This window comes from Thiococcus pfennigii, assembly GCF_016583835.1.
GTDB lineage: Bacteria > Pseudomonadota > Gammaproteobacteria > Chromatiales > Chromatiaceae > Thiococcus > Thiococcus pfennigii.
The window spans coordinates 1-81189 of the sequence record NZ_NRRW01000015.1 but is presented as its reverse complement, the minus strand read 5'-3'; the positions used below and the strand labels follow the sequence as shown (position 1 = coordinate 81189).

General features: G+C 69.4%; 81 protein-coding genes and 4 pseudogenes. 44 read left to right on the top strand and 41 right to left on the bottom strand.

From position 1 onward, the window contains the following. Nucleotides 1–156 precede the first annotated feature (156 nt). The 7 genes and pseudogenes from CKO41_RS07500 to CKO41_RS07470 form a co-directional block, all read right to left on the bottom strand. Nucleotides 157–459, bottom strand: a pseudogene (locus CKO41_RS07500) (Rpn family recombination-promoting nuclease/putative transposase); the annotation flags it as partial. Between the two features lie 293 nt (nucleotides 460–752). Next, the gene (gene scpB / locus CKO41_RS07495) at nucleotides 753–1358 is read right to left on the bottom strand and encodes an SMC-Scp complex subunit ScpB (protein WP_200249676.1); all 606 of its coding nucleotides are present in this window, start codon (nucleotides 1356–1358) and stop codon (nucleotides 753–755) included. After that, the gene (locus CKO41_RS07490; RefSeq protein WP_338113710.1) at nucleotides 1355–2161 is read right to left on the bottom strand and encodes a segregation and condensation protein A; all 807 of its coding nucleotides are present in this window, start codon (nucleotides 2159–2161) and stop codon (nucleotides 1355–1357) included. The genes scpB and CKO41_RS07490 overlap by 4 nt, the downstream gene beginning before the upstream one ends. 20 nt (nucleotides 2162–2181) lie before the next feature. Continuing rightward, a complete protein-coding gene (locus CKO41_RS07485; RefSeq protein ID WP_200381702.1) occupies nucleotides 2182–3399 on the bottom strand; it encodes a tryptophan--tRNA ligase in 1218 nt (405 codons plus the stop codon). Nucleotides 3400–3420: 21 nt separating this feature from the next. After that, nucleotides 3421–4110, bottom strand: a complete 690-nt coding sequence (locus CKO41_RS07480; RefSeq protein ID WP_200249678.1) for a site-2 protease family protein — start codon at nucleotides 4108–4110, stop codon at nucleotides 3421–3423. 24 nt (nucleotides 4111–4134) lie between these two features. Further along, entirely contained in the window at nucleotides 4135–4758 is a 624-nt protein-coding gene (locus tag CKO41_RS07475) for an L-threonylcarbamoyladenylate synthase (protein WP_200249699.1), read from the bottom strand. Nucleotides 4759–4775: 17 nt separating this feature from the next. Continuing rightward, nucleotides 4776–5642, bottom strand: a complete 867-nt coding sequence (locus CKO41_RS07470) for a PHP domain-containing protein (RefSeq protein ID WP_200249679.1) — start codon at nucleotides 5640–5642, stop codon at nucleotides 4776–4778. 603 nt (nucleotides 5643–6245) lie between these two features. Here CKO41_RS07470 and CKO41_RS07465 point away from each other — a divergent pair. From CKO41_RS07465 to CKO41_RS18905, 4 genes are all read left to right on the top strand, one after another. Then, on the top strand, nucleotides 6246–6914 hold the full coding sequence (locus CKO41_RS07465) for an inner membrane-spanning protein YciB (protein WP_200249680.1): 669 nt from the start codon (nucleotides 6246–6248) through the stop codon (nucleotides 6912–6914). 1 nt (nucleotide 6915) lies between these two features. Then, on the top strand, nucleotides 6916–7218 hold the full coding sequence (locus CKO41_RS07460) for a YciI family protein (protein WP_200249682.1): 303 nt from the start codon (nucleotides 6916–6918) through the stop codon (nucleotides 7216–7218). Between the two features lie 91 nt (nucleotides 7219–7309). Further along, a complete protein-coding gene (locus CKO41_RS07455) occupies nucleotides 7310–8161 on the top strand; it encodes a peptidylprolyl isomerase (protein WP_200249684.1) in 852 nt (283 codons plus the stop codon). Between the two features lie 214 nt (nucleotides 8162–8375). After that, nucleotides 8376–8933 carry an FmdB family zinc ribbon protein gene (locus CKO41_RS18905; protein WP_200249686.1) on the top strand — a complete coding sequence of 186 codons (558 nt, stop codon included), beginning with the start codon at nucleotides 8376–8378 and terminating at the stop codon, nucleotides 8931–8933. A gap of 227 nt (nucleotides 8934–9160) precedes the next feature. Here CKO41_RS18905 and CKO41_RS07445 read toward each other — a convergent pair whose 3' ends face one another. The 7 genes from CKO41_RS07445 to metG all read right to left on the bottom strand — a co-directional run bounded on the left by CKO41_RS07445 (nucleotide 9161) and on the right by metG (nucleotide 17206). Next, nucleotides 9161–9868 carry an electron transport complex subunit E gene (locus CKO41_RS07445; RefSeq protein ID WP_200249688.1) on the bottom strand — a complete coding sequence of 236 codons (708 nt, stop codon included), beginning with the start codon at nucleotides 9866–9868 and terminating at the stop codon, nucleotides 9161–9163. Continuing rightward, nucleotides 9868–10581 carry an electron transport complex subunit RsxG gene (rsxG, locus tag CKO41_RS07440; protein WP_200381701.1) on the bottom strand — a complete coding sequence of 238 codons (714 nt, stop codon included), beginning with the start codon at nucleotides 10579–10581 and terminating at the stop codon, nucleotides 9868–9870. Before rsxG ends, CKO41_RS07445 begins: the two co-directional genes overlap by 1 nt. Next, nucleotides 10578–11618, bottom strand: coding sequence for an electron transport complex subunit RsxD (gene rsxD / locus CKO41_RS07435; protein WP_200381700.1), 1041 nt, complete (start codon nucleotides 11616–11618; stop codon nucleotides 10578–10580). The genes rsxG and rsxD overlap by 4 nt, the downstream gene beginning before the upstream one ends. A gap of 9 nt (nucleotides 11619–11627) precedes the next feature. Then, on the bottom strand, nucleotides 11628–13382 hold the full coding sequence (gene rsxC / locus CKO41_RS07430; protein ID WP_200381699.1) for an electron transport complex subunit RsxC: 1755 nt from the start codon (nucleotides 13380–13382) through the stop codon (nucleotides 11628–11630). 30 nt (nucleotides 13383–13412) lie between these two features. After that, nucleotides 13413–13970: an electron transport complex subunit RsxB gene (gene rsxB / locus CKO41_RS07425; protein WP_200250576.1), complete on the bottom strand. Its 558-nt coding sequence runs from the start codon at nucleotides 13968–13970 to the stop codon at nucleotides 13413–13415. Between the two features lie 16 nt (nucleotides 13971–13986). Next, nucleotides 13987–14568 (bottom strand): electron transport complex subunit RsxA, encoded by a 582-nt coding sequence (gene rsxA / locus CKO41_RS07420; RefSeq protein WP_200381698.1) that lies wholly within the window; start codon nucleotides 14566–14568, stop codon nucleotides 13987–13989. Nucleotides 14569–15148: 580 nt separating this feature from the next. Continuing rightward, nucleotides 15149–17206: a methionine--tRNA ligase gene (metG, locus tag CKO41_RS07415; protein ID WP_200381697.1), complete on the bottom strand. Its 2058-nt coding sequence runs from the start codon at nucleotides 17204–17206 to the stop codon at nucleotides 15149–15151. Nucleotides 17207–17741: 535 nt separating this feature from the next. On the opposite strand from metG, the gene apbC reads away from it, so the two are divergent. Continuing rightward, on the top strand, nucleotides 17742–18833 hold the full coding sequence (gene apbC / locus CKO41_RS07410) for an iron-sulfur cluster carrier protein ApbC (protein WP_200381696.1): 1092 nt from the start codon (nucleotides 17742–17744) through the stop codon (nucleotides 18831–18833). A 106-nt stretch (nucleotides 18834–18939) separates the two neighbouring features. Here apbC and CKO41_RS07405 read toward each other — a convergent pair whose 3' ends face one another. Beyond that, a complete protein-coding gene (locus CKO41_RS07405) occupies nucleotides 18940–19641 on the bottom strand; it encodes a transposase (RefSeq protein WP_200381695.1) in 702 nt (233 codons plus the stop codon). 143 nt (nucleotides 19642–19784) lie between these two features. On the opposite strand from CKO41_RS07405, the gene CKO41_RS07400 reads away from it, so the two are divergent. From CKO41_RS07400 to CKO41_RS18900, 7 genes and pseudogenes are all read left to right on the top strand, one after another. Continuing rightward, nucleotides 19785–20645 (top strand): crotonase/enoyl-CoA hydratase family protein, encoded by an 861-nt coding sequence (locus CKO41_RS07400; protein ID WP_200250559.1) that lies wholly within the window; start codon nucleotides 19785–19787, stop codon nucleotides 20643–20645. 358 nt (nucleotides 20646–21003) lie between these two features. Next, nucleotides 21004–22761: a DUF7125 family protein gene (locus tag CKO41_RS07395; protein WP_200250557.1), complete on the top strand. Its 1758-nt coding sequence runs from the start codon at nucleotides 21004–21006 to the stop codon at nucleotides 22759–22761. Next, on the top strand, nucleotides 22758–23039 hold the full coding sequence (locus CKO41_RS07390; RefSeq protein ID WP_200381694.1) for a circadian clock KaiB family protein: 282 nt from the start codon (nucleotides 22758–22760) through the stop codon (nucleotides 23037–23039). The genes CKO41_RS07395 and CKO41_RS07390 overlap by 4 nt, the downstream gene beginning before the upstream one ends. Next, on the top strand, nucleotides 23039–25057 hold the full coding sequence (locus CKO41_RS07385) for a putative bifunctional diguanylate cyclase/phosphodiesterase (protein ID WP_200381693.1): 2019 nt from the start codon (nucleotides 23039–23041) through the stop codon (nucleotides 25055–25057). Before CKO41_RS07390 ends, CKO41_RS07385 begins: the two co-directional genes overlap by 1 nt. Before the next feature lie 117 nt (nucleotides 25058–25174). After that, the gene (gene hslO, locus CKO41_RS07380; protein ID WP_200250550.1) at nucleotides 25175–26047 is read left to right on the top strand and encodes an Hsp33 family molecular chaperone HslO; all 873 of its coding nucleotides are present in this window, start codon (nucleotides 25175–25177) and stop codon (nucleotides 26045–26047) included. Nucleotides 26048–26057: 10 nt separating this feature from the next. Further along, on the top strand, nucleotides 26058–27317 hold the full coding sequence (locus tag CKO41_RS07375) for a NupC/NupG family nucleoside CNT transporter (RefSeq protein ID WP_200381692.1): 1260 nt from the start codon (nucleotides 26058–26060) through the stop codon (nucleotides 27315–27317). Nucleotides 27318–27409: 92 nt separating this feature from the next. Beyond that, nucleotides 27410–27571, top strand: a pseudogene (locus tag CKO41_RS18900) (type II toxin-antitoxin system YoeB family toxin); the annotation flags it as partial. A gap of 305 nt (nucleotides 27572–27876) precedes the next feature. Here the strand turns inward: CKO41_RS18900 and CKO41_RS07365 are convergent. Further along, nucleotides 27877–28404 carry an REP-associated tyrosine transposase gene (locus CKO41_RS07365; RefSeq protein ID WP_200250545.1) on the bottom strand — a complete coding sequence of 176 codons (528 nt, stop codon included), beginning with the start codon at nucleotides 28402–28404 and terminating at the stop codon, nucleotides 27877–27879. A gap of 556 nt (nucleotides 28405–28960) precedes the next feature. Between CKO41_RS07365 and CKO41_RS07360 the strand changes: the two genes are divergently transcribed. From CKO41_RS07360 to CKO41_RS07345, 4 genes are read left to right on the top strand one after another with little or no spacing between them, the layout of a single operon-like run. Further along, on the top strand, nucleotides 28961–30070 hold the full coding sequence (locus CKO41_RS07360; RefSeq protein ID WP_200381691.1) for a polyamine ABC transporter substrate-binding protein: 1110 nt from the start codon (nucleotides 28961–28963) through the stop codon (nucleotides 30068–30070). Between the two features lie 16 nt (nucleotides 30071–30086). Further along, nucleotides 30087–31223 (top strand): ABC transporter ATP-binding protein, encoded by a 1137-nt coding sequence (locus CKO41_RS07355; protein WP_200250541.1) that lies wholly within the window; start codon nucleotides 30087–30089, stop codon nucleotides 31221–31223. Nucleotides 31224–31230: 7 nt separating this feature from the next. Continuing rightward, nucleotides 31231–32151 carry an ABC transporter permease subunit gene (locus CKO41_RS07350; RefSeq protein WP_200381690.1) on the top strand — a complete coding sequence of 307 codons (921 nt, stop codon included), beginning with the start codon at nucleotides 31231–31233 and terminating at the stop codon, nucleotides 32149–32151. Beyond that, a complete protein-coding gene (locus CKO41_RS07345) occupies nucleotides 32148–32975 on the top strand; it encodes an ABC transporter permease subunit (protein ID WP_200381689.1) in 828 nt (275 codons plus the stop codon). Before CKO41_RS07350 ends, CKO41_RS07345 begins: the two co-directional genes overlap by 4 nt. A gap of 40 nt (nucleotides 32976–33015) precedes the next feature. Here CKO41_RS07345 and CKO41_RS07340 read toward each other — a convergent pair whose 3' ends face one another. After that, a complete protein-coding gene (locus tag CKO41_RS07340) occupies nucleotides 33016–33828 on the bottom strand; it encodes an SDR family NAD(P)-dependent oxidoreductase (protein ID WP_200381688.1) in 813 nt (270 codons plus the stop codon). 314 nt (nucleotides 33829–34142) lie between these two features. Here CKO41_RS07340 and CKO41_RS07335 point away from each other — a divergent pair, with 314 nt between their 5' ends. The 5 genes from CKO41_RS07335 (at nucleotide 34143) to CKO41_RS07315 (ending at nucleotide 38481) form a co-directional block, all read left to right on the top strand. Beyond that, nucleotides 34143–35465, top strand: coding sequence for an FAD-dependent oxidoreductase (locus CKO41_RS07335; protein WP_200381687.1), 1323 nt, complete (start codon nucleotides 34143–34145; stop codon nucleotides 35463–35465). Further along, a complete protein-coding gene (locus CKO41_RS07330) occupies nucleotides 35458–36240 on the top strand; it encodes a DUF1365 domain-containing protein (RefSeq protein ID WP_200381686.1) in 783 nt (260 codons plus the stop codon). The genes CKO41_RS07335 and CKO41_RS07330 overlap by 8 nt, the downstream gene beginning before the upstream one ends. Continuing rightward, nucleotides 36234–37469, top strand: a complete 1236-nt coding sequence (locus CKO41_RS07325) for an SAM-dependent methyltransferase (protein WP_200381685.1) — start codon at nucleotides 36234–36236, stop codon at nucleotides 37467–37469. The genes CKO41_RS07330 and CKO41_RS07325 overlap by 7 nt, the downstream gene beginning before the upstream one ends. 76 nt (nucleotides 37470–37545) lie before the next feature. After that, a complete protein-coding gene (locus tag CKO41_RS07320; protein WP_242464050.1) occupies nucleotides 37546–37962 on the top strand; it encodes a DUF2177 family protein in 417 nt (138 codons plus the stop codon). Between the two features lie 357 nt (nucleotides 37963–38319). Beyond that, nucleotides 38320–38481, top strand: a complete 162-nt coding sequence (locus tag CKO41_RS07315; RefSeq protein WP_200250529.1) for a hypothetical protein — start codon at nucleotides 38320–38322, stop codon at nucleotides 38479–38481. Between the two features lie 23 nt (nucleotides 38482–38504). Here CKO41_RS07315 and CKO41_RS07310 read toward each other — a convergent pair whose 3' ends face one another. The 6 genes from CKO41_RS07310 to CKO41_RS07285 are packed head-to-tail and all read right to left on the bottom strand — an operon-like array spanning nucleotide 38505 to nucleotide 46059. Beyond that, a complete protein-coding gene (locus CKO41_RS07310; RefSeq protein WP_200381684.1) occupies nucleotides 38505–40295 on the bottom strand; it encodes a BatD family protein in 1791 nt (596 codons plus the stop codon). Nucleotides 40296–40309: 14 nt separating this feature from the next. Continuing rightward, a complete protein-coding gene (locus CKO41_RS07305; protein WP_200381683.1) occupies nucleotides 40310–42367 on the bottom strand; it encodes a VWA domain-containing protein in 2058 nt (685 codons plus the stop codon). Beyond that, the gene (locus CKO41_RS07300; protein ID WP_200381682.1) at nucleotides 42367–43371 is read right to left on the bottom strand and encodes a VWA domain-containing protein; all 1005 of its coding nucleotides are present in this window, start codon (nucleotides 43369–43371) and stop codon (nucleotides 42367–42369) included. Before CKO41_RS07300 ends, CKO41_RS07305 begins: the two co-directional genes overlap by 1 nt. Next, a complete protein-coding gene (locus tag CKO41_RS07295) occupies nucleotides 43365–43961 on the bottom strand; it encodes a DUF4381 domain-containing protein (RefSeq protein WP_200381681.1) in 597 nt (198 codons plus the stop codon). Before CKO41_RS07295 ends, CKO41_RS07300 begins: the two co-directional genes overlap by 7 nt. Beyond that, complete coding sequence (locus tag CKO41_RS07290; protein ID WP_200381708.1) at nucleotides 43958–44899, bottom strand: DUF58 domain-containing protein; 942 nt, start codon at nucleotides 44897–44899, stop codon at nucleotides 43958–43960. Before CKO41_RS07290 ends, CKO41_RS07295 begins: the two co-directional genes overlap by 4 nt. Nucleotides 44900–44922: 23 nt before the next feature. Further along, on the bottom strand, nucleotides 44923–46059 hold the full coding sequence (locus CKO41_RS07285) for an AAA family ATPase (protein WP_242464048.1): 1137 nt from the start codon (nucleotides 46057–46059) through the stop codon (nucleotides 44923–44925). Nucleotides 46060–46397: 338 nt separating this feature from the next. On the opposite strand from CKO41_RS07285, the gene CKO41_RS07280 reads away from it, so the two are divergent. The 7 genes and pseudogenes from CKO41_RS07280 (at nucleotide 46398) to CKO41_RS18610 (ending at nucleotide 50757) form a co-directional block, all read left to right on the top strand. Beyond that, nucleotides 46398–47177, top strand: a complete 780-nt coding sequence (locus CKO41_RS07280) for a protein-L-isoaspartate(D-aspartate) O-methyltransferase (RefSeq protein WP_242464045.1) — start codon at nucleotides 46398–46400, stop codon at nucleotides 47175–47177. A gap of 198 nt (nucleotides 47178–47375) precedes the next feature. Beyond that, a complete protein-coding gene (locus CKO41_RS07275; protein WP_200381680.1) occupies nucleotides 47376–47903 on the top strand; it encodes an REP-associated tyrosine transposase in 528 nt (175 codons plus the stop codon). A 112-nt stretch (nucleotides 47904–48015) separates the two neighbouring features. Then, entirely contained in the window at nucleotides 48016–48423 is a 408-nt protein-coding gene (locus CKO41_RS18465; RefSeq protein ID WP_242464043.1) for a type II toxin-antitoxin system TacA family antitoxin, read from the top strand. Beyond that, nucleotides 48420–48797: pseudogene (locus tag CKO41_RS19000) on the top strand (GNAT family N-acetyltransferase); the annotation flags it as partial. The gene CKO41_RS18465 and the pseudogene CKO41_RS19000, both read left to right, overlap by 4 nt. A 166-nt stretch (nucleotides 48798–48963) precedes the next feature. Further along, on the top strand, nucleotides 48964–49101 hold the full coding sequence (locus tag CKO41_RS18620) for a phospholipase D-like domain-containing protein (RefSeq protein WP_242464071.1): 138 nt from the start codon (nucleotides 48964–48966) through the stop codon (nucleotides 49099–49101). Nucleotides 49102–49450: 349 nt separating this feature from the next. Then, nucleotides 49451–49942 carry a hypothetical protein gene (locus CKO41_RS18615; RefSeq protein ID WP_242464041.1) on the top strand — a complete coding sequence of 164 codons (492 nt, stop codon included), beginning with the start codon at nucleotides 49451–49453 and terminating at the stop codon, nucleotides 49940–49942. 8 nt (nucleotides 49943–49950) lie between these two features. Next, entirely contained in the window at nucleotides 49951–50757 is an 807-nt protein-coding gene (locus tag CKO41_RS18610) for a C-terminal helicase domain-containing protein (RefSeq protein ID WP_338115548.1), read from the top strand. Here the strand turns inward: CKO41_RS18610 and ruvB are convergent. The 4 genes from ruvB to CKO41_RS07240 form a co-directional block, all read right to left on the bottom strand. Further along, nucleotides 50667–51728, bottom strand: a complete 1062-nt coding sequence (gene ruvB / locus CKO41_RS07255; RefSeq protein WP_200381679.1) for a Holliday junction branch migration DNA helicase RuvB — start codon at nucleotides 51726–51728, stop codon at nucleotides 50667–50669. The genes CKO41_RS18610 and ruvB overlap by 91 nt on opposite strands. Nucleotides 51729–51878: 150 nt before the next feature. Then, complete coding sequence (locus CKO41_RS07250) at nucleotides 51879–52547, bottom strand: SOUL family heme-binding protein (protein ID WP_200381678.1); 669 nt, start codon at nucleotides 52545–52547, stop codon at nucleotides 51879–51881. A 218-nt stretch (nucleotides 52548–52765) separates the two neighbouring features. Then, entirely contained in the window at nucleotides 52766–53722 is a 957-nt protein-coding gene (locus tag CKO41_RS07245) for a bile acid:sodium symporter family protein (protein WP_338115547.1), read from the bottom strand. A 56-nt stretch (nucleotides 53723–53778) separates the two neighbouring features. Then, nucleotides 53779–55056, bottom strand: coding sequence for an O-acetylhomoserine aminocarboxypropyltransferase/cysteine synthase family protein (locus CKO41_RS07240; RefSeq protein WP_200381677.1), 1278 nt, complete (start codon nucleotides 55054–55056; stop codon nucleotides 53779–53781). Nucleotides 55057–55239: 183 nt separating this feature from the next. Between CKO41_RS07240 and CKO41_RS07235 the strand changes: the two genes are divergently transcribed. Both CKO41_RS07235 and CKO41_RS07230 read left to right on the top strand, forming a co-directional pair. Beyond that, complete coding sequence (locus CKO41_RS07235; protein ID WP_200381676.1) at nucleotides 55240–56166, top strand: NAD(P)H-binding protein; 927 nt, start codon at nucleotides 55240–55242, stop codon at nucleotides 56164–56166. A gap of 25 nt (nucleotides 56167–56191) precedes the next feature. Then, nucleotides 56192–56491: a hypothetical protein gene (locus tag CKO41_RS07230; RefSeq protein WP_200381675.1), complete on the top strand. Its 300-nt coding sequence runs from the start codon at nucleotides 56192–56194 to the stop codon at nucleotides 56489–56491. 31 nt (nucleotides 56492–56522) lie between these two features. Here the strand turns inward: CKO41_RS07230 and CKO41_RS07225 are convergent, their stop codons facing one another. Then, a complete protein-coding gene (locus tag CKO41_RS07225; RefSeq protein ID WP_200252176.1) occupies nucleotides 56523–56804 on the bottom strand; it encodes a DUF6489 family protein in 282 nt (93 codons plus the stop codon). Nucleotides 56805–57187: 383 nt separating this feature from the next. Then, nucleotides 57188–57649: a hypothetical protein gene (locus CKO41_RS07220; RefSeq protein ID WP_200252173.1), complete on the bottom strand. Its 462-nt coding sequence runs from the start codon at nucleotides 57647–57649 to the stop codon at nucleotides 57188–57190. Between the two features lie 144 nt (nucleotides 57650–57793). Between CKO41_RS07220 and CKO41_RS07215 the strand changes: the two genes are divergently transcribed. After that, entirely contained in the window at nucleotides 57794–58630 is an 837-nt protein-coding gene (locus CKO41_RS07215) for a metallophosphoesterase family protein (RefSeq protein WP_200381674.1), read from the top strand. A gap of 982 nt (nucleotides 58631–59612) precedes the next feature. Here the strand turns inward: CKO41_RS07215 and CKO41_RS07210 are convergent. The 11 genes from CKO41_RS07210 to CKO41_RS07160 form a co-directional block, all read right to left on the bottom strand. After that, complete coding sequence (locus tag CKO41_RS07210; RefSeq protein ID WP_200381673.1) at nucleotides 59613–60050, bottom strand: hypothetical protein; 438 nt, start codon at nucleotides 60048–60050, stop codon at nucleotides 59613–59615. 37 nt (nucleotides 60051–60087) lie between these two features. Then, nucleotides 60088–60183 (bottom strand): 30S ribosomal protein THX, encoded by a 96-nt coding sequence (locus tag CKO41_RS07205; protein ID WP_200252167.1) that lies wholly within the window; start codon nucleotides 60181–60183, stop codon nucleotides 60088–60090. Nucleotides 60184–60279: 96 nt separating this feature from the next. Continuing rightward, the gene (gene hisC, locus CKO41_RS07200; protein ID WP_200381672.1) at nucleotides 60280–61365 is read right to left on the bottom strand and encodes a histidinol-phosphate transaminase; all 1086 of its coding nucleotides are present in this window, start codon (nucleotides 61363–61365) and stop codon (nucleotides 60280–60282) included. A 9-nt stretch (nucleotides 61366–61374) separates the two neighbouring features. Beyond that, entirely contained in the window at nucleotides 61375–62694 is a 1320-nt protein-coding gene (hisD, locus tag CKO41_RS07195) for a histidinol dehydrogenase (protein WP_200381671.1), read from the bottom strand. Nucleotides 62695–62810: 116 nt separating this feature from the next. Further along, a complete protein-coding gene (gene hisG, locus CKO41_RS07190; RefSeq protein WP_200252161.1) occupies nucleotides 62811–63452 on the bottom strand; it encodes an ATP phosphoribosyltransferase in 642 nt (213 codons plus the stop codon). A gap of 13 nt (nucleotides 63453–63465) precedes the next feature. Beyond that, nucleotides 63466–64725 (bottom strand): UDP-N-acetylglucosamine 1-carboxyvinyltransferase, encoded by a 1260-nt coding sequence (gene murA, locus CKO41_RS07185; protein WP_200381670.1) that lies wholly within the window; start codon nucleotides 64723–64725, stop codon nucleotides 63466–63468. A 58-nt stretch (nucleotides 64726–64783) separates the two neighbouring features. After that, nucleotides 64784–65101: an STAS domain-containing protein gene (locus CKO41_RS07180; RefSeq protein WP_200252156.1), complete on the bottom strand. Its 318-nt coding sequence runs from the start codon at nucleotides 65099–65101 to the stop codon at nucleotides 64784–64786. Beyond that, nucleotides 65098–65703, bottom strand: coding sequence for an MlaC/ttg2D family ABC transporter substrate-binding protein (locus CKO41_RS07175; RefSeq protein ID WP_200252154.1), 606 nt, complete (start codon nucleotides 65701–65703; stop codon nucleotides 65098–65100). Before CKO41_RS07175 ends, CKO41_RS07180 begins: the two co-directional genes overlap by 4 nt. Continuing rightward, nucleotides 65700–66176, bottom strand: a complete 477-nt coding sequence (gene mlaD, locus CKO41_RS07170; protein ID WP_200252152.1) for an outer membrane lipid asymmetry maintenance protein MlaD — start codon at nucleotides 66174–66176, stop codon at nucleotides 65700–65702. Before mlaD ends, CKO41_RS07175 begins: the two co-directional genes overlap by 4 nt. 3 nt (nucleotides 66177–66179) lie before the next feature. Further along, on the bottom strand, nucleotides 66180–66959 hold the full coding sequence (gene mlaE, locus CKO41_RS07165; RefSeq protein WP_200381669.1) for a lipid asymmetry maintenance ABC transporter permease subunit MlaE: 780 nt from the start codon (nucleotides 66957–66959) through the stop codon (nucleotides 66180–66182). Nucleotides 66960–66961: 2 nt separating this feature from the next. Beyond that, nucleotides 66962–67816: an ABC transporter ATP-binding protein gene (locus tag CKO41_RS07160; protein ID WP_200252146.1), complete on the bottom strand. Its 855-nt coding sequence runs from the start codon at nucleotides 67814–67816 to the stop codon at nucleotides 66962–66964. Between the two features lie 823 nt (nucleotides 67817–68639). On the opposite strand from CKO41_RS07160, the gene CKO41_RS07155 reads away from it, so the two are divergent. From CKO41_RS07155 to ptsP, 12 genes are all read left to right on the top strand, one after another. Further along, nucleotides 68640–69668, top strand: a complete 1029-nt coding sequence (locus CKO41_RS07155) for a KpsF/GutQ family sugar-phosphate isomerase (protein ID WP_200253062.1) — start codon at nucleotides 68640–68642, stop codon at nucleotides 69666–69668. Between the two features lie 32 nt (nucleotides 69669–69700). Next, entirely contained in the window at nucleotides 69701–70225 is a 525-nt protein-coding gene (locus CKO41_RS07150) for a KdsC family phosphatase (protein WP_200253060.1), read from the top strand. A gap of 39 nt (nucleotides 70226–70264) precedes the next feature. After that, nucleotides 70265–70846: an LPS export ABC transporter periplasmic protein LptC gene (lptC, locus tag CKO41_RS07145; RefSeq protein WP_200381668.1), complete on the top strand. Its 582-nt coding sequence runs from the start codon at nucleotides 70265–70267 to the stop codon at nucleotides 70844–70846. A gap of 2 nt (nucleotides 70847–70848) precedes the next feature. Further along, nucleotides 70849–71376, top strand: a complete 528-nt coding sequence (gene lptA, locus CKO41_RS07140; protein ID WP_200253056.1) for a lipopolysaccharide transport periplasmic protein LptA — start codon at nucleotides 70849–70851, stop codon at nucleotides 71374–71376. Next, nucleotides 71373–72098: an LPS export ABC transporter ATP-binding protein gene (gene lptB / locus CKO41_RS07135; RefSeq protein ID WP_200253054.1), complete on the top strand. Its 726-nt coding sequence runs from the start codon at nucleotides 71373–71375 to the stop codon at nucleotides 72096–72098. Before lptA ends, lptB begins: the two co-directional genes overlap by 4 nt. 109 nt (nucleotides 72099–72207) lie before the next feature. Beyond that, entirely contained in the window at nucleotides 72208–73680 is a 1473-nt protein-coding gene (locus CKO41_RS07130) for an RNA polymerase factor sigma-54 (protein WP_200381667.1), read from the top strand. A 29-nt stretch (nucleotides 73681–73709) separates the two neighbouring features. Further along, on the top strand, nucleotides 73710–74045 hold the full coding sequence (hpf, locus tag CKO41_RS07125; RefSeq protein ID WP_200253050.1) for a ribosome hibernation-promoting factor, HPF/YfiA family: 336 nt from the start codon (nucleotides 73710–73712) through the stop codon (nucleotides 74043–74045). Between the two features lie 217 nt (nucleotides 74046–74262). Then, the gene (locus CKO41_RS07120) at nucleotides 74263–74730 is read left to right on the top strand and encodes a PTS sugar transporter subunit IIA (RefSeq protein ID WP_200381666.1); all 468 of its coding nucleotides are present in this window, start codon (nucleotides 74263–74265) and stop codon (nucleotides 74728–74730) included. 193 nt (nucleotides 74731–74923) lie between these two features. After that, nucleotides 74924–75781 carry an RNase adapter RapZ gene (rapZ, locus tag CKO41_RS07115; RefSeq protein WP_200253046.1) on the top strand — a complete coding sequence of 286 codons (858 nt, stop codon included), beginning with the start codon at nucleotides 74924–74926 and terminating at the stop codon, nucleotides 75779–75781. Further along, the gene (locus CKO41_RS07110) at nucleotides 75778–76194 is read left to right on the top strand and encodes a PTS sugar transporter subunit IIA (RefSeq protein ID WP_200381665.1); all 417 of its coding nucleotides are present in this window, start codon (nucleotides 75778–75780) and stop codon (nucleotides 76192–76194) included. The genes rapZ and CKO41_RS07110 overlap by 4 nt, the downstream gene beginning before the upstream one ends. Next, nucleotides 76191–76460, top strand: a complete 270-nt coding sequence (locus CKO41_RS07105) for an HPr family phosphocarrier protein (protein ID WP_200253042.1) — start codon at nucleotides 76191–76193, stop codon at nucleotides 76458–76460. Before CKO41_RS07110 ends, CKO41_RS07105 begins: the two co-directional genes overlap by 4 nt. After that, nucleotides 76457–78196, top strand: coding sequence for a phosphoenolpyruvate--protein phosphotransferase (ptsP, locus tag CKO41_RS07100; RefSeq protein WP_200253040.1), 1740 nt, complete (start codon nucleotides 76457–76459; stop codon nucleotides 78194–78196). The genes CKO41_RS07105 and ptsP overlap by 4 nt, the downstream gene beginning before the upstream one ends. A gap of 950 nt (nucleotides 78197–79146) precedes the next feature. Here the strand turns inward: ptsP and ppsR are convergent. After that, nucleotides 79147–80568, bottom strand: coding sequence for a transcriptional regulator PpsR (ppsR, locus tag CKO41_RS07095; protein WP_200253038.1), 1422 nt, complete (start codon nucleotides 80566–80568; stop codon nucleotides 79147–79149). Nucleotides 80569–81063: 495 nt separating this feature from the next. Between ppsR and CKO41_RS07090 the strand changes: the two are divergent. Beyond that, nucleotides 81064–81189, top strand: a pseudogene (locus tag CKO41_RS07090) (hypothetical protein); the annotation flags it as partial.

Below are 81189 nucleotides of genomic sequence, written 5' to 3'. Positions count from 1 at the left end.
CGCCGAAGCGAGCCCGTATTCACCTTTAACTGCTTGTTTATTCGCCGATTTGCCCGCGCTTGTCACACCCTTTTTGTCATTGCCGCCGCATGGCATTCGTCAATAAGCTTTCACTAATATGCGCGTTCATTAGTGTTTGCTTATATTATGATCTCGCTATGCGGAAATGAGAAACTTCAGTCGGGATAAGACTTCGCCCTTGATCTCAGTGCTGCTCCTGGCCGAGATGTCATGCAGGGCGTAGCTGAACTGCGGCACATAGGGCGCGAGGGCCTCGGGCAGCGGGTCGATCAGGTCGTGGAAACACGCGGGCGCCCGCCAGTGCGCCTCGCCGTGATAGAGCACAAGCGGGTAGATGGGCGGCAGGGTCTTGGCCTTGGGATGCTGGTCGCGGTAGAGCTCCCCGCTGGCGACGATGTAACGCAAGAGCTGGAGCAACACCCAATGGTCGGGCTGGCTCTTGTGCTCGAGCCCGAGGTCGGGTTAGGCGCGCTGGCACGGCGGTTGGGGCAAAAGAAAGGATTGCGCGCGCCGTAACCCGACAGGGGCCTCGGAGCCGCGTTGCCGGCCGTCGGGTTACGCCCCGCGGGGCTAACCCGACCTACGGCCCCGGCGATATCGGCACGACCCGTCGTTAGGTGCGCCGGCACGGCGGTCCCGTTAAAACAATCGATTGCGCGCGCCGTAACCCGACAGGGGCCTCGGAGCCGCGTTGCCGGCTGTCGGGTTACGCCCTGCGGGGCTAACCCGACCTACGGGCCGACGGGCCGCGGCGCCGTGCGAGGGGGCGGGGTCGCGGGCGCTTCGTCGACGGCGACGGTGTCGAAGAAGGCGTCGGCGCGCAGCTCGGCCAACGGCGGCAGGTCGTTGAGGGAGCGCAGGCCGAAGTAGTCGAGGAATCGGCGGGTGGTCGCGAAGAGGGCCGGCCGGCCGGGGACGTCGCGGTGGCCGACGACGCGGATCCATTCCCGCTCCAGCAGCGTGCGCACGATGTTGGTGCTGACGACGACGCCGCGGATCTCCTCGATCTCGCCACGGGTGATGGGTTGACGGTAGGCGATCAGGGCGAGGGTCTCGAGCAGGGCGCGGGAGTAGCGCGCCGGCTTCTCTTCCCATAGCCGCGCCACCCAGGGGGCGACCTCGCGGCGCACCTGGAGGCGATAGCCGCCGGCGACCTCGACGAGTTCGATGCCCCGCCCCCGGCAGTCCATCTCCAGCGCCGTGAGGGCCTCGCGCAACGCCTCGCGCGTCGGGCGCTCATCGTCGCCGAAGAGCGCCAGCAGCCGATCGAGGGCCAGCGGCTCGCCGGCGGCCAGCAGGGCGGCCTCGACGATCTGGACAAGCGGCGGCCGGCTCATGCGGCCTCGTACGCACGGCGGCGCACGTGGATCGGCGCGAAGGGCTCGGCCTGCACCAGCTCCAGGCTCGCCGCCTTGATGAGCTCCAGGAGCGCGAGGAAGGTGACGACGACCCCGGCGCGCCCCTCGCCGAGCTCGACGAGCGACACGAAGGGGACGAACGCGCCATCGGCCAGCCGATCGAGCAGGCGCGACATCCGCTCGCGCACCGACAGCGCCTCGCGCGCGACCTGGTGGCTCGTGAAGTGCTCCGCCCGCGCAAGCACGCCGTGCATCGCCGCGAGCAGCTCGCGCAGATCGACATCGGGCGGGAGCCGCTGGATGTAGCCCGGCGGGATCGACACGGCCACGGCGAAGAGGTCGCGCTCCAGCCTGGGCAGGGCATCGAGGTCTTCGGCCGCCTGCTTGAAGCGCTCGTACTCCTGCAGACGCCGAATCAGGTCGGCACGCGGATCCGCGTCCTCGTCGCACTCCCCCCCCGGGCGCGGCAGCAGCATCCGTGACTTGATCTCGGCGAGCATCGCGGCCATCACCAGGTATTCGGCGGCGAGCTCCAGGCGCGCCTGCTTCATCAGCTCCACGTACTCCATGTATTGGTCGGTGATGGCCGCGATCGGGATGTCGAGGATGTCGAGGTTCTGCCGCTTGATCAGGTAGAGCAACAGGTCGAGCGGCCCCTCGAAGGCCTCGAGGAAGACCTCCAAGGCATCCGGCGGGATGTAGAGGTCCTCGGGGAGCTTGAAGAGCGGCGCGCCCCGGACCAGCGCGCACGGGGCCTCGGAGAGGTCCGGCTCGGCGGTCACGGTGCCGGCGGGGAGCGCGGTCAGGAGCCCACCAGCGACATCGCGCGGCGCACCTCGTCCATCGTCTCGCGCGCCACGGCCCGGGCGCGTTCGCAGCCTTCGTTGATGAGGGTGCGCACCAGCTCTGGCTGCTGGGCGTACTCCTGGGCACGCTGCTGGATCGGCACAAGCTCGGCGAGGACCGCATCGATGACCGGCTGCTTGCACTCCAGACAGCCGATCCCGGCGCTACGGCAGCCTTCTTGCACCCAGGTGCGCACCGATTCGTCCGAGTAGACCTGGTGCAGCGACCAGACCGGACACTTCTCCGGCTCGCCCGGGTCGCTGCGGCGCACCCGCTGCGGGTCGGTCGGCATCGTGCGCAGGGCCTTCTCCACCGCCGCCGGCTCGTCGCGCAGCGAGATCGTGTTGTTGTAGGACTTCGACATCTTCTGCCCGTCGAGCCCGGGCATCTTCGAGGCCGCGGTCAAGAGCGGCGCCGGCTCCGGCAAGATGACCCGCCCGCCGCCCTCGAGATAGCCGAACAGGCGCTCGCGGTCGCCGAGGGTGATGTTGGCCTGGGTCTCGAGCAGCGCGCGGGCGACCCCGAGGGCCTCCTGGTCGCCCTGCTCCCGGTAGCTGCGACGCAGCCGATCGAAGAGCTGGGCGTTCTTCTTGCCCATCTTGCGCTTGGCCTGCTCGGCCTTCTCCTCGAAGTCCGGCTCGCGCCCGTAGATGTGGTTGAAGCGCCGTGCGACCTCGCGGGTCAGCTCGACGTGGGCCACCTGGTCCTCGCCGACCGGCACCAGGCCGGCCTTGTAGATCAGGATATCGGCGCTCTGCAGCAACGGGTAGCCGAGGAAGCCGTAGGTCGCCAGATCCTTCTCCTTGAGCCGCTCCTGCTGGTCCTTGTAGGTCGGCACCCGCTCCAACCACCCGAGGGGGGTGATCATCGACAGCAGCAGGTGCAGCTCGGCGTGCTCGGGCACCCGCGACTGGATGAACAGGGTCGCGGCCCCGGGATTGATGCCGGCGGCGAGCCAGTCGATGATCATCTCCTCGATGCTCGCCGGGATCCGCGACGGGTCTTCGTACTCGGTCGTGAGGGCATGCCAGTCGGCGACGAAGAAGAAGCACTCGTACTCGTGCTGGAGTTCGAGCCAGTTCTTCAACACCCCGTGATAGTGGCCGAGGTGCAGGCGACCGGTCGGTCGCATGCCGGAGAGGACACGGGCATTCTGAGCGGTGACGGGGGCCAAGGATCGCTTTCCTCTTGAAGATTAGGGCGTCTGCTGCAACAGGCCGGCGACGATCGCGAGCGCCGCGGGGCCGCCCGGGAGCAGCTCGATCAGGCCGTGCATCACCGGCCAGAGCAGGCCGCCGAGCACGCCGAACACGAGCAGGGCGAGCAGCAGGATGAGGCCGTAGGGCTCGAGCCGCGCGAACGCCATTGCCCAGCGCGGCGGCAGCAGGGCCGTGAGCACCCGGCCGCCGTCGAGCGGCGGCAGCGGGAACAGGTTGAGCACCATCAGCAGGACGTTGATCAGCACGCCGGCGGCGCCCATCAGCAGCAGCGGCGCGGCGAGCCACGGGACGGCCGCGCCGAGGGCCAGGCCGAGCTGGACCATCAGGCCCCAGAAGAGGGCCATGACGAGATTCGCCCCGGGGCCGGCGAGCGCGACCAGGGCCATGTCGCGGCGCGGGTCGCGCAGGTTGCGCCAGTCGACCGGCACGGGTTTGGCCCAGCCGAACAGGAAGCCGCCCAGGAAGAAGGTCGCCACCGGCACCGCCAGGGTGCCGATCGGATCGACGTGCTTGAAGGGGTTGAAGGTGACGCGCCCGAGTTGGCGGGCCGTCGGGTCGCCCAGCCGGCTCGCGACCCAGCCGTGCGCGGCCTCGTGGGCCGTGATCGCGAAGAGGACCGGGATGACCAGGACGGCGGCGAGTTGGATGGCGTTGATGGACTCCATGCCCGGATTATACGGGTCCTGGCCCTATTCCTCGAACAGGCGCGGATCGCCCTTGCCGACCCGCAGCAGCACCGGCGTCTCCTGCGTCATGTCGACGACCGTCGTCGGCTCCAGGCCGCAGAAGCCGCCGTCGATGATGAGATCGACGCAGTGCCCGAGTTCCTCGCGCATCTCCTCGGGGTCGGTCAGTGGACGGTCGGCGCCGGGCAGGATCAGGGTCGTGCTCAGGATCGGCTGATCGAGGGCCTCGAGCAGCGCCCGGCAGATCGCGTTCTCCGGCACCCGAATGCCGATGGTCTTGCGCTTCGGATGCAAGAGGCGGCGCGGCACCTGCTTCGTCGCCTGGTAGATCACGGTGTAGGGGCCCGGTGTGAGGTTCTTCAGCAGCCGGAAGGCCTGGTTGTCGATCTTCGCGTAGGTCGTGATCTCGGAGAGGTCGCGGCAGACGAGCGTGAAGTTGTGCTTGTCGTCGAGCCGGCGGATGCGACGGATGCGCTCCATCGCCGACTTCTCGCCGATCTGGCAACCGAGCGCATAGGAGGAGTCGGTCGGGTAGACGATGACGCCCCCCTCGAGCAGGATCTCGACGGCGCGGCGCACGAGGCGCGGCTGCGGGTTGTCCGGGTGGACCTCGAAGTACTGGGCCATGTCGTCCTCGTTGCCGCTCATGCACCGCAGGCGGCGCGCGGCGCCGGTGCCTGGTGCCAATCCCGCCAGATCGGCGTACAGCCGGACGGCAATGCCGGCAGCCGGCCGAGCTCGACCCAGGGGTCCTCGGGGCCATGATAGTCGGAACCCGCCGAGGCCAGGAGCCGCTCCTCGCGGGCGTAGCGGGCGAAGACGAAGGCCTCGTCGCGGCTGTGGCTGCCGGAGATGACCTCGATGCCGGCCCCGCCCAGCTCGCGAAAGGTGCCGATCAGGTTCAGCATCTTGGTGCGCGTGAGCCCATAGCGCCCCGGATGGGCGATCACCGCCTGGCCACCGGCGGCGCGGATCCAGCCGACGGCCTCCTCGAGCGAGGCCCACTCGCTGGCCACATGGCCGGGCCTGCCGCGCACCAGGAAGCGCTTGAAGACCTCGGCGACGCTGCGCGCGCGGCCCAGGCCGACGATGAGGCGGGCGAAGTGGGTGCGCCCGACGAGTTGGCCGTGGGCGAGCGCCCGGGCACCATCGTAGGCGTCGGGGATGCCGTGCGCGGCGAGGCGCCGGCCGATCTCGCGGGCACGCCAGTCGCGGTAGGCGAGCTGGCGCGCGAGCCCGGCGTCGAGCACCGGGCAATGACGATCGATGTGCAGGCCGACGACGTGGATCGTGCGCCCACCCCACGTGACCGAAACCTCGACGCCGGGGACCAGCGTCAGGCCGAGGGGCGCCGCGGCGCGCTCGGCCGCGGCCAGGCCGGCGGTCGTGTCGTGATCGGTGAGGGCCAGCACCTCGACGCCGGCCGCGGCCGCGCGGGCGACGAGTTGTTCGGGGGGAAGCGTCCCGTCGGACGCTGTCGAGTGACTGTGGAGGTCTGGGGTCTGAGGCATGGACGTATTCTACCCTCTTCATCGCGCCGGGCGTCGCGCGAAACGGCCCCCTCGGCGTGCTCGTCATGCGGGCTTCGGCGCAACGCCGCCTGCCGGGCCGCAACGGCCGGCAACGCGGCACCCGGCAGAGGCCCATGTCGGGTTACGGCGCGCGCGGGCCTGTTCCTTCTCGGCGACCGCCGTGCCAGCGCGCCTAACCCGACCTACGGGCCGTGCCGGTCTTCGCCGGGACCGTAGGTCGGGTTAGCCCCTCAGGGCGTAACCCGACGGCCGGCGATGCGGCGCCCGGCAGAGGCCCATGTCGGGTTACGGCGCGCGCTGGGCTGGTCCTTCTCGGCGACCGCCGTGCTGGCGCGCCTAACCCGACCTACGGGCCGTGCCGATATCGCCGGGGCCGTAGGTCGGGTTAGCCCCTCGGGGCGTAACCCGACGGCCGGCGATGCGGTGCCCGCCGAGGCCGCTGTCGGGTTACCACGCGCGCCAGGAGTTGACAGCCGGGCGCGCGATCGACGTCAATGGGCACCCACCGGTCGCGACGCGACGGTCTCGCTCGATGCCGGTCCGCCCTTGTCTCCTCGCGCGCACAGCTAGCGGGTCTCCAGGATGAAGCTCCTCAGCGATTTCTTTCCGATCCTCCTGTTCTTCGTCGCCTATCAGCTCTTCGACATCTATGTCGCGACGGCGGTCGCGATCCTCGCCTCGGCGATCCAGGTCGGCGGCGTCTGGCTGCGACGTCGTCGCGTCGAGACGATGCCGCTGGTGACCCTGGCCCTGCTGGTCGTATTTGGGGGCCTGACTCTCCTTTTACATGACCGCACCTTCATCATGTGGAAGCCGTCGATCGTCAACTGGCTGTTCGCGGCGGCCTTCCTCGGCAGCCACTTCATCGGCGAGCGCACGCTGATCGAACGCCTGATGGGCCAAACGGTCAGGGTCCCGGCCCCCGTCTGGCGACGGCTGAACCTCCTCTGGGTCGGCTTCTTCATGCTCGCCGGGGTCGTGAATCTGGCCTTCGCCAACGGCTTCTTCACCGCCGAGGCGGCCCTGATCGCCGCCGCCGGCCAGACCGACATCGACCTCGCCCAGTGCGCGGCGCAGTTCGGCGGCGCCGTCCTCACGCTCTGCGAGAACGCCTACGGCCGGGAGCAACTCTGGGTCAACTTCAAGCTGTTCGGCATGCTGGGGCTGACGATCCTCTTCGTGATCGCCCAGTCCTTCTATCTCGCCCGCCACATCGAGGAACCGGCACCACAGCCCATGGAGGCCAATTGACGTGTACTACGCGATCATCGCCCGCGACCACCCGGAGAGCCTCGCCGCGCGGCTGGAGGCGCGCCCGGCGCACCTGGAGCGGCTGCGCCGCCTGCAGGAGGAGGGACGCCTGCTCATCGCCGGCCCGCACCCGGCCATCGACAGCCCGGACCCTGGCCCGGCGGGGTTCAGCGGCTCGCTCGTCGTCGCCGAGTTCAGCGACCTCGCGGCCGCCCAGGCCTGGGCGGCCGCCGATCCGTATCGGGCCGCGGGGGTCTACGCGGAGGTCGTCGTCAAACCCTTCCTGAAGGTCCTGCCGGCTTGACCCGCCCAAGCCCGGCCCCAGAGCGCCGCTGCCGGGCGGGCCGGCCGGCGGCAACAACCGAATCCAACATCCACCCCCAAGGAGCCCATCGATGAAGAGTTTCCGTCTCGCCGCCCTCGCCGGCGGCCTGTGCCTCGCAATTGCCATGCAGGCGGCCCCCGTCCTGGCCGCCGATGACGGCTCGGGCGACGACGCGGTCATCGCGACGATCAACGGCGAAGCGATCCCGCTAGAGACCTTCCAGATCTTCTATTTCGAGCGGATGCAGGAGGAACGGGCCGAGAACACCCAGGAGTTCCAGGAGCAGGTCTTCAACGAATTCATCAATCTGGTCATCGTCGCCCAGGCGGGGAAGCGGCAGGGCCTCGACGCGCGCGACGACGTGCGCGGCACGATCCAGCTCCAGACGATGAAGATCCTCTCGGCCGCCGCCCAGCGGGCGATGCTGGAGGACGAACCACCGAGTGACGCCGAGCTCAAGAAGGCCTACGACAGGTTCGTCACCGGCGCCGAGCGCACCGAGTACAAGGCGCGCCACATCCTGGTCGCCGACGAGGCCGAGGCGAAGCGGCTGATCGGCCAGCTCGACAAGGGGGCCAAGTTCGCTGAACTGGCGCAGCAGCATTCCCTCGGCCCGACCGGCAAGAACGGCGGCGACCTCGATTGGTTCAGCGCCGACCAGATGGTCAAACCGTTCGCCGACGCCGTCAAAGGGCTCAAACCCGGCCGCTACAACACCAAGCCCGTGCATACCCAGTTCGGCTGGCACGTGATCCTGCTCGAGGAGACCCGCAAGGCCGAACCGCCGACGTTCGAGCAGGCCAAGCCGCAACTGATCGCCACGCTGCAGCGCGAGCGACTGCGCGAGGGGATCACCGACCTGCGCAAGGACTCGGTCGTCACCCTCAACACCGATATCGTCAAGCTCAAGGACGAAGACTAGGCCGACGGGCGAAGGGACCGCAGGACGGATGCCCGACCGCAGGCTCCGCCCTGCGGCGCCCGAGTGGCGCCCCGACGGTCGTTTCGTTGGCGACAACCGACGCGCCGTGTCGCCCCAATCGCCAGACGCCGGCACTCGCGGCCCAGCCCGACACCAACGACCGAATTCCGACGTTCGTTTCTGACTCTGACCCCTATTAGCAGGATACGGACCGATGCCCGTCTACGAGTTCTATTGCCCCGACTGCCACACCATCTTCAGCTTCTTCTCACGCCGCGTCGACACCGAGACCCGCCCGGACTGCCCGCGCTGCGCCCGGCCCGCCCTCGGTCGGCGCGCCTCGCTCTTCGCGATCTCGAAGGGTCGTGCCGAGGCCGAGGACGGCGGCCCGGACCTGCCCCCGGGGATGGACGAGGAGCGGATGATGCAGGCCCTCGCCGCGATGTCCGGCGAACTGGAGGGGATCGACGAGGACGACCCGAAGGCGGCCGCCCGGCTGATGAAGCGGCTGTTCGACACGACCGGCCTGCGCATCGGCGACGGGATGGCGGAGGCGTTGCGACGGATGGAGGCCGGCGAAGACCCCGAGCAGATCGAGGCCGAACTCGGCGACGTGCTCGAGCAGGAGGACCCCTTCGCCGCGGCGGGCGGGGCACCCGGCCGCGCGGGCGGCGCCCTGCCCTCGCTCGCGGCACTGCGCCGCGAACTGCTGCCGCCGGCGCGCGACGACCACTGGTACCCGCTGGCGCCGGGGCGCAGCGAGGGGGGTTGATGGGCATCGCGGGGCTCCGCACGTCGCCTGGGCTCGGATCGTGCCGGGGCGGACCTCAGTGATGATTCAAAAACAACGGGCGCATCTTCCTTAAACTACGAAACACGGTCGAAACACGCGAAAAGGCTGAATATACGCGGGAGAATCTGCCGTTTTTTCGCGACTTTCGCGCATTTCGTAGTTTCTTGTCTTCCGCGTACTTGTATCGGTTTTTTCTGCACAGCTCCTCAGCCAGCGGCGACCGCGGGGTCCACGGGGGCGGACGTTTTCGCGGCGCGCTCCAGTTGGCGCCGCTTGGCGCGCTTGTCGAGGAGGTTCTTCAGCGCGATCAGCAGGCCGAGGAAGATGAAGGCCCCAGGCGGCAGGATCGCGATCAGGGCGCCCTGGAAGTCGGGGCCGACGCTCAGGCTCAGGGCCCTGGCGGCCTCGCCGAACATCAGGTCGGCCTGGTAGAAGAGGGTCCCCTGCCCGGCCAGCTCGCGCAGCCCACCAAGGAAGGTCAGGACCAGCATGAAACCCACCCCCATCGCCAGGCCGTCGACGACGGCCTGGTCCAGGCGGTGCTTCGACGCGAAGGCCTCGGCCCGCCCGATGATCAGGCAGTTGGTCACGATCAGCGGGATGAAGAGCCCGAGGACGTTGTAGAGCTCGAAGAAGTAGGCCTTCATCGTCAGCTCGACGATGGTGACGAACGAGGCGATGACGAGGACGAAGACCGGCAGGCGAACCTCGGGGCGCACCAGGTTGCGGATCAGCGAGATGGTGGCGTTGGAGAGGACCAGCACGGCCATGGTCGCAAGCCCCATCCCGAGGCCATTGGTCGCCGTCGTCGTCACCGCGAGCAGCGGGCAGAGGCCGAGCAGGGCCACGAGGGCCTGGTTGTTGGCCCAGAGCCCGTCGCGGAACAGTTGGCGGTAAGGCTTGGGGGCGGACATCAGGACGCATCCTCGGCGCTGACGGTGGCCGGGTCGCGGCCTGCCTGGGTCGCGGGCACCGCCGCCGAGGCGGGCTCGGCGGCAGGCTCGGTCGCCGGATCGGCATAGAGGTCGGCGCCCTTCTCCTCGACGAAGACGAGCGTGCGCTTGACCGCCCGCACGATCGAGCGCGGCGTGATCGTCGCCCCGGTGAACTGATCGAAGACCCCGCCGTCGCGTTCGACCTCCCACTGCTCGGGTGGCGGGTCCTCCAGGGACTTGCCGTCGAAGCTCAGCACCCAGTCGGACTTGCGCTCCTCGATCTTGTCGCCGAGGCCCGGCGTCTCATGGTGGGAGAGGACGCGCACGCCGCCCAGGGTGCCGTCGGAGCGGACCGCGACCAGCAGCTTGATCGGCCCGGCATAGCCGTCGGGGACCATCGGATCCAGGATCAGGGCAACCACCTCGCCGCCGCTGCGCACGCGGTAGACCTCGGTCGTCTCCCCGCCGAGCAGGGCCGGATCGCTGACGACGACGACGTCGGCGAGCGGATCGTTCTCGATGCTGACCCCGGGCACCACCGCCTCGAGCTTGCCCATCAAGGCCGCACGCTCGTTGGCGGCAATGCGCTCGGCCGTCATCGCCTGCGTGAAGGCGACCAGGCCGACCCCGACGACGGCGAAGGCACCGAGGACGAAGGCGGCGATCAGGACCAGATTCAGCGTCTTTTTCATCCGTTGCTCCTGCCGTGACCGAAGACCCGCGGCTGGGTCAGCTGCTCGATCGTGGGGGCCGCGATATTCATCAGCAAGACGGCGAAGGCGATGGCATCCGGGTACCCGCCCCAGGTGCGGATCACGAAGACCAGCGCGCCGATCGCCGCGCCGAAGATGAGCTGGCCGCGGCGCGTCGTGCAGGCCGTCACCGGGTCGGTCGCGATGAAGAAGGCCCCGAGCACGGCCCCACCGCTCAGCAGGTGGAACGCCGGCGAGGGGTGCGTCTGCGGGTCGACCCACCAGAAGAGCCCGGCCATCACGAGCAGCCCGGCGAGCATCGCGACCGGGATGTGCCAGGTGATGATGCGCCGCCACAAGAGTGCGAGCCCGCCGACGAAGAACCAGAAGGCGACCCACTCCCAGCCGCGGCCGCCGACCTCGCCCCAGAGCGGGCTCTGGCGGATCTCGGCGATCGTCTGGCCCTCGTCGAGGGCCTGGCGCATCGCATCGAGCGGCGTGGCCATGGTCACCGCGTCCCAGGGCAGCCCGACCGGCGGGGCACCGACGAAGATCAGCCGCGCCGAGTCGACGAGGCCCAGGGCATGTTCGGCCAGCATCTGCGGCGGCAACCACGAGGTCATCGCCACCGGGTAGGAGATCAGCAAGAAGACATAGCCGGCCATCGCCGGATTGAACGGGTTGTAGCCGAGGCCGCCGTAGAGCTGCTTGACGATGACGATCGCGAACAGGACGCCGAGCACCGTCAACCACCAGGGCAGGGTCGGCGGCACCGCGATCGCGAACAGCACGGCCGTGACGAAGGCGCTCAGGTCGCGGATCGCCGGCCCGGCGGCGCGCCCGCGCAACTTCAGGACCGCGGCCTCGGCGGCGACCGCCACGAGGCTCGCCAGCGCGACGTTGATCAGCACGCCCCAACCGAACAGCCAGGTCATGGCCGCGACCCCCGGCACCAGGGCCAGCAGGACCTGGAGCATGATGAGGTCGACGCGGTTCGCGCGCGCGCCGTGCGGGGAAGAGATGATGGTGGCGGACATCTTGGGTCCTCAGTCCTCGGTGACGGTGTGCGCGGCCGCCCCGGCCCCCGCCTTGGTGGCCGCCTCGCGCGGCGGCGTCGGCGCGCAGTCGGGGGGCGAGTCCGGCGGTCGGCCTTGGGCCGCATCCTGGGCCGAATGCTGGGCCGAATGCTGGGCAGCGTCCTGGGCCGAACGGGGGGCGTCCGGCGCCCGCGAGGCCGCCTGCTTCGCCGCGGCGCGCGCCCTGGCCGCGGCGATCGCCGCCTGCTTGGCTGCCGCGTCGCCACCGCCCGCGCCGTCGCCCTTCACGGCGGCCGCCTTCTCGCGCAGCTTCGCCTGCTTCTCGCGCTGCTCGCGTTCCAGCCGCTCCTGCTTGGCCGCGTGGCGCAGCCGCGCATGCTCGGCCTGGCGTTTCTCCTTCTCGCGCGCCCAGCTCGCCGCCTTGGCGAAGCGGTAGTACTGCACGAGCGGGATGTGGGACGGACAGACGTGGGCGCAGCAGCCGCACTCGATGCAGTCGAACAGGTTGTAGTCCTGGACCTTATCGAGGTCCTTGGCGCGGGCGTGCCAATACATCTGCTGCGGCAGCAGGTTGGTCGGGCAGACCTCGGCGCAGCGCCCACAGCGGATGCAGGCGAGCGCCGGCCCCGGGTCCGGCGCCTCGGCCGGGGTCAGGGCCAGCAGGCAGTTGGTCCCCTTGGTGATCGGGACCTGATCGCTCTCGAGCTTGAAGCCCATCATCGGGCCGCCGCAGACGAGCTTGCGCACCTCGCCGGCGTAGCCGCCGCAGTGGGCGATCAGGTCGGCTGCCGGGGTGCCGATGCGCACCTCGCAGTTGCGCGGCTCGGCGATCGCCCGGCCGGTGACGGTCACGAGCCGCGAGGTCAGCGGCCGGCCATCGAGGACCGCGTCGGCGACCGCCGCGGTCGTACTGACGTTCTGGCAGACCACGCCGATCAGCGCCGGGATGCCGCTGGTCGGCACCTCCTTGCCGGTCAGGATGCGGATCAGCTGGCGCTCGCCGCCGCTCGGGTAGAGGGTCGGGATGGCCACCACCTCGGTCGCCGTGAGGTCGCTGTCGGCCAGCGCCGCTCGCAGCGCCGCGATCGCCTCGGGCTTGTTGTCCTCGACGCCGATGAGGCACTCCTTGGCACCGAGCAGGTGTTGGATGATGCGCACGCCCTCGATGACGGTCTCGGCGCGGGTGCGCATCAGGAGATCGTCGCAGGTGATATAGGGCTCGCACTCGGCGGCGTTGATGATCAGGGTCTCGATCGGGTGGTCCGGCCCCGGGTTGAGCTTGACGCCCGTCGGGAACGAGGCCCCGCCCAGGCCGACGATGCCGCAGGCGCGGATGCGCTCGAGGACCTTGGCCCGATCGATGTGACGGTAGTCGATCAGCGACGGCAGCGGCGCGACCTCGGCGTCCTCGCCGTCCGTCTCGATGACGATGCAGGGCCCGGCGAGCCCCGAGGGGTGCGGCACCGGGCGCTCTTCGATCGCGACCACGGTTCCGGAGCTGCTCGCGTGGATCGGGGCGCTGACATAACCGCTCGGCTCGGCGATCACCTGCCCGCGCAGGACCCGCTCGCCGACGGCGACGCAGGGGCGGGCGATCGCGCCGATGTGCTGCTGCAACGGCAGGATCAGGTGGCGCGGCAGCGGCGCCTCGGCGATCGTCCGCCCATTCGAGAGGGCCTTCTCGTCGGGCACGTGGATGCCGCCATTGAAGCGCCACAGGCGGCGCCGGGGCCGTCGGTAATGAAGAAGAGAGACCGGGCTCATCGGGATTGAGATCTCCGCCTTGACGGGTGGCTAGGCGACGGGCGGCTGGGCCGCCTGGGCGGTCGCGGCCGGATAGGGCCACTTCCAACCGGAGAGGTCGCTCGCGACCGGGACCATGCGGATGCAGTCGACCGGGCAGGGGGCGACGCACAGCTCGCAGCCGGTGCACTCGCTGGCAATGACGGCGTGCAGCTGGCGGGTCGTGCCGACGATGGCATCGACCGGGCAGGTCTTGAGACACACGGTGCAGCCGATGCAGGCCTGCTCGTCGATGACGGCGACCCGCTTGACACGCTCGGCCTGGCCCTCGCCCGAGCCGGGCTCGCGGCCGAGCAGATCGGCGAGGGCGAGCATGGTCGCCTCGCCGCCGGGCGTGCACAGGTCGATCTCGGCCTCGCCCTTGGCGACGGCCTCGGCATAGGGTCGGCAGCCGGGGAACCCGCACTGACCGCACTGGGTCTGCGGCAGCAGACCATCGATCTGATCGACGATCGGGTCGCCCTCGACCCGGAAGCGGATCGCCGAGTAGCCGAGCAGAAGCCCGAAGAGCGCGGCGAGGATGCCGATGACAAGGATGGGGGCAAGCATGGCAGGGACCCGAGCGTCAGTTGGCGACCAGGCCGAGGAAGCCCATGAAGGCCAGCGACATCAGGCCGGCCGTCACCATCGCGATGGCACTGCCCTGGAAGGGCTCCGGGACATCGGCGACGGCGACCCGCTCGCGGATCGCGGCGAACAGCGCCAGCACCAGCGAAAAGCCGAGCGCGGCACCGAAGCCGTAGAGCGCCGACTCGATGAAGGTGTGCTCTTCCTGGAGATTCAGCAGGGCCACCCCGAGCACGGCGCAGTTGGTCGTGATCAGCGGCAGGAAGATGCCGAGCACCTGGTAGAGGACCGGACTCGTCTTGTGCATCACGGTCTCGGTGAACTGCACGACGACGGCAATGACCAGGATGAAGGCGATCGTGCGCAGGTAGTCGATGCCGAGCGGGACCAGCAGGTACTCGTTGACGGCCCAGGCGCAGATCGACGAGAGGGTCAGCACGAAGGTGGTCGCGAGCCCCATGCCCGTCGCCGTCTCGAGCTTCTTCGACACGCCCATGAAGGGGCACAGGCCGAGAAACTTGACCAGCACGAAGTTGTTGACGAGCACCGTGCCGACCAGGATGAGGACATAGTCTGTCATCTCGAAATCCGCCTCGTGAAGCCTGCCGCGCCGGGGCGCAGGCCGGCCCCGGCGGAAAAATGCTGCAACTGCACAATTCGCCAAGCTTACGCCAGGCTACCCTTTCGTTACAACTGGCCTCGGCAGGGAAAAGGCGCCGACGCAGAGAGGGGGAAGCGCGGCCGCGCGCCTGGCCGCAGGGCGCGGCCTCAGGAACGGTTCAATAAGTGCTGAAACAACGGGGGGCGAGCCCACGACTGGTTTTTCACTCTTTGCGTAGGAACGGTGCAGAAACAACCAATACAAGCACGCGGAAGACAAGAAACTACGAAATGCGCGAAAGTCGCGAAAAAACCCCAGATTCTCGCGCGTATATTCTGCCTTTTCGTGTGTTTCGCGTGTTTCGCGTGTTTCGCGTGTTTCGCAGTCTAAAAGAAGATGCGCCGGTTGTTCTTGAATCGTTGCTTAGGCAGCACACGGACAAGGGGAGGCCACGGCGACGTTGGGTTACGGGGCGTATCCAACGCTCGACCAAGACCTCGAGGCCCGAGATGGCGGGCCTAACCCAACCAACGTCGCCCGTTATCTCGCGCGAGTTGCCTTACTTGACCCGCATCCCGGGCTCGGCCCCGGCGTCGGGGGCGAGCAGGAAGAGGGCGCCGCCGCCGGGGCCGGCGGCCAGCACCATGCCCTCGGAGACGCCGAAGCGCATCTTGCGCGGGGCGAGGTTGGCGACCATGACGGTGAGTCGCCCGACCAGGTCCTCGGGCGCATAGGCGGCGCGGATGCCGGCGAAGACGTTGCGCGTCTCGCCGCCCAGGTCGAGGGTCAGACGCAGCAGCTTGTCGGCACCCGGCACCCGCTCGGCGGCGGCGATGCGCGCGATGCGCAGGTCGAGCCGGGCGAAGGCGTCATAGTCGATGACCTCGGCGATGGGCTCGCGCGCGAGGTGCGGGTTGGACCCCGCCGATGCGCTCGCGACGTCGCCCGTCGCCGCCAGGTCCTCCTTCGAGGCCTCGACCATGGCCGCGACCCGCTCCGGGTCGACCCGCGTCATCAGCGGCCTGAACGGGTCGATCTCGCGGCCGAGCAGCGGCTCGGCGAGGACCGCCCAGGTCAGCGGCGGGACCCGCAGGAAGGCCTCGGCCGCCGCCGCCGTGCCCGGCAGGATCGGCCGCAGATAGCCGATCAGGACGCGGAACAGGTTCAGCCCCTGCGTGCAGATGCCGTGCAGATCGGCCTCGCGCCCCGCCTGCTTGGCGACGACCCAGGGCGCCTGCTCGTCGATGTACTGGTTGGCCCGATCGGCCAGGGCCATGATCTCGCGCACCGCGCGGCCGAGTTCGCGCCGCTCGTAGGCCTCGGCGATGGAGTCGCCAGCGGCGATGAAGGCGACGAAGAGCTCCGGGGCCGGCAGCGCCTCGGCCAGGCGCCCGTCGAAACGCTTGGCGATGAAGCCGGCGCAGCGGCTCGCGATGTTGACGACCTTGCCGACCAGGTCGGCGTTGACCCTGGCCGTGAAGTCTTCGAGGCTCAGGTCGATGTCGTCGACGCCCGGGCCGAGCTTGGCGGCGAAGTAGTAGCGCAGGTACTCGGGGTCGAGGTGATCGAGATAGGTGCGTGCCTTGATGAAGGTGCCGCGCGATTTGGACATCTTCTGCCCGTCGACGGTCAGGAAGCCGTGCGCGAAGACGGCGCTCGGGGTGCGGAAGCCCGCCCCGTGCAGCATCGCCGGCCAGAACAGGGCGTGGAAGTAGATGATGTCCTTGCCGATGAAGTGATAGACCTCGGCGGTGGAGTCCGCCGCCCAGAAGTGGTCGAAGTCGAGGCCGGCCGCCCTGCCCTGCTCGCTATCGCAGAGGTTCTGGAAGCTCGCCATGTAGCCGATCGGCGCATCGAGCCAGACATAGAAGAACTTGCCGGGATGGTCGGGGATCTCGAAGCCGAAATAGGGCGCATCGCGCGAGATGTCCCACTCCTGGAGGCCGGCCGCGAACCATTCGTCGAGCTTGTTGGCGACCTCCTTCTGGAGGCTGCCGCCGCGCGTCCAATCCTTGAGCATGGCCTCGAAGTCGGCGAGGCGGAAGAAGTAGTGCTCCGAGTCGCGCGGCTCGGGCACGGCCCCCGAGATCGCCGAGCGCGGGTTCTTCAACTCGCTCGGCGAGTAGCTCGCACCGCAGGCCTCGCAGTTGTCGCCATACTGGTCCGGCGCGCCGCACTTGGGACACTCGCCCTTGATGAAGCGGTCGGGCAGAAAGATGTTCTCGACCGGGTCGTAGGCCTGGGTGATGGTCCGCCGGGCGATGTGCCCGGCATCGCGATTGCGCGCGTAGATCAGCGTCGCGTAGTGGCGATTCTCGGGCGAGTGGGTCGAGTGGTAGTTGTCGAAGCCGATGCGGAAGGCCGCGAAGTCCGCCTGATGCTCCTCCGCGACCCGCGCGATCAGGGCCTCGGGGGCGATCCCCTCCTGGCGCGCGCGCAGCATGATCGGCGTGCCGTGCGCGTCGTCGGCGCAGACGTACCAGCAGTTGTGCCCGCGCATCTTCTGGAAGCGGGCCCAGATGTCGGTCTGGATGTACTCGACCAGGTGACCGATGTGGATCGGCCCGTTGGCGTAGGGCAAGGCGCTGGTGACCAGGATGTCGCGTGTCTCGTTCATGGAGTCTGTCGGCTGCGAATGGGGGCGACCCGACGGGCCCGGGCCGAATCGACCTCGCAGTATCGCACGAGCGATCACCGCCGGGCCAACCGCGACTCCGCTTGCTGGAACCTGAAAACGGCAGTTGGCCCCTTCCTCGTGGATTCAAATCGTTGAAATCGCGAAGCGGCCTGACGCGAGTCCTGCCCGCCCGCTCGGTGGAGGCCGCTCCGGCGCCCGATGCACGGCGCACCTCGGGCACCGCCCAACGGCCGGTTTTGGGTTGAATTGACCGACCGCCAGACCAACGTTCGGCGCAGACCGCCGCGACCCGGCCCGCGGCCACGACGGAGGCCGTCGGCCGACTGAGGTTGCGCATTGCGCCCCGGCCCCGCCTTCGCGTCCAATAGTTCGTTTCCGCAACCGGCTTCGACGACGAACCCACCGGCGCCTGGCCACGACCGACAGGACCGCGGGGGAAGGCGAAGACCGCCGCTGGATCCATCCCCCACTCGGCCGGGACCGCCGGCCGGACCGAGAATATCTGGAGCAAAGCATGCCTGAAGTCACGCAAGAGCAGATCCAAGCCGCCATCAAGGGATACGTCGAGCCCGACCTGGAGCGCGACCTCGTCAGCGCCAACTGCGTCAAGGACATCGCGATCGACGGCGGAGCAGTCAGGGTCGCCGTCGTCCTCGGTTACCCGGCCGCCGGCAGTGCCGAGCGGATCGTAGCCGCCGTCCGGGAGCAGGTCCTGGCCGTCCCAGGCGTGACCGACGCGACCGTCGACGTCAGCTGGCAGGTCCAGGCCCACTCGGTCCAGAAGGCCCTCAAGCCGATCGACAACGTCAAGAACATCATCGCCGTCGCCTCCGGCAAGGGCGGCGTCGGCAAGTCGACGACGGCCGTCAACCTGGCCCTGGCGCTCGTCGCCGAGGGGGCGCGCGTCGGCCTCCTCGACGCCGACATCTACGGGCCGTCGCAGCCGCGCATGCTCGGCATCACGGGGCAGCCCGAGTCGAAGGACGGCGCCCACCTGGAGCCGATGACGAGCCACGGCCTCCAGGTCATGTCGATCGGCCTGCTGATCGACGAGGAGACGCCGATGATCTGGCGCGGCCCGATGGTCACCCAGGCCCTCGAGCAGCTGCTCAACGACACCAACTGGTCCGACCTCGACTACCTCGTCATCGACCTGCCCCCGGGCACCGGCGACACCCAGCTGACCTTGGCCCAGAAGGTGCCGGTCTCGGGGGCCGTGATCGTCACGACGCCGCAGGACATCGCCCTGCTCGACGCCCGCAAGGGGCTCAAGATGTTCCAGAAGGTCGAGGTGCCGGTGCTCGGCGTCGTCGAGAACATGAGCATCCACATCTGTTCGAAGTGCGGCCACGAAGAGCACATCTTCGGCGAGGGCGGTGGCGAGCGCATGGCCAAGCAGTACGGCATCCGCCTGCTCGGTTCCCTGCCGCTCACCGCGCACATCCGCGAAGAGACCGACAACGGCCGGCCGACCGTCGTCGCCCAGCCGGAGGCGCGCGTCACCGAGATCTACCGCGAGATCGCCCGGCGCACCGCCGCGAAGCTCTCGCTCCAGGCCAAGGACTACGCCGCCCGCTTCCCGCGCATCGTCATCCAAAACACCTGACATAAAAAAGGGGTCAGAGCCCTTTTCGGAAAACGAAAAGAACGAAAAGGGCTCCGAAAAGGGCTCTGACCCCTTTTTCGCTGACCCCTTTTTCGCCCTTTTCGGGCTACCCCTGCTTGGGCCTTTTGGGGCGACCCCGCGCCACTTGGCCGATGCGCCGTCCGAGCGTCTGCTCGACGCCAACGCAGAAGTCGTCTTCGCCCAACGGCGTCCCGCTCCGCAGGCAGGCCCGCAACTGCCCGTTCAGATCACCCTCCCCATCGTCGGCACCGCCGAAGAGCCCGCGGTAGGCGGCACGTCGCTCGTCGTCCGTGCGCCCGAGAGCCAGGTATTCGGCATGGGCGACGAGGAGGCCGTCGCGCAACCCTAGGGCATTGCAGCGGTAGCTCGACCAGCGGTAGTCCCCCGGCATCGCGACGATGCCGGCACGCACGGGGTTGAGCTCGATGTAGCGATGGCAGGCGAGCAGGTAGGTCTGCGTCTCGATGATGCTCGACCGGAAGCGCCCCTCCCACAGCGTGCCGCTGCGCCCGTAGCGGCGATTGACATGAGGCACGTAGCGACGCCCGACATACTGCATCAGGCGACTGATCGATTCGGAATCGTCCGGCGTGATCAGCAGATGCACATGGTTGCCCATCAACACATAGGCGTGAATGGCGCAGCAATAACGTTCGGCCCCCTCCTTCAGCCACGACAGGTACGCAAGACGATCCTCGTCGGCGAAGAAGACCGGCTGACGGTTGTGGCCGCGCTGCACCACATGGGCCGGGATGTCCGGGAGAAAGAATCGCTGTTTACGAGGCATGGTAAAAAGGGCTCTGACCCCTTTTCGAGGACGTGACCTGATGCAACAAAAACTATAATTTTTATCAGCTTTTTGTCGATGATGGTACCTTATTTTGTGCATGGGAGTTGATTTTTCATTTGTTGCCTTCGCGGAGATAAAGCATGAACGCACAGCCCTCCATCGCCAGCATCGGCTTCGCTTCCCGTCATCTCGACCAGATCGCGACCCACCTCGATCGCAAGTACGAAACGGCCTGGTGCTATCTGCAACCGACCGACCGCCCCTGTTTTTCCACCCGACTGCTGACCGACCTCATCGGCTGGTGCCGGTTCGTCGAGCAGAACGCCGCCCCCCTCGGCATCCGCTATCACGTCATCGCCTCGAATACGCCTCGCATATTCAATCTCGGCGGCGACCTGGAACTGTTCCGCCGCTACGTCATTCAGGGCGATCGCGAGGGCCTGCGACGCTACGGCATCGCCTGCATCGAGCCGCTGTTCGCGAACATCCGGCATTTCAACGGCGACGTAACGACACTGTCGTTGGTCCAGGGCGAGGCCCTCGGCGGCGGCTTCGAGACGGCCCTCTCGAGCGACGTCCTGATCGCCGAGCGCCAGGCGCGGATGGGCTTTCCCGAGGTCCTGTTCAATCTGTTCCCCGGGATGGGTGCCTACAGCCTGCTCGCACGCCGACTCGATCCCAAACGCGCCGAGCAGATGATCCTGAGCGGGCGGATCTACAGCGCCGAGGAGCTCCAAGCGATGGGGCTGGTCGACATCCTGGTCGAGACGGGCGAGGGCGAGGCGGCCGTCTATGACTACATCAAGCGCGAGAATCGCGCCCGCAACGGCTTTCGCGCGGTACGCAAGGTGCGTGACTATCTGCATCCGATCGGCTGGCAGGAGTTGCTCGACATCGTCGAGATCTGGGTCGACACCGCGATGCGGCTCGAGCCACGCGACCTGCGCATGATGGAGCGCCTGGTCACCCGGCAGCACCAGCAGGGCATCGCCGCGGCCTGAGGAGAGCCCCAAGGCTCGCCGCCGCACGGAGGCGGCTGGCGGCCTCGCTCGCGCGCCTGCGATTCTGCTACGATTCCACAATTGTCCTGGTGGCCTCGACCACCGGGGACACGGACGCCAGGACGCCGCGCCTCACCGTGGCAGCGCACAGAGAACAAGATCGCGATGACGAGCAGGCGAGCCGACGATCTGGCCCTCGGGCCGCAGCCCCCATCGGAACTGACACTCGCCCCCGCCCGGCCTGCCGGGCGCCCTAACGCGCACCGCGCGAGCCGGCACCCGACCATCCCCGGGTCCGCCATGAACCGCCGGCTGCGCTGGTCCGCGACCCCACGTGACCGGCAGGAGGATTGCGCCGATGTCGGCTGAGACGCACCGCGAAGGGGCGACGATCGAGCACCGTCCGGACGTCGCCCCGACCGGCATCGCCGGCCTCGACCGCATCCTCCGGGGCGGCGTCCCGGCGGGGCGACCGACGCTGCTGCGCGGCGCCGCCGGGACCGGCAAGACCGTCATCGCCCTGACCTTCCTCTGCCACGGCATCGCCGCCGGCGAACCCGGCGTCCTGGTCACCTTCGACGAGTCCCCCGAGGCCCTGCTCGCGCACGCCGAGGGATTCGGCTTCCCGGCGCGCCGGCACGTCGCCGAGGGTCGCCTGCGCATCCTCGACATGCGCCCGGACCGCAACGAGGTCCAGGTCGGCGAGACGATCGAACTCACGGTCATCCTCGCGCGCATCGCTCATGCCCTCGAGGGCCTCGCGGCGACGCGCCTGGTGATCGATGCGATCGACGGGATCGAGGCGACCTTCGCGAGCTACCCGAGCCTGCGCAGCGAGCTGGCCCGGGTCTTCGACTGGATCCGCGAGCGGCGCGTGACCTGCCTGATCACGACCGGGGAGCGCGGCGAGTTCAGCACCCGTTATGGGCTCGAGGACTATGTCGCCGACTGCGTGATCGCGCTCAGGCAAGAGGTGACCAACCGCGTCATGACCCGGGTGCTGCGGGTCGTCAAGCGCCGCGGCGGTGCGCACGAGACCAACGAATACCCCTTTCTGCTCGACGCCGGCGGGCTCTTCCTCGTCCCGGTCACGGGCGCCGAGCTCACGGCCAAGGTCTCCGACCGGCGCCTCTCGACCGGCATCCCCGGCCTGGACGCGATGCTCGGCGGCGACGGGCCCTATCGGGGCTCAACCGTGCTGCTGTCGGGCCAGGCCGGCACCGGCAAGACGAGCCTCGCGTGCAGCCTGGTGCGCGCCGCCTGCGAGGCCGGCCTCGCGGTGCTCTACATCAGCTTCGAGGAGAGCATCGACGAGCTGACCCGCAACCAGCGCGTCCTCGGCCTCGACCTCGCCCGATACCGCCGCGACGGGCACGAGGCAGCCGGCCCAGAAGACCACCAGGACGACCACCGGGACGACCACCCGAAGGACGGCCTCGTGCTGCGCCCGGTCCGCGCCGTGGAACTCGGCCTCGAAGAGCACCTGATGCGGGTCATGCGGCTGATCGGCGAGTATCGGCCGGACCTGGTCGTGCTCGACCCGATCAGCAGCCTGGCCGGGCGCGGCCACGACCCGGCCGCCAAGGAGACGCTGCTGCGGCTCCTGCACCTGCTCAAGGCCGAGGGCGTCACGCTGATCGCCACCGAGCTCCTCAGCGACGACGGCGGCGGGGTCAGCCACCTCGACGTCTCCTCGATGATCGACGTCTGGATCCGCCTGCGCCGCCACGAGAACGACGGCGAGATCAACCGACTGATCACCGTGGTCAAGGCCCGCGGCCTGCCGATCTCGAACCAGGTCAAGGAGTTTCGCATCAGCGGGGCCGGCCTCGCGATCGAAGAGCCCTACCTCGGTACGGGCGGGATCGCCTATGGCACGGCGCGACTGGCCCGGGCGGCCGAGGACGAGGCCGAGCTGGAACAGCTCGACCAGGAACTCGAGCGCGCCCGCCACGCCCGCGACCAGCTGACCGAGGTCACGGCCGCCGCCGCGCGCCTCGCGCGGATCGAGGAGGAGGCGAAGGGCGCCGAGCTCGACCGTCGGATCGCCCAGATCGAACAGCGCCTGGCGCAGATCGCCCGGGCGCGCGCCGCCGTCAGCCGGGGCCGCGAATGAGCGGTCAGCTTCTACGCCTCTACATCGCCGGGCGCACGGCGGCCGCGAGTCGCGCCATCGCCAACCTGGAGGCGATCGTCGCGGGACTCGCGGCCGAGGGCCAGCAGATCGCGATCGAGGTCATCGACATCCTGGAGCGCCCACAGCTGGCCGAGGACGAGCGGATCCTCGCGACCCCGGTCGTCATCAAGAAGTTGCCCCCGCCGGTACGCCGCGTCGTCGGCGACCTCTCCGAGCACGACAAGGTCCTGGTCGGACTCGACCTCAAGGAGGCCTGATGGCGGCCCAGCGGGTCGATTTTCGCCAGATCGTCGCGTTGGCCTCGGACGCCATCCTGATCCTCGACGGTCGCGGCACCATCCTCTATGCGAACGCGGCCGCCACGGCCCTGTTCGGCGACCCGCGCACGGGGCTCATCGGCCAGGACTTCGGCTTCGTCGCCACCCCCGACGAGCCGATCGAGATCCAGATCAAGCACGCCGGCGGCAAGCTCGTCTCGGCCGACCTGCGCAGCGTCGATATGGAGATGGACGGCCGAACGGTGACCGTCGCCTTCCTGCGCGACGTCACCGAACGCAAGCAGGCCGAGGCGCAGATGCGCCTCTACGCCGCGGCCGTCGACAACACGAGCGAGGGCATCATGGTCACGGATACGACCCCGGCGATCATCGCGGTCAATGCCGCCCTCAGCCAGATCACCGGCTATACGGCCGATGAACTCCTCGGACGCAACCCGAGCCTGCTCCAGTCCGGCTACCACGATCCGGTCTTCTTCCGCGCGATGTGGCGCCAACTCCTCGACCAGGACCACTGGCGCGGCGAGATCTGGAACCGCGCCAAGGACGGCGAGATCGCCCCCCAGTGGGTCAACATCAACGCGGTGCGCAGCGAGACGGGCCGCGTTACCCACTATGTCGGGGTCTTCTCCGACATCAGCGACATCAAGCGCTCCGAGGCACAGATCGAGCGGCTCGCCCACCGCGACCCGCTCACCGACCTGCCCAACCGGTTGCTGTTCCGCACCCGTCTGGAGCAGACGCTGCGGCGGGCCAAGGCGGGCCGCACGCAGGTCGGCCTGCTCCTCGCCGACCTCGATGCCTTCCGCCACGTCAACGACAGCCTCGGCCACGGCGTCGGCGACCTGGTGCTCTGCGAGGTCGCCGCGCGTCTGACCGCGCTGGTGCGCCCCGACGAGACGGTCGCGCGCTTGAGCGGCGACGAGTTCGCCGTGCTGATCGAGAGCGACACCGGCATCGAGACCCGCGCCAGCCTGATGGCCGAGCGCATCATCGATGCGCTCGCCCGGCCGCTGGCCCTCGCCGGCCAGCAACTCTTCATCAGCGCCAGCATCGGCATCGCCACCTACCCCAACGACGGCGACGACGTCGCCCGGCTGATGCAGAACTGCGACGCCGCCCTCTATCAGGCCCGCGAGTCCGGCGGCAACGGCTACCGCCACTATGCGCGCGCCCTCTCGGACTATGCCCGCGAGCGGGTGATGCTGATCTCGGACCTGCACCGCGCCCTCGCCGACGACGAACTGGTGCTCCACTATCAGCCGCAGGTCGACATGCGCCAGGGACGCCTGATCGGGCTGGAGGCGCTGGTGCGCTGGCAGCACCCGCAGCGCGGCCTGCTCGGCCCGAACCGCTTCATCCGCATCGCCGAGGAGACGGGGCTCATCCTCCCCCTCGGCGAGTGGGTCCTGCGCACCGCCTGCGTCCAGGCGCTGGCCTGGCAGGCCGATGGGCTGCCGTTCGGGCGCATCGCCGTCAACGTCTCGGGCGCCGAGATCCGGCGCCGCAACCCGGTGGAGACGGTCGCGGCCCTGCTCGAGGAGACGGGCCTTCCCGCCGACCGCCTGGAGCTGGAGGTGACCGAGACCGTCGTCATGGACCTGCGCGAGGAGGCACCGGCCGTGCTCGCCGGTCTCAAACGCCTCGGCCTCGCACTGGCGATGGACGACTTCGGCACCGGCTACTCATCGCTCGCCTACCTGAAGGGCCTGCCGTTCGACACGCTGAAGATCGACATGAGCTTCATCAGCGGCCTGCCGGACGACACCGCCAGCGCCGCGATCGTCGACGCCATCGCCGCGCTCGCCAGCCGGCTCGGTTTCAAGGTGCTCGCCGAGGGCGTCGAGACCGAGGCCCAACGGCGCTTCCTCCTCGGGGTCGGCTGCGACCTGGCCCAGGGCTACCTGTTCGGCCGCCCGGCCCCGGCCGAGGAGATCACGGCACTGCTCGAGCGGTTCGCCGAGGCGCCGCAGCCGAGCGACGACGCGCCACGCCCCTGAGTCCCCGGCGCGCCGTGCCGGCGTGCAACCGGGGCGCGATTGCCGCAGAATGGCGCCCACCGAGGCCGCCGGCGCCGAACCGCCGAGACAGCCCGACACCACCAGACGTCCGACCCCATGTCCGATCCAGATAGCCTCCACCGTTTCCTCTTCGAGCAGGCCGGCGTGCGCGGCGAACTCGCCTATCTGGACGCGAGCTGGCGCGCCGTCCTCGCGATCCACCCCTACCCGCTCGCGGTCCAGGACCAGCTCGGTCAGGCCCTCGCCGCGGTCGCGCTGCTGAGCGCGACCATCAAGTTCGAGGGCTCGCTGATCCTCCAGGTCCAGGGCGACGGCCCGCTGCGCACGCTCGTCGCCCAGGCCACCGACCAGCGCACGGTGCGCGGGTTGGCGCGCTGGACGGGCGAGGTGCCGCTCGGCGCCGGCCTCACCGAGACCTTCGGTGCCGGCCGCCTGGTCTTGACGATCGAGCGCCGCGGCGCCGAGCCCTACCAGGGGATCGTGCCGCTGGAGGGCCGCGACCTGGCCGAGGCGATCGGGCGCTACTTCTCGACCTCCGAGCAGCTGCCGACCCGGCTCTGGCTCGAGGCGAGCCCACAGCGCGCCGCCGGGATGCTCCTCCAGCGCCTGCCGAGCGCCGCGGGCGAGGTCGAGGATTGGGAGCGGATCGGCCTGCTCGCGGGGACCCTGACCCGCGTCGAGCTACTCGGCCTGCCCGCCGAGGGGCTGCTGCACCGGCTCTTCCACGAGGAGCAGGTGCGCCTCTTCGAGTCCGAGCCGATCGCCTTCCGCTGCGGCTGCTCGCGCCAGCGCATCGAGGATACGCTGCGCGCCCTCGGCCAGCTGGAGGTCGAGCGCACCGCCGCCGACCAGGGTGGCGTCGCGGTCACCTGCGAGTTCTGCAACCGCGAGTACCGCTTCGACCCGGTCGACATCCAGCAGCTGTTCGTCGCCGCGCCGCACCACCAGCCGCCCGCGGGCCGGCACTGAGCGGCCGACGATGGCCCACCCCGCCGCCCTGCCCTTCCAGGGCCTCATCGGCCTGGTCGTGCTGATCGGCCTGGCCTGGCTGCTGAGCGAAGACCGCCGCCGCGTGCGCCCGCGGCTGATCGTCGCCGGGCTCGCGCTCCAGTTCCTGATCGCCGTCGCGCTGCTGAAGCTGCCGCCGCTCCAGGACGGATTCCTCGCGCTCAACGCACTCGCCACCGCGCTCCAGACGGCGACCCAGGCCGGCACCGAACTCGTCTTCGGCTACCTGGGCGGCGCCGCGGCGCCGTTCGAGACCGCCTACCCGCAGAACAGCTTCGTGTTGGCCTTCCGGGCCTTGCCGCTGATCCTCGTCATCAGCGCCCTGTCGGCCCTGCTCTTCCACTGGCGCGTGCTGCCGCTCGCGGTGCGCGCCTTCGCCTGGCTGCTGCGCCGCACGCTCGGCACCGGCGGGCCGCTCGGGCTCGGCGCCGCGGCCAACGTCTTCGTCGGAATGACCGAGGCGCCGCTGTTGATCCGCCCCTACCTGCAAGGCATGTCGCGCAGCGCCCTGTTCGGCATCATGGCCTGCGGCATGGCGACCATCGCCGGCACCGTGATGGTCCTCTACGCGACCCTGCTCACCGGCGTCATCCCGGACCCGCTCGGCCACGTCCTGACCGCCTCGCTGATCAACGCGCCAGCCGCCTTGCTGATCGCCGGCGTCCTGGTCCCTGAGGCCGAAGAGGAGCCCAAGATCGAGGTCCGGGTCGCGAGCGAGACGCGCAGCGCGATGGACGCCATCACCCGCGGCACACTCGATGCGATCCCGCTGTGGCTCAACATCATCGCGATGCTGATCGTGATGCTGGCCCTGGTCAGCCTGTTCAACCAGGTCCTCGGGCTGCTGCCGGACATCGCCGGTGACCCGCTCACCGCGCAGCGCCTCCTCGGTTGGGCGATGGCGCCGGTCGTCTGGCTGATCGGCATCCCCTGGTCCGAGGCCGCGACGGCCGGCTCGCTGATGGGGATCAAGACGGTCCTCAACGAGCTCGTCGCCTACATCGAGCTCGCCGCCCTGCCGGACGGGGCGCTGAGCCCGCGCAGCGAGCTGATCATGACCTATGCCCTGTGCGGCTTCGCCAACCTCGGCAGCCTCGGCATCCTGATCGGCGGGCTCGGCACCATGGCCCCAGCGCGGCGCCCCGAGATCGTCGCGCTCGGCATGAAATCCATCCTCGCCGGGACGCTGGCGACGCTGCTCACCGGCGCTGTAATCGGCCTCGTGATCTGACCCGGTCGTCCGGGGTCCAGCCGGATCCAGAAATGGTTCCTGTGAGGTCTGCCCTATAGCTCGTGATCTGATCATTGCCCCGCACGGACACCTTGACTTTTTCAAGGTGCCCTAGACACCTCGCCTGGACCACCGAGGCCTGGTCGGACTATCTCTACTGGCAGACCCAAGACCGCAAGACCCTGCGACGCATCAATGCACTCGTCGCCGAAAACCTGCGCACCCCCTTCGCCGGTTCGAACGATCCGCCTCCCTGGAACGCACCGCCCAGCCGCGTAGGATGCGGTGAGGAACGAACCGCATCGATGATGCTGGTGAGGAACGAACCGCATCGATGATGCTGGTGAGGAACGAACCGCATCGCTGGTGCGGTGAGGAACGAACCGCATCGATGATGCTGGTGAGGAACGAACCGCATCGATGATGCTGGTGAGGAACGAACCGCATCGCTGGTGCTGGTGAGGAACGAACCGCATCATTGATGCAGCAACGTCAGGAACCCCATCCATGGAGCGATGAAATCCGGCACCCGATCGCCGAGGCTGGGCGGCACGCCGGCTTATTCGCCGGCGTCGATCTGCCCCGGCGGATCGGCCCAATCGGCCGGATAACGACCACGGCGCACGTAGGCATGGAAGCTCGAATGGGGCCAGTCTCCAACCCGCGGCACCCAACCGTGCTTCACCGGATTCCAGTGGATGTAATCGATGTGCCGGGCGAGATCGCGCTCGTCGCGGATCGCATGCTCCCAGAACCGCCGTTGCCAGATACCCCGCTCGCCGCGTTTGGCGCGGCTCTGCGAACGTGGCTCGCCAGCCGGAAGGGCTCGGGAGAAGCCGGCCTTGATGAGCGCCCAACGGGTCGCATAGGCCGAATCCCCAGCCGGCAGGGTCCAGATGCAGTGCAGATGGTCGGGCAGCACACAGATCGCCTCGATCCGGAACGGATGCGCTGCCTTGACGGCGCGGAAGACCTCCCCGAGCACCGCGATCTGCTCCACCAGCAGGCGTTGGTCATGCCGTCGCGCCAGGTTCACGGTGAAAAACCAGGTCGCCCCGGGGATCCGTAACCGCCGGTAGTCGGTCATCGCAAAGGCACCTCCTTTAACCCGGCGGCAGCGTCCGCCTGTCGAAGCCTAACGATGCGGTTCGTTCCTCACCGCATCAGCGGGCGACGTAGGATGCGGTGACGTTAGGAACCGCATCGTTTGCCCCACCGCGACATCCGCGCCAGCACCAGCGATGCGGTTCGTTCCTCACCGCATCAGCGGGCGACGTAGGATGCGGTGACGTCAGGAACCGCATCGTTTGCCCCCACCGCGACATCCGCGCCAGCACCAGCGATGCGGTTCGTTCCTCACCGCATCCTACCGGGCGACGTAGGATGCGGTGACGTCAGGAACCGCATCGTTTGCCCCCTCATGATGGGCTCCACCCGCCGCCGGTTGTCATCGAAACCACCCGGCAGGCGCCCCGAGACCGGAGGATCGGTTCAAGCAGGCGGCGCACCGCGGGGCTCACACCCGTTGCCAGCGCATATGGGATTACGCGCGATTTTCCAGTAGCATGCGCGGCATTTTCCGGTGCTCCGGCACAGGACCCGAACCGCCCAGTCCAACCCTTCGTCCCCGGGAGGAACCTCCGATGCGCCACCTGTCCGTCCTGCTGCGCCCGGCGGCCCTGCTCCTCGTCGCCGCCCTCGCCGTGCCCGCCATCGCGAGCGCCGAGGAACGGCTACACATCTACAATTGGAACGACTACTTCGCCGAGGACACGCTCGCCGACTTCCAGGCGCGCACCGGGATCCACCCGGTGCTCGACGTCTATGACGCCAACGAGGTCCTGGAGGCCAAGCTCTTCGCCGGGCGCAGCGGCTATGACCTGGTCTTCCCGACGATGCGCCCGTTCGCCGCGCGTCACATCGCCGCCGGCCTCTACCGGCCCCTCGACAAGGACAGGCTACTGGGCCTCGCGAACCTCGACCCGCAGATAATGGCGACCCTGGCCTCCGGCGATCCGGGCAACGCCCATGTCGTGCCGTACATGTGGGGCACGACCGGGCTCGGCATCAACGTCGAGAAGGTCCAGGCGGCCCTCGGCGAGGACGCGCCGCTCGATACCTGGGGGCTGATCTTCGACCCGGAGAACGCCAAGCGCCTCGCCGGCTGCGGTATCAGCCTGCTCGATGACCCGGCCGAGGTCATCCCGGCGGCGCTCGCCTACCTCGGTCGCGACCCGAACAGCCTGGCCAAGGCCGACCTGGCCGCCGCCCAGGCGCTGATCGAGGCGATCTACCCGCACATCCGCTACATCCATTCCTCGCAGTACATCAGCGACCTGGCCAACGGCGACCTGTGCGTCGCGCACGGCTACTCGGGCGACGTCCTGCAGGCCGCGACCCGCGCGGAGGAGGCCGGCGGGCGCGTCGCGATCGACTACCTGATCCCGCGCGAGGGGGCCGTCCTCTGGACCGACGTGATGGCGATCCCGGCCGATGCGCCGAACCCCGAGGCCGCCCATGCCTTCATCGCCTACCTGCTCGAGCCCGAGGTGATCGCGGCGGTCTCCGACTATGTCTACTACGCCAACCCGAACCTGGCCGCGACGCCCCATCTCGACGAGGCCCTGCGCGACGACCCGGGCATCTACCCGCCCCCGGCCGTGCGCGCCCGGCTCTTCGTGCCGGCCGAGCGCAGCAGCCGCGAGCTGCGCGACCTCAACAGGCTCTGGACGCGACTGAAGTCCGGGCACTGACCGGACCGCCCGGACGATGGCCATCGCGATCGACCGCCGCTCGCTCGAGCCCTGGCAGGACCCCAAGGCCCAACCCTATGTGCGCATCGAGCGGGTGACGAAGAAGTTCGGCGACGTCTATGCGGTCGACGACGTGTCGCTGTCGATCTTCCAGGGCGAGTTCTTCTCGCTGCTCGGCAGCTCCGGCTGCGGCAAGACGACGCTGCTGCGTATCTTGGCCGGCCTGGAGTACCCGAGCAGCGGGCGGATCTTCATCGACGGGGCCGACGTGACCGACCTGCCACCGTACAACCGGCCGGTCAACATGATGTTCCAGTCCTACGCGCTGTTCCCGCACATGACGGTCGAGCAGAACGTCGAGTTCGGCCTCAAGCAGGAGCGCATGCCGCGCCGCGAGCGCGCCGAGCGGGTCGCCGAGATGCTCGACCTGCTCAAGATCGGCGAGCTGCGCCGACGGCGCCCGGACCAGCTTTCCGGCGGCCAGCGCCAGCGCGTCGCGCTGGCCCGCAGCCTGGCCAAGCACCCGAAGCTCCTGCTGCTGGACGAGCCGCTCGGGGCGCTCGACAAGCGCCTGCGCGAGAACACCCAGTTCGAGCTGGTCAATCTCCAGGAGCGCATCGGCACGACCTTCATCACGGTGACCCACGACCAGGAGGAGGCGATGACCATGTCGACCCGCCTCGCGGTCATGGACGCCGGGCAGATCGTCCAGGTCGATACCCCGACCGGCATCTACGAATACCCGAACTGCCGCTTCGTCGCCCGCTTCATCGGCTCGGTCAACCTGTTCGAGGGCAAGGTCGTCGAGCGCGACGGCGACGAGGTCCTCGTCGAGACCCCGCTCGGGCGGCCGATGCGGATGCGCTGCCCGCAGCCGCTCGCGCTCGGCAGCCCGGTCACGGTCGCGGTGCGCCCGGAGAAGGTCCGCCTCTGCGCCGCCTTCCGCGAGGAGGCCGTGAACCAGATCCGCGGCCTCGTCGAGGACATCGCCTACCTCGGCGACGTCTCCATCTACCACGTCCGGGTGAGCCCGGGGCAGATCGTCGAGATGACGCTCGCCAACATCCAGCCGCGCACCGAGCAGGCGCTGACCTGGGGTCAGGAGGTCGCGATGGAGTGGTCGCCGACGAGCGGCGTCGTGCTGGCGGACTAACCCGTCGATGGCCTCCCCGTTCCAGAACCGGCCGCGCCCCACCAGGCGCGCGAGCCGACTCCTGAACATCGGCGTGCCCTATCTCTGGCTCGGCCTCTTCCTGCTGCTGCCGGTCGCCATCGTCCTGCAGATCAGCCTCGCCGAGCCGACCGCCGCGCAGCCGCCCTACGCGGCGCTCTGGCAGTGGGTCGAGGAGGGGGTCCTGCAGATCCGCCTCGACTTCCAGAGCTATCGCCTGCTCTGGAGCGACAGCCTCTACCTGGCCTCGTTCCTCAACTCGCTCCAGGTGGCCCTGGTCTGCACGCTCCTCTGCCTGCTGCTCGGCTATCCGATGGCCTACGCGATCGCCACGGCCCCGGAACGCTGGCGGCTGCCGCTGCTGATGCTGATCGTGCTGCCGTTCTGGACCTCGTTCCTGATCCGCGTCTATGCCTGGATCGGGATCTTGAAGACCAACGGCTTCCTGAACAACTTCCTGCTCTGGCTCGGGGTCATCGACGAGCCGCTGGCGATCCTCTACACCCAGACGGCGGTCTACATCGGCATCGTCTACTCCTACCTGCCGTTCATGATCCTGCCGCTCTACGCCAACCTGACGCGGCTCGATCCGACGCTCCTGGAGGCCGCCGCCGACCTCGGCTGTCGGCCCTTGCGCGCGTTCCTGCGCGTGACGCTACCGCTGTCGCGCGCCGGCATCGTCGCCGGCAGCATGCTGGTCTTCATCCCGGCCGTCGGCGAGTTCGTGATCCCGGACCTGCTCGGCGGCCCCCAGACCCTGATGGTCGGGCGGATGCTGTGGACCGAGTTCTTCTCGAACATGGACTGGCCGCTCGCCGCCGCGCTCGCCCTGGTCCTGCTCGGCCTGCTCGTCGTGCCCTTCGTCCTGATGCAGCGCTGGCAGCAGGGCGCCCTGGAGGACAGGCCATGAGGCGCCAACGCTGGTCGCTCTACACGGTGCTCGCCTTCGGCTACGCCTTCCTCTATCTGCCGGTGCTGCTGCTCATCGTCTACTCGTTCAACGAGTCGCGGCTGGTCACGGTCTGGTCGGGCTTCTCGCTGAAGTGGTACGGGGAGTTGCTGCACAACCGCCAACTGCTCGATGCGGCCTGGCTCAGCATCCGCATCGCCGCGACCAACGCGACCTTCGCCGTCGTGCTCGGCACCCTGGCGGCCAACGCCCTGGTCCGTCACGGGCGCTTCCGCGGGCGCACCGGCTTCGAGCTGCTGCTGACCGCGCCGCTCGTGATGCCGGACGTCATCATCGGCCTGTCGCTGCTGCTCCTCTTCGTCGCCCTCCAGCAGTCCGTCGGCTGGCCGGGCGGGCGCGGCTTCACGACCATCACGGTCGCCCACATCACCTTCAGCCTGGCCTATGTCGCCGTCGTCGTGCGCGCCCGCCTGGCGCAGATCGATCGCTCGCTCGAGGAGGCGGCGATGGATCTGGGCGCCCACCCGCTGACCGTGTACCTGCGCATCACGCTGCCGCTGATCGCCCCGGCCCTGCTCTCGGGCTGGCTGCTCGCGTTCACGCTGTCGCTCGATGATCTCGTCATCGCGAGCTTCGTCTCGGGCCCGGGCGCGACGACCCTGCCGATGGTCGTCTACTCCAGCGTGCGCATGGGCGTGTCGCCGCAGATCAACGCGCTGGCGACCATCATCGTCGTCTTCGTCGCCGTGGCCGTCGCCATCGCCGCGCTGACCACGCGCGGCCTGGGCAGCACCCGAACGGGCCGCAGACCGACCCGGGACTGAGGCCGCCCGGGCGGCCAGGACGGTCGCGCGCCCCTCGCCGTCAGGGCTTGAGCATCCTGCGCGTGAGCGCGAGACTCCAGGGCTTCGGGAGGCGCTTGAGGACGCCGAGGATGCTCGCGAGGTTGCGCGGGAATCGCGTCTCGAAGCGCTTGGTACCGAGGCAGGCGAGGATCCGTTCGGCGGCCTCGTCGGCCTCCATCAGGCCGAGCATCGGAAATGCGTTCTTCTGCGTCAGGCGGGTCTTGACGAACCCGTGATTGATGATCTTGAGCGCGATGCCGTGCCGCGCCAGCTCCGGCTGCAGCGACTCGGCCAGATTCACGAGGGCGGCCTTCGGTGCCGAGTAGCCGCCGCCGTAGGGCAGGCCGAAGTCGGAGGCGAGGCTCGCGTTCCAGATCCATTGCGCGGCCGGCTTGCTGGGCGGTCTCGATCCGTCCTGGGGCCCGATCTGCTTCAGGAACCGCGGCGCCAGCGCATGCATCAGGCGCACGGCGCCCAGGTAGTTGGTCTGGGCCATCCGCTCGAACTCGGCCAGATCCCAGTCCTCGATGCCCATCGGCTCGTAGGTGCCGACATTGTAGATCCAGACGTCGAGACCGCCGAAGGCGGCCCAGGCCCGGTCGCAGACGCCTTCGATCGCTGGCGGGTCGGTGACGTCGATGTCGAGCAGGGTCAACCTGTCGGGATCCTGCTCGCGCAGACGGCGCAGCACCTCGCTGTGCTCGGCCCCGCGCGCCGACGCGATGACACGGCCACCCGCCTGCACGAGCCGCTCGGCCAGGCACAGCCCGATCCCCTGGGAGGCCCCGACGAGCCAAATCCGCTGATCGCACACCCCATTCGTTCCCGGCATGTCATACCCCTGGTCGCGCGTCGCGACCCGACTGTGAATCGGCCTGTGATCGGCCTGTGATCGGATAGGGACCGCCGGCGCCGGTCGCAGGCGGTCGGGCGCCCGAGACCGAGTCCCGGCGGATATCGCGTTTCCGTGCCGCGTCTTCAACCTAAAAGCGGCCGTTGGACGGTGCCCGAGCCGCCCCTTGCGATCCGTGCAACCCGCCCGGACGGGTGCGACGCGCCGCGACGCCGGACTTGATCCGCCGCCCTCGTGCTCCATCTTACGGGCTGTGCCCCAGGTTTTGGGGCATTTCCACCAAAGGGGGCATCGTGGTCAAAGGAAGCGGTCTTAGGGTCGGCGTCATCGGAAGCGGGATCAGTGGGTTGGCAGCGGCCTGGTGCCTGGGTCAGCGCCACGCGGTGACCTTGTTCGAAAAGGACCCGAAACTGGGTGGCCACACCAACACGGTCGAAATCGACGTGGGCGGGCGACGCCAGCCGGTAGACACCGGCTTCATCGTCTTCAATCGCCCCAACTATCCGCACCTGACGGCAATGCTCGGACACCTGGGGGTCGAGACGCAGCCGACCCGGATGGGCTTCTCGGTCTCGATCGACGGCGGCCGCCTGGAATACTCGGGCGACACGCTGGGCTCGCTCTTCGCGCAGCGCCGCAATCTCCTCTCGCCCGCCCATTGGGGCATGATTCGCCAGATCCTCCGCTTCAATCGGCGGGCCAAGCAGGATCTCCAGCGACCGGAGGCCCTGACGACGACGCTCGGCGACTACCTGGCCGAGCACGGCTTCGAAGATCGGATGCAGCAGCGCTACCTGCTACCGATGGCCGCGGCCATCTGGTCTTGTCCGGTCGAGACGATGATGCGCTTTCCAGCGGCGAGCTTCCTGCGCTTCTTCGAGAACCACGGCCTACTGAACGTCCAGGACCAGCCGCAATGGGAGAGCCTGGTCGGGGGCTCGCAGCGCTACGTCGATGCGCTGCGGAAGGTCGCCAACTTCGACGTGCGCCTGGACAGCCGGGTCGAGCGCGTCGCGCCCGGCGACGAGGGCCTGGAGATCCGCTGCGCCGATGGGACCACGGGGCGCTTCGACCATGTCGTGCTCGCCTCGCACAGCGATCAGAGCTTCGCGATGCTCGACGGGCGGCTCAAGGAGGCCTTCGCGCCGCTCGGGCGCATCGGCTACCAGGAGAACCTGGCCTATCTGCACTGCGATACCTCGCTGATGCCGCATCGCCAACGCGCGTGGACCAGCTGGAACTACCTGCGCGACACCCGCCATCCCGAGACCCGCGTGGCGGTCACCTACTGGATGAATGCGCTTCAGAACATCGCGATCGAGACCCCGCTGTTGGTCACGCTGAACCCGATCACGCCGCCAGCCCCCGACAAGGTCTTCGAGGAGATCCGCTACGAGCATCCGGTCTTCGACCAGGCCGCGCTCGATGCGCAACGCGAGATCGAGGCCCTCCAAGGCACGGCGAACGTCTGGCTCTGCGGCGCCTATCTCGGCTACGGCTTCCACGAGGACGGCCTGCGTAGCGCGGTCGCGCTCGCCCGGTCGTGGGACCTGCCCTTGCCTTGGGAGACCTCGGGGGAGACCCCTTGGGAGAGCAAGGAGACCGCGGATGCCTAGCGGTATCTATCTCGGCCAGGTCATGCACAAGCGCCTGGGCGCCATCCAGTACCAGTTCCGCTACGGCGTCATGAGCCTGCGGATCGATGTCGACACCATTGCCGAGGAGGCCCGATCGCTGCGCTGGCTGTCGCTCGATCGCTTCAACCTCTACAGCCTCCACGGGCGGGACTTCGGGGCGCGTGACGGGCGGCCGTGGCGCGCGTGGGCCGATGCGCTGCTGGCCGACTACGGCCTGCCGGAGCGCGCGCGGCGGATCGAGCTGGTCTGCTTCCCGCGCTTCCTGGGGATCGTCTTCAACCCGCTGGCCATGTGGTACGCCTATGACGGCGATGACCGGCTCGTCGGCATCATCGGCGAGGTCAGCAACACCTTCGGACAGTGGCACCACTATGTCCTGACCGACGGTGGGCGGGCGCTCGATGACGGGATCCACGCGGAGGCCGAGAAGGTCTTCCATGTCTCGCCCTTCATCGGCATGGATTGCCATTATGCGTTTCGCTTCAGCCGGCCGGGGGAGCGATACCGGATCGCGATCCAGCAGAGCGAACACGGCCAGCCCCGACTCGTCGCGACCCAGGTCGGGCAGGCCGTCGCGCTAAACGACCGCACGCTGTTGCGGGCCGCGGCCAGGCACCCGTTCAACACGCTGAAGGTCTTGGCGATGATCCATTGGTGGGCGCTGCGGATCTGGCTCAAGGGGGGCCGTTTCCATCCGACGCCGCAGGCCCTCGAAGGCGTCCACTACAGTCATTCGGAGATGAAACTATGCTGAAGGAGATCGCGGCCACCACGGCCCTCATCGATCGGCTGGAACGCCTGATCCATCCCGCCCTGATCCGGCGGGCGATCCTGACCCTGCCGTTCGACCGGCTGCACGCCGGCACCCTGACGCTCAAGATCGCCGGCGAGAGCTACCGCTTCGAGGGCGACACGCCTGGCTTCCAGGCCGATCTGCAGATCGAGCGCCCGCTGCGGGCCTATTGGCTGATCAAGACGCAGGGCGAACTCGGCTTCGCACAGGCCTACATCGAGGGCGCGATCCAGACGAGTTCGCTCCACCAGTTGATGCACCTGGCCTACGCGAACAGCGAGCTATTCGACTCGCTGCTGATGGACAAGCGCCTGAATGCGAAATACCGCCGGCTCCATCGCCAGCGCCACAACTCGATCGACAACAGCCGCCACAACATCGCCTTCCATTACGACCTGGGCAACGACTTCTACGCCCTCTGGCTCGATCCGAGCATGACCTACTCGAGCGCCCTGTATCGCGACGAGGCCGAGACCCTGGAGCAGGCCCAGGCCAACAAGTACGAGCGCATCCTCGCGCAGCTCGATCTCGGCGGGGGCGAGTCCATCCTCGAGATCGGCTGCGGCTGGGGCGGCTTCATGGAGGCCGCGCTGCAGAAGGGCTGCACCGTCAAGGGCCTGACGCTCTCGAGCGAACAGCAGCGCTATGCCCGGGCGCGCCTCGCGGACCAGGCCGCCCCGGAACGGTTCGCGGTCGCGCTGCAGGATTACCGCGACGAGCAGGGCCGCTACGATCACATCGTCAGCATCGAGATGTTCGAGGCAGTCGGCAAGGAATACTGGCGGGACTACTTCGAGACCCTCGCACGGGTGCTGAAGCCCGGCGGCAAGGCGGTCTTGCAGGTCATCACGGTCGCCGAGCAACACGTGGCGGCCTACGAGGCCGATGTGGACTTCATCCAGACCTACATCTTCCCCGGCGGCCACCTGCCGAGCCTCGAGCAGATCCGCGCGGCGGCCGGCGCGCAGGGCCTGCGCCTCGACGAGGAGATCGCCTTCGGCAGGGATTACGCCAAGACCTGCGCCGCCTGGAAGGAGGCCTTCAACCGTCAGCACGAGGCGCTCGAACGACTTGGCTACGACCGGCCCTTCCAGCGCCTGTGGAACTTCTACCTCGACTACTGCATCGTCGGCTTCGAGACCGAGCACATCAGCGTGCGCCAGCTGACCTTCATGCATGCGGATCGCTGACACCTCGGCCGGGCAAGGTGCGATGCCTCGCGACGGCAGCCCGAGTTCCTCCAGCGGATAACCAGCCCAGGGGGCAATGATGAACAGCCTGTTCTACGTCAAGCTCTATCTCCTGATGGTCCCTGTCTTCTTCGCGATCGACCTGGTCTGGCTGGGCCTGATCGCGAAGGGGTTCTATCAAGACAACCTCGGCTACATCCTGAGCCCGAACGTCAACTGGGCCGCCGCGGTCGCCTTCTACCTGATCTTCATCGGCGGCATCCTCTACTTCGCCGTCGCCCCGGCCGTGGGCGATGCCTCGCTCGGGCGCGCGCTGCTCAACGGCGCCCTGTTCGGCTTCTTCACCTACATGACCTACGAACTGACGAACATGGCGACCCTGCCCAATTGGCCGCTGAAGGTCGTCATCGTCGACACCCTCTGGGGGGCGGTCCTCAGCGCCTCCGTGGCGACCGGCGGCTATCTGATCGGCCGATGGCTCGGGGGCACCTGAGGCCACTGTCGGGTTACGGCGCGCGCGAGCCTTCTCACGGAATGCCGTGGGGCGCACGAACGAACCGACGCGGCCGTGCCGGTCTGCGCCGGGGGCCGTAGGTCGGGTTAGCCCCTCAGGGCGTAACCCGACGGCCGGCGACACGGCCCCCGCCGAGCCCGCTGTCGGGTGACGGCGCCCATCGTCGGCCCACCCTCGCCGATCGCCCCGTGTTGGCGTGGCCGACGGAGGCCATTGACCGATCGGAAAACTCGGGTATCATTCGTCAACAGGAATAATTCTTATTTTCCTCTTGTCCGTCGGCGCACACGGCCCCATCTCGGAAGCCAACGAGACGAAACCTCAACGGGTGAACCCATGAAGAAGCACCATCCTTCCAACCTCGGCCACCACTCCCTGCTACCGGCGATCGCCGTGACCGGGATGTCGTTGGCCCTGTTCCTCTTGCTGTCGTTCCTGAGCGCGCCCTCGGACACGGTGGTCCATCAGGGCACGAGCGCAACGGCGACGATGCGGTGACGAGGGACCGCCATCCCGCCCCCTCAGTCGACCCGCGGCGGATAGAGCGCGGGTAACGCCGACGCCTCCGGGGCGACCCTGTCGCCCTCCGCTTCATAGGCCGCGAGGGCCGGCCCGACGGCCGCCCAGGTCGCCTCGCCGTCCCAATCGGTCGGCCCCGCCTCGGCATACAGACCCCGCTCGAGTCGGGTCAAGACCGCCGCCGCTTCGTCGGATTCCAGGCGCACCGAGAGGCCCGCCAGGCCACGCGGCGGGTCGTCGGGCCACACGAGCGCCGCCCAGGCGAGGAGCGCGTCGCGCGCATCGCGCGGACCGCGGCTGCGACAGGCCCGCTCGACGGCTCGGCGGGCCTCGGCACGGGTCAGGGCCGGGCGCCGCGCGGGCGAGGCCTGGTCGCCCCGATCCGGGCTCGGCGGGCGCCGGCGCCGCTCGCGCCACCAGAGGACGAGGGTCGTGAGCCAACCGGCCGCGAGCACGGCGGCGAGCCCGGGCCAGACGCCGGCCGGCACCGCTGCGGCAAGCGAGCGCCCGCCGGTTGCCGACGCCCCGGCCGACGGGGCGGCTGCCCCAGCGGGGCCGGGCGACGGCGCCGAGTGGCCGCCGCCGGCCGAGGCGACCACCTCCAGCGTCCGCGCCGGGATGATGGCCTCGCGCGGCACGTCGCTGGTCGTATCCCACCAGGGCAGGCGAATCTCGGGCAGCGTCACCTGGCCCGGCTCGGTCGCGACCAGCGCGACCTTCGTCTGCTTGAGCGCGACCGGCACCTCACCACCCTGTTCGTCGCGACCCTGCGGCGGGTCCGGATAGAGTCTCACGCTGGGCGGCGCCTCGAGCGCCAGATCCGGCAACTGGGCGCTCGTGACCCCGGCGGCGGTGATCGTGACCGTGCGGGTGATGGCCTCGCCGACCGCGACGCGCGTGCCCTCCGGCTGCCATTCATCGCTCAGCTCGACCGACTCGGCCGGCAACCAAGGCTCGCCGGCACCGGGCGGCTGCGGGCGTACCGCGAGCGTCACCGGCGTGCCACGCACGCGCACCTGCCGCGTCGCCACCAACAGGCCGCCGGCGCCGGGCATGGCGCCGAAGAACTCCTCGATCGGGCCGAACGGGTCCTGACCGAAGCCTTGCGCCGGCGGTGTGCGTTCGACCGGCACCGCCGCCACCAGGTGCGGCGGATCGATCTCCAACGGGCCGCTGCGCTGCGGAAAGACCGCGTAGCGGCGCTCGATGACCGTATAGCGCTCGCCGCCGATCGTCTCGCTGTACTGGCGGTCCTCGCCGACGCGCTCGATGCGCGCCCCCTCGGCATCGGGCTCCGAGAGCCGCGGCTGGAGCAGGTCGACGTCGACCCGCGCGAGCAGCCGCACCACGTAATCGACGCGCCCCTGGACATAGGGCGCCTCGGGGGTCGCCGTCACCTCCAGGCGCACGCTCTGGTCGCCGGACGGGGCCGAGGCCGTCGCCGCCTCCAGCACCGTCAGCGTCAGCGGCTCGGTGGCGAGGCTGCCGAGGGTCAACGAGGGGACCGTCAGCAACCCGGTGCGCCGCGGAGCGATCTCCAGGCGCCACTCCTGCGAGGCGCTCGTCTGGCCGTTGACGAAGGCGACGCGGCTCGTGTGCGACTGATCGATGATGTCGAAGTCGGCCGCGAGCGGCGAGAGGTCCGGCATCCCGCCGACGTCGCCGGCGAGGACGAGCGACAGACCGACGGTCTCATCGTCGGTGATCTGCTCGCGGTCGAGGCGCGCGGTCAGCTCGGCGGCCGCGGCGACGTCGACGCAGAGGATCAAGAGAAGAACAAGCAGAGATCGCATCGGGCCCTCCGTGATCACAGCCGCCCCTCGCGGCGCAGGTGCTCCAGCAGGAAGCGTTGGCGCAGCAACCCGGCCGGATCGTCCGGCACCCTCCGCAGCATCTGCTCGAAGGCCTGCTGCGCCTCGCTCTGCCGAGGGTCGTCGGCGAGTCCGCCGACCCCGCCCGTCGGGCCGCCGACGGACGCGTCTTGCGGCGCGAGCAGGTCCGCGAGGCCGGGCTCCTCCCCGGGCCGCAGGTCGGCGGCATCGCCCCCGCCCGAGGGCTGGGGGGCGGGCTGGTCCAGCGGTCGCGCATCGCCCGCCGCGGCATCCGGGGACGGGTCGCCGGCATTATCGGGCGGCGGCCCGCCGGACTCCAGGGCTCCATCACCGTCGTCGGCCGAACCCTCGGGCGCCTTGCCGCTGGCGCCGGGCGGCTCGGCCTGCGCGCCGGCGGCCCCGCCCGCTGCCGAGCGCCGCCCCCGATCATCATCGGCATCACCATCGGTGGCATCACCGGTCCCGGCCGCCGCGGACCGGGATCCCGCCCCCGGCGGGGCGGCGGATTCGGATTGGCCTGGACCCTCGGTCTCGGCGCCCCCCTGCGGACTGGACGGCGCGGGGGCGGCTTCCTCACCCTCCGGTTCGGAACCCTCACCGCCTGCCGGGTCCGAGTCTGCCGGGCCGCGCGGCGGTGCCCCCGTTCGTCGGCCATCGCCGGAATCGACCTGGCCCTGCGGCCCCTGCTGCGCGAGCAGCCGGCGGACCAGTTCCCGGTTGTGGGCGGCATCGGCGAGCCCGGGCGCGGCGGCGAGCGCCTGGTCGTAGGCCGCGAGCGCCTCGGCGAGACGACCAGCGCGCGCCAACGCGTTGCCCCGGTTGTAGTCGGCCACGGCCCCGCCAAGCCCGGCGAGGTCCTCGACGGCACCGGCGTAGTCGCCGGCCCGGTAGTGCGCCGCCGCCCGCCAGGCCGGGTCGGCGAATCGCTCGGCCGCCTCGGCCGCCCGCCCCTCGGCCAGGTCGCGGGCCGCCTGCTGATCGGGCCGCCACCAAAGGTCTTGCCAAACGCCGGCCTGGGGCGCGCCGCTCGGCACGAGAAACACCACCGCCAGTACCGGGGCCAGCCAGCCGCGACGGAAACCGAGCGCGGCGAGCGGCACGAGCAGCAGGAGCAACCAAGGACCTTCCTCGCGCCAGCGGTCCGCGCTCAGCGGCGCCTCGTCGTCGGCCGCGTCCCGCGCCCCCTGGGGATCGGCGAGGAGCGCGCGCGTGTCGGCGCCGTCGGCGGTCAGGGTGACGAGGCGGCCGCCGCCGATCTCGGCGAGGCGGGCCAGCGCGTCGCGGTCGGGCGACGCGCCATCGGCCGAGCCGTGCTCGGCCGTCGCAAGACCTTCGCCGCCGGGCGGCGGCGCGACCAACAGGATCGACAGCCGATGCCCGTCGCCCGCCAGCCGCTGGGCGGCGGCAAAGGCCGAGGCCGGCTGGGGCAGGCCATCGGTGACGACGAGCACCTCGCCGGGCCGGCCGGCCACCCCGGCCAGCAGCTCGCCGGCGGCCTGAAGGGCCAGGTCGGTGCGCGAGGCGCCATCGACCGGCAGCAGGTCCGGCGCCAGGCTCGGCACCTGCGCGGCGATGGTCGCCGTATCGGTCGTCAGCGGCGCGACGAGGAAGGGCTCGGCGCCGAAGGCGATCAGGGCCGTCTGGCCGTCGGCCCCGGCGCGCAGCAGGTCGAGGACCTCCAGGCGCGCGCGCACCAGGCGCGACGGGGCGACGTCGCCCGCCAGCATGGTCGGCGACAGGTCGAGCAGGATCACCCGCGCGACCGCCGAGCGGTGGGCCGGGGCCGGCTGGCGCTCCCAGACGGGGCCGGCCAGCGCCGTGACCGCGAGCAGCCAGGCGAGGCCGAGCAGCGCGAGCCGCCAGCGCCGCGGCCGGCCGCCGCCGACGAGCAGGTGCGACAGCAGGTGGGCATCGATCTGCCCACGCCAGGCCTCGGCGGCCCCGGCGCGACGCGCCAGATGCCACAGCAACAGCGCCAGCGGCACGAGGGCCAGGAACCAGGCCGGGCGCAGGAAGTGCAGCTCCGCTGGCACTATCGGTCCCCTCCGGCCGACGCGCCGCCCGCCGACCGGCGACACGCGTCGGGCACGAACAACAGCGTGCTCATCAGGAGCGCCGCCGCCAACGGCCATGGGAACAGGGCGACGACGGGGCGCCAGCCGGGCTGCTCGTGGGCGCTCGGTTCCAGCCGGTCGAGCTCGGCGTAGATGGCCGCCAGCGCATCCGTGTTCGATGCCTTGAAGAAGCGCCCGCCGGTCGCCTCGGCGATCGCCGTGAGGCCCGCCGAATCGATCGCCTCGCGCCCCGGGAGGACCAGCCCGAAGGGCAGCGCTCGCCCGGCGGCGCTGCGGTCGATGCCGATGATGTAGAGGCGCACGCCGGCCTGCTCGGCGAGCGCGGCGGCCTCCTGCGGCGTCAGGTTGCCGGCGGTGTTCTCGCCGTCGGTAAGCAGGACCAGGACCCGACCCTCGGCCGGCTCGTCGCACAGCCGCTTGACGGCGAGGCCGATCGCGTCGCCGATCGCCGTGTCGCGCCCGGCGAGGCCGACGACCGCCTCTTCGAGGAGCCGCACGACGGTCGCCCGGTCGAAGGTCAGCGGCGTCTGGAGGTAGGCGCGGCTGCCGAACAGGATGAGCCCGACGCGGTCCTGGCGCCGGCCTTCGATGAAGCGCGCGGCGACCGCCTTGACGGCCGCGAGGCGTGCGACCCGGCGACCGTCGAGGACGAAATCCGGCTGCTCCATGCTGCCGGAGATGTCGACGGCCAGCATCAGGTCGCGCCCGGCGAGCGGCACCGCCTGCGGTTCGCCAAGCCACTCGGGGCGGGCCGCCGCGCCGACCAGCAGCACCCAGGCGAGCAGGGCCACGACCCAGCGCCAGCGGCGCGCCCGCTCGGCCGCCGGCGCGGCCTCCCCGGCCCGCCAGTGCGGCAACCGCAGCGCCGGCCCGTCCAGGTCGGCGGCCGGCGGCAACCAGCGGCGCACCGCCAACGGCAGCGGCAGGGCCAGCAGCATCCAGGGCCAGGCCAGCGTCAGCATCGCGCGACCATCGGCTGCGGCAGTCGCTCAGCCCCGACGGCATCCTCGCGCTGACGGCGGATCCATGTGCGCACGGCGGTGCACAGAGACGGGGCGTCGAGCGTGCCCCGGTGGCCATCGTGCGGGTGCCGATAAGGCGCGTCGAGCAAGGCGCGGCCGACGCCGAAGCGGAAGGTCTCGCCGCCGCCGCGGGCGTCGAGGAAGGCCAGCCAGGCCTCGCCGGCCAGACCGGCGGCGGCCGCGCGGCCGAAGCGGACGACGGCGAGGCGCCGCAGCAGCCGCGAGCAGCCGCGGGCCAGCGCCAAGGCGTCGCCGTCCGCGGCGAAGGCGCCGCAGAGGGCCTCGAGCTCGCGCTCGGCCTGGAGGCTGGCCGCCCGGGCGCGCCGCCGCCGGCGCCACCACCAGACGAGACCCACCGCCGCGGCCAGCACGACCAGCGCGAGCAGCCACCAGCCTGGGGCCGGCGGCCACCAGCCGACCGGATCCGGCAGGTGGTAGGGGCGCAGACCCGCGAGCGGATCGGGCGCCAGCGCCGGGCTCGCGCCCTGCGTCAAGGCGGGGGGCACGACCGACCCGGGGATCGGGTTCATCTGGCCCTCCCGGCCGCGAGCCCGCGGGCCAGCGCCGGGCCGACCGGCGCATCGGTCGCCAGGCGCACCAGGTGGGCGGGCCAGCGCCGCGTCAGCTCGACCAGCCGGGCCTCGCGCTCGGCGAAGCGCTCGGCGTAGGCCCGCCGCGCCGCGGCCGAGCGGGTGTCGAGCCAGCCGATCTGGCGGCCGTCGCTGACCGGGTAGCGGCCGGGCGGCGGGGCCTGCCGCTCCAGCGGGTCGACGACCTGGATCAGGACCAGCTCGCTGCCGGCACCGAGCCGGCCGGCCCAGGCATCGGCGGCGGCGAGGTCGGCGAAGTCGCTGAGCAGGAAGACCAGGCTGCCCGGGCGCACCCGGCGGGCGAGGTGATCGGCGGCCGCGGCCAGGCCGGTGAAGCCGCCCCCGCCCCCGGTCCCTTCGCCGGACAGGGGCGCCGCGGCGAGTGCCCGCAGCAACGGCAACAGGCCGGCCGTGCGGGCCAGCGGGCGCTGCTCCAGATGGCGCGCCTCGTCGAAGACCAGGCCGCCGAGCCGGTCGCCGCCCGCGGTCACGGACCAGCCGAGCAGCGCCGCAGCGCGGGCCGCGACGACCGATTTGAAGGCGACCCGGCTGGCGAAGCGCATCGTCGGCCCCTGATCGACGAGGAGCCAGACCGGCCGCTCGCGCTCCTCGCGGAAGCACTTGACGTGCGGCTGGCCGGCGCGTGCGGTCACCCGCCAGTCCATGTTGCGCGGGTCGTCGCCCGGCTGGTAGGGACGCGCCTCATCGAACTCCATGCCGCGACCGCGAAACCGCGACAGATGGCCGCCGTGGCGGGTCGCGAGGATCCGCCCGCGGCGGGCGATGCGCAGGCGCGCCGCCTCGACGCGCAAACCGAGCAACTCGGCGAGCGTGACCCGGACGCCGTCACTGCCCGCCGTGCCATCCCGCGACACCATCGAGATCAAGGCGACCGCCCTCCTCAGGGCACCGGGACGCAGCCGAGCAACTCGGCGATGAAGCCGTCGACGGCGCGCCCCTCGGCCTGCGCCTCGTAGCCCAAGAGCAGGCGGTGACGCAGCACGTCCGGGGCGACCAGCTGCACATCCTCGGGCGAGACATAGTCGCGCCCGGCGAGCCAGGCGTGGGCACGTGCGCAGCGATCGAGGGCCAACGTCGCCCGCGGGCTCGCGCCGAAGCGCAGCCAGCCGGCGAGCGACGGGCCGTAGGCCTGCGGCGAGCGCGTCGCCAGCACCAGGTGCACCAGGTAGTCCTCGACGTCGGGCGACATGTAGAGATCCAACAGCCGCCGACGGGCGAGGAAGACGCTCGCCTGGCCGACCCGCACCGGCGGCTCGGCCGGTGCCTCGCCGGCCTGGGCCGCGGCCCGGTGCAGGCGCAGGATCGCCCGCTCGGTCTGGCCGTCCGGATAGTCGACCCGCACGTGCATCAGGAAGCGGTCGAGCTGGGCCTCGGGCAGCGGATAGGTCCCCTCCTGCTCGATCGGGTTCTGGGTCGCCATGACCAGGAACAGGGCCGGCAGCGCGAAGGTCTCGCGCCCGACCGTCACCTGGCGCTCGCCCATCGCCTCGAGCAGGGCCGACTGCACCTTGGCCGGGGCACGGTTGACCTCGTCGGCGAGCAGCAGGTTGTGGAAGATGGGCCCGCGGTCGAAGCGGAAGCTGCCGTCGTGCGGGCGGTAGATCTCGGTGCCGGTGAGATCGGCCGGCAGCAGGTCCGGCGTGAACTGGATGCGATGGAAGTCGGCCTCCAGGCCCGAGGCCAGGGCCTTGATCGCGCTCGTCTTCGCGAGCCCCGGGGCACCCTCGACCAGCAGGTGGCCGTCGGCGAGGAGCGCGATCAGGAGCCGCTCGACGAGCGCCTCCTGGCCGAGGATCTGGCGCTGCACATGGCGCCGGAGGCCGTCGAGCTCGCGCCAGAGCGGATCCTGGCGCGCCGCCCCGTCGGCCTTTTCGCGGGGCGCCGCGGGGGCCGGTCGGGCCGTGGGCTCGGCCGCCTGCGTCTCGTCGCTTGGGGTCTCGCCGATTGGGGTCTCGCCGATTGGGGTCTCGTCGGTTGGTGTCTCGCCGAGTGGGGTTTCGTCAATTGCATCCGTCATCGCTCACCATCGCCTCGACAAATCCGTTACGAACCGGGGAAGAGGGGTCCGCGCCCAGTTAGGGAAGCGCTGAGGTATTCCGCGCCGCCCGTGCGGGGCAGGAGCCCCGCCATGTTCCGTCGCGATCAGCGACTGAACATGAAGGAAGTCGGAAACCGCGCCTTCGACTTCCGTGCTGATTCTTGGCCAGGACGGCCAATAAATCAGCGTCTCCTTAGTCCGGGGCGGCGCCCGCGAGTTCATTGTCCCGCATCGCCTGGGGGATTGGGTACCCGCCGAGGCCGGAAACTGCCGGTGCTATACTCGTAGCATCGCCGGACCGACGACGGAGGCGGACGATGTCGATCGCAATGCGCAACGGCTTCAATCTCTTGGCGGCGGCCGTCCTCGGCCCCCTGGTCCTCTGCGCCGACCACGCCGGGGCCGGTGGCGCGGGTCCAGGCGGCGAGCCGGCCGAGCGCGCCGAACGCGATGCCCTGATCCGCGAGATCGAACGCGGCGTCTACGAGACCCGCGCCGCGCTCGGCTTCGACCGCCTCGATCCCGCCGTGCTCGAGGCGGTGCGCGCCGTCCCCCGCCACGCCTTCGTGCCGCCGGAGCTGCGCCACCTCGCCTACCGCGACCACCCGCTGCCGATCGGCGGCGGCCAGACCATCTCCCAGCCCTACATCGTCGCCATCATGAGCCAGCTGCTCAGCGTCGGCCCGGGCGAGCGCGTCTTCGAACTCGGCACGGGCTCGGGCTATCAAGCCGCCGTGCTGGCCGCGATGGGCGTCGAGGTCTACACGGTCGAGATCGTCCCCGCGCTCGCCGAGCGCTCGGCCCGCCTCCTCGCCGAACTCGGCTACGACCGCATCCACGTGCGCAACGGCGACGGCTACCTCGGCTGGCCCGAGGCGGCCCCCTTCGCCGGCATCATCGCCACGGCCGCCGCCGACCACATCCCCGACCCGCTCATCGACCAACTCGCCCCCGGCGGCCGCCTCATCATGCCGGTCGGCGACGACGGCCAAGTCCAGCAGCTGACGCTGATCGAAAAACAGCCCGACGGCGACCTGCTCGAACGGCGCATCCTCCCGGTGCGCTTCGTGCCCGTCACCGGGGAGCACGTGCGCTGAAGAAGACGGCGCACCATCGGCCCCAGGCTCCAGCCTCGTAACCTCGTAGCACCGTAGGGCGGGAAAGCGAAGCGCATCCCGCCGAAAGCGGAGCCGAAACCTCGTAGGGCGGGAAAGCCCAGCGCATCCCGCCATAAACGGAGCCCATCCCACCACACCGAAAACGACCAGATCATCGAAAACGGCAAGGAGGCTCAGATGCCGCGTTATATCCGCGCGTTCGTGCCAGGAGGCACTTTCTTCTTCACTGTCGGCCTGCTCGAACGGCGTCGGCGCCTGCTGACGGAGCATATCGATGACCTGCGGGCGGTGTTCGCCGCGGCACGCGCGCGCCGTCCGTTTACCATCGACGCGATCGTGGTGTTGCCGGACCACTTGCACTGTCTGTGGACCTTGCCGCCGGGGGATTGCGATTTTTCCGGGCGGTGGCACGAGATCAAGTCACGCTTCTCGGCGCGGATACCGACGGGCGAGCACCGGTTCGGCCGCCGCCAGCGCAAGGGCGAGCGTGGGATTTGGCAGCGACGCTACTGGGAGCATGTCATCCGCGACCCGCGCGACTTCGAACGACATTTCGACTACCTCCACTACAATCCTGTCAAACACGGTCACGTTGGCCGCGTCGGGGACTGGCCGTATTCCAGCTTTCACCTCTGTGTGCGACGCGGGATCTACCCGCCCGATTGGGCGGCCAGCGATGCGGTGCGGGCGTTGTCGATGGAGTAGGCTTGGCGGCGGGATGCGCTCGGCTTTCGGCGGGATGCGCTGTGCTTTCCCGCCCTACGTGGGCTCTGCGGCTTCATCTTGGCGGGATGCGCTTCGCTTGCCCGCCCTACGATTGGCCGTTGAGCAATTCAATGGCGCGCTCGGGTCGGTGCATCGGGCCGGGATTGCTCGCCCGCTTGTCCTGTACTCACGTGTGGCGCACAATCACCTGATCTTCACAGACGCGGGGCTTCCTGTGAGCCAAGCCGCTACCAAAGACAGCCGCCTCGACATTCGCTGCGACGAGCAGACCCGCAAGCTGCTCGACAGGGCGGCCAGCTACGCCCGTGTGAGCCTGTCCGAGTTCGTCCTTTCCAGAGCGGTCGCGGCGGCCGAACAGGTGGTGCAGGAACAGGAGTCGATCAACCTCCGGGCGGATGACTTCCAGGCCTTCCTCGCGGCGTTGGACGAGCCGCGGGAACCGAGCCCGGCACTGCAGCGCGCCTTCGAGCGTCATACCAGGCTGGTCGACGCGGAGTGACCTACCGCATAGGTCCCCTCGACGGCGAGGTGGACAGATCGGCCTTTCGCTGCGGCCAGGCGCCGCTCGATGAATATCTTCGGTGCTACGCCGCGCAGGACGTCAGGCGCGCAATCGCACGGGTGTTCGTCGCGACGCCGACAGGGGAGCCGAACCGCTTGGCCGGCTTCTTCAGCCTCAGCGCTGGCGCGGTCGGCTGCGACGATCTACCACCAGAGCTAGCCCGTAGACTGCCACGCTACCCGGTGCCGGTGGCGCTGCTCGGTCGCTTGGCCGTCGATCAGGCATTTCAGGGCCGGGTACTCGGATCCATTCTGCTTGCCGACGCCTGTCGCAAGGTCACACACGCCAGTGCCGTGCTGGCCGTCGCCGCCCTCGTGGTCGACGCCAAGGACAGCGCCGCAGCCGACTTCTATCGCCACTTCGGCTTCGTGCCGCTACCAGGGAGCCGGGACGGCTGCTGTTGCCGTGGAAGGTCTTGCAGCGTACTGGCCAGGCCCCGGCCGATTCTTGATCGGCGCGCGGCCCGGGACACGACAGATGACGATTCGGCGCTTCTCTTCTCGCACCACCCGCCTCGACCGGAGCTTCCTCGCCGAGCAGCTGCAGGGCGCGCGCAGCTATCGGCGCATCGCCGGCTATTTCACCAGCTCGCTGTTCGAGATCGCCCACGAGTGACTGGAGGGCATCCCAGACGTTCGCATCGTCTGCAATGTGGATCTGGCGCCCGAGGACCTGAAGGTGGCGCGGATCTGCGAGGCGCGGATGCTCGGGCGTTGGAACAAGCGCTCGATCGAGGCGGAGTCGCTGCTCAACCGCGAGCGCTATCAGCGGCTGGATGCGTTTCTCGCCAGGCGCGGGCCGGTGATCCGGGTCGCGCCCGATAGCGTCTGCGGCTTCGTGCACGGCAAGGCCGGGATCATCGAGCGCGGCGATGGCCGCAAGGTCGGCTTCATCGGTTCGATGAACGAGACCCGGCACGGCTGGCAGGACGCTGGAGGAGCGCGGACTGCTGGAGCGCATCGCCGTGAATATCCATCCGGATGCCCAACTGGCTCGCCATCCGCACCGTTTCAATGCCCTGTTCCAGGGCATCGCGCTGCGCACCTCGCCCGGCTTCGATCGCGCCTACGAAGAGGCCTGCGCCTTCGGTCGGCTGCTCGCCGGACGCGGTCAAGGCGGCGGCTTCATGAAGAACCTGATGGAGCAGCGGGTGTGCTCCAGCGTTGTCGCCGGCATCGGCACGGCGACCAGACTGCTGGCCGGGCAGACGATCCACGAAGAGACCGAGGATGTCGACCGGGAGCTGGACGTCCAGGACGCTGCGGAACGTGCGGCCTTGGAGCGCCTGATCCAGGCACTCGGCGGTGTCGGCGACGACCCGAAGCTCAGCGCGATCCGCCACTACCTCCACGACGAGGGCTGGCTGGAGCTGGGCTGCATCATCTTCAGCCAGTACTACGACACGGCCGCCTGGATCGCGAGGGTCAGGCGGTGGGTGTCGCCCGCGAGGCATTGAAGCGACTCGTGGCCGACCACGAGGTGCGGCTGATGATCGCAACGGACGCGGCCTGCGGGGGCCTGAACCTGCAAACGCTGGGGACCCTGATCAACGTCGATCTGCCTTGGAACCCGACCCGTCTAGAGCAGCGCATCGAGCGCATCAAGCGCTTCGGTCAGGCACGCGCGGCCGTCGACATGTTGAATCTCGTCCATCAGGGGACCGTGGACGAGACCGTCTACGCGCGCCTGTCGGAGCGCATGCGCAACCGCTACGACCTGTTCAGCGCCCTGCCCGACACGATTCGCGACGACTGGATCGACGACATCGAGACCCTGGGCGCACGGATGGACCAGTACATCGAGGCGCGCCGCCGGGCGACCGGCTTCGACCTGCGCTACAACGACAGCATCCGACCCAGCGACGACGCCTGGCGCGACTGCGCCACCGTCCTCGCGCGGCGCGATGTCGAGAACCTGATGCGGCAGGGATGGGGTGGTCGATCGGCTCAGTCGGCCGCTGACCGCCCGCCGAAACGATCGCGGGCTTTGTCGATGGAGGTTTTTCGGCGGGATGGGCTGGGCTTTCTCGCCGTACGCAGTACGCGGGCCTTGTCGATGGGGGTTTCGTGGCGGGATGCGCTGGGCTTTCCCGCCCTACGTGGTACGCGGGCTTTGTCGATGGGGGTTTCTTGGCGGGATGCGCTGGGCTTTCCCGCCCTACGCCGCGGGGCCGCCCCTGTTCAGCCCGGCCCGTCTTCGACCGGGAACAGGTCGTCGATCGGCGGCCGGCCGGTGTGGCGTGGGGTCGGCATCAGACCGAAGTGGCTGTAGGCCGAGGAGGTCGCCACGCGCCCGCGGGGGGTGCGCATCAGGAAGCCCTGTAGGATGAGATAGGGCTCGAGGATGTCCTCGATCGTGCCGCGCTCCTCGCCGATCGCCGCGGCCAGGCTCTCGACGCCGACGGGGCCGCCGTCGAACTTCTCGATGATGGCCTCGAGCAGGCGTCGGTCCATGTGGTCGAAGCCGCGCGCGTCGACCTTGAGCAGGCCGAGGGCACGGTCGGCGATCACCGCCGTGATGCGGCCGTCGCCCTTGACCTGTGCATAGTCGCGCACCCGCCGCAGCAGGCGGTTGGCGATACGCGGGGTGCCGCGCGCGCGGCGCGCGATCTCGTCGGCCCCGGCGGCATCGGTCTCGATGCCGAGGATCGCAGCCGAGCGCGCGACGATCCGCGCGAGGTCCTCGGGCACGTAGTACTCCAGACGCAGGACGATGCCGAAGCGGTCGCGCAGCGGCGAGGTCAGCAGGCCGGCGCGGGTCGTCGCCCCAACCAGCGTAAACGGCGGCAGGTCGAGCTTGATCGAGCGCGCCGCCGGGCCCTCGCCGATCATGATGTCGAGCTGGAAGTCCTCCAGGGCCGGATAGAGGATCTCCTCGACGACCGGGCTCAGGCGGTGGATCTCGTCGACGAAGAGCACGTCGCCTGGGTCCAGGTTCGTCAACAGGGCCGCCAGGTCGCCGGGCTTCTCCAGCACCGGGCCCGAGGTCTGGCGCAGGTTCACGCCCATCTCGTGGGCGACGATGTGGGCGAGCGTCGTCTTGCCGAGCCCGGGCGGGCCGAAGATGAGCACATGATCGAGGGCCTCGCCACGCCCGCGGGCGGCGCCGATGAAGATCTCCATCTGCTCGCACGCGGCCGGCTGGCCGACATAGTCGGCGAGGCGCCGCGGGCGGATCGCGCGGTCGACGGCCTTCTCGTCGCTCGCGGCCTCGGGGTCGATCAGGCGGTTGGGCTCAGGCATGGGGCAAGGCGGCGATGGCGGTCTGCGGGACGGTCATCGCGTAACGATACCCCAGACCGGGCGCGGCTGCCGACCGTTGCATGCCGGGTTGCAGGCTGGGCGACCCGCGCACGGCCGGGGTGCCCCCGACCAGGGTCGCGCCGCCCTCGCCTACCCGGCCGGCCGATCCCCACCGGCCGCGGACGGGGTGGCGGCGACGTCGAGCAGGACCTCGTAGCGGCGCAGCGGCGATGGCGTCATCGGCCCGTCGTAGTAGGCGTAGACGGCCGGCCCGATCGGTTGCAGACCATGCCCGGCCAGCCAGTCGCGCAGGGCCGCCTCCTGCTCGGCCATCACCTCGTCGCTGGCATCGCCGCGGAAGCGCAGCGCGGCCCGCCGCTGGGCCGGGACCTCTCGCAGGCGCACACCCTCGCCCACCGGTGCCGGCAGGTCGGCGAGGCTGTACTCGGACGGCATGATGAAGCGCACCGTCCAGTCCCCGCCCGCGCCCTGCGCCTGGATGACCGGCGCCGTCATTGCGATCGGTTCGCGGCGTTGCTGGATCACGGGCGCCGTCATCGCGATCCTCGGCCCGGGGCGCTCGCTCGCGAAGATGTACGCGGCCAGCGATCGGAATCCGGCGCTCAGCGTATCGCGCCGGGCGCCCTTGCGCGTCACCTCGGCGACCACCATCGCCGGGTAGTCGCGGACCTCGTAGGGCCCGTCCTGCTCCACCACGCGGTATTCGGGCATCTCGACACCCCGGGCATAGACGAAGAAGGCGACCCCGGCGACGGCCACCAGGGCCAACCCCCCGAAGACGATCAGAGCGAGCTTCATGGCGAACCTCGAAGGGATCAGATGGAAGAGCGAACGAATTCCCGCCTGCCGGCGGGTCTTGGGGCCGCGGGGGGGCCGCGGACGGCGGAACCCCGGCCGGCCCATCGCATCGAGCGAGATTATCGGGGCTTGGCGGCGACTCCTAAACGGCGCCGGCCGTTCCAGATCGGCGAAGCACCGAACGCCAGGCCACGGTTCAAAGCAACCGATACAGGGTACTAAGTCTGGTCAGGATCTTCGCGCGTTTCGCAGTTCCGGGAACCGGACTCGGGCGGTGGGCGTCGCGCCCAGTGGCCGGCGAGGAGCGACCCCGAGAGATTGTGCCAGACGGAGAAGAGCGCACCGGGCAGGGCCGCGGCGGCCGAGAAGTGCTTGACGGCGAGGGCCACGGCGAGGCCCGAGTTCTGCATGCCGACCTCGATGGCCAGCGTGCGGGCGGTGCGCTCGTCCCAACCGAGCCGGCGCGCCACCCAGTAGCCGGCGGCGAGGCCGAGGGCGTTGTGCAGGACGACGGCGAGGGCCGCGGCCCAGACCAGGGTCGCGACGTTGGCCTGGTTGAGGCCGACGATGATCGCGATGATGAGGACGATGGCGGCGACCGAGACGGCCGGGAAGACCCGCTTGAGCGGCCCGAGGTAGGCGCCGAGCAGGCTGTTGATCATGACCCCGACGGCGACGGGCACGAGGACGATCCGGGCGATCGACCAGAGCATGCCCTCGACCGGCACGGGCACGCGCTCGCCGACGTAGAGCCAGGTCAGGAAGGGCGTGGCGAGGATCGCGATCAGGGTCGAGCCGGTCGTCAGCGTGATCGACAGGGCGACGTCGCCGCGCGCCAGATAGCAGACGACGTTGGAGGCCGTCCCGCCCGGGCTGGCCCCGACCAGGACGAGACCGGCCAGCAGCGCCGGCGGCAGCCCGAGCGCCAGGCCGATCGCCCAGCCGGCCAGCGGCATGACCAGGTACTGGAGGCCGATCCCGAGGCCGACGACCTCGGGGCGGCGCAGCACGGCCGTGAAATCCCGGGCCGTCAGCGTCATGCCCATGCCGAGCATCACCAGCCCGAGCAGCGGCACGATCAACCCGTCCATCGCGACGAACGGCGCCGGTGCCAGATACGCGGCGACGGCGCCGAGCAACGCCCAGAGCGGCATCAGGGCCGTGAAGCCCGTCACCCTGGTGGCCCCCCGAGCCGGCCGCTCGACATCGGCTGGCGGTCGAGGCCCACCGTTCAGCGCGCGGCGGCGAGGGCCTGGTCGAGATCGGCGAGGATGTCGTCGATGTGCTCGAGGCCGATCGAGAGGCGCACCAGGTCCTCGGAGACGCCGGCCATCGCCAGTTCCTCGGGCGAGAGTTGGCGGTGGGTCGTCGTCGCCGGATGACAGGCGAGCGTCTTGGCGTCGCCGATGTTGACCAGGCGCACGGCGAGCTTCAGCGCGTCGATGAAGCGGGCGCCGGCGGCGCGACCGCCCTTGATGCCGAAGCAGAGGATGGCGCTCGCCCTGGCCCCGTCCATGTACTTCTCCACCAACGGATAGTCCGGGCTGTCCGGCAGGCCGGCATAGCGCACCCAGTCGACCTGCGGGTGCGCCTGCAGGAACTTGGCGACGGCCAGGGCATTGTCGCAGTGCCTATCCATCCGCACCGGCAAGGTCTCGATCCCCTGCAGGATCAGGAAGCTGTTGAACGGCGAGATGGCGGCGCCCATGTTGCGCAGCGGCACGACGCGGGCGCGGCCGATGAAGGCGGCCGCGCCGAGGGCTTGGGTATAGACGACGCCGTGGTAGGAGATGTCCGGTTCGTTGAGCATCGGGAAGCGCGCGGCCTGTTCGGCCCACGGGAAGCGGCCCGAGTCGACGATGGCCCCGCCGATCGTCGTCCCGTGCCCGCCCATGTACTTGGTCAAGGCATGGACGACGATGTCCCCGCCGTGCTCGAACGGCCGGCACAGGTAGGGCGAGGGGACCGTGTTGTCGACGATCAGCGGCACCCCATGGCTGTGGGCCATGTCGGCGAGCGCGGCGATATCGGCGACGTTGCCGGCCGGGTTGCCGATCGACTCGCAGAAGACGGCCTTGGTCTTGGCGTCGATCTTGGCGTCCATCGCGGCGATGTCGTTCGGCGCGGCCAGGCGCACCTCGATGCCGAGCCGCGGCAACGTATGGGCAAAGAGGTTGTAGGTCCCGCCGTAGAGGGTCGAGGTCGCGACGATGTTGTCGCCCGCCTGGGCGATCGTGAAGATCGTGTAAGTGACGGCCGACATGCCGGAGGCCAGCGCCAGCCCGCCGACACCCCCCTCCATCGCCGCGACCCGCTTCTCGAGGACATCGGAGGTCGGATTCATGATGCGGGTGTAGATGTTGCCCGGCACCTTGAGGTCGAACAGGTCGGCGCCGTGCTGGGTGTCGTCGAAGGCGTACGAGGTGGTCTGGTAGATGGGCGTCGCGACGGCCTTCGTCGTCGGATCCGGCTCGAAGCCGGCGTGGATGGCCAGGGTCTCGATCTTCATGGTGGTTTCCGTCGTCGTCGTTCGTGTTGGACACGGAATCTTAGACCCGCCTGCGGCGGACTGTCGACGCGCGGCCGGGCACATCCAGCCCACCTGCCCTATCCTTCAGGCGGACCTTGAAAAGCGATCGCGGACCCCGAGTCCCGAAAGCAACGCACCCTTATTCAGCACAGGAGTCTCTCCATGAACGTGAGCGTCATCGGCGGTACCGGATTCGTCGGCAGCCACCTGGTCGAGCGCCTGGTCGCCGACGGCCACGTTCCGCACCTGCTGGTGCGGCCAGGCAGCGGATCCAAGGTCGTACAGCCGGAGCATTGCCGCGTGTTCGAGGGCGACGTCGCCGACCCGGCGGCCCTGGCGGCCTGCCTGGCCGGCTGCGAGGCCGTGATCTACCTGATCGGGATCCTGCGCGAGCGCCCCGAGCACGGCATCACGTTCGAGGAGCTCCAATTGCGCGGCGTCGAGCGGACCATCGCCGCTGCCCGGCGCGCCGGCATCGGGCGCTTCCTGCTGATGAGCGCCAACGGCGTCGAGGCCCAGGCGACCCCGTATCAGCGCACCAAGTACGAGGCCGAGGAGGCGCTGAAGGCCAGCGATCTCGCCTGGACCATCTTCCGCCCGTCGGTGATCTTCGGCGACCCGCGCGGCCGAATGGAGTTCTGCAGCCAACTCAAGCAGGACATCATCGACAGCCCGCTGCCGGTGCCGCTCTTCTTCGACGGCCTGGCGATCGGCGAGGCGGGGCGCTTCCAGCTGGCCCCGGTCAGCGTCCGCGACGTGGCCGCGGCCTTCTCCGGCGCCCTTGGCGAGCCGGCGACCATCGGCGCCACCTACCCGCTCTGCGGCCCTGCCGCCTTGACCTGGAAGGAGATCCTGACCACCATTGCCGCCGCGTCCGGAAAGACCAAGCTGATGCTGCCGGCCCCGGCGGTGGTCATCAAGGCGGTCGCCGGCCTCCTCGATCGCTGGCCCTGGTTCCCGATCACGCGCGATCAGATCCAGATGCTGCTCCAGGGCAACGTCTGCGACTCCGGCGACGCCTTCGCCCAGCTCGGCATCGTGCCGCAGCGCTTCGACGTGGCCGCGCTGGGCTACCTGAAGAGAGACTGAGCGCGACCGCGCGGAGACACTCGCGATGGATACCGATTACATCGGGACCTGTTGGCACTGCGGAAGCCGGCTCGCCGCCGTCGACTACGGCCGCGAGACCCGCTGTCTCGACTGCGACAAGGACACCCGCGTCTGCCGTAACTGCCGCCACTATGCCCCAGGTCGGGCGAACGAGTGCCTGGAACCGATGGTCGAGCGCGTCCTCGCCAAGGATCGCGCCAACTTCTGCGAGTGGTTCGAGCCCGCCGACCGCGTACCCCAAGGCGGCACCTCGTCGCCGGGAGAGGACCTGCGCGCGGCCGCCGAGGCCCTGTTCCGCAGGTAGCCCGCGCCGGTGCCCGCCGCCCCGCGTGCGGCTATTTGCGCGTCGTGGTCTTCGTCGCCTTGGCGGCGGTGTCCGCGCTGGTGGTCGCGGCGCTCGCCGCGTTGAGGAGAAACTTCTGGAACAGGTCCCAGGAGGCGAGCGAGCCGCTGATGTAGGGCTGGAAGAGCTTGACTGGGTCGTAGCCCTCGGCGCCGGAGGCGATGCGCTCGCGCAGGTCCTCCATCAACTGGCGCTGAAAGCCCTCGACGTCGGGCAACCCGAAGAGCTTGCGCAGTTCCTCGGGGGTGATATCGACATCGACCGAAACCTTCATGCGAGCCTCCGCGGACAGTGACTGCGATGCCCGCCACTCTGGCCGAAGGCCGTGACGAACGCAAGCCCGCGACCGCGCAGCGACGCGTCAAGAACAACCGGACCCGACCCCCTCATACGGCGCCGCGGCCGTAGGTCGGGTTAGCCCTTCGGGGCGTAACCCGACAGCCGGCAACGCGGCTCCCGGCAAGGCCGCTGTCGGGTTACGGCGCGCGCAATCCTTCGTTTTCCCTAGACGGCCGTGCCGGCGCGCCTAACCCGACCACGGGCTCGCGAAATACGCGAAAAGGCCCAGTAGACAGCAGATCATGTGCATTTTTTCGCGACTTTCGCGTATGTCGTCGTTTCTTGTCGTCCTCGTGTCGGTTGTTTCAGCATCGTTCCTCAGTGTCGAGTCGAGCGCGCCGGCACGGCGCTCGGCTGCGGTTCGACGACGGTCAACCCGCGACCGACCCGCCGGCCGAGCAACACGCAGGCCCGCTCGAAGGCCTGCTCGGCCTCGCGGGCGTGCCATTCCCATTCGAGCAGGGCGCCGCCGACCGGCACCTGCCAGTGGCCGGTGGTCAGGACGCGACCGATGCGAATCTCCAGCGTCCAGTCGTGCCAGGCGGTCTCCGGGTCGTTGTCATCGTCGTATTCTTGTTCGGCGAGCCGCACATAGTGCCCAGGCCCGTCGTCCATCGCGACCAGGCTCGACACCACGAGGCCCTCGTCGATGCAGGACTCCCACGCCGTGTGCACGGCGGTGGCCGTCGACATCAGGGCATGGATCATCAGCGCGGGCGTCAGCGTGACCTGGACCGGGGAGTCCCAGTCCGGTCCCACGAGCGCGTCCTCTTGGCTCATCGGTGTCCTCGGTCGGAGTTCAGGCGGCCGATGTCCGCGGACACCGGCCGAGAAAACGTGAGATCATGCGCCATCGGCGGCGCTCGCGACAACCCGGGCGTGGGTGCCCATGCCCACCGATTCGCCAACGACGCAGACGACACGATGAAGGTTGCTGTCTTTTCCGACGTTCAAGCCAATCTGCCGGCGCTCGAAGTCGCCGCGGACGACATCCTCGCCTGGCGTCCCGACCTGGTCGTGATGGCCGGCGATCTGCTCAACCGCGGCCCTTGCAGCCGCGCCTGCCTCGAGCGCTTCGAGGAACTGCGCCGCGCCCATGGCTGGCTGCCGATCAATGGCAATCACGAGGTCTGGGTCCTGCGCTGCGGACGCGAGGCCCCGCCATCGCCGGTGGCCGCCGAGATGCGCGCCTTCGCCGACTTCACCCACCGCCAAGTCGCCGACCTCCAGCACGCCTTCGATTGGTGGCCCGATCACCTCTGTTTCGACGGCGGCGACGACGCGAGTTGGGTCCACATCACCCACGGCTCGTTGCTCGGCCATCGCGACGGGATCTCCGCGAGCCTCCCGGACGAGGCGCTGGCCGAGCGGCTGCCCCGGGACACCGCCCTCTTCGTCGGCGCCCACACCCACAAGCCGCTGGTGCGCCGGTACGGCGCGATGCAGATCCTCAACGTCGGCTCGGTCGGCTCGCCGTTCGACGGCGACACGCGGGCCAGTTACGGACGTCTCGAACTGCACGGCGGGCGTTGGCGGACCGAGATCCGCCGGCTCGCCTACGATCGCGCGCGCGCCGAGCGGGACTTCCACGACTCGGGCTTCCTTGCCGAGGGCGGACCGCTGGCGCGGATCCTGTTGGTCGAGTGGCAGGAGGCACGAGTCCTGATGCCGCACTGGATCAGGCGCTATCAGGACGCGGTGTTGGCGGGGGAGATCGGGCTGGAGGCGTCGGTGACCGAGTTCCTCGACGGGATCCGCTGACACCGAGGACCGACCCTGAGGTATCCACGGATAAAAGGCCTAAACCGCAGTGGCTTAGGTCGACTTAGCGTAACTTCTCAATAACCCGTGGCGGATTTAGAATCAATGGCTTGCAAGTCAGAAATCGCGCTCCTAGTCTCACGTCGAGCGAGAGCGCAGACGAAGAATCAATGACTTGTAGTCAGGATCGACCGCGAATGAGGAGCGGCGAGGCGCACGGACGCAGTCGCCAGCACCTTCAAGTCATTGTTTTCATGGTTGCCATGACTTATTGAGAAGTTACGACTTAGCGACGGCAGCCGGCCCTCGCGATCCGAGCCATCTCGCCGTCGCGCGGCTCACTGGGAGCGCCGGCTTTCCAGCCGGCTCGTCGCCGTCGCGGCTCGATGCCGCGTCGGCGACGTCTGGGCCGGTAGAAGGGCACGTGCGCAGCGGGCATCCAGCGGCGCATAGGAACGATGCAGAAACAACCGACACAAGCACGCGGAAGACAAGAACCTACGAAATGCACGAAAGTCGCGAAACACGGCAGATGATCCCGCGTATATTCCGCCTTTTCGCGTGTTTCGCGTGTTTCGCGTGTTTCGTAGTTTGAAGAAAATGCGCCGCTTGTTTTTGAGTTGTCGCTTATGGGTGATCTCCTGGCTCCAGCGCCGAAGGTCGCGCGCCGGGGTCATCGAGCCCCCGCGCGCGAAGCCGGCTGAGAGCCGGCGCTCCCAGTGCGTACCGACTCGCCGTCGAGGCCGATTTGTGGGGATACCTCAGGGACAGACCCGCCTAGTGTCTCGCCTCAGAAATACCGAGGCCGCGCTTTCATGTCATCCTAGGAATCCGAGCACCGTAGGAGCCCGCTTGCGAGCGAGCAGCTCGCACGCGGCGGCAAAGATCGCCCGCAAGCGGGCTCCTGCCACGCGCCACGCGGGGGTTGCAGGCAGCGACGCGCAGTCTCGGGAATTCCGCCGTCTTGCACTAGGCCCTATCCTCAGCGCCAGCCGATCACGTCGTAGCCGCGCTCGCCGAGGCAGCGCTGGACGAAGTTGCGGAAGGTCGAGGAGGGCCGGCCGGCATTGAGCGCACCGCGGGTCAGGCCGCCGGCGCCGCCGGCCGCCGCGCCGGCCAGGGCGCGTTCGGCGGCATCGCCGCGTACCGCCCCCCAGGCCCCGGCCGTGGCCCCGCCGATCAGCGCCCCGGTCAGGGTGCTGCCGGCGACCGCCTGGCCGCGGCCGGCGTCGGCGCCGAAGGCCTGCGCCTGTCCCATGCAGTCGTCGATGTCCTGTTGCGCGACGCCGGCCCCGACCCTGTCGTAGTGGTCGTTCGGATACAGGACCGGACGCTGGGCGCTGCTGGCACAGCCGGCCGCGAACAGGGCGACGGCGAGGGCCGCGCCACGCAGGGGCCATGGGCGGGGTTTCGCATTCATCGGTCCTTGCCTCGGCAGACGGCGGGTCGACACCCCATCAGCCCTTCTTGCCGCCGCCCTTGTGCGGTCGGGTCTTGCCGTAGCTGCCATTGTTGATCTTGCCGCGACGGGTTCGCTTGTCACCTTTTGCCATCGAAAGACCTCCTGTTCACTCATCGCGGTCGAAATCGGGGCGCCGGGTGCGCGACGCAAGGAGCGCCGTACCCAGTGCCGGCGGTCGCGTCAGGGCTCAGGCCTCCGCCAACGCCGCGGCCAGGGCCGCGAGGAAGGCCCGGTTCTCCTCCGGGCGGCCGACCGTCACCCGCAGGCAGTCGGCGAGCTGCGGGTGGGCGCCGTCGAGATTCTTGACCAGGATGCCGCGCGCCCCGATGGCCGCGAAGACCTGGGCCGCGCGCCCCTCGGGCAGGCGGATCAGGATGAAGTTGGCCTCGCTCGCGAAGGGCTGCACGCCCTCCATGGCCGTCAACGCGGCCATCAGGCTCGCCCGTTCGGCGCGGATCGCCCGGCACTGTTCATCGAACAGGGCGCGGTGGCGCATCGCCAGCGCGGCGCTCACCTGCGTCAGGACGTTCACGTTGTAGGGCAGCCGCACCTTGTCGATCTCGGCGAGCAGGGCCGGCGGGCCGGCGAGGTAGCCAAGGCGCAGTCCAGCCAGGCCCATCTTCGAGACGGTGCGCATCACGAGCAGGTTCGGCCACTCGCCGAGACGCGGCATGAAGCTCGCGTCGGTGAAGGGGGCGTAGGCCTCGTCGACGATGACGAGCCCCGGGGCCGCGGCGATGATCCGTTCGATCGCCTCGGGCGCGAAGAGGTTGCCGGTCGGGTTGTTCGGGTAGGCGATGAAGACCAGGGCCGGGGCCGTCGCCTCGATCGCCTCGAGTACCGCCGGCAGGTCGAGCGAGAAGTCGGCGGCGCGCAGCGGCACGCCGACGTAGTCCATGCCGGCCAACCGCCCGATCATCCGGTACATGACGAAGCCCGGCTCCATGGCCAGAATCGTCCGCCCCGGGGCGGCGACCGCCAGCGCGAGCATCTGGATCAGCTCGTCGGAGCCGTTGCCGAGCAGCAGCCCCATCTCGGGCGGGATCCCCATCGCCGCGCGAAGGTCCGCCTGGAGCTCCGTGCCGCGCGGGTCGGGATAGAGATTGACCTCGGCGCGACGCAGCACCTCCAGCCATTCGGCACGCGCCGCCTCGGGCCACGGATAGGGGTTTTCCATCGCATCGAGCTTGATGAGCCCGGCGGCCTTCGGGACATGGTAGGCGGAGATCGCGCGGATCTCGGGGCGGATCCAGCGCTCGATCAGATCGGACATGATCTCCTCCTACGGCGCCGCGCCGTCGTCGCCCGCCACCCGGTATTCGGCCGAGCGGGCATGGGCCGTGAGGCCCTCGCCGCGGGCGAGCAGCGAGGCGGCACGGCCCAACGTCGCGGCGCCGCCCGGCGAGGCCATGATCAGGCTAGAGCGCTTCTGGAAGTCGTAGACCCCGAGCGGCGAGGAGAAGCGGGCCGTGCCCGAGGTCGGCAGGACGTGGTTCGGGCCGGCGCAGTAGTCGCCGATCGCCTCGGCCGTGTGGCGGCCCATGAAGATCGCCCCGGCGTGGCGGATACGCGCGGCGACCGGCTGCGGGTCGGCGAGCGAGAGCTCCAGGTGCTCCGGGGCGATGCGGTTGGCCAGGCCGACGGCCTCGTCGAGGTCGCGCGCCAGGATCAGCGCGCCGCGCTCGCGCAGCGCCGTGGCGATGACGCCCTGGCGCTCCATCGTCGGCAACAGCCGATCGATGCTGGCCGCGACGCGATCGAGGAAGGCCGGGGCCCAGGCGACGAGGATCGACTGGGCATCCTCGTCGTGCTCGGCCTGCGAGAAGAGGTCCATCGCGATCCAGTCCGGATCCGTCTCGCCGTCGCAGAGGATCAGGATCTCCGAGGGGCCGGCGATCATGTCGATGCCGACCCGGCCGAAGACGGCCCGCTTGGCCGTCGCGACGAAGATGTTGCCGGGACCGACGATCTTGTCGACGGCCGGGACCGTGGCCGTGCCGTAGGCCAGGGCCGCGACCGCCTGAGCACCGCCGACGGCGAAGGCGCGGTCGACCCCGGCGACGTGGGCCGCGGCCAGGACCAGCTCGTTGAGGTCGCCGCCGGGCGTCGGCACGACCATCACGAGTTCGGCGACGCCGGCGACCTTGGCCGGGATCGCATTCATCAGCACCGACGAGGGATAGGCGGCCTTGCCGCCGGGGACGTAGAGACCGACCCGATCGAGTGGCGTGACCTGCTGGCCGAGGAGCGTCCCGTCGGCCTCCTCGTAGTGCCAGCTCTCGAGCCTCTGGTGCTCGGCGTAGGCGCGGATGCGCTCGGCGGCTACGGCCAGGGCGTCGCGCTGCTCGGCCGGGATCCCTTGCCAGGCCTGCTCGAGGCGCGCCCGCGGGATCTCCAGGTCGCCCGGCTGCTCCGGCTCCCAGCCGTCGAAGCGGGCCGTGTAGTCGAGCAGGGCCTGATCGCCGCGCTCTTGGACCGCCGCGAGGATGGTGTTGACGGTGTCCTGGACCTGCTGATTGGAGACCGACTCCCAGGCCAGCAAGGCCTCGAGGCGCCGGTCGAAGTCCGCCTCCTCGGTGGAAAGTCGCCTGATCTCTGCCACGGTTGCTACTCCCTCGCCCCACGCCTCGCGGCACGGCGCGATCGATCTGCTGAATGGGCCAATGGTAATCGCCCGGCGCGACGGGACCAACCGGCGTCGGTGCCGAGCGCCGGGGTTCAGGCGGCGGCCACGGCCCCGCGCAGGGCCTCGAGGAGGGCCGTCACCGAGGCGTGCTTGGTCTTCCACGACGCCTTGTTGATGACCAGCCGGGCGCTGATGTCGGCGATGTGCTCGAGGGGCACCAGGCCGTTGGCCTTCAGGGTGTTGCCGCTCTCGACCAGGTCGACGATGAGGTCGGAGAGACCGACCAGCGGGGCCAACTCCATCGAGCCGTAGAGTTTGATGATCTCGACCTGCTTGCCCTGGGCGGCGAAATGGCGCTCGGCGCTGTGCACGAACTTGGTGGCGATGCGCAGACGGCCCGGGCCGAGGCCGGCCCCCGGGATCCCGGCGACCATCAGCCGGCAACGCGCGATGCCCAGATCGAGCGGTTCGTAGAGGCCCTCACCGCCGTGCTCCATCAGCACGTCCTTGCCGACCACGCCGAGGTCGGCGGCCCCGTACTGGACGTAGGTCGGCACGTCGCTCGCGCGGATCAGCACCAGCTTCACCTGCGGACGGTTGGTCTCGAGGATCAGCTTGCGGCTGGTCTGCGGGTCGTCGAGCGGCTCGATCCCGGTGCGGGCGAGCAGCGGCAGGGTGTCGTCGAAGATGCGCCCCTTGGGCAGCGCGATGGTCAGCGGCGCGTCGATGTGCACTGGCGATGGCTCCTCACGCGGAGACGCGGCGGATGCTTGCCCCCAGAACGGACAGCTTCTCTTCAATGTTGTCATAGCCGCGATCGATATGGTAGATGCGGTCGACCAGGGTCTCGCCCTCGGCGACCAGGCCGGCCAGCACCAGACCGGCCGAGGCGCGCAGGTCCGTGGCCATCACGGGGGCGCCGGTCAGGCGCTCCATGCCATGGCAGACGGCGAGATTGCCCTCGATGCGGATGTCGGCGCCGAGCCGCTGGAGCTCCGAGACGTGCATGAAGCGGTTCTCGAAGATGGTCTCGGTGACGGTGCCGACCCCCTCGGCGATGCAGTTGAGGGCGCAGAACTGGGCCTGCATGTCGGTCGGGAAGGCCGGATAGGGGGCGGTGCGCACGTCGACGGCCTGCGGTCGGCGCCCGGCCATGTCGAGGGCGATCCAGTCGGCACCGGTCTCGATCTGGGCGCCAGCCTCGCGCAGCTTGCCGAGGACCGCCTCGAGCAGGTCCGGGCGGGTGTTGCGCAGCCGCACGCGCCCGCGCGTCATCGCCGCCGCGACCAGGAAGGTGCCGGTCTCGATGCGATCGGCCATGACCCGGTAGTCGGTGCCGACCAGCCGCTCGACACCCTGGATGTAGATGGTATCGGTCCCGGCGCCCTCGATCCGCGCCCCCATCGCGTTGAGGAAGTCGGCGAGGTCGACGACCTCGGGCTCACGCGCGGCGTTCTCGATCAGGGTCTCGCCGGCGGCCAGCGTGGCGGCCATCATCAGGTTCTCGGTGCCGGTGACCGTGACCATCTCCATGACCAGGCGCGCCCCGCGCAGCCGCCCGGCGCGGGCGCGGATGTAGCCGCCCTCGACCTGGATCTCGGCCCCCATCGCGCGCAGACCGGCGATGTGCAGATTGACCGGGCGCGCGCCGATCGCGCAGCCCCCGGGCAACGAGACCTCGGCGTGGCCATGGCGCGCGAGCAGCGGCCCGAGCACCAAGATCGAGGCGCGCATCGTCTTGACGAGCTCGTAGGGCGCGGTGAAGGCATGGATCGGGGATGGATCGATCTGGATCCGCGTCCCCTCGTCGACGGTCAGGCGCACGCCCATGCGCCCGAGCAGCTCCATCGTCGTCGTGATGTCCTTCAGATGCGGGACGTTGGCGAGCGTGACCGGGCCATCGGCCAGCAGGGTCGCGGCCAGGATCGGCAGGGCGGCATTCTTGGCACCGGCGATGCGGACCTCGCCGTCGAGCGAGGCCCCACCGACAATCAGTAACTTATCCACAGCAGAGGGTAACCAACGGTAGGGGACGGGGACGCGACGGGCGCGGCGGCGCGAGGCCTCAAGCCGGCGTCGCGGTGGGCGCCCCGAGGAGGTGATCGAGATTGCTGAGCCCGGCGAGGCGCAGCAGCGAGTCGGGGGGATTGGCGAAACGCAGCGCGCGCCCGCGGGCGCGCGCCTGGCCGAGCCATTCGAGCAGCAGCGCGAGACCGGCGCTGTTGGCGCGCCCCACGCCACCGAGGTCGATGACGGGGTCGTCGGTCGCCTCGGCGAGGAGCGCCGCCGGCAACGCGATCAGCCCGACGACGCTCGCGAAGTCCAGATCGCCATCGAGCCGGAAGACCCCCGGCGCGACGCGCACCAGGTCGACATCGCTCACTGCGCCCCCGCGACATTCATCTCATCGAGCCGGGCGATGAGGCCGTCGAGGCCATCGCTGCGGATGAGGCTGCTGAAGGAGCCGCGGTAGTTGGCGACCAGGCTGACGTTGTCGACGACGACGTCGTAGACCTTCCATCGCCCGCCGGCGGAGTAGAGGCGATAGTCGATGCGGATGGTCGTGCCGCCCGGATTGCGCACCTCGGTCGCGACGGTCACCCGGTCGGCGGCCAGGGCCTTCTCGGGCAGATAGTGGATCGTCTGCCCCGAGTAGCCGAGCAGGGCGCGGGCGTAGGTGCGCACCAGGACCTGGCGGAACCCTTCGGTCAGCGCCTGGCGCTGGCCAGCGCTCGCCTGCTGCCAGTGGCGCCCGACGGCGCTGCGGGTGATCCGCTCGAAGTCGAAGTGCGGCAGGACGATGGTCTCGACGTACCGATAGATGCGCTGCGGGCTCTCCTCGATCTCGCCGCGACGCGCCTCCAGGACCTCCAGCATCCGTTCGCTGGTATCCTTCACCAGCGCGGTGGCCGAACCGGGCGACGCCGCGTGGGCGACACCCGAGGCCAGAAACAGCGTGGCCAGTAACAGTATGACCCTCTTCATTGCGGTTGCGCGCCCTCCTGGGCCTTGCTGAACAGAAACTGACCGATCATCTGCTCCAACACCAGGGCCGATTGGGTGTGGATCAGCTGATCCCCGTCGCCCAGATAGTCCGGGCTGCCACCGGCATCGAGGCCGATGTACTGCTCGCCGAGCAGCCCGGAGGTATAGATGTTCGCGAACGTGTCATCGGGGATGGTGTCGTATTGCGGATCGATGACCATGGTCACGACCGCCTCGTAGGTCGACCCGTCGAAGGCGATGCCCTCGACGCGCCCGACGCGCACGCCGGCCATGCTGACCGGGGCACGGACCTTGAGGCTACCGACATTGTCGAACCGCGCCGTCAGACGATAGCCGTCGCCGGCCGGGGCGGAGCTCAGGTTGCTCGCCTGCATCGCGAGGAAGAACAGGGCGACGAAGCCGGCCGCCATGAAGGCACCGACCAGGATCTCGATCGTGCGCGTGCGCGCCATGAATCACTCCCCAAACATCAGTGCGGTCAAGACGAAGTCGAGCCCCAGGACCGCCAGCGCCGAGTGGACGACGGTCCGCGTCGTGGCGCGGCTCACGCCCTCGGCCGTCGGGGTCGCGGCATAGCCCTGGAAGAGCGCGATCCAGGTCACGACCAGGCCGAAGACGACGCTCTTGATGACACCGTTGACGATGTCGTCGCTGAAGTCGATCTTCGCCTGCATCTGGCTCCAGTAGGCCCCGCCATCGAGGCCGAGCAGGCCGACGCCGATGAAGTAGCCGCCGAGCACCCCGACCGCGCTGAACATGGCCGCGAGCAGCGGCATCGCCAGCAGCCCGCCGTAGAAGCGCGGCGTCAGGATGCGCTTGATCGGATCCACCGCCATCATCTCCAGGGCCGAGAGCTGCTCGGTCGCCTTCATCAGGCCGATCTCGGCGGCGAGCGCCGAGCCGGCCCGCCCGGCGACGAGCAGCGCCGTGACCACGGGGCCGAGCTCGCGTACCAGCGACGCGGCGACCATGATGCCGAGGCTCTCCGCGGCGCCGAACTGCGACAGGACATAGTAGCCTTGGAGGCCGAGCACCATGCCGACGAAGAGGCCCGAGACGACGACGATCAGCGTCGACAGGACCCCGATGCCGTAGACCTGGGCGATCAGCAACCGCGGACGCACCAAGGTATCCCAGGTCCCGCCGAGCAGCCCGACCAGCAGCAGATGGGCCTCGCCGAGCCGGGCCAGCGCGGCGATGCCGGAACGCCCCAAGCGCGCCAGTGGATCCAGCATCGTCAGGCCTCGCCCAGCAGGTCGCGCATCAGGTCGGGGGCCGGCGCGTGAAAATGGGCCGGCCCGTCGGGCAGGCCGTCGAGGAACTGGCGGACCCACTCCGAGCGGCTCGCGCGGACCTCGGCCGCCGTCCCGGCCTCCATGACCCGCCCGTCGGCGATGATGTAGGCGTAATCGGCGATGCTCAGGGTCTCCGACACGTCATGGGAGACGACGATACTGGTCAGCCCGCTCGCGTCGTTGAGGTGCCGGATGAGCGAGACCAGCACGCCCATCGAGATCGGATCCTGCCCGGTGAAGGGCTCGTCGTAGAGGATCATGTCCGGATCCAGCGCCACGGCCCGGGCCAGCGCGACCCGCCGCGCCATGCCGCCGGAGAGGGTCGCCGGCAGCTGGGCCTGGACGCCGCGCAGCCCGACCGCCTCGAGCTTCATCAGCACGAGCTTGCGGATCATCGCCTCGGGCAGCCGGGTGTGCTCGCGCAGCGGATAGGCGACATTGTCGAAGACGCTCAGATCGGTCAGCAATGCCCCGCTCTGAAACAGCATGCCCATGCGCATGCGCAGGCGATAGAGGGCAGCGCGGCCGAGCCGATGGACATCCTGCCCGTCCACCTCGATGGTACCGGAGGCAGGTCGCAGCTGACCGCTGATCAGCTTGAGGAGCGTCGTCTTGCCGGTGCCGCTCGGTCCCATCACGGCGGTGACGCCACCGCGCGGGATATCGAGATCGACCCCATCGAAGAGGAGGCGCTCGCCGTGGGCGAAACGCAACCCGCGAATGCGCACCAGCGGCTCGCCTGGGGGGACGCTCGCGCCGACCGGGGACGCGCCCCGCCCCGTCAGACCCTCGGCCATCGCCGACCTCCGACGCGACGCAAGCGGACGCAGCGCGACTCGCATGTCACTGGGCACATCAAGACAAGACCGGGTAAAAGACCGTGGAGTCTGGCAGGGCAGGCAACCGCGGTCAAGCGGTGCGACCGAGCCGGCACGGCAGGTCCTTTGCAGCCGCCAGCCGTCAGCCGTCAGCCCGTAGGTCGGGTTAGGCGCGCTGGCACGGCGGTGCGGGTAAAACAAAGGATTGCGCGCGCCGTAACCCGACAGGGGCCTCGGAAGGCGCCACGGTGTCGGCCGTCGGGTTAGGCGCGCTGGCACGGCGGCCCGAGTAAAATAAAGGATTGCGCGCGCCGTAACCCGACAGGGGCCTCGGAGGGCGCCACGGTGTCGGCCGTCGGGTTACGCCCCCGCGGGGGGCTAACCCGACCTACGGACTCCAGGCTCCAGCTTGTAGCGTCATCGGTCACCTCTTACCCTTCAGCGACGGGTGAACGCCCCAGCGGGGGGCCGAATGTCGTCCGGGCGCGGCTCGGTCCGGGGGCAGGCGACTGGCGACCCATTGCGCGACCTGGGCTCGGGCGGCCCAGGCACATGACGCGGCACGGATCTGCCGCGACCCGGGCGAACCCCGGCTTGGCCGCCTCTGTTGCTCGCTCAACGGACCTCTGAAACAATGCCGCCAGGCCGGCGGGCGCCGCGACCGGCGGGCGGCTCGCCACCCTGCCGCGGATGTCGGGCCGCCTGTCCGGCGCACGGACGCGCGCGACCTTCGCCGTGGAGACACCCTTGGAGCCATGAGACCGACCCAGCACGAGAACCCCGGCCGCCGCGGGGCCAGCCGATGAGCGCCGCGCCGTCGCCGGCGGGTCCGGCGCGCTCGGCCGGGGCGGCCGCGCGCCTCGACGCGACACGCCTACGCCGCCTCGGCGAGGCGGTCCTGCGCACCGAGGCCGACGCCGTGCGCGCACTCATCGCCCGCATCGATGAAGGCTTCGTGCGCGCCTGCGACCACATGCTCGCCTGCGAGGGGCGGATCGTCGTGCTCGGGATGGGCAAATCCGGTCACATCGGCGGTAAGATCGCCGCGACGCTGGCGAGCACGGGCACGCCGGCCTTCTTCGTCCACCCCGGCGAGGCGAGCCACGGCGACCTCGGCATGATCACGGCGAAGGATGTCGCGCTGATCCTGTCGAACTCGGGCGAGACGCCCGAGATGCTGACCATTCTGCCGATCATCAAGCGACTCGGCGCGCCACTGATCTGCCTGGGCGGCAACCCGCGTTCGACGCTGGCGCGGGCCGCCGACGTCTTCATCGATGTCGGCGTCGCCAAGGAGGCCTGCCCGCTCGGCCTCGCGCCGACGGCCAGTACCACCTGCGCCCTGGCGATGGGCGACGCGCTGGCGGTCGCCCTGCTCGAGAGCCGCGGCTTCACCGCCGAGGATTTCGCCCGCTCGCACCCGGCCGGAAGCCTGGGTCGGCGGCTGTTGCTGCACGTGGCCGACATCATGCACCAGGGCGACGAGATCCCGATGGTCCGTCACGGCACCCTGCTCAAGGACACGCTGGTCGAGATGAGCCGCAAGGGCCTGGGCATGAGCGCCGTCGTCGACGAGATGGGCCGCGTCCTCGGCGTCTACACCGACGGGGACCTGCGCCGCACGCTCGATCGGGCCATCGACATCCACACGACGCCGATCGACGCGGTCATGACCGCCGGCTGCGTAACCGTGCGCAGCGACACGCTCGCGGCCGCCGCCCTGCACCTGATGGAGGAGCGCAAGATCAACGGCCTTCTGGTCGTCGACGAGGGGCGCCGCCTGGTCGGCGCGCTCAACATGCACGACATGCTGCGGGCCGGCGTCGTCTGAGGCGAGACGCACGGGAGTGCCGCGGGGACAACATGGACACCATTGCGACAGACACCCTGACACGCGCCCGGGCGATTCGCCTCGTCGTCTTCGACGTCGACGGCGTACTGACCGACGGGCGCCTGTATTTCGACGCCGACGGCCGAGAGTACAAGGCCTTCCACTCCCGCGACGGCCACGGCCTCGTCATGCTGCAACGCACCGGCGTGCAGGTGGCCATCGTCACCGGGCGACATTGCGAGGCGGTACGCGCGCGCATGGCCGGGCTCGGCATCGCCCACGTCCACCAGGGCTGTCAGGCCAAGGCACCGGTCTACGCGCAACTCAAGCGCCAACTGGACCTCCCGGACCAGGCGATCGCCTGCGTCGGCGATGATGTCGTCGACCTGCCGATCCTGCGCCAGGTCGGCTTCGCGATCGCCCCGGCCGACGCCCATCCACTGGTCGCCCGCGAGGCCCATTGGCAGACCCCCTCCCCCGGCGGCCGCGGCGCCGCGCGGGAGGTCTGCGACCTCATCATGGAGGCCCAGGGCACCCTCGCGGCGGCCTGTGGCTGAGCGCCACCGCGCCGCCGGCGCACGCCCTGGACGCGGCCGATGATCACCCCCCGACAGGCCCTGCTGGCCCTCGTCCTCGCGACCCTCGGCGGCGCCGCTTGGTGGTGGCACGACCTGCTGCCGCCCGAGGAATCGCCGCCGATCGCCCGCGAGCGGCGTCCCGACTATGTCGCCGAGGGGATCGCGGCCACCGAGATGGGCGTCGACGGCCAGGTGCGCCGCCGCCTCGAGGCCGAGACCCTGCGCCACTACGCCGACGACGGCAGCAGCGAACTCGACAGGCCGAGCCTGACCCTCTACACGGAAGGGGGACCGCCATGGCAGGCGACGGCGGATACGGGCTGGGTCTCGCAGGACGGCCGGGAGCTGCGCCTGCGCGGCAACGTCGTCATCGACCGCCGGGCGGACGCCGACCAGCACGCGGTGCGGATCGAGACCGAGGCCTTGCAGTTGCGCCCGCGCGAGGAATATGCCGAGACCGACCTGCCGGTGCGCCTGACCAGTGGCGCCGACTGGGTCCGCTCGGTGGGGCTGCGCGCCTGGCTCGGCGAGCCGCTGCGGATCGAGCTCCAAGGACGCACGCGCGCCCAATTCAACATCGTCGACGACCCACCGGAGTGATCATGGCTCGCTTGCCCACCCCGCACCCGCACCGCACGCCTCGGCTCATCGCCGCGCTGCTGCTGGCGCTCGCCGCCGCCGCGCCCGCCGCCGAGCCGCCGGCCGACCAGGACCAACCGATCCAGATCGAGGCGGACAGCGTCGAGCTCGACGAGCAGCAATCGACGAGCCTCTATCTGGGCAACGTCATCGTCGTCCAGGGCGGGATGCGCATCGAGGCCGACCGGGTCCTCGTCGCGCACGACGCGACCCGGCGCCCGGAGCACGTCACGGCCTGGGGCGAGCCGGTCAGGTACCGCCAACGGCCTACCGGCGACGCGCAAGAGCACCGCGCGAACGCGCTGCGCATGGAATACGACGTGGCCAAGGACGAGATCACGCTGATCGGGCGGGCCGAGCTGATCCAGGGCGACGACCGCTTCAGCAGCGACCGCATCGTCTACGACCGGAGCCAGGCCCAGGTCAAGGCGGGGGCCAGTGCGGCCGGCTCGGGGCGGGTCAGGATCACGATCATCCCGGACGCGAAATGACCATCCTCCAAGCGCGAGAACTGACCAAACAGTATCGTCAGCGCCAGGTCCTCAAGGGCGTGAGCATCGAAGTCGCAACCGGCGAGGTCGTCGGCCTGCTCGGCCCGAACGGGGCGGGCAAAACGACCTGCTTCTATCTGATCGTCGGGCTGATCGCGGCGAACGCCGGGCGCATCACCCTCGACGGCCAGGACATCACGTTGCTGCCGATGCACGCCCGTGCCCGGCGCGGGCTGAGCTACCTGGCCCAGGAACCATCGATCTTCCGCAAGCTCAGCGCAAAAGAGAACATCCTCGCGATCCTCGAGACGCGCGCCGACCTGGACCGCGATGCACGCAACGGCCGCAGCCAGGAACTCCTCGAGGAACTGGGCATCGCCCACATCGCCGACTCCCTGGCGATGAGCCTCTCGGGGGGCGAGCGGCGCCGCCTGGAGATCGCCCGAGCGCTGGCCGTGGACCCGCGCGTGATGCTGCTCGACGAGCCGTTCGCCGGCGTCGACCCGATCGCCGTCGGCGACATCAAACAGATCGTCTCGCACCTGCGCGAGCGCGGCATCGGGGTCTTGATCACCGATCACAACGTGCGCGAGACCCTCGATATCTGCGACCGCGCCTACATCATCAGCGACGGCCTGGTCATCGCCGAAGGCACGCCCCAGGCCCTGCTTCAGAATGCCGAGGTGCGGGCCGTCTATCTCGGCGAACACTTCTCGATGTGACCGGCCGATGACGAGCGACGCGGCACGCGGGCATGACATGGTCCGCCCCCGTTTGGGCTAGAATGGAACCGCGCTTCAAATTGCATACCAGATTCGGGCAACGGGAGACATGAAGCAGTCCATCCAACTGCGACTCGGCCAGCACCTCACGATCACGCCGCAGCTGCAGCACGCCATCAAGCTGCTCCAGCTCTCGACGCTGGAACTGCAGCGCGAGATCCAGGAGGTCCTGGATTCGAACTTCATGCTCGAGGAGGCCGAAGAGACCGAGCGCGCGGACGGCCGCGAAGAGCTAGCCGGGGAGTTGGGCAGAACGGAGCCGGAGGCTCCGGCGACGACGACCGCCGAGAGCGATCGGGAGATCAACGCCGAACGCGTCGAGATGCCCGAGGAGTTGCCCGTCGATACCGATTGGGGCGACGTCTACGACGGCTACCTCCCGAGCGCTGGCCACAGCGGTGACGACGAACTCGACCTCTTCACCCAGCGCAGCCGCCCGCAGAGCCTCCACGACCATCTCGATTGGCAGCTCAATCTGGCCCGCTTCAACGAGCGCGAGCAGATCATCGCGACGGCCATCATCGACGCGATCAACCCGGACGGGTATCTGACGGCCGATATCGCGGAGCTGCTCGACGCCCTCGACGACCCGGAGCTCGAGCCGAGCGAGGTCGAGGCGGTCATCCACCGCATTCAATCCTTCGACCCGCCCGGTATCGCGGCACGCGACCTTCAAGAATGCCTGCTGCTGCAATTGCGCCAACTGCCGCAGGAGGTCGCGTTCCGCGATGCAGCGATCGCCACCTGTCGCGATCACTTTCGCGCCCTCTCGCGCCACGATCTGGGCGGTATCGCCAACGCCGTCGGCCTCGACGCCGCCGGGATGGCCCAGGTCGTCGCCCTCATCCGTACCCTACAACCGCGCCCCGGGGCCTTGATCGCAGAAATCCAACCGGAGTACGTTATCCCCGACGTCATCGTGCGCAAGCGCGATGGCGCCTGGCTCGTCGAGCTGAACCCGGATCTCACACCCAAGTTGAGGGTCAATGCCGATTACGCGAAGCTCATCCGCCGCGCCGACCAGAGCGCCGACAACACGCGCCTCAAGAGCCACCTCCAAGAGGCACGCTGGTTCATCAAGAGTCTGGCCAGCCGCAACGAGACTGTGCTGCGGGTCGCCACCAAGATCGTCGAGTTGCAACGGGATTTCCTGGAACACGGGGAGGTGGCGATGAAGCCGATGGTCCTGCGCGACGTAGCCGAGGCGCTCGAGCTACACGAGTCGACGATCTCGCGCGTGACCACGCAGAAATACATGCACACGCCGCGCGGCACATTCGAGCTCAAATTCTTCTTTTCCAGCCATGTCAGCACGGCCTCCGGCGGCGAGTGCTCCTCGACCGCCATCCGTGCCCTCATCCGCAAGCTGGTCGCCACCGAGGCGGCCAACAAGCCGCTCAGCGACAACAAGATCGCCAAGCTGCTGTCGGAACAGGGGATCAATGTCGCCAGACGGACCGTCGCCAAGTATCGCGAGGCCCTGAGCATCCCCCCCTCGAACGAACGAAAGCGCCTGGCCTGACAGGCGCCGTGAAAACCAGGAGCAATCTTATGCAGATCAATCTGACGGGCCATCATGTCGACGTCACCGACGCGCTGAAGGCCTATGTCGACAGCAAGTTCGAGCGCCTCGAGCGGCACTTCGACCACGTCACAAACGCGCACGTCGTGTTGAGCGTGGAGAAGCTGCGCCAGCGCGCCGAGGCGACCCTCTACGTCAATGGCGGGAACCTCTTCGCCGAGTCCGTTCACGAGGACATGTATGCCGCCATCGATGGCCTGATCGACAAGCTGGATCGGCAAATGATCAAGCACAAGGAGAAGAAGACGAACCACCGCGGCAACGGGCACAAGGGGCTCGAAGAGGTCGCCCCGACCGAGGAGTAGCGCCCGGCGCGCGCCCCCGGCACGGGGCCGGGCGCGCGCTGGCCGACCGAGGCGCCCGCCCCCGATCGCGGTCCCGAACAGACGTCGTCCAGCCACGCCTCTCGGTCTCGCGTGCCCCAGAGGCCTCGGTGTGCGCGATCGCCGCGCATCACGGTGCCCGAATGTGCGAAAATCCTCGCCCACCGTTTTTCTCGTGTCCGAGGATTCCACGATATCGATGCTCCCTCCTGAACTCATCGTCGGTCGTCGCATCGCCTGCCGTGTCGAGGTGACAAGCAAGAAGCGGCTCCTCGAGACCCTCGGCGAGTTATTGGCGAGCGCCAGCTCGATCCTATCGCCCGAGACCGTCTTCGAGCGCCTGGTCGAACGCGAGCGACTCGGCAGCACCGGACTGGGCCACGGCATCGCGCTGCCGCACGCGCGGATGCCGGAGATCAAGGAGCCGATCGGGGCCTTCGCGCAGTTGACGAGCGGGATCGACTACGACGCCATCGACGGCGCCCGCGTCGACCTCGCCTTCGCGCTGCTGGTGCCCGAGGCGGCCAACGAGATGCACCTCAAGCTCCTGTCGTACCTGGCCGGCAAGTTCAGCGACCCGGTCCTGCGCGCCCAATTGCGTGGCGCCACCTCGCCCGATGAGATCCTGGCGCTGCTCGACGACCCAGTGCCGCCGGGCGACGCCTAACGCCGGCCTGCGGCTACCGAACACGGAGCCACGCGCGCCGCCCCTGCGGCTCGCCACCGATGGCCACGCTATGACCTTGGCACGACGGCATCCCCGAACCGATCGGCGCAGCCGGATCGCCGCGCACAGCCCCCGCGGGCCGTGGCACGTCGCCTCCCAGTGTACCCACGCGCAGCGTGGCAGGTGAATCGCGATGCAATTGATCATCATCAGCGGCCTTTCCGGGTCCGGCAAGAGCGTCGCCCTCCATACGCTGGAGGATGTCGGCTACTACTGCATCGACAATCTGCCCCTGTTCCTGCTCGCCGAACTCGCCGTCACGATCGGCCGCTCACGCGAACCGATCTACGCCCGCACGGCCGTCGGCATCGATGCACGGAACAAGCCCGAGGACCTGCACAGACTCGCCGACATCATCGCCCGAGCCCGGGCCCTCGGGGTCGAGTGCCGCGTCGCCTTCCTCGACGCCCAAACCGACACCCTGATCAAGCGCTTCAGCGAGACACGCCGCAAGCACCCGCTGACCAGCGCCAGCCTACCGCTCAGCGAGGCGATCGATCTGGAACGCCGGTTCCTCGAGCCGATCCTGAAGGTCGCCACCCTCCAGATCGACACGACACACACGAACGTGCACGAACTGCGCGACCTGGTCCGGGAGCAGGTCGGCGGCGAATCCTCGCCGCGCGCCTCGATCCTGTTGCAATCCTTCGGCTTCAAGAATGGCGTGCCGCATGATGTCGACTTCGTCTTCGACGTCCGCTGCCTACCCAACCCCCATTGGGAGCCGACGCTGCGGGAACTGACCGGCCTCGATCCGGCCGTCGCCGGCTTCCTCGAAGGGCGCCAGGAGGCGATCCGGATGCGTGATGACATCGTCTCGTTCCTCGACCGCTGGGTGCCGCAATTCGAGACCGACGGGCGCAGCTACCTCACCATCGCGGTCGGTTGCACGGGTGGACAGCACCGTTCCGTCTACGTCGTCGACTGGCTGCGCCGCCACTTCGAACACAGGGGACACAAGGTCATGGTTCGCCACCGGGAACTCCCATGAGCGCGGGGATATTGCTGGTCACGCCCTACGGGATCGGCGCTGAGTTGCTGCGCGCCGCGACGACGATGCTCGGTGGCTGCCCGCTGCGCGCCCGGGCGCTGGCCATCGGCCCGCTCGACGATCGCGACCGGATGATCGCCGCCGCCGAGTCGCTCGCGGCCGACCTCGATGACGGCGAGGGCTTGCTGGTCCTGACCGACCTGTTCGGCTCGACCCCATGCAACATCGCCAACGCGTTGGGGGCCAAGCACCGCGTTCGCGTGCTGAGCGGGGTGAACCTGCCGATGCTGGTACGGGTCTTCAACTACGCCTCGCTGCCGCTCGACGAACTGGCCGCCAAGGCGCTGAGCGGCGCGCAGGACGGCGTGGTCCTCTGCCCGCGAATCAACCCCGAAGAGGGCACCGCGCCATGATCGCCAAGGAGGTCGAGATCATCAACAAGCTCGGGCTGCACGCCCGCGCTGCCGCCAAGCTGGTCACCTGCACCAGCCGCTTCGCGAGCCAAGTCCAGATCGGCAAGGACGGGCGCAAGGTCAACGGCAAGAGCATCATGGGGGTCATGATGCTGGCGGCCAGTCAGGGCAGCCGCATCCACGTAGAGGTCAGCGGCGACGACGAGGCTGCCGCAATGGCCGCGATCGAGGTCCTGATCGGCGAGCGCTTCGGAGAGACCGAATGACGCTGGCGCTCGTGGGCCAAGGCGTCGCCACGTCGCTCGCAATCGCGATCGGCAAGGCCCTGGTCATCGAGCGCGGCCAAGCCTCGATCGTCTGCCGCAGCATCGCGCCCGAGGCGATCGACGCCGAGCTCGAGCGGCTCGCGGCGGCCGTCGATGCGGCCAGCGACTCGCTGCGCGAGATCCGCCGGCAGATCCCCGGCGCGGTCGCCAACGAGATCGAGGAACTCATCGACGCGCATCTGCTGATGCTCGAGGACGTCACCCTCGTCGAGACCAGCCGGCAACTGATCCGCGAGCGGCTCTATAGCGCCGAGTGGGCCTTGCAGGTCCAGCGCGACCGGCTCATCGAGACCTTCGAACGCATGGACGACCCCTACCTGCGCGCCCGCGGCGAGGACGTGGATCAGGTCGTGCTGCGCATCCAGGGCTTCCTCTGCGGACGCCCGAACAGGCTGCCCCAGGCCTTGGCTACCGACATGCAGGGACGCATCGTCGTGGCCCGCGACTTCACGCCCGCCGACGTCATCGCCCTGCACTACCGCGGCGCGGCCGCCTATGTCAGCGAGTATGGCGGTCCGATGTCGCACATGGCCATCCTCGCGCGGAGCTTGAACATACCGGCCGTCATGGGCGTGCACCGGGCGACCGCGCACCTGCTTACCGACGAGATCCTCGTCGTCGACGGCGAGACCGGGACCGTGATCGCCGAGGCCGACGCAGCGACCATCGCTCACTATCGCAGACGCTTGCGGGCGCTCGGGCGACGCCGTAATCGTCTGCGGCAACTCATCGACAAGCCGGCTGTCACCGCCGACGGTACCGAGATCGAGTTGCTCGCCAACCTCGAGCTACCCGAGGACGTCGTCGCTGCACGCACCTACGGGGCACGGGGCATCGGGCTCTACCGCACCGAATTCCTGTACATGAATCGGGCGGACCTGCCCGACGAGGACGAACACTTCGCCACCTACAGCGAGATCGTCCGCGGGCTCGACGGCATCCCGATCACGATCCGCACCATCGATCTCGGCACCGACAAGCACGTGAGCGCGGCCAGCGCCCTAGAACCCGGCTGCAACCCGGCCCTTGGCCTGCGCGCCATTCGTCTCTGCCTCAAGGAGCCGAGCCTCTTCCGCCCCCAGCTGCGCGCGATCCTGCGCACCGCGGCCCTCGGTCCGGTGCGCCTGATGCTCCCGATGATCACCTCGCTGAACGAGGTGGAGACCATCTGCGAGCTCATCGCCGACATCAAGGAGGAGCTGAGGGCCGAAGGGCTGGCGTTCGACGCGGCGATGCCGGTGGGCGGGATGATCGAGGTGCCGGCGGCCGCGTTGACCGCCTCGCGGTTGGCGCAGCGACTCGACTTCCTATCGATCGGCACGAACGACCTGATCCAATACACGCTCGCGATCGATCGGGTCGACGACGCCGTCGGTTACCTCTACGACCCGGCCCACCCGGCGGTCCTGCGCCTGATCCGCGAGACGATCGAGGCCGGCCGCCGTCAGCGGCGGCCAGTGAGCATGTGCGGGGAGATGGCAGGCGATCCGCGCTTCACGCGCCTGCTGCTGGGGATGGGGCTGCGCGCCCTGAGCATGCAACCGGGCTCTCTGCTGGAGATCAAGGAGATCGTGCGCGGCAGCGACCTCGCCTCACTGGCGAGGCAGGTCGAGGACCTCTTCGCCCACCTCGACGACGTGGACCCGAACCGGTTCATCGACGCGCTGAACGCCTGACCGCCGCGACATCCCGCCGCCGAGCGCCGGCTTCCCGATCCGCCGCCTGCGCCCTGCCCCACGGACCACCTACCCGACCTTGGGCATCGCCGTGGGCACCGACGTCAAAAACATGGATGACCCCCTTCCAGTCAGGATCGCTGGAAGGAGGTCATCTGCACATAACCCGTCAGCCCGCCGCTACGGTGGACAGCTTTGTGCCCACAACCGGAGACGGCGGCGTAACCCGTAAGGGCTACAGACAGTTTAGGCGGGGATAACGCCAGGGCTGACGAAATAAACGAAGGCGAGAGCCGCCCAGGAAGCCATCATCACGATCAAGCCGGTAGTTTCATTCATCTCTTCTGCTCCACCAAATAAAGTTTACTCTCGAATTCTCTGGCCCCGGCCCGCCACGGAAGACGGCATCCGCGGCGCCCGGACGCTAAGCTACCTTAGATGTAGCTCGGGGAACCCGGGACGATGAAGAACACCAAGAACAGCAGGCCCCATGCACCCAGCATTGCCTTCAGCATCAGGTCTTCAGTGAGAGGCGGTAGATTCATGTTCTACTCCATATCATAGCGAAAGTTGACACACAGCGATTGCTACACCAAGCCCCCGTTCAACGGAAGCCCTGTAGCCCCCCAAACCCGCGCCGCTACGCGGGCATCTCGCGACACGCTGCCCGACGGGGAGTTGCCCCTTCATCGGATCAGCGGATCGACAATTCTTCAGGTGGCCTATCCAAGCGCAACACTCTGCAACCTTATACTCGTAATCTTACTCGGATAGGTTACCACCAAATCAATGGTGATGGTAGCCGAATTATGGCATTTACATCCGCAGTCATAACGACTTACATCACCAATTGCAAAAACGGAACCGAGCTGCCCCTCGGCAATGACAGAGCCAAGAGGAGTGTGAAACGGACCGACTCTCCAACCTTGCCCCATCAATTCGCAATAGCGCTAACCTTCCTCCTCGGCGGTCAAGTCGCTGATGCCATAGCGGCGCAGCTTGACATAGAGACTCTGGCGGCTAAGCCCCAGCAGTTCGGCCGCCGAGGCCCGATTGTCGCCGGTCAGGTCGAGGGCCGCCTCGATGCACAACCGCTCGATCAGATCGGTCGACTCGCGCACGAGCTCCTTCAGCGGCACCCGCCCCACCAACTCGGTAAGCTGCTCGACCGAACGCGGTAGCTCCCGCCCCCCGGCCGGCGTCTCCGCCACGATGCGGCGCCGCACATTGCGGATCACGAACCCGAACCCCGGCCGTTCGCCGTTACGCACCGCGACCGCCGATACCTCGACGTCCGTGCCCGAACCATATTCCCCCCGCAAGACCGTTGCAAACAACCGCACGGTGCCATGCTGACGGAGATTCGCAAGCAACACGTTCATGTCGACGCCAGGCCGCCCGAGCCATCGGTCCAGCGATTCACCCCGCACCTGCTCCTCGCTCGCCAATTGCACGAGATCGAGGAACGCGGCATTGGCGCTGACGATCCGCCCGTCGGTGCCGGTCACCACCACGCCGTCCGGCGCCAGCTCCATCACCTTGAGCAGCTTCAGCGTCGCCTCGGGCAGGGGCGCCACCGCGCTCGCACCGACCGAGACCAGACGCACCAGATAGAGCGTCACGTTCTCCTGGCGCAACAGCGCCGCGGAGACCAGGTATTCGCGCTCCCCACCATCGAGACGCGCTCGGATCTCCTCGGCCCGCCCGGCCGAACGCACCGCGGCGAGGAGCCCCTGCACCGCCTGGGTGCCCGGCTCATCGAAGCCGAACGGGAAGATCTGCCCCAACACGACCCGCCCGCGATCGCCGAGCAGCTGCACCGCTGCCGGATTGGCCTCGACCACCTTTTGCGTACCGGCCTCGACGATCAACACCGCCTCGCTGGCCGTCTGAAACAGCAGCCGATAGCGGGTCTCCATCTGGCGCAGCCGCCAATAATCCCGCTCGAGCGCCTGCTGCGCCTCGGCCAGCTGTTCCTGCAGCACGGCCACGGCCTGTTGGTCGCGGCCCACCGCCAACACCCGATCGGACCCGGCAAGCGGCACGACCGCATAGCGCACCGGGATCGCCTCGCCCTGGCGAGTCGGATGCAGGACCTGGCGCCACTTCACGTTGCCACGCCGCGCCCCGACGTCGCGCAACAGCTCACCGACCGCCGCCCGACTGCCCGCCATCACCGTCTCCGACCACTTCAGGCCGCGCCAGTCGCCTTCGAGCTCCCGCGCCAGCTCCTCGCTGCCGAAGGCCTGATCGACGATCACGCCGCGCGGGTCGATCACCAACGCCACGTCCGAGAAGGTCCCGATCACGCAGTCTGCCACCCCGGCATCGATCTGGCCAAGCGTATCCTCCGGCGCGTTAAAGTGGCTCACGGAACCGCCACCCCGTCACTCGAGGCGACCATCCTGCCGATGTGCGCTGGGGCTCACCCAACAACCCTCCCGATCAGCTTCAGCTTCAGCTCCGGCCCGCGCCGAAGCCGGCCATGGCCCGCCGGACCGAGGACCAACTCCCGCCATCGCGCCCATCCGATCCGCTTCCGGCCCCCCGGGCCGATACAGCCTCGGCGCTCGAAATTGACGTTAAGTTTAGATACCCTGCCCGCAGGGTTGTCAAGTACCATTTACGTTAAGCGTGGTTGACAGATCTGGACCACGGGTCTAGATTCCCTAACTAACAAGCCGTTCGGGCCCGGGCGGATTGTGCGCCGGCGCCTCGCCCGGACAACCATATCGGATCGGCGGGGCGGGCACGAAGGCAGGTCGCGCCGGCGGAGGGAGCCCTGGTCGAACCACCCGGTGCCGCGTCGCCGAGCACAATGCGTACGAGCCGACAAGATCCTGCCGCCTCACGCCTCCCCGGAGGGGCTCGGCAAGATCCCGTTCTTCGTCCGGGGCAAGGCGCGGCGCAACACGCAGCGCTATGCACGCGAGCGGGGGTTGGAGACGATCACAGTCGAGACGCTCTATGAAGCCAAGGCCCATTTCGGACGC

What these genes read in the sequence shown, in the direction of transcription:
- scpB (WP_200249676.1), bottom strand. Translation starts at nt 1,358, where the DNA reads ATGAGCCGGCCGCCGCTTGTCCAGATCGTCGAGGCCGCCCTGCTGGCC.
- CKO41_RS07480 (WP_200249678.1), bottom strand. Translation starts at nt 4,110, where the DNA reads ATGGAGTCCATCAACGCCATCCAACTCGCCGCCGTCCTGGTCATCCCG.
- CKO41_RS07475 (WP_200249699.1), bottom strand. Translation starts at nt 4,758, where the DNA reads ATGGCCCAGTACTTCGAGGTCCACCCGGACAACCCGCAGCCGCGCCTC.
- CKO41_RS07470 (WP_200249679.1), bottom strand. Translation starts at nt 5,642, where the DNA reads ATGCCTCAGACCCCAGACCTCCACAGTCACTCGACAGCGTCCGACGGG.
- CKO41_RS07465 (WP_200249680.1), top strand. Translation starts at nt 6,246, where the DNA reads ATGAAGCTCCTCAGCGATTTCTTTCCGATCCTCCTGTTCTTCGTCGCC.
- CKO41_RS07455 (WP_200249684.1), top strand. Translation starts at nt 7,310, where the DNA reads ATGAAGAGTTTCCGTCTCGCCGCCCTCGCCGGCGGCCTGTGCCTCGCA.
- CKO41_RS18905 (WP_200249686.1), top strand. Translation starts at nt 8,376, where the DNA reads ATGCCCGTCTACGAGTTCTATTGCCCCGACTGCCACACCATCTTCAGC.
- CKO41_RS07445 (WP_200249688.1), bottom strand. Translation starts at nt 9,868, where the DNA reads ATGTCCGCCCCCAAGCCTTACCGCCAACTGTTCCGCGACGGGCTCTGG.
- rsxG (WP_200381701.1), bottom strand. Translation starts at nt 10,581, where the DNA reads ATGAAAAAGACGCTGAATCTGGTCCTGATCGCCGCCTTCGTCCTCGGT.
- rsxD (WP_200381700.1), bottom strand. Translation starts at nt 11,618, where the DNA reads ATGTCCGCCACCATCATCTCTTCCCCGCACGGCGCGCGCGCGAACCGC.
- rsxC (WP_200381699.1), bottom strand. Translation starts at nt 13,382, where the DNA reads ATGAGCCCGGTCTCTCTTCTTCATTACCGACGGCCCCGGCGCCGCCTG.
- rsxB (WP_200250576.1), bottom strand. Translation starts at nt 13,970, where the DNA reads ATGCTTGCCCCCATCCTTGTCATCGGCATCCTCGCCGCGCTCTTCGGG.
- rsxA (WP_200381698.1), bottom strand. Translation starts at nt 14,568, where the DNA reads ATGACAGACTATGTCCTCATCCTGGTCGGCACGGTGCTCGTCAACAAC.
- metG (WP_200381697.1), bottom strand. Translation starts at nt 17,206, where the DNA reads ATGAACGAGACACGCGACATCCTGGTCACCAGCGCCTTGCCCTACGCC.
- apbC (WP_200381696.1), top strand. Translation starts at nt 17,742, where the DNA reads ATGCCTGAAGTCACGCAAGAGCAGATCCAAGCCGCCATCAAGGGATAC.
- CKO41_RS07405 (WP_200381695.1), bottom strand. Translation starts at nt 19,641, where the DNA reads ATGCCTCGTAAACAGCGATTCTTTCTCCCGGACATCCCGGCCCATGTG.
- CKO41_RS07400 (WP_200250559.1), top strand. Translation starts at nt 19,785, where the DNA reads ATGAACGCACAGCCCTCCATCGCCAGCATCGGCTTCGCTTCCCGTCAT.
- CKO41_RS07395 (WP_200250557.1), top strand. Translation starts at nt 21,004, where the DNA reads ATGTCGGCTGAGACGCACCGCGAAGGGGCGACGATCGAGCACCGTCCG.
- CKO41_RS07390 (WP_200381694.1), top strand. Translation starts at nt 22,758, where the DNA reads ATGAGCGGTCAGCTTCTACGCCTCTACATCGCCGGGCGCACGGCGGCC.
- CKO41_RS07385 (WP_200381693.1), top strand. Translation starts at nt 23,039, where the DNA reads ATGGCGGCCCAGCGGGTCGATTTTCGCCAGATCGTCGCGTTGGCCTCG.
- hslO (WP_200250550.1), top strand. Translation starts at nt 25,175, where the DNA reads ATGTCCGATCCAGATAGCCTCCACCGTTTCCTCTTCGAGCAGGCCGGC.
- CKO41_RS07375 (WP_200381692.1), top strand. Translation starts at nt 26,058, where the DNA reads ATGGCCCACCCCGCCGCCCTGCCCTTCCAGGGCCTCATCGGCCTGGTC.
- CKO41_RS07365 (WP_200250545.1), bottom strand. Translation starts at nt 28,404, where the DNA reads ATGACCGACTACCGGCGGTTACGGATCCCCGGGGCGACCTGGTTTTTC.
- CKO41_RS07360 (WP_200381691.1), top strand. Translation starts at nt 28,961, where the DNA reads ATGCGCCACCTGTCCGTCCTGCTGCGCCCGGCGGCCCTGCTCCTCGTC.
- CKO41_RS07355 (WP_200250541.1), top strand. Translation starts at nt 30,087, where the DNA reads ATGGCCATCGCGATCGACCGCCGCTCGCTCGAGCCCTGGCAGGACCCC.
- CKO41_RS07350 (WP_200381690.1), top strand. Translation starts at nt 31,231, where the DNA reads ATGGCCTCCCCGTTCCAGAACCGGCCGCGCCCCACCAGGCGCGCGAGC.
- CKO41_RS07345 (WP_200381689.1), top strand. Translation starts at nt 32,148, where the DNA reads ATGAGGCGCCAACGCTGGTCGCTCTACACGGTGCTCGCCTTCGGCTAC.
- CKO41_RS07340 (WP_200381688.1), bottom strand. Translation starts at nt 33,828, where the DNA reads ATGCCGGGAACGAATGGGGTGTGCGATCAGCGGATTTGGCTCGTCGGG.
- CKO41_RS07330 (WP_200381686.1), top strand. Translation starts at nt 35,458, where the DNA reads ATGCCTAGCGGTATCTATCTCGGCCAGGTCATGCACAAGCGCCTGGGC.
- CKO41_RS07325 (WP_200381685.1), top strand. Translation starts at nt 36,234, where the DNA reads ATGCTGAAGGAGATCGCGGCCACCACGGCCCTCATCGATCGGCTGGAA.
- CKO41_RS07320 (WP_242464050.1), top strand. Translation starts at nt 37,546, where the DNA reads ATGATGAACAGCCTGTTCTACGTCAAGCTCTATCTCCTGATGGTCCCT.
- CKO41_RS07315 (WP_200250529.1), top strand. Translation starts at nt 38,320, where the DNA reads ATGAAGAAGCACCATCCTTCCAACCTCGGCCACCACTCCCTGCTACCG.
- CKO41_RS07310 (WP_200381684.1), bottom strand. Translation starts at nt 40,295, where the DNA reads ATGCGATCTCTGCTTGTTCTTCTCTTGATCCTCTGCGTCGACGTCGCC.
- CKO41_RS07300 (WP_200381682.1), bottom strand. Translation starts at nt 43,371, where the DNA reads ATGCTGACGCTGGCCTGGCCCTGGATGCTGCTGGCCCTGCCGCTGCCG.
- CKO41_RS07295 (WP_200381681.1), bottom strand. Translation starts at nt 43,961, where the DNA reads ATGAACCCGATCCCCGGGTCGGTCGTGCCCCCCGCCTTGACGCAGGGC.
- CKO41_RS07290 (WP_200381708.1), bottom strand. Translation starts at nt 44,899, where the DNA reads ATGGTGTCGCGGGATGGCACGGCGGGCAGTGACGGCGTCCGGGTCACG.
- CKO41_RS07285 (WP_242464048.1), bottom strand. Translation starts at nt 46,059, where the DNA reads ATGACGGATGCAATTGACGAAACCCCACTCGGCGAGACACCAACCGAC.
- CKO41_RS07280 (WP_242464045.1), top strand. Translation starts at nt 46,398, where the DNA reads ATGTCGATCGCAATGCGCAACGGCTTCAATCTCTTGGCGGCGGCCGTC.
- CKO41_RS07275 (WP_200381680.1), top strand. Translation starts at nt 47,376, where the DNA reads ATGCCGCGTTATATCCGCGCGTTCGTGCCAGGAGGCACTTTCTTCTTC.
- CKO41_RS18620 (WP_242464071.1), top strand. Translation starts at nt 48,964, where the DNA reads ATGACGATTCGGCGCTTCTCTTCTCGCACCACCCGCCTCGACCGGAGC.
- ruvB (WP_200381679.1), bottom strand. Translation starts at nt 51,728, where the DNA reads ATGCCTGAGCCCAACCGCCTGATCGACCCCGAGGCCGCGAGCGACGAG.
- CKO41_RS07250 (WP_200381678.1), bottom strand. Translation starts at nt 52,547, where the DNA reads ATGAAGCTCGCTCTGATCGTCTTCGGGGGGTTGGCCCTGGTGGCCGTC.
- CKO41_RS07240 (WP_200381677.1), bottom strand. Translation starts at nt 55,056, where the DNA reads ATGAAGATCGAGACCCTGGCCATCCACGCCGGCTTCGAGCCGGATCCG.
- CKO41_RS07235 (WP_200381676.1), top strand. Translation starts at nt 55,240, where the DNA reads ATGAACGTGAGCGTCATCGGCGGTACCGGATTCGTCGGCAGCCACCTG.
- CKO41_RS07230 (WP_200381675.1), top strand. Translation starts at nt 56,192, where the DNA reads ATGGATACCGATTACATCGGGACCTGTTGGCACTGCGGAAGCCGGCTC.
- CKO41_RS07225 (WP_200252176.1), bottom strand. Translation starts at nt 56,804, where the DNA reads ATGAAGGTTTCGGTCGATGTCGATATCACCCCCGAGGAACTGCGCAAG.
- CKO41_RS07220 (WP_200252173.1), bottom strand. Translation starts at nt 57,649, where the DNA reads ATGAGCCAAGAGGACGCGCTCGTGGGACCGGACTGGGACTCCCCGGTC.
- CKO41_RS07215 (WP_200381674.1), top strand. Translation starts at nt 57,794, where the DNA reads ATGAAGGTTGCTGTCTTTTCCGACGTTCAAGCCAATCTGCCGGCGCTC.
- CKO41_RS07210 (WP_200381673.1), bottom strand. Translation starts at nt 60,050, where the DNA reads ATGAATGCGAAACCCCGCCCATGGCCCCTGCGTGGCGCGGCCCTCGCC.
- CKO41_RS07205 (WP_200252167.1), bottom strand. Translation starts at nt 60,183, where the DNA reads ATGGCAAAAGGTGACAAGCGAACCCGTCGCGGCAAGATCAACAATGGC.
- hisC (WP_200381672.1), bottom strand. Translation starts at nt 61,365, where the DNA reads ATGTCCGATCTGATCGAGCGCTGGATCCGCCCCGAGATCCGCGCGATC.
- CKO41_RS07175 (WP_200252154.1), bottom strand. Translation starts at nt 65,703, where the DNA reads ATGAAGAGGGTCATACTGTTACTGGCCACGCTGTTTCTGGCCTCGGGT.
- mlaD (WP_200252152.1), bottom strand. Translation starts at nt 66,176, where the DNA reads ATGGCGCGCACGCGCACGATCGAGATCCTGGTCGGTGCCTTCATGGCG.
- mlaE (WP_200381669.1), bottom strand. Translation starts at nt 66,959, where the DNA reads ATGCTGGATCCACTGGCGCGCTTGGGGCGTTCCGGCATCGCCGCGCTG.
- CKO41_RS07160 (WP_200252146.1), bottom strand. Translation starts at nt 67,816, where the DNA reads ATGGCCGAGGGTCTGACGGGGCGGGGCGCGTCCCCGGTCGGCGCGAGC.
- CKO41_RS07155 (WP_200253062.1), top strand. Translation starts at nt 68,640, where the DNA reads ATGAGCGCCGCGCCGTCGCCGGCGGGTCCGGCGCGCTCGGCCGGGGCG.
- CKO41_RS07150 (WP_200253060.1), top strand. Translation starts at nt 69,701, where the DNA reads ATGGACACCATTGCGACAGACACCCTGACACGCGCCCGGGCGATTCGC.
- lptC (WP_200381668.1), top strand. Translation starts at nt 70,265, where the DNA reads ATGATCACCCCCCGACAGGCCCTGCTGGCCCTCGTCCTCGCGACCCTC.
- lptA (WP_200253056.1), top strand. Translation starts at nt 70,849, where the DNA reads ATGGCTCGCTTGCCCACCCCGCACCCGCACCGCACGCCTCGGCTCATC.
- lptB (WP_200253054.1), top strand. Translation starts at nt 71,373, where the DNA reads ATGACCATCCTCCAAGCGCGAGAACTGACCAAACAGTATCGTCAGCGC.
- CKO41_RS07130 (WP_200381667.1), top strand. Translation starts at nt 72,208, where the DNA reads ATGAAGCAGTCCATCCAACTGCGACTCGGCCAGCACCTCACGATCACG.
- hpf (WP_200253050.1), top strand. Translation starts at nt 73,710, where the DNA reads ATGCAGATCAATCTGACGGGCCATCATGTCGACGTCACCGACGCGCTG.
- CKO41_RS07120 (WP_200381666.1), top strand. Translation starts at nt 74,263, where the DNA reads ATGCTCCCTCCTGAACTCATCGTCGGTCGTCGCATCGCCTGCCGTGTC.
- rapZ (WP_200253046.1), top strand. Translation starts at nt 74,924, where the DNA reads ATGCAATTGATCATCATCAGCGGCCTTTCCGGGTCCGGCAAGAGCGTC.
- CKO41_RS07110 (WP_200381665.1), top strand. Translation starts at nt 75,778, where the DNA reads ATGAGCGCGGGGATATTGCTGGTCACGCCCTACGGGATCGGCGCTGAG.
- CKO41_RS07105 (WP_200253042.1), top strand. Translation starts at nt 76,191, where the DNA reads ATGATCGCCAAGGAGGTCGAGATCATCAACAAGCTCGGGCTGCACGCC.
- ptsP (WP_200253040.1), top strand. Translation starts at nt 76,457, where the DNA reads ATGACGCTGGCGCTCGTGGGCCAAGGCGTCGCCACGTCGCTCGCAATC.